The 115,343-nt window shown below is 32.8% G+C and carries 103 protein-coding genes (1 of these 103 running past the window's edge); 64 read left to right on the top strand and 39 right to left on the bottom strand.

Features of this window, described 5'->3' with window-relative positions; translation table 11 throughout:
- Nucleotides 1-7 carry the final stretch of a thioredoxin family protein gene (locus tag ABDW27_RS10255; RefSeq protein ID WP_343695807.1) on the top strand. Its footprint begins 611 nt before the window's first position, so the window shows 7 of its 618 coding nt (coding positions 612-618); the start codon falls outside the window, past its left edge; its stop codon occupies nucleotides 5-7.
- 346 nt (nucleotides 8-353) lie between these two features.
- On the opposite strand, the gene ABDW27_RS10250 is transcribed toward ABDW27_RS10255, so the two are convergent.
- The 5 genes from ABDW27_RS10250 to ABDW27_RS10230 form a co-directional block, all read right to left on the bottom strand.
- Nucleotides 354-917: a hypothetical protein gene (locus tag ABDW27_RS10250; protein ID WP_343695806.1), complete on the bottom strand. Its 564-nt coding sequence runs from the start codon at nucleotides 915-917 to the stop codon at nucleotides 354-356.
- A gap of 8 nt (nucleotides 918-925) precedes the next feature.
- Nucleotides 926-1,621 (bottom strand): tRNA pseudouridine(55) synthase TruB, encoded by a 696-nt coding sequence (gene truB, locus ABDW27_RS10245; RefSeq protein WP_343695805.1) that lies wholly within the window; start codon nucleotides 1,619-1,621, stop codon nucleotides 926-928.
- Nucleotides 1,621-2,418 carry an undecaprenyl-diphosphate phosphatase gene (locus ABDW27_RS10240; protein ID WP_343695804.1) on the bottom strand — a complete coding sequence of 266 codons (798 nt, stop codon included), beginning with the start codon at nucleotides 2,416-2,418 and terminating at the stop codon, nucleotides 1,621-1,623. The genes truB and ABDW27_RS10240 overlap by 1 nt, the downstream gene beginning before the upstream one ends.
- Nucleotides 2,419-2,505: 87 nt before the next feature.
- Complete coding sequence (locus tag ABDW27_RS10235; protein ID WP_343698127.1) at nucleotides 2,506-2,760, bottom strand: DUF3098 domain-containing protein; 255 nt, start codon at nucleotides 2,758-2,760, stop codon at nucleotides 2,506-2,508.
- 98 nt (nucleotides 2,761-2,858) lie between these two features.
- Nucleotides 2,859-3,734: a permease-like cell division protein FtsX gene (locus ABDW27_RS10230; RefSeq protein WP_091494704.1), complete on the bottom strand. Its 876-nt coding sequence runs from the start codon at nucleotides 3,732-3,734 to the stop codon at nucleotides 2,859-2,861.
- Between the two features lie 443 nt (nucleotides 3,735-4,177).
- Between ABDW27_RS10230 and leuS the strand changes: the two genes are divergently transcribed.
- The 4 genes from leuS to ABDW27_RS10210 all read left to right on the top strand — a co-directional run bounded on the left by leuS (nucleotide 4,178) and on the right by ABDW27_RS10210 (nucleotide 9,444).
- A complete protein-coding gene (leuS, locus tag ABDW27_RS10225; RefSeq protein ID WP_343695803.1) occupies nucleotides 4,178-7,042 on the top strand; it encodes a leucine--tRNA ligase in 2,865 nt (954 codons plus the stop codon).
- A gap of 495 nt (nucleotides 7,043-7,537) precedes the next feature.
- Entirely contained in the window at nucleotides 7,538-8,386 is an 849-nt protein-coding gene (locus ABDW27_RS10220; RefSeq protein ID WP_343695802.1) for an alpha/beta hydrolase, read from the top strand.
- 1 nt (nucleotide 8,387) lies between these two features.
- A complete protein-coding gene (locus ABDW27_RS10215; protein ID WP_343695801.1) occupies nucleotides 8,388-8,861 on the top strand; it encodes a sigma-70 family RNA polymerase sigma factor in 474 nt (157 codons plus the stop codon).
- Nucleotides 8,848-9,444, top strand: coding sequence for a hypothetical protein (locus ABDW27_RS10210; protein ID WP_343695800.1), 597 nt, complete (start codon nucleotides 8,848-8,850; stop codon nucleotides 9,442-9,444). The genes ABDW27_RS10215 and ABDW27_RS10210 overlap by 14 nt, the downstream gene beginning before the upstream one ends.
- Nucleotides 9,445-9,515: 71 nt before the next feature.
- Here the strand turns inward: ABDW27_RS10210 and ABDW27_RS10205 are convergent, their stop codons facing one another.
- Entirely contained in the window at nucleotides 9,516-9,917 is a 402-nt protein-coding gene (locus ABDW27_RS10205) for a hypothetical protein (RefSeq protein WP_129746542.1), read from the bottom strand.
- Between the two features lie 167 nt (nucleotides 9,918-10,084).
- On the opposite strand from ABDW27_RS10205, the gene ABDW27_RS10200 reads away from it, so the two are divergent.
- The 3 genes from ABDW27_RS10200 to ABDW27_RS10190 all read left to right on the top strand — a co-directional run bounded on the left by ABDW27_RS10200 (nucleotide 10,085) and on the right by ABDW27_RS10190 (nucleotide 13,505).
- The gene (locus tag ABDW27_RS10200; RefSeq protein ID WP_343695799.1) at nucleotides 10,085-12,097 is read left to right on the top strand and encodes an ATP-binding protein; all 2,013 of its coding nucleotides are present in this window, start codon (nucleotides 10,085-10,087) and stop codon (nucleotides 12,095-12,097) included.
- A complete protein-coding gene (locus tag ABDW27_RS10195) occupies nucleotides 12,087-12,716 on the top strand; it encodes a response regulator transcription factor (RefSeq protein ID WP_239452955.1) in 630 nt (209 codons plus the stop codon). The genes ABDW27_RS10200 and ABDW27_RS10195 overlap by 11 nt, the downstream gene beginning before the upstream one ends.
- Before the next feature lie 102 nt (nucleotides 12,717-12,818).
- Nucleotides 12,819-13,505 (top strand): zinc metallopeptidase, encoded by a 687-nt coding sequence (locus ABDW27_RS10190; RefSeq protein ID WP_343695798.1) that lies wholly within the window; start codon nucleotides 12,819-12,821, stop codon nucleotides 13,503-13,505.
- A gap of 465 nt (nucleotides 13,506-13,970) precedes the next feature.
- Here ABDW27_RS10190 and ABDW27_RS10185 read toward each other — a convergent pair whose 3' ends face one another.
- The 3 genes from ABDW27_RS10185 to ABDW27_RS10175 form a co-directional block, all read right to left on the bottom strand.
- Nucleotides 13,971-14,441: an Lrp/AsnC ligand binding domain-containing protein gene (locus tag ABDW27_RS10185; protein WP_012022648.1), complete on the bottom strand. Its 471-nt coding sequence runs from the start codon at nucleotides 14,439-14,441 to the stop codon at nucleotides 13,971-13,973.
- Nucleotides 14,442-14,700: 259 nt separating this feature from the next.
- Nucleotides 14,701-15,450 (bottom strand): uroporphyrinogen-III synthase, encoded by a 750-nt coding sequence (locus ABDW27_RS10180; protein ID WP_343695797.1) that lies wholly within the window; start codon nucleotides 15,448-15,450, stop codon nucleotides 14,701-14,703.
- A 14-nt stretch (nucleotides 15,451-15,464) separates the two neighbouring features.
- Complete coding sequence (locus ABDW27_RS10175) at nucleotides 15,465-16,133, bottom strand: DUF4271 domain-containing protein (RefSeq protein ID WP_343695796.1); 669 nt, start codon at nucleotides 16,131-16,133, stop codon at nucleotides 15,465-15,467.
- 106 nt (nucleotides 16,134-16,239) lie between these two features.
- On the opposite strand from ABDW27_RS10175, the gene ABDW27_RS10170 reads away from it, so the two are divergent.
- Genes ABDW27_RS10170 through ABDW27_RS10160 form a run of 3 tightly spaced genes read left to right on the top strand, consistent with a single transcriptional unit; the run spans nucleotide 16,240 to nucleotide 18,798 of the window.
- A complete protein-coding gene (locus ABDW27_RS10170; RefSeq protein ID WP_343695795.1) occupies nucleotides 16,240-16,965 on the top strand; it encodes a polyprenol monophosphomannose synthase in 726 nt (241 codons plus the stop codon).
- A 9-nt stretch (nucleotides 16,966-16,974) separates the two neighbouring features.
- Nucleotides 16,975-18,315 carry a dihydroorotase gene (locus ABDW27_RS10165; protein ID WP_343695794.1) on the top strand — a complete coding sequence of 447 codons (1,341 nt, stop codon included), beginning with the start codon at nucleotides 16,975-16,977 and terminating at the stop codon, nucleotides 18,313-18,315.
- A 9-nt stretch (nucleotides 18,316-18,324) separates the two neighbouring features.
- Entirely contained in the window at nucleotides 18,325-18,798 is a 474-nt protein-coding gene (locus ABDW27_RS10160) for a DUF4296 domain-containing protein (RefSeq protein ID WP_343695793.1), read from the top strand.
- Between the two features lie 3 nt (nucleotides 18,799-18,801).
- Here the strand turns inward: ABDW27_RS10160 and ABDW27_RS10155 are convergent, their stop codons facing one another.
- Complete coding sequence (locus ABDW27_RS10155; protein WP_343695792.1) at nucleotides 18,802-19,803, bottom strand: NAD-dependent epimerase/dehydratase family protein; 1,002 nt, start codon at nucleotides 19,801-19,803, stop codon at nucleotides 18,802-18,804.
- A 230-nt stretch (nucleotides 19,804-20,033) separates the two neighbouring features.
- Here ABDW27_RS10155 and tyrS point away from each other — a divergent pair, with 230 nt between their 5' ends.
- Nucleotides 20,034-21,329 carry a tyrosine--tRNA ligase gene (tyrS, locus tag ABDW27_RS10150; RefSeq protein WP_343695791.1) on the top strand — a complete coding sequence of 432 codons (1,296 nt, stop codon included), beginning with the start codon at nucleotides 20,034-20,036 and terminating at the stop codon, nucleotides 21,327-21,329.
- A 79-nt stretch (nucleotides 21,330-21,408) separates the two neighbouring features.
- Here tyrS and ABDW27_RS10145 read toward each other — a convergent pair whose 3' ends face one another.
- The 5 genes from ABDW27_RS10145 to ABDW27_RS10125 all read right to left on the bottom strand — a co-directional run bounded on the left by ABDW27_RS10145 (nucleotide 21,409) and on the right by ABDW27_RS10125 (nucleotide 28,950).
- Nucleotides 21,409-23,040 (bottom strand): CARDB domain-containing protein, encoded by a 1,632-nt coding sequence (locus tag ABDW27_RS10145; protein ID WP_343695790.1) that lies wholly within the window; start codon nucleotides 23,038-23,040, stop codon nucleotides 21,409-21,411.
- Between the two features lie 137 nt (nucleotides 23,041-23,177).
- Nucleotides 23,178-24,158, bottom strand: a complete 981-nt coding sequence (locus tag ABDW27_RS10140; RefSeq protein WP_343695789.1) for an acyl transferase — start codon at nucleotides 24,156-24,158, stop codon at nucleotides 23,178-23,180.
- A gap of 154 nt (nucleotides 24,159-24,312) precedes the next feature.
- A complete protein-coding gene (locus ABDW27_RS10135) occupies nucleotides 24,313-24,651 on the bottom strand; it encodes a T9SS type A sorting domain-containing protein (protein ID WP_008465102.1) in 339 nt (112 codons plus the stop codon).
- Between the two features lie 109 nt (nucleotides 24,652-24,760).
- Complete coding sequence (locus tag ABDW27_RS10130; RefSeq protein WP_343695788.1) at nucleotides 24,761-25,948, bottom strand: hypothetical protein; 1,188 nt, start codon at nucleotides 25,946-25,948, stop codon at nucleotides 24,761-24,763.
- A gap of 197 nt (nucleotides 25,949-26,145) precedes the next feature.
- Nucleotides 26,146-28,950, bottom strand: a complete 2,805-nt coding sequence (locus tag ABDW27_RS10125) for a TonB-dependent receptor (protein ID WP_343695787.1) — start codon at nucleotides 28,948-28,950, stop codon at nucleotides 26,146-26,148.
- 243 nt (nucleotides 28,951-29,193) lie between these two features.
- On the opposite strand from ABDW27_RS10125, the gene ABDW27_RS10120 reads away from it, so the two are divergent.
- From ABDW27_RS10120 to ABDW27_RS10110, 3 genes are all read left to right on the top strand, one after another.
- On the top strand, nucleotides 29,194-29,877 hold the full coding sequence (locus ABDW27_RS10120; protein ID WP_133526253.1) for a response regulator transcription factor: 684 nt from the start codon (nucleotides 29,194-29,196) through the stop codon (nucleotides 29,875-29,877).
- A 244-nt stretch (nucleotides 29,878-30,121) separates the two neighbouring features.
- The gene (locus ABDW27_RS10115) at nucleotides 30,122-31,201 is read left to right on the top strand and encodes an ATP-binding protein (protein WP_343695786.1); all 1,080 of its coding nucleotides are present in this window, start codon (nucleotides 30,122-30,124) and stop codon (nucleotides 31,199-31,201) included.
- Nucleotides 31,202-31,370: 169 nt separating this feature from the next.
- Entirely contained in the window at nucleotides 31,371-32,681 is a 1,311-nt protein-coding gene (locus tag ABDW27_RS10110; RefSeq protein ID WP_343695785.1) for a porin, read from the top strand.
- 184 nt (nucleotides 32,682-32,865) lie between these two features.
- Here the strand turns inward: ABDW27_RS10110 and ABDW27_RS10105 are convergent, their stop codons facing one another.
- The 3 genes from ABDW27_RS10105 to ABDW27_RS10095 all read right to left on the bottom strand — a co-directional run bounded on the left by ABDW27_RS10105 (nucleotide 32,866) and on the right by ABDW27_RS10095 (nucleotide 38,466).
- The gene (locus ABDW27_RS10105) at nucleotides 32,866-33,945 is read right to left on the bottom strand and encodes a glycosyltransferase (RefSeq protein ID WP_343695784.1); all 1,080 of its coding nucleotides are present in this window, start codon (nucleotides 33,943-33,945) and stop codon (nucleotides 32,866-32,868) included.
- Nucleotides 33,946-34,391: 446 nt separating this feature from the next.
- Nucleotides 34,392-34,916: a hypothetical protein gene (locus ABDW27_RS10100; protein ID WP_343695783.1), complete on the bottom strand. Its 525-nt coding sequence runs from the start codon at nucleotides 34,914-34,916 to the stop codon at nucleotides 34,392-34,394.
- A gap of 115 nt (nucleotides 34,917-35,031) precedes the next feature.
- Entirely contained in the window at nucleotides 35,032-38,466 is a 3,435-nt protein-coding gene (locus ABDW27_RS10095) for a hypothetical protein (RefSeq protein ID WP_343695782.1), read from the bottom strand.
- A gap of 171 nt (nucleotides 38,467-38,637) precedes the next feature.
- Between ABDW27_RS10095 and ABDW27_RS10090 the strand changes: the two genes are divergently transcribed.
- Nucleotides 38,638-38,910: a helix-turn-helix transcriptional regulator gene (locus ABDW27_RS10090; RefSeq protein ID WP_343695781.1), complete on the top strand. Its 273-nt coding sequence runs from the start codon at nucleotides 38,638-38,640 to the stop codon at nucleotides 38,908-38,910.
- Nucleotides 38,911-39,243: 333 nt separating this feature from the next.
- On the opposite strand, the gene ABDW27_RS10085 is transcribed toward ABDW27_RS10090, so the two are convergent.
- Nucleotides 39,244-40,155 carry a glycine zipper family protein gene (locus tag ABDW27_RS10085; RefSeq protein WP_343695780.1) on the bottom strand — a complete coding sequence of 304 codons (912 nt, stop codon included), beginning with the start codon at nucleotides 40,153-40,155 and terminating at the stop codon, nucleotides 39,244-39,246.
- Between the two features lie 190 nt (nucleotides 40,156-40,345).
- Here ABDW27_RS10085 and ABDW27_RS10080 point away from each other — a divergent pair, with 190 nt between their 5' ends.
- The 4 genes from ABDW27_RS10080 (at nucleotide 40,346) to ABDW27_RS10065 (ending at nucleotide 44,964) form a co-directional block, all read left to right on the top strand.
- Nucleotides 40,346-41,404, top strand: a complete 1,059-nt coding sequence (locus ABDW27_RS10080) for a helix-turn-helix domain-containing protein (protein ID WP_343695779.1) — start codon at nucleotides 40,346-40,348, stop codon at nucleotides 41,402-41,404.
- Between the two features lie 156 nt (nucleotides 41,405-41,560).
- Nucleotides 41,561-42,457, top strand: a complete 897-nt coding sequence (locus tag ABDW27_RS10075) for a helix-turn-helix domain-containing protein (protein ID WP_343695778.1) — start codon at nucleotides 41,561-41,563, stop codon at nucleotides 42,455-42,457.
- Between the two features lie 112 nt (nucleotides 42,458-42,569).
- The gene (locus ABDW27_RS10070; protein ID WP_343695777.1) at nucleotides 42,570-44,528 is read left to right on the top strand and encodes a TonB-dependent receptor; all 1,959 of its coding nucleotides are present in this window, start codon (nucleotides 42,570-42,572) and stop codon (nucleotides 44,526-44,528) included.
- Nucleotides 44,470-44,964, top strand: a complete 495-nt coding sequence (locus ABDW27_RS10065) for an outer membrane beta-barrel protein (RefSeq protein WP_343698126.1) — start codon at nucleotides 44,470-44,472, stop codon at nucleotides 44,962-44,964. Before ABDW27_RS10070 ends, ABDW27_RS10065 begins: the two co-directional genes overlap by 59 nt.
- 488 nt (nucleotides 44,965-45,452) lie before the next feature.
- On the opposite strand, the gene ABDW27_RS10060 is transcribed toward ABDW27_RS10065, so the two are convergent.
- From ABDW27_RS10060 to ABDW27_RS10050, 3 genes are all read right to left on the bottom strand, one after another.
- Nucleotides 45,453-45,653: a hypothetical protein gene (locus tag ABDW27_RS10060; RefSeq protein ID WP_066033447.1), complete on the bottom strand. Its 201-nt coding sequence runs from the start codon at nucleotides 45,651-45,653 to the stop codon at nucleotides 45,453-45,455.
- A 145-nt stretch (nucleotides 45,654-45,798) separates the two neighbouring features.
- Complete coding sequence (locus ABDW27_RS10055; protein WP_343695776.1) at nucleotides 45,799-47,058, bottom strand: aspartate kinase; 1,260 nt, start codon at nucleotides 47,056-47,058, stop codon at nucleotides 45,799-45,801.
- Nucleotides 47,059-47,210: 152 nt separating this feature from the next.
- On the bottom strand, nucleotides 47,211-47,699 hold the full coding sequence (locus ABDW27_RS10050) for a GNAT family N-acetyltransferase (RefSeq protein ID WP_343695775.1): 489 nt from the start codon (nucleotides 47,697-47,699) through the stop codon (nucleotides 47,211-47,213).
- A gap of 171 nt (nucleotides 47,700-47,870) precedes the next feature.
- Between ABDW27_RS10050 and fbp the strand changes: the two genes are divergently transcribed.
- A complete protein-coding gene (gene fbp, locus ABDW27_RS10045; RefSeq protein ID WP_343695774.1) occupies nucleotides 47,871-48,875 on the top strand; it encodes a class 1 fructose-bisphosphatase in 1,005 nt (334 codons plus the stop codon).
- Nucleotides 48,876-49,030: 155 nt separating this feature from the next.
- On the opposite strand, the gene ABDW27_RS10040 is transcribed toward fbp, so the two are convergent.
- Nucleotides 49,031-49,462: a TerB family tellurite resistance protein gene (locus ABDW27_RS10040; RefSeq protein ID WP_073415860.1), complete on the bottom strand. Its 432-nt coding sequence runs from the start codon at nucleotides 49,460-49,462 to the stop codon at nucleotides 49,031-49,033.
- Between the two features lie 170 nt (nucleotides 49,463-49,632).
- On the opposite strand from ABDW27_RS10040, the gene ABDW27_RS10035 reads away from it, so the two are divergent.
- The 5 genes from ABDW27_RS10035 (at nucleotide 49,633) to ABDW27_RS10015 (ending at nucleotide 53,034) form a co-directional block, all read left to right on the top strand.
- On the top strand, nucleotides 49,633-50,226 hold the full coding sequence (locus ABDW27_RS10035; RefSeq protein ID WP_343695773.1) for a HupE/UreJ family protein: 594 nt from the start codon (nucleotides 49,633-49,635) through the stop codon (nucleotides 50,224-50,226).
- 7 nt (nucleotides 50,227-50,233) lie between these two features.
- Nucleotides 50,234-50,668 carry a dCMP deaminase family protein gene (locus tag ABDW27_RS10030; protein WP_343695772.1) on the top strand — a complete coding sequence of 145 codons (435 nt, stop codon included), beginning with the start codon at nucleotides 50,234-50,236 and terminating at the stop codon, nucleotides 50,666-50,668.
- A complete protein-coding gene (locus ABDW27_RS10025) occupies nucleotides 50,665-52,242 on the top strand; it encodes a S41 family peptidase (RefSeq protein ID WP_343695771.1) in 1,578 nt (525 codons plus the stop codon). The genes ABDW27_RS10030 and ABDW27_RS10025 overlap by 4 nt, the downstream gene beginning before the upstream one ends.
- A gap of 18 nt (nucleotides 52,243-52,260) precedes the next feature.
- A complete protein-coding gene (locus ABDW27_RS10020) occupies nucleotides 52,261-52,626 on the top strand; it encodes a nuclear transport factor 2 family protein (protein ID WP_343695770.1) in 366 nt (121 codons plus the stop codon).
- 90 nt (nucleotides 52,627-52,716) lie between these two features.
- Complete coding sequence (locus ABDW27_RS10015) at nucleotides 52,717-53,034, top strand: hypothetical protein (RefSeq protein ID WP_343695769.1); 318 nt, start codon at nucleotides 52,717-52,719, stop codon at nucleotides 53,032-53,034.
- A gap of 108 nt (nucleotides 53,035-53,142) precedes the next feature.
- On the opposite strand, the gene ABDW27_RS10010 is transcribed toward ABDW27_RS10015, so the two are convergent.
- From ABDW27_RS10010 to ABDW27_RS10000, 3 genes are all read right to left on the bottom strand, one after another.
- On the bottom strand, nucleotides 53,143-53,748 hold the full coding sequence (locus tag ABDW27_RS10010; RefSeq protein ID WP_343695768.1) for an FAD-dependent oxidoreductase: 606 nt from the start codon (nucleotides 53,746-53,748) through the stop codon (nucleotides 53,143-53,145).
- Between the two features lie 3 nt (nucleotides 53,749-53,751).
- Entirely contained in the window at nucleotides 53,752-53,952 is a 201-nt protein-coding gene (locus ABDW27_RS10005; protein ID WP_343695767.1) for a hypothetical protein, read from the bottom strand.
- 105 nt (nucleotides 53,953-54,057) lie between these two features.
- Nucleotides 54,058-54,636, bottom strand: coding sequence for a MarC family protein (locus ABDW27_RS10000; protein ID WP_073415877.1), 579 nt, complete (start codon nucleotides 54,634-54,636; stop codon nucleotides 54,058-54,060).
- A gap of 390 nt (nucleotides 54,637-55,026) precedes the next feature.
- Here ABDW27_RS10000 and ABDW27_RS09995 point away from each other — a divergent pair, with 390 nt between their 5' ends.
- From ABDW27_RS09995 to ABDW27_RS09875, 25 genes are all read left to right on the top strand, one after another.
- Nucleotides 55,027-55,596: a DUF3109 family protein gene (locus ABDW27_RS09995; protein WP_260671614.1), complete on the top strand. Its 570-nt coding sequence runs from the start codon at nucleotides 55,027-55,029 to the stop codon at nucleotides 55,594-55,596.
- Nucleotides 55,597-55,933: 337 nt separating this feature from the next.
- A complete protein-coding gene (locus ABDW27_RS09990; protein WP_057122279.1) occupies nucleotides 55,934-56,911 on the top strand; it encodes a ribonucleotide-diphosphate reductase subunit beta in 978 nt (325 codons plus the stop codon).
- A 265-nt stretch (nucleotides 56,912-57,176) separates the two neighbouring features.
- Entirely contained in the window at nucleotides 57,177-59,570 is a 2,394-nt protein-coding gene (locus ABDW27_RS09985) for a ribonucleoside-diphosphate reductase subunit alpha (protein ID WP_343695766.1), read from the top strand.
- 129 nt (nucleotides 59,571-59,699) lie between these two features.
- Entirely contained in the window at nucleotides 59,700-59,951 is a 252-nt protein-coding gene (locus ABDW27_RS09980; RefSeq protein ID WP_343695765.1) for a histidine kinase, read from the top strand.
- 74 nt (nucleotides 59,952-60,025) lie between these two features.
- Entirely contained in the window at nucleotides 60,026-60,373 is a 348-nt protein-coding gene (locus ABDW27_RS09975) for a type II toxin-antitoxin system RelE/ParE family toxin (protein ID WP_343695764.1), read from the top strand.
- On the top strand, nucleotides 60,363-60,662 hold the full coding sequence (locus tag ABDW27_RS09970) for a helix-turn-helix transcriptional regulator (protein WP_343695763.1): 300 nt from the start codon (nucleotides 60,363-60,365) through the stop codon (nucleotides 60,660-60,662). Before ABDW27_RS09975 ends, ABDW27_RS09970 begins: the two co-directional genes overlap by 11 nt.
- An 8-nt stretch (nucleotides 60,663-60,670) precedes the next feature.
- Nucleotides 60,671-60,943, top strand: coding sequence for a hypothetical protein (locus tag ABDW27_RS09965; protein WP_343695762.1), 273 nt, complete (start codon nucleotides 60,671-60,673; stop codon nucleotides 60,941-60,943).
- A 240-nt stretch (nucleotides 60,944-61,183) separates the two neighbouring features.
- Nucleotides 61,184-62,581, top strand: a complete 1,398-nt coding sequence (locus ABDW27_RS09960; protein WP_343695761.1) for a DUF1800 domain-containing protein — start codon at nucleotides 61,184-61,186, stop codon at nucleotides 62,579-62,581.
- A gap of 12 nt (nucleotides 62,582-62,593) precedes the next feature.
- Nucleotides 62,594-63,757, top strand: coding sequence for a DUF1501 domain-containing protein (locus tag ABDW27_RS09955; protein ID WP_343695760.1), 1,164 nt, complete (start codon nucleotides 62,594-62,596; stop codon nucleotides 63,755-63,757).
- A 499-nt stretch (nucleotides 63,758-64,256) separates the two neighbouring features.
- Nucleotides 64,257-65,084 carry a prephenate dehydratase gene (locus ABDW27_RS09950; RefSeq protein ID WP_008465027.1) on the top strand — a complete coding sequence of 276 codons (828 nt, stop codon included), beginning with the start codon at nucleotides 64,257-64,259 and terminating at the stop codon, nucleotides 65,082-65,084.
- A gap of 84 nt (nucleotides 65,085-65,168) precedes the next feature.
- Nucleotides 65,169-66,314, top strand: a complete 1,146-nt coding sequence (locus ABDW27_RS09945; protein ID WP_111376515.1) for an aminotransferase class I/II-fold pyridoxal phosphate-dependent enzyme — start codon at nucleotides 65,169-65,171, stop codon at nucleotides 66,312-66,314.
- A 131-nt stretch (nucleotides 66,315-66,445) separates the two neighbouring features.
- On the top strand, nucleotides 66,446-67,306 hold the full coding sequence (locus ABDW27_RS09940; protein WP_343695759.1) for a prephenate dehydrogenase: 861 nt from the start codon (nucleotides 66,446-66,448) through the stop codon (nucleotides 67,304-67,306).
- Between the two features lie 12 nt (nucleotides 67,307-67,318).
- Nucleotides 67,319-68,401, top strand: coding sequence for a bifunctional 3-deoxy-7-phosphoheptulonate synthase/chorismate mutase type II (locus tag ABDW27_RS09935; protein ID WP_343695758.1), 1,083 nt, complete (start codon nucleotides 67,319-67,321; stop codon nucleotides 68,399-68,401).
- Between the two features lie 324 nt (nucleotides 68,402-68,725).
- Nucleotides 68,726-72,085, top strand: coding sequence for a VIT domain-containing protein (locus ABDW27_RS09930; protein ID WP_343695757.1), 3,360 nt, complete (start codon nucleotides 68,726-68,728; stop codon nucleotides 72,083-72,085).
- A 137-nt stretch (nucleotides 72,086-72,222) separates the two neighbouring features.
- Nucleotides 72,223-73,200 carry a ribosome small subunit-dependent GTPase A gene (rsgA, locus tag ABDW27_RS09925; protein ID WP_343695756.1) on the top strand — a complete coding sequence of 326 codons (978 nt, stop codon included), beginning with the start codon at nucleotides 72,223-72,225 and terminating at the stop codon, nucleotides 73,198-73,200.
- 124 nt (nucleotides 73,201-73,324) lie between these two features.
- Nucleotides 73,325-73,777: a D-aminoacyl-tRNA deacylase gene (gene dtd / locus ABDW27_RS09920; protein WP_343695755.1), complete on the top strand. Its 453-nt coding sequence runs from the start codon at nucleotides 73,325-73,327 to the stop codon at nucleotides 73,775-73,777.
- Between the two features lie 65 nt (nucleotides 73,778-73,842).
- Nucleotides 73,843-75,750 carry a DUF3857 domain-containing protein gene (locus ABDW27_RS09915; protein ID WP_343695754.1) on the top strand — a complete coding sequence of 636 codons (1,908 nt, stop codon included), beginning with the start codon at nucleotides 73,843-73,845 and terminating at the stop codon, nucleotides 75,748-75,750.
- A gap of 20 nt (nucleotides 75,751-75,770) precedes the next feature.
- The gene (locus ABDW27_RS09910; protein WP_343695753.1) at nucleotides 75,771-77,795 is read left to right on the top strand and encodes a DUF3857 domain-containing protein; all 2,025 of its coding nucleotides are present in this window, start codon (nucleotides 75,771-75,773) and stop codon (nucleotides 77,793-77,795) included.
- A 2-nt stretch (nucleotides 77,796-77,797) separates the two neighbouring features.
- The gene (locus ABDW27_RS09905) at nucleotides 77,798-79,708 is read left to right on the top strand and encodes a DUF3857 domain-containing protein (protein ID WP_343695752.1); all 1,911 of its coding nucleotides are present in this window, start codon (nucleotides 77,798-77,800) and stop codon (nucleotides 79,706-79,708) included.
- 2 nt (nucleotides 79,709-79,710) lie between these two features.
- Nucleotides 79,711-81,702: a DUF3857 domain-containing protein gene (locus ABDW27_RS09900; RefSeq protein ID WP_343695751.1), complete on the top strand. Its 1,992-nt coding sequence runs from the start codon at nucleotides 79,711-79,713 to the stop codon at nucleotides 81,700-81,702.
- Between the two features lie 2 nt (nucleotides 81,703-81,704).
- Nucleotides 81,705-82,031 carry a nucleotide pyrophosphohydrolase gene (locus tag ABDW27_RS09895; protein WP_012022600.1) on the top strand — a complete coding sequence of 109 codons (327 nt, stop codon included), beginning with the start codon at nucleotides 81,705-81,707 and terminating at the stop codon, nucleotides 82,029-82,031.
- A gap of 132 nt (nucleotides 82,032-82,163) precedes the next feature.
- On the top strand, nucleotides 82,164-83,393 hold the full coding sequence (gene aroA / locus ABDW27_RS09890; RefSeq protein ID WP_343695750.1) for a 3-phosphoshikimate 1-carboxyvinyltransferase: 1,230 nt from the start codon (nucleotides 82,164-82,166) through the stop codon (nucleotides 83,391-83,393).
- A 377-nt stretch (nucleotides 83,394-83,770) separates the two neighbouring features.
- Nucleotides 83,771-84,820, top strand: coding sequence for a tRNA preQ1(34) S-adenosylmethionine ribosyltransferase-isomerase QueA (gene queA, locus ABDW27_RS09885; RefSeq protein WP_343695749.1), 1,050 nt, complete (start codon nucleotides 83,771-83,773; stop codon nucleotides 84,818-84,820).
- A 277-nt stretch (nucleotides 84,821-85,097) separates the two neighbouring features.
- The gene (gene kynU / locus ABDW27_RS09880; protein WP_343695748.1) at nucleotides 85,098-86,372 is read left to right on the top strand and encodes a kynureninase; all 1,275 of its coding nucleotides are present in this window, start codon (nucleotides 85,098-85,100) and stop codon (nucleotides 86,370-86,372) included.
- Nucleotides 86,373-86,688: 316 nt separating this feature from the next.
- Nucleotides 86,689-87,126: a YMGG-like glycine zipper-containing protein gene (locus ABDW27_RS09875; protein ID WP_343695747.1), complete on the top strand. Its 438-nt coding sequence runs from the start codon at nucleotides 86,689-86,691 to the stop codon at nucleotides 87,124-87,126.
- A 58-nt stretch (nucleotides 87,127-87,184) separates the two neighbouring features.
- Here ABDW27_RS09875 and ABDW27_RS09870 read toward each other — a convergent pair whose 3' ends face one another.
- Complete coding sequence (locus ABDW27_RS09870; RefSeq protein WP_343695746.1) at nucleotides 87,185-88,993, bottom strand: hypothetical protein; 1,809 nt, start codon at nucleotides 88,991-88,993, stop codon at nucleotides 87,185-87,187.
- Between the two features lie 388 nt (nucleotides 88,994-89,381).
- Between ABDW27_RS09870 and ABDW27_RS09865 the strand changes: the two genes are divergently transcribed.
- Nucleotides 89,382-89,696, top strand: a complete 315-nt coding sequence (locus ABDW27_RS09865) for a GIY-YIG nuclease family protein (protein ID WP_343695745.1) — start codon at nucleotides 89,382-89,384, stop codon at nucleotides 89,694-89,696.
- Between the two features lie 79 nt (nucleotides 89,697-89,775).
- On the opposite strand, the gene ABDW27_RS09860 is transcribed toward ABDW27_RS09865, so the two are convergent.
- The gene (locus tag ABDW27_RS09860; RefSeq protein WP_343695744.1) at nucleotides 89,776-91,332 is read right to left on the bottom strand and encodes a hypothetical protein; all 1,557 of its coding nucleotides are present in this window, start codon (nucleotides 91,330-91,332) and stop codon (nucleotides 89,776-89,778) included.
- A gap of 117 nt (nucleotides 91,333-91,449) precedes the next feature.
- On the opposite strand from ABDW27_RS09860, the gene ABDW27_RS09855 reads away from it, so the two are divergent.
- Nucleotides 91,450-93,837: a penicillin acylase family protein gene (locus tag ABDW27_RS09855; protein WP_343695743.1), complete on the top strand. Its 2,388-nt coding sequence runs from the start codon at nucleotides 91,450-91,452 to the stop codon at nucleotides 93,835-93,837.
- A gap of 121 nt (nucleotides 93,838-93,958) precedes the next feature.
- On the opposite strand, the gene ABDW27_RS09850 is transcribed toward ABDW27_RS09855, so the two are convergent.
- The 8 genes from ABDW27_RS09850 to ABDW27_RS09815 form a co-directional block, all read right to left on the bottom strand.
- A complete protein-coding gene (locus ABDW27_RS09850) occupies nucleotides 93,959-94,408 on the bottom strand; it encodes a hypothetical protein (protein WP_343695742.1) in 450 nt (149 codons plus the stop codon).
- 149 nt (nucleotides 94,409-94,557) lie between these two features.
- The gene (locus ABDW27_RS09845; protein WP_343695741.1) at nucleotides 94,558-96,021 is read right to left on the bottom strand and encodes a serine hydrolase; all 1,464 of its coding nucleotides are present in this window, start codon (nucleotides 96,019-96,021) and stop codon (nucleotides 94,558-94,560) included.
- Nucleotides 96,022-96,245: 224 nt separating this feature from the next.
- Complete coding sequence (locus tag ABDW27_RS09840; RefSeq protein WP_343695740.1) at nucleotides 96,246-96,713, bottom strand: nuclear transport factor 2 family protein; 468 nt, start codon at nucleotides 96,711-96,713, stop codon at nucleotides 96,246-96,248.
- 43 nt (nucleotides 96,714-96,756) lie between these two features.
- Nucleotides 96,757-98,265: a serine hydrolase gene (locus ABDW27_RS09835; protein ID WP_343695739.1), complete on the bottom strand. Its 1,509-nt coding sequence runs from the start codon at nucleotides 98,263-98,265 to the stop codon at nucleotides 96,757-96,759.
- 77 nt (nucleotides 98,266-98,342) lie between these two features.
- Complete coding sequence (locus tag ABDW27_RS09830; protein WP_343695738.1) at nucleotides 98,343-99,137, bottom strand: AraC family transcriptional regulator; 795 nt, start codon at nucleotides 99,135-99,137, stop codon at nucleotides 98,343-98,345.
- Between the two features lie 79 nt (nucleotides 99,138-99,216).
- Nucleotides 99,217-99,786 carry a hypothetical protein gene (locus ABDW27_RS09825; protein ID WP_343695737.1) on the bottom strand — a complete coding sequence of 190 codons (570 nt, stop codon included), beginning with the start codon at nucleotides 99,784-99,786 and terminating at the stop codon, nucleotides 99,217-99,219.
- A gap of 26 nt (nucleotides 99,787-99,812) precedes the next feature.
- Nucleotides 99,813-100,466: an SLATT domain-containing protein gene (locus tag ABDW27_RS09820; RefSeq protein ID WP_343695736.1), complete on the bottom strand. Its 654-nt coding sequence runs from the start codon at nucleotides 100,464-100,466 to the stop codon at nucleotides 99,813-99,815.
- Nucleotides 100,467-100,543: 77 nt separating this feature from the next.
- Entirely contained in the window at nucleotides 100,544-101,137 is a 594-nt protein-coding gene (locus ABDW27_RS09815; protein ID WP_343695735.1) for a GNAT family protein, read from the bottom strand.
- A 229-nt stretch (nucleotides 101,138-101,366) separates the two neighbouring features.
- Between ABDW27_RS09815 and ABDW27_RS09810 the strand changes: the two genes are divergently transcribed.
- On the top strand, nucleotides 101,367-102,710 hold the full coding sequence (locus ABDW27_RS09810; protein ID WP_343695734.1) for an NAD(P)/FAD-dependent oxidoreductase: 1,344 nt from the start codon (nucleotides 101,367-101,369) through the stop codon (nucleotides 102,708-102,710).
- A 110-nt stretch (nucleotides 102,711-102,820) separates the two neighbouring features.
- On the opposite strand, the gene ABDW27_RS09805 is transcribed toward ABDW27_RS09810, so the two are convergent.
- Nucleotides 102,821-104,338: a helicase HerA-like domain-containing protein gene (locus tag ABDW27_RS09805; protein ID WP_343695733.1), complete on the bottom strand. Its 1,518-nt coding sequence runs from the start codon at nucleotides 104,336-104,338 to the stop codon at nucleotides 102,821-102,823.
- Nucleotides 104,339-104,718: 380 nt separating this feature from the next.
- On the opposite strand from ABDW27_RS09805, the gene ABDW27_RS09800 reads away from it, so the two are divergent.
- The 8 genes from ABDW27_RS09800 to ABDW27_RS09765 all read left to right on the top strand — a co-directional run bounded on the left by ABDW27_RS09800 (nucleotide 104,719) and on the right by ABDW27_RS09765 (nucleotide 111,220).
- Nucleotides 104,719-105,543, top strand: coding sequence for a MotA/TolQ/ExbB proton channel family protein (locus ABDW27_RS09800; protein ID WP_343695732.1), 825 nt, complete (start codon nucleotides 104,719-104,721; stop codon nucleotides 105,541-105,543).
- Nucleotides 105,544-105,596: 53 nt separating this feature from the next.
- A complete protein-coding gene (locus ABDW27_RS09795; protein WP_343695731.1) occupies nucleotides 105,597-106,223 on the top strand; it encodes a biopolymer transporter ExbD in 627 nt (208 codons plus the stop codon).
- Nucleotides 106,224-106,242: 19 nt separating this feature from the next.
- Entirely contained in the window at nucleotides 106,243-106,800 is a 558-nt protein-coding gene (locus ABDW27_RS09790; RefSeq protein ID WP_343695730.1) for a biopolymer transporter ExbD, read from the top strand.
- 38 nt (nucleotides 106,801-106,838) lie between these two features.
- The gene (locus tag ABDW27_RS09785; RefSeq protein WP_343695729.1) at nucleotides 106,839-107,642 is read left to right on the top strand and encodes an energy transducer TonB; all 804 of its coding nucleotides are present in this window, start codon (nucleotides 106,839-106,841) and stop codon (nucleotides 107,640-107,642) included.
- Nucleotides 107,642-107,872 (top strand): hypothetical protein, encoded by a 231-nt coding sequence (locus ABDW27_RS09780; protein ID WP_343695728.1) that lies wholly within the window; start codon nucleotides 107,642-107,644, stop codon nucleotides 107,870-107,872. The genes ABDW27_RS09785 and ABDW27_RS09780 overlap by 1 nt, the downstream gene beginning before the upstream one ends.
- 2 nt (nucleotides 107,873-107,874) lie before the next feature.
- Nucleotides 107,875-108,798: a substrate-binding domain-containing protein gene (locus ABDW27_RS09775; protein ID WP_343695727.1), complete on the top strand. Its 924-nt coding sequence runs from the start codon at nucleotides 107,875-107,877 to the stop codon at nucleotides 108,796-108,798.
- Nucleotides 108,799-108,814: 16 nt separating this feature from the next.
- The gene (locus ABDW27_RS09770; RefSeq protein WP_343695726.1) at nucleotides 108,815-110,485 is read left to right on the top strand and encodes a tetratricopeptide repeat protein; all 1,671 of its coding nucleotides are present in this window, start codon (nucleotides 108,815-108,817) and stop codon (nucleotides 110,483-110,485) included.
- A gap of 102 nt (nucleotides 110,486-110,587) precedes the next feature.
- Nucleotides 110,588-111,220, top strand: coding sequence for a 7-carboxy-7-deazaguanine synthase QueE (locus ABDW27_RS09765; RefSeq protein WP_343695725.1), 633 nt, complete (start codon nucleotides 110,588-110,590; stop codon nucleotides 111,218-111,220).
- A gap of 33 nt (nucleotides 111,221-111,253) precedes the next feature.
- Here ABDW27_RS09765 and ABDW27_RS09760 read toward each other — a convergent pair whose 3' ends face one another.
- Entirely contained in the window at nucleotides 111,254-111,799 is a 546-nt protein-coding gene (locus tag ABDW27_RS09760; protein WP_343695724.1) for a YfiT family bacillithiol transferase, read from the bottom strand.
- Nucleotides 111,800-111,816: 17 nt separating this feature from the next.
- Nucleotides 111,817-112,524: a class I SAM-dependent methyltransferase gene (locus tag ABDW27_RS09755; protein WP_343695723.1), complete on the bottom strand. Its 708-nt coding sequence runs from the start codon at nucleotides 112,522-112,524 to the stop codon at nucleotides 111,817-111,819.
- A gap of 74 nt (nucleotides 112,525-112,598) precedes the next feature.
- On the opposite strand from ABDW27_RS09755, the gene ABDW27_RS09750 reads away from it, so the two are divergent.
- Nucleotides 112,599-113,093 (top strand): YkgJ family cysteine cluster protein, encoded by a 495-nt coding sequence (locus ABDW27_RS09750; protein WP_343695722.1) that lies wholly within the window; start codon nucleotides 112,599-112,601, stop codon nucleotides 113,091-113,093.
- A gap of 49 nt (nucleotides 113,094-113,142) precedes the next feature.
- Entirely contained in the window at nucleotides 113,143-114,378 is a 1,236-nt protein-coding gene (locus ABDW27_RS09745; protein WP_343695721.1) for an FtsX-like permease family protein, read from the top strand.
- Nucleotides 114,379-115,343: the final 965 nt, after the last annotated feature.

Raw genomic sequence — 115,343 nt, 5'->3', positions numbered from 1 at the left:
CCTTTAATCGGATTAATGTGTTGATAAACAGGTGATTTGTTGATAAAATTGTCTTAAAGTCTTTTTGACTTCAATAGAATTTCGTAACTTAGTGAAGCTTACCCACTTCTATTATAACTTTCAGATTTACTCTTTTTATTGGTGTTTATTTAATGTTTAACAATTAAAAAATACACTATTATGAAAAAGTTATTCGAAAGGTTTTATGATTTCTTTTCTAAATTTTTGTTTGGAGGGAAAAATGTGCCTCACTATTAATTTGAGATGAGTATGGAACAACATTACTTGTTTTAGGAGTCTGGCACATTACTTTTCAAACAATGTAATGTGCTTTTTTGCTTTTAGAGGAATAATTAATCTTCTTGAGAGTTGTAATGAAAGAAATCTGTTAATGTTACTCCAAAAGAAATCATGCCAATACTTTTTTGATTATGAAGTGGAAAATCATAATCACAGATTTCTGCAAAAATAATAAAATCATCAGAGCCAATGCCGAGTTTTGCCCTTTTATATGCCCCATTTAAATTACCGCGACCCAAAGCAAAACCTTTTCCGTATCCAGCTTGAAGCATAATTCTGGTTTCGGGTCCTACTTTTGGACTTAAACCAAGATTTAAAAATACTGGAACAGCTACAAGTTTGTCATCCCATTTATAGTCAATACCACTGTGAAAACCTAATGTGAGCCATTTTTTATAGTGAACTCCGTACCCAATTTTTGAACCTAATCCATTTGGGACAAGAAAAGCATTTGTGGATGTTGATTCTGTACCGTGATATGAATCGTCTGTGTTATTAGGGTTTCCCGTTATAGAAACAGCAAAGTCAAATTGTGCGTATGTGAATTTAGTTACCTGGCTATGTATAAATGAATTAAAAAAGGTAATAAATGCAATAGTCAGTAAAATTCTCTTCATACAAGGTTTTATTTTTTCAGGAGTTCTTCTTCAAATAAAGTAATATCAATCGCATTTTTCACATCGTAATCGCCAATTTTAGTTCGGCGTAAAACAGTTAAATGTGAACCAGAATTCATGGCTTTTCCAAAATCAAAAGCAAGAGAACGAATATAAGTTCCTTTAGAGCAAACTACTCTAAAATCGACTTCTGGTAATGCAATTCTTGTAATTTCAAATTCGTGAATAGTAGTTTTTCGGCTTTCAATTTCTATAGATTCTCCTGCACGCGCATGTTCGTACAAACGGACTCCGTCTTTTTTAATTGCAGAAAAAATGGGCGGTTTCTGATCAATTTCGCCTAAAAATTGCTTTACCGTTTCATGAATTAAAGCTTCATCAATATGCCCAGTTGGAAAAGTCTGATCGATTTCAGTTTCCAAATCATACGATGGAGTAGTAGCGCCGATATAAAACGTTCCCGTATATTCTTTTGCCTGACCTTGAAGTTCAGAAATCTTTTTAGTGAATTTTCCAGTGCAGATCAATAAAAGACCTGTTGCCAAAGGATCTAAAGTTCCTGCGTGGCCAATTTTGAACTTTTTAGGAAGTCCGACTTTATTAATTAAAAGGTATTTTAATTTGTTGACAGCTTGAAACGAACTCCATTTTAAAGGTTTGTCAATCAATAAAACCTGCCCTTCTAAATATTCTTCGGGTGTCATTATATAATAGTAAGCGGATGAATGAAAAAGTGAATCAATAATAAAATGATTCCTGCAATGATTCGGTAGTAGCCAAAAACTTTAAATCCGTTTTTAGTCAAAAATCCGATGAAAGTTTTAATTGCTAATAATGCTACAATAAAAGCAACAATATTACCAATAACCAACATGTTTACTTGGTCGTGAGACAGTTCAAAACCCGCTTTGTAATAGTCATAACATTTTTTTGCAGTTGCCCCCAACATAGTTGGAACCGCTAAGAAAAATGAAAATTCTGCTGCAGAAGTTCTAGTCAGTTTTTGCGCCATACCTCCAACAATACTTGCACCACTTCGAGATACTCCAGGAATCATAGCAAGACATTGGAATAAACCAATTTTTAAAGCTTTGGCATAGGTAATTTCAGTTGAAACTTCTGGATCGTTTGGTTTATTAAACCATTCGTCTACTTTCAATAAAATTAAACCTCCAATTAGAAGTGAAATAGCAACTGTAACAGGATTTTCTAGTAAACCGTCAATAAAATCACTTAATAATAATCCTAAAACAACTGCAGGAATAAAAGCGACTAAAAGTTTAAAGTAGAAATCAAAAGTTTGAAAAAAACGTTTGAAGTATAAGATTGCAACCGAAAGTATCGCACCAAGCTGAATTACAATGGTAAAAAGTTTAGTGAAATCGTCGTGTGCGATTCCGAAAAAAGAAGAAGCAATAATCATATGTCCTGTTGAAGAAACAGGCAAAAATTCTGTAATTCCTTCAATAATGGCAAGAACAATAGCTTGTAATGTGTTCATTTAGAATTGTAGATTTCAGATTTTAGATTTCAAATTGTCACCCTGAGCGGAGTCGAAGGGCATTCCAATGGAAATCTATAAACCTATTTATTTAGATTTTTTGAAGATAGAATAAATCGTGATTCCAAAACCGATTAAAACAGTTGTCGGTGCTAAACGAATACGTCTAAAGCTGAAAATGTCTTCATTAAAAACATTTGGATCTTTACTTCCCCCACCAGACATTAAAATAAATCCTAGCGCAATTACAGCAATTCCGATTAATAGGATTTTGTAATTAATGGCGTCAAAAAGGAATTCCTGTTTTTGAACTTGTTGTTCTTCTTTATTATTGTTTTTCATTTTTATGTGTTTGTCAGCCTGAGCGAAGTTCGAAGGCATTTTTTTTAAATCTAAAATCTGCAATCTAAAATCTGCAATCTAAAATCTGCAATCTAAAATTAATAAAGATCGTCAGTTCTTAAATTCAAGAAACGTTGCGTTGCAAAATGCGTGCTTACCCAAGTAATTAGAACTCCTAATCCGAAAACAGCAACCAAAACCAAACCAGTTAAAATTTTGTCTTCTAGAATTCCTAAACCAGGGAAATTAGTATCTACATATAGTAAAAGTGCAATTAAAGCAATAATAGCTAAACCAGCACCAAGCATTCCCAGTTTTACGCTTCGCATTACAAAAGGTTTTCGGATAAATGCTTTTGTAGCGCCAACCATCTGCATGGTTTTGATAATAAAACGATTTGAATGTATAGATAAACGTAGTGAACTATTGATTAATAAAACCGCAATTACTGTCAAGAAACCGCTGATAATCAAAATCCACATACTTACTTTTCTGATATTGTCATTTACCAGATTTACCAATTGTTTGTCGTAAACAATATCTGAAACCATTGCATTTTTGCGAAAGTTGCTTTCAATCTTAACGATACTGTCTCTTTCTACATAATCTGCTTTTAAGTGAATGTCGTATGAATTCAATAAAGGATTTTCTCCCAAAAATGTAAGGAAATCTTCTCCAATAATATCAGTATGTTCTTTTGCTGCTTTTTCTTTACTTACGTAAACAAAAGATTTAGCAAAAGGTGCTCTTTTAAGTTCGGTATTAAATGCTTTGATAATACTGTCATTCGCTTCATTTTTGAAGAAAACTGTCATGGCGATTTTTTCTTTAAAATCGTCTGCCAATTGTTTAGAATTAATAATGAATAATCCTAGTACTCCCAATAGGAATAAAACCAAGAATACACTTAATACTACCGAAAAATAAGAGGAAATTAACCTGCGTTTTTGAAATTTATCAAAGTTAGAACTCATACTGTGCTTAAATTATGTGGTAAAAATAATAAACAATTTCTTTATTTAAAGTTAATAACAAACTTTTATACTTAAAAGTACGATTTAAATATAGAAAAGAAGTTTTATTTGATGCAAAGTGTTACATGAATAATTAAAGCAAAGAACGTAAAGTTTTGCTTAAGGTCCGCAAAGTAAAAAGTTTGCCACAGATTAAAAAGATTAAAAATTGATTTTTTAAGTCTGCTTAAATTCTTTAATCTGTGGCAAAAAAGGAATCTAAGTACATATTTTTAATCGTAATAATTCGTGTTTTTACTTAACCCTAAACAAGTAATTCATTATTTTATTTGTTTGCCAATGAAATAGCTTTGCTACAATGCACAATAAATGTAAATTTGCGGCTAAATTAATTTAGTGAAAAGCTTAGAACCTTAGTAACTTAGAATCTTAGTCACTTAGAAATGAAGTACAATCCAAACGAAATTGAAGCCAAATGGCAAAAATATTGGGCAGAAAGTCAAACTTTCGCAGCAAAAAACAACTCTGAAAAGCCGAAACATTATGTTCTCGACATGTTTCCTTATCCGTCTGGAGCAGGATTACACGTAGGGCATCCACTGGGTTATATTGCTTCAGATGTGTATTCTCGTTTCAAAAGACATCAAGGTTTCAATGTTTTGCATCCAATGGGTTACGATAGTTTCGGATTACCTGCAGAACAGTATGCGATTCAGACGGGACAACGTCCTGAAGATACAACACGTGTAAATATTGACGGTGGAGTAGATAAGGAAGGAAAACAAATTGCGGGTTACAGAAAACAATTAGATAAAATCGGATTCTCATTTGACTGGGCTCGTGAAGTGCGTACGTCAAATCCAGATTATTACAAACATACACAATGGATTTTTATCCAATTATTCAATTCTTGGTATTGCAGAAAACAAGGAAAAGCTTTTGATATTTCAGAGCTTGTAACTGTTTTTGAAGAAAGTGGAAATGCATTGGTTGAAGCAGTTTGCGATGACAATGTAGCGATTTTTACTGCTGACGAATGGAAATCTTATTCTGAAGATCAAAAAGAAAAAATCTTGTTGCAATACAGAATGACGTATTTGGCAGAAACCGAAGTAAACTGGTGTCCAGGCTTAGGAACTGTTTTGGCAAATGACGAAATTGTAAACGGAGTTTCAGAACGTGGAGGCTTCCCTGTTATAAGAAAAAAAATGACACAATGGAGTATGCGAATTTCTGCTTATGCCGAACGCTTGCTTGAAGGTCTAAATGATATCGATTGGAGTGAGTCAATCAAAGAATCACAAAGAAATTGGATCGGAAAATCGGTTGGGGCTTTGGTAACTTTTAATGTGAAAGATCATAATGAAGTAATCGAAGTTTTCACTACTCGTCCTGATACTATTTTTGGAGTAACTTTTATGACTTTGGCTCCAGAACACGATTTGGTGGCAAAAATTACAACTCCAGAACAAAAAGCAGAAGTTGAAGCGTATATCGAAAAAACAGCAAAACGTTCTGAGCGTGAGCGTATGGCTGATGTGAAAACTATTTCTGGAGTATTTACAGGAGCTTATGCTGAACACCCATTTACAAAAGAACCAATTCCGGTTTGGATTGGAGATTACGTTTTAGCAGGTTACGGAACAGGTGCTGTAATGGCGGTTCCTTGCGGAGACGAAAGAGATTACGCTTTTGCTAATTTCTTTAAAGGTCAAAACGGAATGCAGGAAATTAAAAACATTTTTGCAAATGTTGATATTTCTGAAGCGGCTTACGGATCAAAAGACAACGTTGAAATCGCAAATTCTGATTTCTTAAACGGATTAAATTATAAAGAAGGAACTAAAAAAGCAATTGCTAAATTAGAAGAAATCGGACAGGGAACTGGTAAAACAAATTACCGTTTGCGTGATGCTGTTTTCTCTCGTCAGCGTTATTGGGGTGAGCCATTCCCGGTTTATTATGTAAATGGATTACCTAAAATGATTGACACACAGCATTTGCCAATTATTTTACCAGAAGTAGAGAAATATTTACCAACAGAAGACGGTTTGCCACCATTAGGAAATGCAGCAGTTTGGGCTTGGGATACTAAACAAAACAAAGTTGTCAATACAGATTTAGTTGACAATGTTTCAGTCTTTCCTTTAGAATTAAACACAATGCCAGGTTGGGCAGGAAGTTCATGGTATTGGATGCGTTATATGGATGCACACAATGAAAATGAATTTGCAAGCAAAGAGGCTTTGGCTTATTGGGAAAATGTAGATTTATATATTGGAGGAAGCGAGCACGCGACAGGTCACTTATTGTATTCTCGTTTTTGGAACAAATTCTTAAAAGACAAAGGTTTTGCTCCAACTGAAGAACCGTTCAAAAAACTGATCAATCAGGGAATGATTTTGGGGACTAGTGCTTTTGTTTATAGATTAGAAGGAACAAATACTTTTGTGTCTAAAAATAAAATTGGAGATCAAAAAGTACAGCCCATTCATGCAGATGTTTCAATGGTAAATTCTTCTGATGAATTAAATGTAGAAAAATTCAAAGCTTGGAGAGAGGATTATGCTGATGCTGAATTCATTCTAGATGATAATGGAAAATATATTGTTGGTCGCGAAGTCGAAAAAATGTCTAAATCGAAATACAATGTTGTAACTCCAGATGATATTTGTGATGAATATGGAGCAGATACATTACGTTTATACGAAATGTTCTTAGGTCCGTTAGAGCAGGCAAAACCTTGGAATACTGCCGGAATTTCTGGTGTATTTGGTTTCTTGAAAAAACTATGGAGATTGTATTTTGATGATAACGGTTTAATCGTAAACAACGACGAACCAACAAAAGACAACTTGAAATCATTGCATAAAACAATCAAAAAAGTAGCAGAAGATATCGAGAATTTCTCTTTCAATACTTCGGTTTCTCAGTTCATGATTTGTGTAAACGAATTGTCTTCTCAAAACTGTCATTCAAGAGCGATTTTAGAACCATTAGCAATTTTGGTTTCGCCATACGCGCCTCACATTGCAGAAGAATTATGGTCAAAATTAGGACATACAACTTCAATTTCAGAAGTGGCTTTCCCAATTTTTGACGAAAAACATTTAGTTGAAACTAATAAAGAATATCCAGTTTCGTTCAACGGAAAAATGCGTTTCACAATTGAATTACCTTTGGATTTAACTAAAGAACAAATCGAAGAAATCGTTATGAAAGACGAAAGAACTCAAAAACACTTAGACGGAAGAACGCCGAATAAAGTGATTATCGTTCCTGGAAAAATTATCAATTTGGTAGGATAACCAAATTAATTTTCAATATAAAAATTCCAAATTCCAATTTTACGATTGGGGTTTGGGATTTTTTTTTTTGTGCTTTGTTTTTTGCCACAAATTACACGAATTTCCACAAATTTTATTTCGAAAAGCTTATAGTTTTTCAGTCTGAGCGAAGTCGAAGACCATACAAGTAACTCTACAAAGATTGACGATTTTGATTGCGGAGCTTCTAGCGTGGTCTTCGACTTCGCTCAGATTGACAATGCATACCGTTCCTCCTTTAGAAGACAAACTAAGAGAAAAACTTTGCGACCTAGCGCCTTTGTGGCAAAAAAAATCGCGCACTTTGCGGTTAAAAACCCGCACCAACATTGGAGTTTGGTCCCCGATAGCTGTCGGGATTCATTAAAAATTTAAAAACTTTTGTAACATTTTAATAGTTGTAGTATCAAAAGCATGGATCCGATTTAATTAACAATTTATTGCTATTAGAATTTTAACAACTTAAAATTATTAAAAATGAAAAAGTATATCATCTTAATTATCGCATTCTTATTCTCAGCATTATGTTTAAATGTTTTCGGACAGACCAAACAATTTCCGTTTGAAGTTTTAAAAACAGGAAATGGAGATCAATCTATTATATTTATTCCTGGCTTTGCATCTTCTGGAGATGTTTGGAATGAAACTAAAGCCGCATTCGAAAATAAATTTACTTGTTATACGCTTACAATGGCTGGTTTTGCAGGAAGAAAAGCGCAACCAAATGCATCTTTTGAAAATTGGAAAAACGGAATTGCCAATTATATCAAAGAAAATAATATTGAAAAGCCAATTTTAATTGGTCATAGTATGGGAGGTGGACTTGCGCTTGCCATCGCGGCAGATTATCCAGATTTGGTTAGTAAAATTGTGGTTGTTGATGCGCTTCCTTGTCTGGCAGCTTTAAATGATCCCACTTTTAAATCTAAAATAAACAATGATTGTTCTTCAACTGTAAATCAAATGACAGGAATGACAAACGATCAGTTTTATGATATGCAAAAAAAGACAATGCCTAGACTTTTAGCCGATGCATCTAAGCTGGATATGGTGGTAGATTGGAGTGTGAAATCAGACAGAACAACTTTTGGGCAAATGTATTGTGACTTTTTCAATGTTGATTTAAGAGAAAAAATCTCACAGATTACATGTCCTGCATTAATTTTATTAGAATCTTATTTTATAAATTTAAAACCAGCAATTGAAGGTCAGTATAAAAATTTAAAAACGGCTAATTTTCAGTACGCCACAAATGGTCTGCATTTTATTATGTACGATGATACGGCTTGGTACATGGAGCAGTTAAACAATTTTATAAAATCTTAAAATGGAATTCGAGGAAATCTACAAAACATATTGGGACAGAATTTTTAGGCTTTGCATGGGATTTGTAAATGATTATGACGCCGCTCAGGATTTAACGCAAGAAACTTTTATAATTGTCTGGCAAAAGCTGGAGACTTTTAGGAATGAATCGGCTATTGGGACCTGGATTTTTAGAATTGCTTCCAATAATTGTCTGAGGCAGATAGAAAAACAAAAACGTTTTCCAAAATCAGAATTGCCAATTCATCTTTCAGAAGAAAAACAAACCTCATTAGAACCGCAGATTCAATTCTTGTATAAATGTATCGCTGAGCTTCCAGAAACAGATCGTATTATAATTTCGTTAGAGTTAGAAGATATCAAACAAAATGAAATTGCTAAAATTGTAGGTCTTTCTGAAGCAAATGTTAGAGTGAAAATTCATAGAATTAAAGAAAAACTGACTCAAAAATTTAAAGAAAATGGACAACGATAATAATATAGATTTTAAAGATTTATGGAAAAAACAATCCGTAAGTCAGCCAGATATAACCGATTTGCTGGCACGAATAAATAAGTTTAAAAAAACTGGACTGCGTTGTTTATGGCTTACGAACATTCTGCTTTTAGGAACCAGCGCCTTCATTGCTTTTGTTTGGTTTTATTATCAGCCGCAATTTATTTCGACTAAAATCGGAATTGTTCTGGTGATTTTGGCAATGGTGATTTATTTAATGGTCTACAACAAATTATTAGGCAATTATAAAAATATAGAAGCAAATCAAACCAATCAGGAGTATTTGCAAAACTTAATTTTAATTAAAAAGAAACAAAACTTCATGCAGACAAAACTAATGACTTTGTATTTTGTTTTGTTAACAGTTGGAATTTGTTTGTATATGTATGAATATGCAAGCAGGATGACAGCTTGGATGGCGATTTTAACTTATGGAATAACATTGTTATGGATGTTGTTTAATTGGTTGTATATCCATCCAAAACAAACCAAAAAACAGCAAGAAAAAATTAATAGTCTGATTGAAAAATTTGAGGAAGTCAACAATCAGTTGGAATCATAAAAAAAAAGAAGCTTCGCAATTGCGAAGCTTTCTTTTACCAAAAACAAAAATCTAAAATTTTAAAGTAAGATTTATCTGGGAAAAATATATGTTTTAGGATGTACAACAATGATTCCTTCGCTATCTGCTTTTCCTGTTAACTCAGAAACTACTTTTCCTCCCACATAAACTTTAGCTGTCACAGTTTGTCCAGCAACTCCTCCGTAACCACTTGTGTGTACCAACGCGCCATCAGAATCTGCATCGGCAGTAAATTCTTTAGTCCATGGTAATGAAGGCACATCTTCAATAAGCGGAGCGCCGCTTTTTTCCATGTAGGTTACATCAAGTTGTCCAGTATAATTTCCAGTAATTTCATATTTTACATCTCTTGATGCTGGAGCTGAGTTGTTATCGTCATTATCGCTGCTGCAAGAAACTGCTGTAAAAGCAAGAGTCATTACAATTGCTAAGGTTTTCAAAATTGATTTCATAATATGTCTTTTAATTAATAATCTGATTCATAACAAAATTAGACCCTTACTTACGGGACGGCAATACCTGATAAAGTGTATTTTTTATTACCTGATATCAGGTAAATGCAAGCAATTTCTTTTTGAAAGTCGTTAAGCTTTAATAACTTTGGGTAAATGCCACATTTATGAAGAAACTCTACGCCTTATTATTTTTTTTGTTTTTTACTGCAATTTCCAATTCACAAGTAATTCTTTCATTAGATGATGACACTGTTTATATTGACAGTATTGTTAAAATCACAAAAAACACAAAATCCGATAGTGTCAAAAGTTTGAATAGTTTTAGATTATCAAAACTTTTTTTAATGGCTCAGGATGCAAAAAAATCCAAAGAATATTTGGAACAGGCGAATAAGCTCAAAGTCAAATTTCCTTTTCTAAAAGATGCTTCTATTTTTTATAATGCCTACAGTTTTATAGAAAAAGGTGATTTGGAGGGTTTTGAAAAAGCTTTGCTTGAAGCCAATACTAAACTCAAAAAATACCGAAATAAAGAAGCCTATAAACTTCGTGCCGTAATACTTCAGAATTATGGTATTATGCAGCAGCGAAAGAATAATGAAAACGCTTATATGAAATTGCTGGTAAATGAAGCGATTCCGATTGCTAAAAAAAGTGGCGATTACGAATTGATCAGTGCATTAAATAAAGCAGTTGCCATTATTTTTATGAATAATGATGAACGAGAAAAAGCAGCGGAATATCTAGATCAAGCTCAGAAATACATCGAAAGTGCTACTAAGAAATCGGCAACTTTAGCAGAGTCTAAGATGGAAACCTATATTATAAATGCCGAAAATTTAGTTGAGCTGAAACATTTTTACGACGCCAAAGAAATTCTAGACAAAGCTTATGCAACTTTAGAAAAATACCCCACATCAAACTTAAACGATTCTTATTTTTATTCAGAAGGGATTTATTATGCTAAGCAAAATAAACACAATGAAGCATTGGTAAGTTTTGAAAAAGGAATAAAATCGGCAGAAAGCCATCAGAATGCCATTGCGGTAAACAGATTGAAATTTGCAGAATATGAAGTGCTTTTCAAACTGAAAAATTACGATAAAGCGAAAAGCAATCTGGAATACCTCATAGAAAAAACACCTTTTATTGTAGATAAAAAGAATTACTATAAAGAGCTGTCTAAAGTGTATAATGCGACAAAAGAATATCCGAAAGCGTATTATTATTCGAATAAATACAATGTAATTAACGACAGTCTTAATGACGCCAAATTGAAAAGCGAAATTGTAGAGCTTGAGGCAAAGTATAAAAAAGCGGAAAGTGAAAAGAAAATTGGCTTGTTGCAATCAGAAAATGAAAAAGCGGTTTTGCAGGTTAACAATAATCGCTTGAATATGATGCTTTTTGCGGTGCTTTCGTTTGTTTTGTTTTTGACGGTTTTGTTTTTGTGGAGCTGGAATAATTATCAGAAAAAAATAAGTTTTCAAAAGGAAGTAAATCATAAGCAGGAACTTGAAGCATTAGAGAATCAGCAGAAATTATCTGTTTCAAATGCTTTGATTGAAGGAGAAGAAATTGAAAGAAAAAGAATTGCAAGAGATCTTCACGACGGACTCGGAAGTATGCTTTCTGGACTTAAAATGCATTTGAATCTTGCCGATCGTGAGAATAAGGAGAATGCTCCGAATATTAATGGTTTATTGAATGATTCGATCAAAGAACTTCGTAATATCTCTCAGAATTTAATGCCAGAAAGTTTGATGAAACTTGGACTTGAGCATGCGCTTCGAGATTTATGCGCTTCACATTCAACAGCTGAAACAGCAATAGAATTTCAGTATTTAAATAAAAAGACAACTTTGCCTCAGCATTTTAAAATTATGATTTTCAGAATCATTCAAGAACTTCTGAATAATGCTTTAAAATATGCCAAAGCATCACAAATTCTGGTTTCCTGTTCGCAGAATAAAGATGTGTTTTTTATTACGGTAGAAGACAACGGAATTGGTTTTAATGTTGAACATGCAGAAAAAAGAGATGGAATGGGCTTGCGGAATATAAAAAACCGTGTGGCTTTTTTAAATGGAAAACTGGAAATTGATTCTGTGATTGGCAAAGGGACTTCAACTTATATCGAATTAAAATATAACCCAAATCATGATTATGAAGTATAAAACAGTGATAGTAGACGATCATCCAATTGTGATTTCTGGAATCTCAGGTTTGCTTTCGGATTTAGACAATATAGAAATTGTAGAAAAATTTGAATCTGGAATTGCGCTTTTAGATTATATCGAAGACAATAAAGTTGATTTGATTTTAATGGATATTTTCTTGCCTGTAATAAACGGAGTTGATCTGTGTAAAACTATCAAACAGAAGCATCCTAAAATTGTAATTATTGGTATGAGCAGCCAGTCTGAAAGAAGTTTGGTGATGCAGTTTATCCAGAATGGAGGAAACGGATATATACTCAAAAATGCTTCTTTTGATGAGTTTAAAGAATGCATTTACAAAGCTATTGATGGCGAAATCGTCTTTAGTGAAGAAGTGAAAACCATAATTAGCCAGCCATTGTCTGAAGATTTAGAAAGAATTCCGGGTCTGAGCAGAAGAGAGCGTGATATTGCTTTATTGCTTTCGCAAGGAAAATCTACTCAAGAAATCGCTGATGATTTGTTTTTGAGTTTTTTAACCGTTCAAACCCACCGACGTAATATTCTTCAGAAGTACAAAATGAAAAATGTGGCAGAGTTAATTGCTTTTCTGCTTAAAAACAACATGCTGAATTAAGTCAAAAGTGCTGAAATGATGTCAAAATGGCATTTTGTTAAAATGGTTCACAATTTGCGGTTTGTTTTGTAAATTTAAATATCAATCTAAAAACAGAAAAAAATGGGATCAGGATATTTAATTATTGCTGGAGCTATAATGTTGTTCAGCTGGCTGGTAAGTGCAAAACTTAAAAGTAAATTTGAATTATATTCTAAACTTCAGCTGCGAAACGGAATGAGCGGCCGTGAAATCGCTGAGAAAATGCTAGCTGATAACGGAATTACAGATGTTCGCGTTATTTCAACTCCAGGTCAGTTAACAGATCACTACAATCCATCAGACAAAACAGTTAATTTGAGCGAAGCCGTTTACAATCATCGAAATGCGGCAGCGGCAGCCGTTGCGGCACACGAATGCGGTCACGCGGTTCAGCATGCAATTGGTTACCAATGGCTGGCAATGCGATCTGCATTAGTACCGGTTGTGAGTATCGCTTCAAATTTTGTACAATGGATTTTATTAGCAGGAATCTTGATGATTAAAGTTTTTCCGGGATTATTATTAATCGGGATAGTGGTTTTTGCAGCTACAACATTATTCTCAATCATTACACTGCCGGTAGAATACGATGCAAGTAACAGGGCTTTGGCGTGGCTTGAAAACAAACACATGCTTACGCAGGAAGAACAAGCAGGAGCAAAAGATGCTTTAAAATGGGCAGCAAGAACTTATCTTGTAGCTGCTTTAGGTTCTATCGCAACGCTGCTGTACTATATCTCGATTTATGCGGGAAACAGAAGGAATTAATTTTTTAATTGAGATAATTAGTCAATTAGATAATTTATGGCAAACCCGTCAGGTTTTTAAAACCTGACGGGTTTTGTTTTTGCATATCTGTATAAATTAAACTGGACTTCAGTCCAGTTTAGAATAATAAATTAAATTGACACATTTGCTAATCGTTGAAATATCCAAATAGAAAAATGATTGTCCAAATTACGAGTATAATATAAAACGAGTTTACATATTCTTTGTTTTCTGATTTGTAGTATTTAAACAAAAAAATCAAAGCCATGATAATGCTTACCGGAATTAAAAGTAAAAACAATAAAAAGCCTGCGCCAGAAGTACATGGACCGCTTGGAGCCGATTTTTCTCCTAATATTGACACTAAAATGTAAACGGTGAAAAATAATAAAGTTTTGAATTCGGTTCGAAGTTTTATCATTATAACATGATTATCTAATTATCAAATTGACACATTCTCTAATTTTACAATTGAATCTGTCTGTCAATCTGCTGATCCAGTGAAATAAAAGTTTCTGTTCTTGAAACTCCTTCAATAGCTTGGATTTTAGTATTTAAAAGCTGCATTAAATGTTCGTTATCACGACAGATAATTTTAATCAAAACCGACCAGTTTCCGGTTGTATAATGGCATTCCAAAACTTCAGGGATTTTTCTTAATTCTTTTACGGCTTCAGAATTTCGGGAGGCTTTGTCCAGATAAACTCCAATAAAAGCCATGGTGTTGTAACCCAGAACTTTTGGATTTACTGTAAATTTCGATCCGGAAATTACGCCTGATTGTTCCAGTTTTTTTAATCGCTGATGGATTGCAGCGCCGGAAATACCAATTTTATTAGCAATTTGTAAAATGGGTTTTCGGGCATCATCCATAAGATATCGAAGGATTTCTTTATCGATTCCGTCAATTTCGATTAAAAGCGAGTTGATTTTCATAACTTATAATTTGAAACTATTTCTAGCGATTTGAGTTTTGAATAGAAATCAAATGTAGTTAAAATGAGGTGAAAAATGAAATTCCAATTTTTTAAATTCCAAATTCCAAGTGGAAATTAAAAAATCAAATTAAAAACATAGCCCGTGGTTTCAACCACGGAAAATGAAAGGGATAACAAATTAGATTAAAACAAAAATTCCAAATCCCAATATAGAAATTGGAATTTGGAATTTTAAAGATTTTAATATTTTAAAAAGGTTATTTTCCTTTGTTTGCTTCTGCAATATATTTTTCTAAAGCCATTGTCATAGAAGGCGTTTCTGGAGTTGGAGCAAGAATATCGATTCTTAAACCATGATCTAAAGCTTCTTTTTGAGTTGTGCTTCCAAATACAGCGATCCTGGTGTTGTTTTGTTGGAAATCAGGGAAATTTTTAAATAAAGATTTAATTCCTGTTGGACTAAAAAACGCTAAAACATCATAATAAACATCTGCAAGATCAGATAGATCGCTCATTACAGTTCGGTAAAAAATAGCTTGCGCCCAATCTACTTTAAGGCTGTTTAATGTTACCGGAGCATCAGCATTTAATTGATCAGATGCAGGAAGCAAAAATTTCTCGTCTTTGTATTTTTTAATAAGAGGAGATAAGTCTGCAAAATCTTTTGCCCCAACGTAAATTTTACGTTTTCTGTATACAACATATTTTTGCAGGTAAAATGCTACGGCTTCAGATTGACAGAAATATTTCAATCCTTCAGGAACTTTGTAACGCATTTCATCAGCCACTCTAAAAAAATGATCTACAGCATTTCTACTTGTTAAAATGATCGCAGTGTAATGATTAAGATCGATTTTTTGTAATCGAATCTCTTTTGCGCTAACCCCTTCCACATGAATAAATGGTCTGAAATCAATTTTTATTTTGTGTTTTTGTTGGAGCTCAAAGTAAGGAGAATTCTCCACTTTAGGTTCAGGTTGTGACACCAAAATTGTTTTCACTTTCATATTATAAACATTTTCTAAGCACTCCCTTTTGTTATCCAATAATAAAGAAAATAATAAGGTGCTATTTCAAGAGCGCAAAGATATAAAATAAAATAAAATAACTTACCGATTATTACGTTTTGATATGTTTTAATTGAAATAAAATATGAGTATAGGCTGATACAGAGCGAAATACCTATCGTTGCTAGTGGTACAATCGCTGGAATATTATCATAATAGAACAAAATCGCATTAATTGGAAGGATTAAAACTCCAATATAAGTTCTGTAAGTAACTTTTTGCAAATTAAAAAGCTCGACAAAGTCGTCAATATTGAAAGCAGCAGCTACAATTTTCTCAATTAAATATTTTGCCAGAATAAAATAAAGCAGGAAAGTGGCGATCTGAATAAATAAAATATAATCAGTTTTTAACGCTTTACCATAGATATTCATCGTAAGCAGAATAAAAAAAGCAAATGAAATTACCTGAACAAAAAATAGGCCCACTGTAAAGCTGCTTTTCATGTGGCTGTTGTCACGGTAAATCTTGGCATATTTATCTGAAAAAATAAGCTTACTGAATTCGGTAAAACGAGTTTCATAAGCTGATTTTGTCATAGCGACAACCGCAAAGGTCAGGACAAATAAAGCCGTTGCCCAGTCTTTGCTTTCAATTATTCGTGGATCAAAGTTTATAATCATAGCGTCACAAAATTAGTAATTTTTTGTATCAATAGTTTTATTATATATTTATTATGAACCAAATGCTATAAAAAGTTTACTTTTGCGGTGAAATTACCGAGAAAAAATGAATGATAGTATTGTCATAATTCCCACTTATAACGAAATAGAGAACGTAGAAAGTATAATAAGAGCCGTTCTTTCACAACATAAACCTTTTCATCTTTTAATAATCGATGATAATTCGCCGGATCATACTGCTGATAAAGTAATTGCTTTGCAGGAAGAATATCCCGGAAGATTATTTCTTGAAAAAAGAGCCAAAAAAGCAGGCTTAGGGACTGCTTATGTTCATGGTTTTAAATGGGCATTAGAACATAAATATGATTTCATTTTTGAGATGGATGCCGATTTTTCGCATAACCCAAATGATCTTGAAAAATTGTACGATGCCTGCCATTTTGGAGGCGCCGATTTAGCTATTGGTTCTCGTTATGTAAAAGGTGTAAACGTAGTAAACTGGCCTTTAAGCCGTGTGTTAATGTCATATTTTGCATCGGTTTACGTAAAGTTTATTACCGGAATGAAAATTCACGATGCAACAGCAGGTTTTGTTTGTTATAAAAGAGAAGTTTTGGAGAAAATTAATCTGAACAAAATAAAATTTGTTGGATATGCGTTTCAAATCGAAATGAAATACAGAACTTATTGTGCTAAATTTGAAATAAAAGAAGTGCCGATTATTTTTACGGACAGAACAAAAGGAGTTTCAAAAATGAGTAATGCCATTATAAAAGAAGCAATTCTGGGTGTGATTTCTCTTCGCTTGAAAAAATTAGTCAATACATTATAAAGATAGAACATGAACAGGATTTTAATAAAAAATGCCAAAATTGTAAACGAAGGGTCTATTTTTGACGGAGATGTTTTGATAGAAAATGACCTTATTGTTGAAGTAGCAGACAGCATCAGTCTAAAAACATCAGATTGTATTGTTATCGACGCCGAAGGAAATTATTTAATTCCCGGAGCGATTGACGATCAGGTACATTTTAGAGAACCAGGATTAACACATAAAGGTGATATAGAATCTGAATCAAGAGCTGCAGTTGCGGGCGGAATTACTTCTTTTATAGAACAGCCAAATACAGTTCCGAATGCGGTTACTCAGGAAATTTTAGAAGATAAATATCAAATTGCCTCTCAAAAATCATTTGCGAATTATTCGTTTATGATGGGAGCTACAAACGATAATCTGGAAGAAGTTTTAAAAACAAATCCAAAAAATGTTGCCGGAATCAAGATTTTCTTAGGTTCTTCAACAGGAAATATGCTGGTTGACAGAGAAGAAACTTTAGAAAAAATTTTCTCAAGCACACCAATGTTAATTGCAGTGCATTGCGAAGATGAAACGACAATTCAAAATAATCTGGCAGAGTTTAAAGAAAAATACGGAGAAGACATTCCGGTAACGGCACACAATTTAATCAGAAGTGCTGAGGCTTGTTATCTTTCGTCTTCAAAAGCAGTGGCGCTGGCTAAAAAAACCGGAGCAAGACTTCATATTTTCCATCTTTCTACTGCAAAAGAAATGGAATTATTCACGAATAAAATTCCATTAGAAGATAAAAAAATTACCGCTGAGGTGTGTGTACATCACCTTTGGTTTACCGATGAAGATTATAAAACAAAAGGAAATTTTATTAAATGGAATCCTGCTGTAAAAACGGCCGAAGATCGTGCAGAACTTTGGAAAGCTTTAAATGACGGACGTATCGATGTTATAGCAACAGATCACGCGCCTCATACTAAAGAAGAAAAATCGCAGTCGTATTTAAAAGCACCATCAGGAGGTCCGCTTGTGCAGCATGCAGTTGTTGTCATGTTCGAAGCACATCATCAAGGGAAAATCAGCATTGAGAAAATTGTGGAAAAAATGTGCCACAATCCTGCTAAGATTTTCAAAATTGAAAAAAGAGGATTTATTAAAGAAGGTTATTTTGCCGATTTAGTAATCGTAAACCCAAGCCTGCCATGGAGTGTAAATCATGATAATATTTTATACAAATGCGGCTGGTCTCCTTTTGAAGGAACAACTTTTAAATCGAGAATTACACACACTTTTGTAAATGGCGAATTGGTTTATAATAACTTTAAAGTAAAAGACATCCGCGTCGGAAAACGATTATTGTTTGACAGATAAAAAGCTGAAATGAAAAATTGTTTACTAATACTATTGGTTTTGTTACTTTCTGTAAGTTGCAAAAAAGAGGTTGTAAAACAACCGGCAAAACTTATTTCGAAAGAAAAAATGATTGATATTATGTATGACTTGTCTCTTCTGGAAGCCATGAAATATCAGCATACAGAGCTTTTGGATTCTACAGATACCAATCCAACAAAATTTATTTTCAAAAAATATAAAGTAGACAGTCTGCAGTTTGCTCAGAACAACGTATACTACGCATCTGACTATGAAAACTACAAAGACATGTTTGATGAAGTTGGAGAACGTTTGAAAAAAGTCGAAAGAGCAACAGACTCAATTGTAAAAATTGAAGATAAAAAAGCAGCAAAAGAAGCTAAAAAGAAAGCAAAAGAAACGCCAAAAGATTCAATTAAGAAACCTTCGAATAAAATCAATCTTGATTCTATAAGAAGACAAATGAAACAACCTGTAAAATAGGTTTTATAATTTCGAAATGTCTTTTATATATTGATGTACATCTAAAAAAACCGTTCCCAGAGCGGTTTTTATTTTTTCATTAGAATACAAATTTTTAGAATAAGAAGCTTTTGCAGTTGCTTTTGTAAGGCGTCTTTTTTGGAAAAACAAAGTCGAAAATATTCCATTAGCAACCCAAAGAAAATTCATTAAAAACGGTTTAGCATGAAGATGCGGTCTTTTTACTTTCAAAGCATCGGCAATTGTATCGAGAATATCTTTAAAAACAATATTATCGGCAATTAAAGTAAAACGTTCGTTTTTTATATCGCTTTTCATTAATTCAAAAGCCGTTTTTACAACATCATCCACAGCAATAAAACCAGTATTTCCGAGTGTGTAAAACGAAAGTCCGTTGGCAACTCTGGTATACAGTTCATCACTGCCTTGTTTGTTGTTTTTAGTTTTTGGTATCGGACCAAGAATTACGCCGGGATTTACAATAATAACATCCAGGCCTTCCTGATGTGCGCGCCAGACTTCCATTTCGGCACCATATTTAGAAATGGCGTAATCGCTGTGTGGTTTTTCAGGATTCCAGTCGGTTTCTTCGGTAATATAAGTTTCGTGAGCAGCCAAATCTCCAAGAGCCGCGATTGAGCTTACAAAACAGAATTTTTTGATTTCTCTGGCAATTGAAAAATTGACCATATTGGCCGTTCCTTCGATATTAGTTTTTCGAAGTGCTTCTTCATCTTTTGGATCAAATGAAATTAAAGCAGCGCAGTGATAAACGTAATCAATATCTGCGAAAGCAATTTCCAAAGATGGAATGTCTAAAATATCGGCTTCAAGCCATTCGATTTTTTCGAATAAATCCGCTTTTTTATACAATTCAAAAACTGATTTTGTTTTTTGAATATTGTTTTGGTTTCGGTAAATAGCCCGGACGTTTTCTCCATTTTCTATTAAATGAAGCAATAAATGAGAACCTACTAAACCTGTTGCGCCAGTTACTAATACCATTCTGTAAAGATAAGTTTTTGCTTTTAAGGTGCAAAGTGGCAGAGTGACAAAGTTGCAAAGGTTTTTTGCTTTTTGCCACAAAGACACAAAGACGCAAAGTTTTTTATTTCAATAAATCTTATGTAATACTTCCATAGTAAAAACAAAAACTTTGCGTCTTTGTGTCTTCGTGGCAGACTTTTTTGTCATTGCCATCGACATTGATTACATTTGCGCAAAATATTTTAAAAATGAAGAATCTAGTTGAAGAATTAAAGTGGCGCGGTTTATACCATGATAGCATGCCAGGAACGGAAGAACAATTGCTAAAAGAGGTAACGTCGGCATATATTGGTTTTGATCCAACGGCAGATTCACTGCATATTGGCAGTATGGTTCAGATTATTTTATTGGTTCATTTAAAGAATTTTGGTCATCAGCCAATTGCTCTTGTGGGCGGCGCGACCGGAATGATTGGTGATCCTTCTGGAAAATCTGACGAAAGAAATTTGCTGAACGAAGAAACTTTGGCTAAAAATGTTGCCGGAATCAAAAGTGTTCTGTCTCGTTTCTTAGACTTTAATTCAAAAGAACCAAATGCTCCAATTATGGTAAATAACTATGATTGGATGAAAGAATTTTCGTTTATTGATTTTGCCCGTGAAGTTGGAAAACGTATTACGGTAAATTATATGATGGCGAAGGATTCTGTTAAAAAGAGAATTAACGGAGAAGGTGAAGGAATGTCTTTCACAGAATTTACATATCAATTAATTCAGGGATACGATTTTTATCATTTATATAAAAACAACAACTGCCTTTTGCAAATGGGAGGTTCTGATCAATGGGGAAATATTACCACAGGTACAGAATTAGTTCGCAGAATGGGAGGCGAAAGTGCAAAAGCTTTTGCATTAACAACGCCGTTAATTACAAAAGCGGACGGATCTAAATTCGGGAAATCTGAAGGTGGAAATGTTTGGTTAGATGCTGATAAAACTTCGGTTTACAAATTTTACCAGTTTTGGGTAAACGCTACAGATGTTGATGCTGAGAAATACATCAAAATCTTTACTTTTTTAGACAAAGAAATGATTGATGCTTTAATTGCAGAACATCAGGCGGCTCCACATTTGAGAGTTTTACAAAAGAAACTGGCTGAAGAAATTACAATTTTTGTTCACAGTAAAGAAGAGTTGGAAAATGCGATTCAGGCTTCTAATATTTTGTTTGGAAATTCTAATGCAGAAGATTTGAAAAAATTAGATGAAAAGACTTTCTTGGAAGTTTTTGACGGAGTTCCGCAAGCTGAAATCGCAAAAGCTGATTTAGAAAACGGATTGGATATTATCTCGGTTTTAAATGAAAAAACGGGTTTCTTTAAATCAAACGGTGAGGCAAGAAGAGCTTTAACAGCAAATTCAATTTCTGTAAACAGAGAAAAAATTAAAGAAGATTTTGTTTTAACAACTAATGATTTGATTAATAATCAGTTTGTGTTATTACAAAGCGGAAAGAAAAACTACTTTGTGATTAGAGTTGTATAATTTCGAAAACAAAATATTTTAATTTGAAATAAAAAAGGCATCCTTTTTTAGGATGCCTTTCTTTTTATAATAGTAAAGTTTAGTTTTTTAGAACTTTTCTAGTCACACCATTTGATTTGATGATGTAAATTCCAGTTTTTAATGAGTCAAGAGATTTATCCTCTTCTTCTTTAGAATTAACTTCTTTAGTCAATACTTTTTGGCCATCAAAATTGAAAACATTGATAGAGTATGGTTGAGTAACTTCTTCAGTATCTGAACTTGATTGTGCTGTTCTTGCAAAAGGACTAACGAAAGTTACAGGTATAGGTGTTATATTGTTGTTTTCATTTGATTCTGTATTTGTTTTAGAATCGTCAACTGAAATAAGAATGTTTCGATTTCCGGTAACTGTTAATCCTCCAAAATCAGAAGAGAAAATTGATCTAGATACAGAAATTGAAGCGCCAGGGTTTATTGCACCTATTGAGATTGCGCCAGATGTAGATTTTATATCAGCAGAATCAAGAACACCGTCTGAAGATAAATAAAACTGAAGGGTAGAAGGAGTTGAGGCAACACTTCCCGTGTTTTTAATCGTTATTGATTGTAAATTGATAATTCCAGACTGATTGTTTATTGTGTGTCTTTTGCTTCCCAAATCACTTAAAGCGGCACTGCAATCAAAACAGTTGCTAAAAATAATCGTGTTAGTTGGATCAACAGCTAAATCTGGTTTTCCTGTTGGTGTTGTTGTCTGGTTAATAATGAATGACGATGTAGACGAAATTATGTTGTTTCCAGTATTTGTCTCTTCACTATTAACTAATTGCATAATTGCATAGTAAATACCACCGCTAATATTTGCAGGAATAGTTATCGATGGTGTTCCGTATTTAATTTCATTAGGATTTAGCGGGTCTAAAGTGATATCCGTGATTAATACATCATCAGCACTTAGAGTTGCATTGCCTTTAGAAAAGTAAATTAAGCAGTGAGACGGTGAAAATGCTCTACCACCAATGTTTTTAAGAGAATAAACTGCTGTAAAAGTAGTTCCAGGAGTCATTGTTGCAGTTCCGCAATCTACAGCGTTAGCTTGTAAATCTGGTTTAGGACAATTTAATGTTGCAGGTGAAAAAATGGTATTGCTGTTTGTTGGGTCTATTTGATATTCGCTGTCACCAGCTTCGATACTTGCTCCTGTAATCAAATAGTAATTTACGCCTTTTCCGAAGTCCATAAAATAAACTTCACCTATATTTAAAGGTTTTTGGGTTTTTACATTTACTCTTTCTCGAGTAGTGTTAGCAGTCAAATTTGCGCAATAGTTGCTTTGAGCTTGTTCTAGCGTTGATCCTAATAAAACAGGTCTAATGTATTTCCAAGATAATGCATTGCACAAGTCTGGAATCAGTTCAAAAGAGGCTGGTTCGTCTATATCACTTCCTTTGTCAAGTGAATAATCAACGGCATATAAAACTTTATAGTAATGAGATCCTGATGTTGATCCTTGTATTAAATCGGATTTATAGATTTTACCAACTTCTAGTTTATAGTTTTGTCTTAAATTAAAATCTCTAGTTGGTCCAGGCGAAGTGTTTTGAGTGCATTCAGTTGAAATCGCTATTTCAACATTAGAGCCTAAATCCTGTAATGTATGAAATTTGTAGGTTTGTGACCAACTTACAATACGAGTGAATACAAGTAGTAATAAAGTAATTTTTTTCATAAGAATTATATTTAAAATTTGAAATAAAATATATTTTAAATATGAAAACAGTATTTTTCTTATATTAACAATGGGTTAATAAATTCTGTATATTCCTACGAAAAGGTGTTTGGATTCTACTACGTGAAAAATCTTTTTTATAAGACCATCAAATTACAGCCACGAATATCAGAATTATCAAAACGTCCCAATACCTCAAAAGAGTTATTCGAATATTTTTTGCCTAAATCCTGCGTAGCTATAAAAGAACACGAATTGATATTCGCTAAATCAATAACATTTATTCCGCCAGTTTTTCCATCATTCACGTAAGTAAGAGCATCTTCAGGATCACGAACTAAAATATGCATCCAAGAGGAGCATTCAAAAACACCTTCGCCAAGAGAATACGCCTGGGCTAAAAGTTCGGTCATTCCGTATTCTGAATGAATAGAAGAAACGCCAAAACCTTTGCATAAAATGTCGTGCAATTCTTCACGAATCATTTCTTTGCGTTTTCCTTTCATTCCTCCAGTTTCCATAATAATGGTATTTTGAAGATTGAATTGATGTTTTTCGATTAAATCTAACAAAGCATACGTGACCCCAATTAAGATTACATTTTGCCCTGCTTCGTCCAATTCAAGAAGTTTTTTGATTAGGTCGTCATGGTTGTGCAAATAAAACCCGCTTTCAGGATGATTAGAGAGTTTTATCAGATCTTCAACCATATAAATTAACGAAGAGCCTTCTCGTTCTAAATAAGACGGCAAAAGGGCTAAAACAACGTAGTCCTCTATATTGCCGTAAAATTGAGAGAATCCTTTGCGGTAACTTTCCTCATATAGGGAAACATCGGTTACTAAATGTCTGCTGGTAATCATTCCGGTTGTACCACTGCTGGTAAAAGTTACTTGTGCAGGATCTGTATTAGAAACCACATTGTGACTTTTGAAAAACTGAATGGGTAAAAAAGGAATTTGCTGCAGTGATTTTACCTGCTGTGGATTGATTTTTAAAAAAGCACAAAAATCGCGATAGACTTTATTGTTCTCATGCTGAAAACGAAACACTTTAAGTGCTATTTTTTCAAATTGTTTCTGACTTGAAATGGTAAAGATATCGTTGGCTGTGATCAAAACTTTTTTTTTGCAAAGATATTTATTTTTTAGTTTTCAGTCGCAGTCTCAATCTCAGTTTTTAGCTACAGTCTCAGTCACTGTTTTCCGCAAAGTCTGTAACTGAAAACTGTGACTGAGACTGTAAACTAAAAAAGCTCCAAAGGAGCTTTTTTTATCTTATAATGAGTTTTCGTGTTGCCGATGCGTTCTGTTCGCTTATTTTGATGATATAAACACCAGGAGGCAGTTCTGAAACACTTAATTCTTTTGATACTAAATGCGCCTGTAATACTTTTTTGCCCAAAAGATCGAACACAATAATTTCTTTCTCTAAATCGTTTTTAGATGATATGTACACTTTTCCGTTTGTCACTGGGTTAGGATACAAGCTGAGACCCTCAATAGAAGTAGATTCTTGAGGTTTTGGTAATTGCTTACTATCTTGCGCCGCGACGCTAAGAGTAAAGAAAAATGCCAATAAGAAAGTAATATAAAAGTAGTTTTTTGCCATCGCATGTATTTGATTACCGTAAATATACAAAAAAAAAATACAAAAATGACGCCAAAAAAAAACATCCTAATTATTTAGGATGTTTTTAACGATTTATATTCGAAATAAATTATTTGATTAAGCTAGCGCCATCAACTGAAGCCCAAGCTCCTGCTGCTAATGAAGCTCCTGTAGCTGTAGTACTTGTTGTGAAAGTTCCAGCAGGGAAAGCAACTGTAAAACCAGCAGCACCTGCGATAGGAGTTACATTTGTTGTGTTAGAAATTTTTACATTTAAAATTTTAATTTTAGATGTATTTACTTGGTGAGTGTTAGTTGCTGCATCTAAGATACTAACTACTGCACCTTGATAAGTTGTAGCTCCAGTTGTGAAGTTTCCATAACCATCAACAATGATGTTGCTGTATTCTCCGTTACCTTCTCTTTTGAATTGGAAAGCATCAACTTGGTTATCACCAACTTCAGGAACGTTTCCAGCTTCTCTTTTTAAAGTAATGTTAGTAACTTTTGGTCCGAAAGAATTGTCATTAGCAGATGCTTCGATTTCCATTCCGTAGTTTCCTTTTCCAGTTTGGTAAGCGTACCAGTTTGTATTAGCAGTACCTTGCCATCCGTCTTGCCAGTCAAAAGCGTCATCATAGTTACCATAAGAAATAGCGTTTGTCATACTTACAGTTCCTCCGAAGAATTCGAATCCATCGTCAGCACCTTTGTAAGCTACTAAGTGATCTAAAGTTGTTCCAGAACCTACAGAGTAGAATGTGAAAGCATTGTTTTCTTTTGTTCCGTCAGCTAATTTAGAACCAGCGTACTCAACTCTTACGTAGTTTAATGAACCACCATTGTGAGTTGCGTTAGATCCTCCGTAAGAAATATTGTTTCCGTCTTCAGAAGTTGAAGAAGTTCCTCCTCCAGCAACTTTTGCAGGTGCATCACCATACATGATGATACCTCCCCAAGAACCTGGAACTTTAGATTTTTCTGTAAAAACAACTGGTTTGTCAGCAGTTCCGTTGATGATAAGTTTTCCTCCGTTTAAAACAACTAAAGCATTGTCTCCAGTAGCTTTGTCTATAGTGATTGTAGATCCTGCATCAAAAGTTACAGTTACACCAGAATTAATTTTTACAATTCCTTTTAAAGTGTAGTTACCGTAAGCGTAAGTTTTGTTTGCAGTGATAGGACCTGTAATTTCTCCTGTAGCAGGTGTCGGTGCAGGAGTTGGATCGTCGCTGCTTGAGCAAGAATTAAAAAATAAACCTGTAGCAAGTGCTAAAGCAAGAATTTTAGTTTTCATAGTTTTGTGTTGTATTATTCGTTTTTATTTTTGTCAAAATTATGAGGTTAATCTATTTAGGGTGTTATCTGAGTATTACATTACGGTTATCAAAAATTGACCAAAATGTGAAGGGAATGTTAAGTGGATTTATGCAAATTGCTGCCATAAAAAAAGCCCCAGAATTTCTGGGGCTTTTGATATCTTTATTGTTAACATTAGAAAGTATAACCAAGTTTTACTGAGAATCCAACGCCTTTTTTGTAGCTGTTTGCTAATAAAGATGGCTCATCAACTTTTACAGTTCCGTTGTTTCCAAATTCTAATTGTCTTGCAGGGTTTAGTAAGTTGTCTGCTGTAAATTTCACATCAAAATGTTCTGAGATTTTACTTCCCCAAACAAAATCTAATTGAGATACAGGCAATTCGTAAGTGTTATCCTGACCGTTTGTTCCTACTGCATAAATTCTTTTTCCAAATACTCCATAAACAAGAGACATAGTGTTTGTCCAGTCTTTGCCTAAATTGAATTCATATTTTAAATCTGAGTTTACTAACCAATCTGACGCACCTTGTAATGATCTAGAGCTATGTGTTTCGATTGAATTTTTAACCGTTACATTTCCGTCCTCATCCTGAGATTCGTAAGTTTTTGCAACATTTACTTTCGTAGACATTAATGAGGCATTTAATCCGAAAGAGAAATGCTCAAGATTTTCGCTAATTCTGTTTAATCCTAAAAGGAATTCAACTTCTGCTCCGTACAAAGTTGCATTGTCAGAATTTAAGAAAGTAGTTACTGTTCCCGATGTAGCGTTTGCAATAAATGTTCTTTCAATTGGATTGTCAATATATTTTCCAAATATTCCAAAAGTGATCATTTCTTTAGCAGTTGGGAATAATTCGTATTTCAAGTCAACATTATAGTTGTCACTGTTTTTTAGTAATGAGTTACCTTGTGTTGAAGTGTTATCTGCATTGATGTATGAGATAGGGAAAGATTCCATTACAACTGGTTTTGTATATGTTTTACTTGCAGCGAAACGAATATTAGACGTTTCTGTCATAAGATATTTCAAGTTTACAGAAGGTAAAACATAAAGATTATTGTATGTTTTTATTTTGTACGGATCATCAAAAGAGCCTAAAGTTCTGAAATGTGTTTCTTTAATTGTATTTTCAACTCTTACACCTCCGTTAAGTTCAAACTTGTCAGCAAATTTCCAGAATAAGTTTGCGTATCCTGCATTTGCACTTTCATTAAGTTTTACTTTATAAGTTGTGTTTGAACTTTCAGCAAAAGCAACTACGTTGTTGTTAATGTCAGTTGTAATTTTCGAATCGATATTGTTGATATCGTTTGATGAAAAAGTACCACCATAACTTGATACAAAACGGTAAGAAGATTCCATTTTAGATGCATTTCCGTTATAACCAACAGTCAATTTGTTTTGTTTGTCTTTTCCGAATTTCAAATTGTATTCTAATAATCCAGAAACAAATACATTTCCGTCTACAGTTAAATATTGACGTAAGAAGTTGTTACCTCCGTAAGAAGTGTTGATTTGGTTATCTGCTTCCTGAGTACCAGTATAGAATTTTCTGTCTGGCTGACCGTATTTAGTATTTGCATAAGATACACCACCTTTTAAAGTTTGGTTTTTATCTTCTGTCAAATTGTATTCACCTAATAATTGAGCATTTAAATAATCCGTTTTGTCTAATTGATTCGTACGGATAAAGTTATTCGTGATACCATTATTGCTTAAAACCCCGTACTGATCTAAGATTGAGTTTAATGTGGTTTTTAAGTATAAAGTGTTGAAAGATAATTTATATCGTTCAGCTGAATAATTTACACCAACTAAAGCAGAAGTGCTAGTTTTGAAACGGTATTCAGTGTTGATGAAGTCATTGTTATATTTATCACCAAGTGTTTGCAATGTTCTATTAACACCTTCTCTAACTGCAAAGTTGTTGTCAAAATTAAGAGATAATAAATAGGAAATGTTACGGTTGTTGCTTAAATCAAATTTTTCAGCGTGCAGAAAATTGAAGCTTGAGTTTAATGGGCTTTTGCTTTTGCTTACGTTAAAACCTTTGTCTCCACTTACAGAATTTAATGCCTGATCTTGTGTGAAAGTTGTTCTTCCTGCAGTTTCGCCTAAGAAACTTGGCAATTCTCTATCTTTGCCATTAAATCCGAAGAAACCTGCGGCAGTATCTGCGTCTCCTGAAAGCAAGAAATCTTTAAAGCTGTTTCCAGTTGTATATCCTGCTCCAACATTTATTTTAGTGATAGCTTTTGTTGGTTTTGAAGTTTGAATGTTAAAAGTTCCTCCAGCGAAATCTCCATAAATATTTGGATTGAAAGTTTTGTAAACATCAATTACCCCTACAATATTTGTTGGGAACAAATCTAGCGGAACGATTTTTGAATATGGGCTGTTTGATGGAGCAGCAAGATCATTGATCAATAAGTTGTTGTAACGATCTTCAAGACCACGTACAAATATTCCTCTTGATCCTACTTTTGAGATTCCGGTTACTTTTGTCAAACCCTCTTCAACATCGCTTACGCCTTTTCTAGACATTTCCTGTGCACCAATACTTTGCTTGATTACCACAGCATTTTTTTGGTCTAATAAAAGAGCAGTTTCTTTTTCTTTGTTAGCAGTTGATTTTACAACTACATCTTTAAGAGTATAACTTCCAGACGAAAGTCCTTTGTTAATAGTTACAGTTTCATTTGCTTTTACAGCTACTGGAGCTTCAACAGATTCATATCCTAAAAAACTAAAGATTAAAGTATAATTTCCAGGATTTACGCTTAACGAATATTTTCCGTCTACGTCGGTATTTACGCTAATATTTGTACCTTTAACTAAAACATTAGCAAATGGCAGAGCAGCGTTGTTCATATCTTTGTCAGTCAGAACTCCAGAAATCGTACCTTTGTTTTGCGCGATCGAAATCGTACAGATAAATAATGCAATAAAGAGAAATCTTAAATTGAATTTCATTTTTTTTCAGTGTTGTGTTTGTGTCTTATTATTTTTGTGCAAAGAAAGAACCGCTCTGTGAAGTCCATGTTACCGACTTGTTATGTTTTTGTGTTGTTAAGATTATCAAATTGTTACGAGATTAAATTACGGTTAACACCATTTTTTAAAGGTTCTTTTGTTAGTATATTTACCCTGTGAAATAAGAAATATCGAATGTTTAATGAAGAAGTTTCGATATAAAAATCTCAATTTTTGCTATTTATGAAAAAAACACAAACTAAGATTTTATTAGTTGACGACGAACCAGATATCTTAGAAATCGTTGGCTATAACCTTGCTCAGGAAGGCTATCAGATTGTTACAGCTTCTAATGGAAAAGAAGCTATAGCAAAAGCACAGAAAGAGCTGCCAGAACTAATCATTATGGACGTGATGATGGCAGAAATGGACGGAATGGAGGCTTGCGAGCATATTAGAAAAATTCCAGAGTTAAATAATGTTATCATAACATTCCTTACAGCAAGAAGCGAAGATTATTCTCAAGTAGCTGGTTTTGATGCCGGTGCAGACGATTATATTACCAAGCCGATTAAGCCAAAATTATTGGTCTCAAAAGTAAAGGCGCTGTTAAGAAGGTTAAAAGAACAAGAAGTTGTTACAGATACTTTAAATGTAGGCGGAATCGAGATTAACCGTGAGGAATACAAAATCATAAAAGGCAATGTAGAAATTGCTCTGCCAAGAAAAGAATTCGAATTATTTTATTTATTAGCTTCAAAACCAGGTAAAGTTTTTAAAAGAGACGAAATCTTGGATAAAGTTTGGGGCAATGAAGTTGTAGTGGGTGGTAGAACAATCGATGTTCACATCAGAAAACTTCGCGAAAAAATAGGAGAAGATCTTTTTAAAACCATAAAAGGTGTTGGTTACAAATTTGAAGTTTAGATTTTTAAGATGCTAAGGTTCTGATATACTAAGTGATTTTAGAATTTGGTAAAGATTTAAACCCTTTCAAATTTTTTTAAAAATATTCAATACATTTAAACCATATAAGAATTGAAGCTGTACAATCTTCATTTTCTTATATGGTTTTTGAGTTATTCCTTTTTTGTTTTTTGATTTATTCAAAAGAAAATGACTTAAAAGCAAAACTTAATTTTCTTAATTTCTTAATGGTTCAATTTTTTCAATGAAAATTAATTTTAAAAAAACATACAAGTTTGCCATAAAATCGGCATTATATATCAGTCTCTTTACAACAGGATTTGTACTGATGCTAATGTCATTATTTTATAAAAATCAATTAAAACATCAAGTTGCGTTTGGAATCATTTTCATAATTGCAGTCTATATTTTCTCTTTTCTGGTTTTACAGTATCGTGTAGAACGATTTATTTACAGAAGAGTAAAGAAAATCTACGATGAGGTGTCGTTATTAGAATCAACAACCTTAATCAATCAGCCTATTAATACAGATATGGAAACGCTTTCGCGCGAAGTGAAAAAGTTCGCGACTGATAAAAAACTCGAAATCGAAATGCTTGAAATTCGTGAGCAATATAGAAGAGAATTTTTAGGAAACGTTTCGCACGAATTGAAAACGCCTCTCTTTACCGTTCAAGGTTATGTTTCGACTTTGCTTGATGGCGCAATGGATGACAAAAATATTAGAAAAAAATATTTAAAACGTGCCGAAAAAGGAGTAGAGCGCCTTATTTATATAGTAGAAGATCTAGACATGATTACCAAACTAGAATCGGGAGATTTGGATTTGAATATGACTGATTTTGATATTGTTGAATTGATTGAGAATGTTTTTGAACTGCTCGAAATGAAGGCAGACAAAAAGAAAATCAAACTGGCTTTTGAAAGTAAAAATGTGAAGTCGGTTATGATTAGAGGAGATCAAGACAGAATTCAACAAGTGCTGGAAAATTTGATTGTTAACTCTATTAAATACGGAAAAGAAGGTGGTTTGACTGAAGTTGGTGTTGTAAACTTAACCAAGAAAAAAGTCTTAATTCGTATCAGTGATAATGGTGAAGGAGTTGAAAAACAAAATATTCCGAGACTTTTTGAACGTTTTTATCGAGTGGATAAAAGCGGAACTCGATCTGAAGGAGGTTCTGGTTTAGGATTGGCAATTGTAAAGCATATTATTGAAGCGCATAAAGAGAAAGTTTATGTGGAAAGTGAGTTCGGAATTGGTTCTGAGTTCTCTTTTACGCTCGAAAAAGCAAATAAATCGTCAAAAGTTGACGTTAAATAAATGTAAGCTCAAATTCGCTAAAAGTCCTGAAATAGGGGTGTTTAACGATAAATAAACATACGGATTCTGGCCGTAACATTAAATTTTTATTATAGTAACATCTGGTTAATGATTTCTTAACATAGGTGCTCCATCTTTGCATCCTGAAATTAAGGGAATTACAGAACTAATGATAAAAAGAAAACTATTGGCAGTTTTATTACTGCTAGCTTGTGTGGCAAATGCACAAGAAACAAACAAACAAGAATTGAATAAACAGGATGTAAAAAACGAAGTAATGCGTATTTTAGATTCTATAAACAAAGCAAAACTTCCAGAGACGAAATCTGGAGGAGGAGTTGAAGAACATTGGTATGACAGAATCTCTTTGAGAGGTTATGCACAAATTAGATACAATGGTCTGTTTTCTACAAACGATAAAGTTTCCTGTGAGCAATGCGATAGATCTTGGGGAACAACTTCTACAGCTCCAGATGCAAAAGCAAACAACGGACTTTTTATTCGCCGTGCCCGTTTGGTATTTTCTGGGCAAGTGCACCCAAATGTATTTTTCTATTTTCAACCCGATTTTGCGAGTTCGCCGAGTACAGGAATTCAGAACTTTGTTCAAATTCGTGACCTGTATTTTGATCTTTCTTTTGACAAGAAAAAAGAATATCGAGTACGTGTCGGACAGAGTAAAATTCCATACGGATTTGAAAATATGCAGTCAAGTTCACAGCGTTTAACTTTAGACCGTGCCGATGCCATCAACTCTTCAATTTTAAACGAGCGTGATTTAGGAGTTTTCTTTTATTGGGCACCAGCCGAAATTAGAAAGCGTTTTGAAATGTTGGTTAAAGATGGCTACAAAGGTTCTGGAGATTTTGGAGTATTTGCTTTAGGGGTTTACAATGGTCAGATTGCAAATAAGTTAGACGGAAACAGAGACTTAAATGTTGTGTCTAGAATAACATATCCTTTTGTTATCGGAAGCCAGATTATAGAACCGGGAATTCAAGCTTATACTGGTAAATGGGCTTTTACAGGAGAAGTTTCGCCAGGAGTTACAGTTAATGATCCGCAATATGTAAAAGATCAGCGAGTTGGAGCGACTTTCGTTTTATATCCAAGACCATTCGGAATCCAGACGGAATACAACATAGGTACAGGACCTCGATACAATACGCTTACTAAAACTATTGATCAAACCGATTTAAATGGAGGTTACGTTTTATTAAACTACAAATGGGATCTTAAAAAACAGCGTATTTATCCTTTTGCCAAATTCCAATATTATGACGGAGGAAAAAAATACGAAAAAGATGCTAGAAGTTACGTCGTTAGAGATTATGAATTTGGTGTTGAATGGCAACCAATCAAAGCTTTTGAACTTACAGCAGAATACGTAGTAGCTGATCGAACTTTTGAAGATAGCGTTTTGCCTGTAAACAGACAGCAAGGAAATGTTTTAAGATTGCAAGTGCAGTTTAACTTCTAAAATCAGTACGCAGATAAAACAGATTCGCTTTCGCGAAGACGCGGATAAAAACTGATTTTTTATTTAAGGGAAAATTCAATTGCCTCCAGCTTTAGCTGGAGGTTTTTTTTATAGGAAGAAGTAATAGATAAAATCCGTATAATCTGCGTCTTTGCGATAGCAAATCCGCTTCATCCGCGTACAATCACGCAGTTTTGTCCTCAAAAACCTTAAATAATGAATCCCAATCAATATTATTTTCAAATTGGGATAATCCTTTAAACGATTTTACTTTTGATAAATTTTCAATGGTAAAGTCCTCTTGCATGGCATACGGCACAAGATTTTCTTCTTGAAGTTTAATCGCCAGATATTCCTGCTCATATTGACCTGGAGTTGGAATAAAAAAGGCTTTTTTACCCAGCTTTGCCAAATCCATTACCGTTGTATAACCCGAACGGCACAATACAAATTCACTTTCATTAAAAGTCTGTTCAAGCTGTTTGGAATTCATGAAGTTGTAATAAGTAACATTTCCAGCTTGCCATTTTTCCTGCGATTTTTCTACTTTCCCTTGTACAAAAACTACTTTTCCAGAATATTTTGCCGCTTCTTTCTGCAGTTTTTCGTCTAAGAAAGTGCGCTGCGGTTCTGGACCAGACAATATAATCATCAAATCATATATTTTTGGCGTATCCTTTTTTTTCATGCGGCTAAGCGGACCGATATATTTTAGATTCAGATCACTATTTTTCAAGTGTCCTAAATCTCCCGTCAGGTTTATTTTTTCATTAGAATCTGGAACCCAGCATTCATTGTATTTTTTAATAAAATGCTGATGACATTTACTGGTAAACCAAGTCGTATTTCCTGTCATTACGTTCAATTGATGTGTAATAAAAACAGAAGGCACTTTTTTACTGATAACTCCCAATCTATTATCCGAAATTATACCGTCAATGCCATGTTTTTTTATCCAATGATTCACCATTTTTTTCTCGTCCAAAATAGCAGTAATCATCTTCGGAAGATTTTTAATCAGCTTCCATTTAAAATTTTTGCCATTCTTCGCATATTCAATATGATAGGAAGGCAATTCTAAAGTTTGTATATAAGGAAATTCTTTTCGTAATAAAGCCAGAGCAACTCCATCAGAAGCAATAATCGGAATATAATTATTCTCCTGAAGCGCTTTGATAATAGGAATGCATCGAGTGGCATGTCCAAGTCCCCAATTTAATGGAGCCACTAAAATAGTTTTATTCGCAGAATAATCTATACTCATTTTTAACAGTTTTAAAAACGAAGATAGAAAAATATGTTTTTTATGTTATTTCGGAGGTATTACGAAATTATTAATTTAAGGTGCTAAGTTTCTGAGTTGCTAAGCTTCTAAGTTCAAAGATTTTCTATTTAGAAAACAAGAAAGAGGCTATCTCAAAAGGAAAATCAAGTTGAAGAATAGTACAAATGGAAAATTTCTCTAATAGCTAGCGAATAAAAAATTTTAGACTGAATCTGTACTTTTTATTCTACCTAGAAGCTCGAAACATAGCCCGTGGTTTCAACCACGGGGACATGCGAGGAGGAATTTCATTGCGTTCCCGTGGTTGAAACCACGGGTTATATTTGAATATAAATAAAAAAGAGGTTGTCTCGATTTTTTGAGACAGCCTCTTAATTTGTTAATCTTAGAATCTTAGCAACTTAGAGTCTCAGCATCTTAGAAACTTAATCCTGAATATACGTTTTATTACCATTTTTGTTAATATAGTATTTACCGCCTCTTGGTCCTGTATATACTTTTTTACCATTGTATTCGCCTGTTACTTTGTCTGGTACAGCGGGAGCTTTTTCGTTAGTTTCCTTTAAAGTTTTAGTAGCCGATTTTTTGGCAGCTGTGGCGTCTTTTTTAGTAGCGTCAGCCTTTGCGGTCGTTTTCTTGGCATCGGTTTTGGTTTTGTCAGCAGTGCTTTTTGCTTTGTCAGCGGTATTTTTTGCTTTATCAGATTCTACAGTAGCTTTTTTTGCATCAGCTTTAGCTTTTGCAGCTTCTTTGTCGGCAGTCTTTTTTGCAGCGTCAGCAGACTCTTTTTTGGCTTTTGTTGAAGCAGTTTTTGCGTCATCTGCTGCTTTTTTAGATTTTGACGCTTCTTTTTTTGCGTCAGCCGAAGCTTTGTCTGCGCTAGCTTTAGTTTTTTTTTGCCGAAGCTTCTGTTTTACTTTTCGCAGTTTTTGCAGTTGTTTCCTGAGCATAAAAATTAGAAGAGAAAACAACCATTAAACATAACAATACTAATTTTTTCATAAGGCTAAAAGTTTAAATTTCAATTAAAATTAAACAATTTATTGTCATCTTTTTCGCAAGACCTTAAAAATATGCGCGAAGCTGCACATTTCCTGTATGAATTGTATTCCCTGTTTCACTTTTCCTGCCTTGATAATTTAAATTAACATCCAAAAAAGACGTAATGTTCTTTTGCAGAAGCAGTTTCCAAACCAAATTTGACCCTGCCTGAAGTCCTTCTAGCATCTGAAAACCGACTGATGAAAATTCATTTCCGTTAAATTTATTTTCATAAAAAGAGAATTCTCCATTCACCGTCACTTTCTTTTCGCCTGCATAAGAAAAAGAAGTTCCGATTCTGTTTTGATCTAAAGTTTCGAAATTTCCAATTTGATTTTTTTTGTTTTGAAGTTCATAAAAGAAGTCCAACTTTGTATTTTTCGAGAATAGATAACTCACTTTTGGTGCCAGCTGCCAGCCTTGAATATCATAATTTTTTTCGACAAAATCTTTAGAAACCAAATCGGTTTTTATGGTTTTGGTGAAGAAATTAAATAACCAGCTATTTTGGTATAAATGGGTGTACTGAATTTGATGCGAATAATTCTGTACATGTTGCGAACCAACAGAAAGCAGACTTTTACCTTTATTAATCAAATAAGAATACGTAACAGAATGTTTTTGCTTGCCTCGATTGTAAAATAAACTATTTCTGAAACTAGAATTCAATCCTAAAATATTGTCTTCTGAAGAATCAAACGGATTGAGTTCTAACTTTTCGCCATCACTTTTGATCTTTCGATCCATTATAAAAGAAGTCTGATTGTAAAAATAAGACAGCAGTTTTTTAAATCCTTTTTCATTCTGCCACTGCAACGGATTTAAAGTTAAAGACTGCGAAAACTTATTTTGATTGGTTTTAATATAAACCTGATTCGGCAAAAATACCCTCACATATCTCGCCTGATCTTGGTAAACGGCAACTTCAAATTCCTCCAATTCCTGAATTCCGTTGCCGTTATAATCATTCCAAGTATAAACGCCTTGACCTGTTGGCACTTCTACATATGTAAATTCTTGCTGTGCAATAGTTCCAGAACTGGTTTCGTAAGCAGTTCCAATTTGCATGAGCTGATTAAAAAAGCGATCGTTGTACAGAATTCTCGAGTTTAATGAAGGTTCATTTTGTCTCGATTTATCTGTAAAATCTAAATTTCGATAACTCGCATAAACTGCCAAATCGGTTGTTTTGTTCTGAATCAGTTTTGATTTTAAATAATACGTCTGCGAATTATTGACATGCTGTAATAATCCGTTTTGCAAACTATCGTTTCTTCTTTGCAGAAAACCAACTTCAACAAAAACCTTAGTGCTGTCGCCCCGTCCAGTAAATATGCCATATTCTGAAAATCTTTGGCTTAAAGCCGAAAACTGATTGGTAACTTTATCTTTTTCCTGATTATCTTCCAATTGCATAGTTCCTCCAATCCAATTTTTTCCAAAATGATATTTGGTTCGGGTTTGGTTTCTAATGAATTTAGAAGTCGAAGCTGTGGCGTCAGAATTTAGGAAACTTCCGTTGTTTTCAATCGTCCAATTTTTCAATTTGAATAAAGCGTTTGTTGTATGCCTCGCTCCAGAATAGCTCTCACTAAAATCTAATTTCTCAAATTGATAAGTCAGCAAACCAATGTTTGAAGTTTCTTTTTTCGAAAATAAATCAAAATTCAAACCCGTAACCAAAAGGCTTTGATTACCATACAATGTTCCAGTTAAATTCCAGTCACGATTAAATTCAATATTGTACAAACGTTCTACCGATTTAAAATTTTGCTGTACGTATTGATAATTCGCGAAAGCATCTAAATTCCAGTTCCTGGAAAAAAGGCGTTTTTTAAGATTGGTTTTAAAAGCAATTCCTTCATTGTTCGAATCATCAATTGTAGAAAATAAATTCTGATCATTATTGCTGACAGCCAATTCAAAATCAACTAATGTTTTTTCATCAGGATTATATTTTCCTAAAAAAGTGGCTACCTGAAGTTTCATTGGCGCGACAAGCTGTACAATTGGTTCGTAATTTCCTTGCAGAATTCCGTTTACAGGTTCTACATATTGATAAATACGTTCAACAGAATTATTGTTTTGAATAATATAATTTCCCGCATTTGAACCAACTTGGCTAAATCGTACATTGTACAAAACATCGGCAGGATTATTTGAATATTCATAAGCTTCAACTGAGTTGACCAATATTTTTTTGTACAAGATTTTATTCTCGGCATAAGTATCTTCATAGGCAGAAGGTGCTTTCATCAAATTGACATCATCACCCGCCTGACTTAAAATCTGAACTTGTTCTGGAGAAAGATTTTGCTGCAAAGGCTGATTTTTCATATCATTTTCAGAATAAATATATCCGCCAAAACTCCAATTTTTATTTTCGTGCGTTGCGCCAGCGTATGTTACGAGACGATTATAATTTCTTTCAGAGTATTGATATTCGACATTAATACGCATTTCTGACGTGATGGTAAAAAGTGAAGTAAAAACAATTTCACCCGCATTATAATCAATTACATAATCGTTGTTTTCGCCACGTTTTAGCAAAACACCATTTACATAAACACGCTCTGAGCCTGAAATAACGAGAACATACAATTCGCCATTTTGGCCTTTTAGTTTATACGGACCTTGATTTCCTTCCTGACCTGTAAAAGTACTTTTTGTATATTGCCCTTTGACAAAAGCAACCGAAGCAAAAACGTTGGTTTTGCTTTTTTCGGTATCAAAATCGAAGTTGGCAGAAAGTCCTTGAACCTTTTTATTAAAGCCTAAAAATTGAGTTTTTCTGTTTTCTAAAAAGACATCGCCGGCTCGAATGTTCCAATCCTCACTAAAAAGTTCTATGAAAATATTATCAAATTGATCGAGTTTCTGTGAATAACCACCATCCTGCAACGGAATATTATTGTCCTGAAGCGATGCTCTTAAACTCACTTTGTCCGATAGTTTTCCTGTAATCTGCAAGTCTAAATTGGAGTTTAAAACCGTACTTTGATTATTTCCCACCGTAACGCCTCGAGTAATGCTTCCGGAAGTTTCCAGACCATCAAAAGGCGTTACTTTTTTTGCATTTGAACCATTATCAATTCGGTATAATTTGTCTGTTCCAACATCACCGCTTACAATCTGATCAGATTTGTAAAGGCTATATTCTTTGGTTAAGAAATCAGGATAGTTAAGATAATTGACAATTAAAGTATCTGAAACCGATTGGAATTTTTCATTTAAAAGCAAATATCCTTTTTGAAAATCGATCTTATAAAAAGTCGAATCGATAGGTTCGTTTTTAGTGTTCAGAATCTGGAAGAATCCAGAGTTGATGGCCACTTTTTCAAGACGAATGGTATCTTTTGAAACAACTACTTTTTTGGTTTTGTACAGCGATTCAGTTTCCTGAGCCTGAAGCGCAGAAAACCAGAAGAAAACCGTCAAAAACAGTAATTTTTTCAACATAAATACTCTAACTCTAAAAAGTCAAAAGTAGTATTTATAATCAAGAAATTGCAAATCTATACATATATGAGCTTTCAATTCTTTTAGAATTTTTTATAAAAAAAAAATGATTTTTTGTGAGTATATATTTATAAAATCGTCCTCTCTAGTATTAAAGAAATGATGTAGATTATGAATGTTTTAGTTGGAAATAAATTAAGAATGCTTAGAAAAAGTAAAAACATGTCACAAGAAGAAGTCGCAGATTATCTCCATATATCTCAATCAGCCTATGCTAGGATGGAAAATGGAGAAAGTGGTTCTTGGGCTATTCATATTTTAAAAATCTCTAAAATTTTTGTAATAAGCCCTGAAGAATTATTAATTATGGATGACGAAAGAAAGGATGAATCTTCGTCAGGGGCTGTTACTCAATTATCGAAAAAAAGTCATAGAACAATATGAAGAACGAATAAAGGAGTTAAAAAAGGTAATTAAGGATTTGAAGAAGAGAAATGATAATAAAATGTAATAAAAAAGATTCCATATTAGGAGTCTTCCTTTGTTATTTGTTGTTATCCTTTGGGAGTTTTATTCCACGTCTAAAAAATATTAGGAAAGCTATTGCTAAGAATAATGCTAAGTATAATTTTAAATCAAATTTGTGATCAATTATTTTTTGTAAAGAGAATGAATTCCCTTCAAAAAAAATAATCCAAAACATTACGATTATAGCAATAGGACTAAAAATATAGTTATATACAAAAGTGAGTATTTTTATATTATTTGGTTTCATAATTATTCTATAAATCTTATTAATGTCTCGTCTGAAGTGTTTAAAACAGTATTTATTAGATTGTCAGAGTTTTCAAATATATAAAAATTAAATTGATCAGGATCATTTGGAGCAATAATCTCTATATAGAAATCATCAAAGTAGATATACTCAGCTTCTAAAGTTGAGCGTTCCATAGCACAGTCTATAAAAGCCCATGTAAGTTCCACTAGTCCTCCGCTTACAGCTCCTTTAGCTGCCCCAAAAACAGCTCCACCTATAGCCCCACTGGCAGTTCCTATACCAGGCAATGCTACAGTTCCTCCAGCTGCACCCACCATTGCCCCTCCAGCTGCACCTACTAAAGCTCCAGTTGCGACTGCTCTTCCTATACCTTTTCCTTTTGTTGCAAAGCAATCTCCAAAACCAGCCGCTTTTCCTGTTTTACTAGTTTGAGATTTGTTTAAAATTGCGCCTATTTCATTAGTGGTTTTTTCAATTGTACTAAATATAAAATTAGCTTCATTTTTAAAATCTAATGAAAAATTGCTGTTGTTAACCGAGATTCTTTTTGAATTCAAAAGTTCAATAATCTTATTATCGTAACAGTTTGCAAGATCCTGATAAAAACTTAGCATAAACTGACTCTCTTCTTGATTATAATGAGGGGCTAAAGTAATTTTAATGGTTGTTTCATGTTGGGTACTTTTATTAGCATTCAATGATTTTGGTTTAGTTTTAAAATACTTTAAATAGTTTTCTTCAACATTAGAATTTACAGTTAAAGTTCTTAGTGTACTGATTTGCTTATCCACTGATTTGTTTAAAGTAAAATAATCGATCTTATTCTCTGATTTACTTTCTGTAAACTCGTCTTTACTGCATGAATAAAATATGCCAATAAGCATTACTGTGATAAAAAATAGTTTCTTCATTTTTTTGATAATTGGTTGGTTAGTAATTATTGAACTAAAAAAACTAAATTACTTACCTTATCATAATTGTATTATGTGAAATCAGGGTATTTTTAACCTTAATCCGCATAAGTTTAATAGAATTGGGATATTATTTTCCTAATAAGCCAATCTTTTTTTAGCTTTGTTTAGGATATAACGAACTTACATTATGGATACTACCAAAGAACTTCTATTCTTTTTTAGTGCTTTAGGAGCTTTCAACGGAATTATTCTTGGAATTTATTTCTTCTTTTTTACCAAGAAAAAATACTTAACCAATTATTTCCTTGGAGCGCTCTTGTTTGCCTTAAGTATCCGAATTGGGAAATCTGTATTTGTTTATTTTCATCCCGAATTGCCAAGAATGTACTTGCAATTTGGACTTACAGCTTGTTTTTTCATCGGACCTTTTTTGTATTACTTTATTAAATCGGCTATTGATGAAGTGCAAACAATGCCCAAATCCTGGAAATTTATTTTGGCATTTTGGGCAATTTTTATTGTATCTGTCGGCATTTTATATCCGTACGAAATGTATCCGAAATTTTGGGGAGGCTTTTTTATAAAAATCATTTATTTTCAATGGTTTGTTTATATTGCTTTTGCTGGTTTTGAACTTCGTAGCGTTCTAAGAAAAATCTTGAGTAGAAAAGAAAAAACAACTCCGTCAGAAATGTGGTTCGGAATGTTGTTTTTTGGTAATTTTCTCTTATTTCTGTTTTATTTCTTGGCCATTATGGGAGCTTCTGCAGCAACTTATATAAGTGGCGCAGTTGTTTTTTCATTCATTTTATATTTAGGAATTTCAATTCTTTTGTACAGAAAAAAAACCGACGATCTATTTTTATTGAATGGAAAGATTTCGAATAAAAAAATAGATTCGGAAGAAGCATTAATCTGGTCAGAAAAACTAGAAAAGGTTATGTCTGAAAAAAGTTTGTATAAAAATCCGAATCTGACCCTTCAAGATTTGTCTCAGGAAATTAATATCTCTAGTCATCAATTATCGCAGTTTCTGAATAGTAATTTAGGAAAGAATTTTACGAGTTATGTAAACGAATTTAGAATTAGTGAAGCTTGTAAAATTATTACATCTTCAGATAAATTGACTCTAGAATCCGTTGGTTATGATGTTGGTTTTAATTCTAAATCTACTTTTTTCGCGGCCTTCAAAAAACATACGGGAACCACTCCGCTTAACTATCAGCTTCAAGCTTTACAAACTTAAATATGAGTATAGGCAAAGAAATGTTATTCTTTTTTGGTGCTTTGGGCGCTTTCAACGGATTTATTCTAAGTCTGTATTTTTTATTTTTTACCAAGAAAAAAATATCTTTCTAATCTTTTTCTTGGTGCGCTTTTGTTTATTTTAAGTACCAGAATTGTGGTTACAGTTTTGGTTTACTTTAATAATGATTTGCCTAAAATCTATCTTCAAATTGGGCTTTCAGCTTGTATGTTAGTTAGTCCGCTTTTGTATTATGTTTTAAAATCAGGAATCCGAAACAACATTTTGATACAATGGAAATGGCATCTAGCCACTTGGGTTTTGGTAATTCTAATAATTGGTTTTGTATTTCCATATCAAAATTATCCAGTTTTATGGAATGATTATTTTGTAACAGCTATTTTTCTTCAATGGTTTTCATACTTCTTTATTTCTGGTTTTGAAAACAGAGAATTGCTTCAAAAAGTAACTCAGAATTATACCGATTCTTCACCTTCAGAGAGATGGTTCGGAATGATTTTTCTGGGAAATGCTTCAATATTTATGGCTTACTTTCTCGGATTTGCGCGAGTTCCGTTTGTTTCCTGCATTACGGGAGCGCTTGCTTTCACCTTTATTTTATACCTGATCATTTTGGTTCTTTTGCACAGAAAGAAAACAGATGATTTATTTCTGCTTAATATTCAAAAAGATAAAAAACTGAACAATGAAGAAGCCGAGATTTTATTCCAAAAATTGGAAAATATCATGAATGAAAAAGTATTATATAAAAATCCGAATTTGAGTTTAAAAGATTTATCTAAAGAAGTAAATATATCCAGCCATCAGTTGTCTCAGTTTCTAAATAACAATCTCGGAAAGAATTTTACCAGTTTCATAAATGAATTTAGAATTCAAAATGCTTGCGAAATTATAACTTCAAATGATAAACTGACATTAGAATCTGTTGGTTACGATGTGGGATTTAATTCCAAATCAACCTTTTTTGCGGCTTTTAAAAAACATACTGGAACCACACCTTTAAACTATCAAATTCAGGCTTTGCAGGCATAAATAGAGTATTAATTTATAAATCCGTACTCCTGATTTCGCTTTCGATTACCTTATAAAGGGATTAAGAACTGACTTTTGTTTTATCAAAGTCAAAACTTAATCGCTAAAATTTATGAGGTTTTTAATTTTATTTTTCGTTTACATTTATTGTTTTCTTTTCAATGTAACGCAATCCAATGCACAGTCAATTCAGACAATTTCTGGGAGAGTCGTCAATTCAAATAACGAATTAATGATGGGAACAGCTTCTATAGTATCAGTCAAAGATTCTACAATAATAAAGCATCAGGATTTTTTAGATGGTGTTTTTCAAATATCAGATATAAATCAAAAAGAGGTGTTGGTAAAACTAACTTCGGCAGAATTTGCAGATCGCTATTTGAATGTTAATTTTTCGGGAACAGAAAATATAGATTTAGGTGCTATTATTGTAAAAGAAAATCATAATCAACTATCAGAAGTTGTCGTAAAAAGCCAGCCTTCATTATTAAAATATGGAGCTAATGGAAATCTCGATGTCAATGTAAACGGAACTGTTCTGGCAACCAGCAGTTCGGTAAACGAATTGCTTGGAAGAGTGCCAAATGTTGTGGTCGCCGACGGAGAAATTAGCGTTGTCGGGAAAGGTGAAGCCATTATTTATCTCAACGGAGTTTTGATTAATTACGAACGGTTTGCCGCAATTCCAGTTTCTCAGATTCAAAAAATTGAAGTTATTTCCAATCCTTCTTCGAGATATGATGCCGAAGGAAAAGCGGTGATCAATATTATAACCAAACAAAATATGGATAGTGGTGTAATGGGAACTGTCAATCAGCATGTAACAGTGTCTAAATTTGGAGGAACGCTTTACAACACGCTTTTAGATTTTAATTATTCGAAAGGGAAATTCTCTTTTGTAACCAATTATGGTTTGCAGTTGGGAAGAAACCGTGAATTGTTGTATACAACTAGAGAACGTTCAAATCCTGATGATTTTATGAAATCTGAATTGACAACCGATTGGAAAAGAAGGTTTAATAATTATTCTAATTTCGGATTTGGACTTCAATATAGTTTTTCTCCAACTAATTATATTTCATTGGCTTATAGCGGAAATGTGAACGATTTGGGCGGCATTACAGAAAGCAGGAATTCGATAACTAATAACTCAGGAAAAAGTTTTTATGCCACAGACGTTGACCGAAACGATGTTTTGTTAAATCAGTTTATCAATTTGAATTATAATTGGACAACTTCGAATGGTTCAACATTATTTATAGGATCACAATTTTCAAATTATAATCAAACCATAAGAGATTTTATTGAAGAAAGCAGTTTGGTTGAACAAACAGATTCTGAGAGATTTTTGAAGAATAATGTTGGAAGCCGAATCAATATAATAGCTGTTCAAGTCGATTATTCGCAGAAAATAAACGAAAAAACAAAACTAGAAATAGGAACGAAGTTTAGCCACGCCACCATAAATTCGGGAACAGATTTTTTGATTTCTAATGATAACGTAGATTTTGAACTCGATGATGAGCTTTCAAGTGATTTTGAATACAATGAAAAAATTGCTGCCGCGTACTTAAATTATATTGGAACATTAAACGAAAAAGTCAATTTTTCTCTTGGCGTAAGGGCAGAAAAAACGAGTTATGATTTATTTGCAAATGCCAACGGAATTCAGAAATATGAGAAATCATACAGTAATTTTTTTCCAAACGCACTTTTAAACTTTAATCTTTCAGAAGACTGGAAAGGACATTTTTCGTATGTTTCCAGAATTACAAGACCTAGATATCAGGCTTTAAATCCGTATGTGATTTATCAGGATCCATTTACGACAATTGAAGGAAATCCAAATCTGCTTCCAGAAAAAACACATGCTTTTGAAATAGGTATGATGTACGAAAAGTTCGATTTTAAAGTCGGCTACACTTATAAAATCGATCCTATTTCGGCGGCAGCTTTACGTGGAGATACACCAAACAGTTATATTTTAAGAGCACTGAATCTAGAAAAAGGGCATACTTTTTTTTACTTCGTTATCCCGATCTTTCAACTTCAAATGGTGGAATTCTGTTAATACAGCAAGTATTACTTGGCAGAAATCTGTAGATAATTATTATGCATTTGCTTTTAGTCCAGTAAAACCTCAGATTTATTTATATACTAATAATACATTTACAATTCCAAAACTCTTTAAATTGCAGTTCTTAGCTTGGTATTTAAGTGATAGAAGTCATGGATTAGGAAGCGAAAATGCTCGCTCAACCATAACTTTAGGAATAGAACGAAACTTTTTTAAAGATGCACTAAAACTCAATTTTACTGCAAACGACATCTTTCATAAGTTTATGGTTTCTGGTGATTATAACGTCGGGCAAACTCAAATTTATTATCACCGAACCTATAGCACTGATTATTTTAAATTAATTGCGACTTACAATTTTGGAGACTCAAAAAAGACGACTTATAAGAAAGCTGAAATTGAACAGTCAGAGAATAATAGGGCGAGGTAGATTGCTTAATGCTTTTAGATATAAGCATTTAGGCGATGATTCAGACTGTTTATCATTTTCAATGAATTGTTTATTCTCTTATTGATTTATTATCCTAATGCAATTATGATTAATAGTTAATGAAGAGATTTCGTTTTTAACTTCTTTTCTGTTTTATATATAACAATAACAACACATAATATCAAACTTATAAATGTTGATGAATCAGTTAGTGACGTACTTCCATATGTTAGGTACAATACAATTTGAACTAAAAGTAGGAATGATAATAGAAGTAATAAAAGATTTGTGCTGTATTTTTGAGCAAAGTCCCAGTTTGATTTGCTTTTCATAGAAGTTGCTGTTCGATATCCATATAAAGAATTTATATTCTTTGGAGGAAATAGTTTAGTTATAAGGATTATAGCCAATGAGATAGCAACAATCGGGTTTTTAGATAAAAGATTTAGTACTTCCATTTTTTTATTTCTTTCTGGCTAGAAAAACTGTTATTGCTTGTTGGCTTTTCCTTTTTTCAATTGTGTATAGGTTATAAGAATTCCAACTGTAGATAAAAATGGACCAATTACCAATCTAAAATCTGAAAAAGAAATGTCTTTGATATCCTTTGTAAGCAACGGACTTAAAGATATACTGACGTATAATAAACCAAGGATAATGAAAACCAATAAAAAACTTTTTTTACTCATTTTAGGTTCTTTAGAAAGAAAAGTAAATTTAATAAAAAAATAGATAAAATAGAGAAAATTCTTTCGTAATAAAAAAGGCTTCACAATTAAGCGAAGCCTTTCTAAATATATTTGAATTGAAATAATTACCTTTTATAAAGCAATATTAGATTAATTCTTTAGTGACAATCTGCATAGTTTCGCGACTAACTTGTTTTAGTAGAACTTCTTTGTTTGCCTCGACAGTTTGCGCTGCCTCTTCTGTAAAGTGACGGATTGTATATAAGGTTACATTTTCGCTGTATTCCACTTTGAATTTTTTAGAAAGAATAGCATTCAATTCTGGGAAATTTCCAAATTTATCTTCCACACAAACAGAGAAACTAATTGCTGAGTTCTGAATCAAGTTTACTTTGATTTTGAATTCGTGGAATAATCCAAAAATCTCACTGATGTTTTCTTCCATAATGAAAGAGAAATCAATAGAAGAAAGCGAAATTAAAAGCTGTTCTCTTTTTACGATAAAACATGGATATTGCGGTTCCAAATCTACACCTTTAGAAACGCAAGTTCCTTTTAATAAAGGATTAACGAATGATTTTACATACAACGGAATTTCTTTTTTCTGTAATGGCTGTAATGTTTTTGGGTGAATAACCGTTGCTCCATAAAATGCCAATTCGATAGCTTCACGATATGAAATTTGGTTTAACAAACTTGCATTTTCAAAATAGCGCGGATCGGCATTCATAACTCCAGGAACGTCTTTCCAGATTGTTACACTTTCAGCGTTTAAGCAGTAAGCAAAAATTCCGGCAGTATAATCAGAACCCTCACGGCCAAGAGTTGTTGTAAAATTATTTTCGTCTGCACCTAAGAAACCTTGTGTGATATTTAATTGTTTTCTAGGTACATTTTTGCTGATGTTTTGCTGCGTAGTTTCCCAGTCAACTTCTGCATCTCTGTAGTTTGCATTCGTTTTAATGAAATTACGAACATCAAGCCATTGCGTCTGAATTCCTCTAAAATTCATATAATGGCTTAAGATATTAGTCGAAATCAATTCACCAAAACTTACCACCTGATCGTAAACAAAGTTGTAATTTGGAGATTTATTATGCGCCAAGAAGTATTCTAATTCGTCAAACTGAGCATTTACAGCTGTAAAAACGGCATGATTTTCATCTTCAAACAAATCCAATAAGATTTGATTGTGATATTTTTTAATTTCTTGAACAGAAGCATTTAATTCTGTCGATTTTTCAAAGTAATTCTTGATTACAACTTCGAGAGCATTTGTAGTTTTTCCCATCGCAGAAACTACCAAAATCACGTCTTCATAACCCACTTTTTGTAAAACGTCGTATACGTTTTTAATTCCATCTGCATCTTTTACCGATGCACCACCAAATTTAAATACTCTCATTTTTAATTTTAGATTTTTAGATTTTTTTTGCCACGAATTCACGAACTTTTTTTTTCTAATCTTTACGAATAAAAATTCGTGAATTCGTGGCGAATTGCCACAGATTTTAAAATCCTTTTAATCTTTATAATCTGTGGCTAAATATTTTTTTTTTATAATTTTTCTAAGAACGAATTAATTCCCGTTTCATCCATTTGAACAACCTGCCAGCCATCGAGAATTCTCGCGCCAGAATTCTTGTAAAAATTAACAGCTGGAGTATTCCAATCCAAAACATTCCATTCCACTCTTCTAACATTGTCTCTTTTTCCTTGTTTCATGATTTCAGCATAAAGGGCAGAACCTAAACCTGTGCCTCGCATCTTCTCTTTTACAATCAAATCTTCAAGATGAATCGTCTTTCCTTTCCAGGTAGAATAGCGGTAATAATACAACGCAATTCCAACAATTTCTTTTTGTTTTTCTTCGTTTTCGATCTCTGCAACAAAAACGTGAAATAATGGTTTTTCGCCAAAACCGTCGCGCACTAAATCTTCCTCTGTAATGACAACCGCATCGGGTTCTTTTTCGAATATTGCAAGCTCCTGAATAAGCCCTAACACCGATTTCATATCTTCAGGATTTCCTTTTCTAATATTCATATATTCTTATTTTTAACTATTTATTATCTAAAAAAGCGTCATTTTATTGGATGCTTTTTGCAGATTGTTAGCAAATATACAATAGTAGCAAACAAACAAAATAATTTTTAAATCATTCTCACAAAATAAGCGATATTTGTGACTTAAAAATAAAACTATAACGATTTAGAAATGGAAGAACGCAATAAAACACTGGGAGAGTTTATTATTGAGAACCAAAAAGCATTTCAGTATTCGTCGGGAGAACTCTCGCGAATTATCAACTCTATTCGATTGGCAGCAAAAGTGGTCAATCATAAAGTAAACCAAGCGGGTTTAGTAGATATTGTGGGCGCGGCAGGCGAACAGAATATTCAAGGTGAAGACCAGCAAAAATTAGATGTCTATGCAAACGAAGTATTTATCCAGACGTTAATAAACCGTGAGATTGTCTGTGGTATTGCTTCTGAAGAAAACGACGATTTTATTACTGTTCAGGGGAGCGACAACAGTCATAATAATAAGTACGTGATCTTAATGGATCCGCTTGACGGATCTTCAAACATTGATGTAAATGTTTCTGTGGGAACTATCTTTTCTGTTTTTAGAAGAGTTACTCCAATAGGAACTCCGGTAACTAGCGAGGATTTTTTACAGCCGGGAATCAATCAAGTTGCAGCAGGCTATGTAATTTATGGAACTTCAACCATGCTTGTGTATACGACAGGACATGGCGTAAATGGTTTTACGTTAAATCCAGCGATAGGTACATTTTATCTTTCGCATCCAAACATGAAATTTCCAGAAAATGGGAACATTTATTCGGTAAACGAAGGAAACTATGTCCATTTTCCGCAGGGAGTAAAAAATTACATTAAATACTGCCAGCGAGAAGAAGGAGACAGACCATACACTTCGAGATACATTGGAAGTTTGGTAGCCGATTTTCATCGAAATATGATTAAAGGTGGAATTTATATTTATCCGACAAGTTCAAAAGCACCAAAAGGGAAATTACGTTTATTGTACGAATGTAACCCGATGGCTTTTTTAGCAGAACAAGCAGGAGGAAAAGCAACAGATGGTTTTGGAAGAATTATGGAAATCCAGCCAACTGAATTGCACCAAAGAGTGCCTTTCTTTTGCGGAAGCTATAAGATGGTAGAAAAAGCCGAGGAATTTATGGCGGCTGAGTGAGTGATCAGTTTTTAGTGTTCAGTCACAGTCGCAGTTTTCAGCCTGGACTTAAAAAAATAAACCCGACAGGTTTTTAAAACCTGTCGGGTTTATAATTTGATATAGTATTTAAAAATTACAGCACAATCTGAAAACTGCGACTGAAAACTAAAAAACTATTTATTCATATTTTCCATTTCAAAAAGAAAAGTATCCAAATCAACTTTTTTGTCAATTAGAGACAATGCTTTTGAAACAATATAATTAACGTTTCCAGGAGTAAAACCTAATGCTAATCCCATACGGGTAAGCATAACTTCCTGTTGGTCTCCTAAATGGTGGTCAACGTGTACCATTCTTGCCAAATCATACAAACGTTCTAAACGCTGTGTGTATAAATAAGGTGGGTTTATTGGATGTTTCCACGGATCTTTAAGGATTTCTGTATATTCTTCTTCTGAAATTTCTAATCTTGAAGCTAATTTGTCCAAAAACTCTTTTTCTTCTGGACTTACTTTACCGTCAGCAAACGCTACACGCACAATTGCAGAGAAATGACCTCTGTTTCTTTGTTTGAATTCGTTATCAAATAATTCTGAAAATGGCATAATTAAAATGGGTTTTTATTGAACAAAGATAAATCTTATTTTAATTTAACAATTTTAAATTTCTCATAAATTTAACTTATTTTTACTTGTTGTTTTAAGAATCCGCATCTTAAAATCTTCAAAATAAATCGTAAGTTTACAACCCCTAATCATTTAATAGTATTACCCGTATGTCGCAATTTTGGATTTATTTTCAAATAGGATTAAAGCATGTTTTAGATATCAACGCTTACGATCACGTTCTTTTTTTAATCGCATTAACTGTTCCGTATACTTTTAAAGACTGGAAACGTATTTTGCTTTTGGTTTCGGTTTTTACAATCGGTCACACATTAGCCTTAATACTTTCAGTTTTCGGAATAATTGCCATAAAAGTAAATATAGTAGAGTTTTTAATTCCGATTACGATTTTGATAACGGCGCTGTATCATCTTTTTACCGCAGGAAAAGCGGCTAAAAATGACGGAGTAAACGTGGTGTTTTTTGTGACTTTGTTCTTTGGAATTATACACGGACTTGGGTTCTCAAACTATTTTAAAACAATTTTAGGTGGTTCGGCGGCTTCAAAATTATTACCTTTAGGAGAATTTGCTTTAGGAATTGAAGCAGCACAATTAGTAGTTGTTTTTGTGGTTTTGGTAATCTCATATATTGTGCAAACAGTATTTCGTTTTTCAAAACGCGATTGGGCATTGGTAATGTCAGCCTTTATCATTGGAGTTGTAATTCCGATGATTATAGAAAGTCCAATTTGGAACAGATAAAAAACAAATGGAAGTAAAAAAATTAAATAAATACGATAAAGCTTATTTGCGAATTGCCAAAGAATGGAGTCTTTTATCATACTGCAAGCGTAAACAAGTAGGAGCTATTATCGTAAAAGACAGAATGATCATTTCTGATGGTTACAACGGAACACCATCCGGATTTGAAAATTGCTGTGAAGACGAAGAAGGATTAACGCGCTGGGATGTTTTGCATGCCGAAGCAAATGCAATCCTGAAAGTAGCAAGATCTACTCAGTCTTGTGAAGGTGCCACTTTATATATTACACTTTCACCTTGTAAAGAATGCAGCAAATTAATACATCAATCCGGAATAAAAAGAGTGGTGTATCAGGACGGATATCGTGATGATTCCGGACTTCAGTTTTTAATAAAAGCGGGTATCGAAGTAGAACATATTCCTGTTTTAGAAGAGCAATGAAATTTAATCCCAAATATCTGCCAATAATTATCGGAGCGACCCTTGCTCTCGGAATTGTGATAGGAAGTTTGTCAAGCGCTTCCGCAGATGATCAGCTTTTGGCTAAAAATTATTCTAAAACCAAACTGAATAAACTAATTGATTTTATCAATACCGAATATGTTGACAGTGTAAATACCGATTCGATCGTAAATCTTACAGTCGATAATATTCTTTCTAAATTAGATCCGCATTCAGTTTATATTCCGCCAAGCGAACAAGCCGAAGTTGCTGAAAGCATGAAAGGTGATTTTGTTGGCATCGGAATTAATTTTTATATGTATAAAGATTCTGTGGCGATTATCAAGCCAGTCGAAAACGGACCTTCTGCAAAAGCAGGACTAAAATCAGGCGACCGTATTTTATATGCAGGAAAAACCAAATTGTATGGCAGAAAACTTCCTTCTGACAGTTTGTTTTCAAAATTAAAAGGAATCAAAGGTTCTGAAATCGAATTGACTGTTTTTAGACGATCAGAACAAAAGAAATTGAAATTTAAAATTAAACGAGATGTAATTCCAATAAAAAGTGTCGATGCTTCTTTATTAATTGGAAATAATACCGGTTACATAAAAATCAATCGTTTTGCCGAAACGACTTTTAATGAATTCAAAACCGGATTAACGCGTTTAAAACAAAAAGGAATTCAGTCGCTTGTAATTGATCTTCGCGATAATGGCGGAGGTTATATGGAAGAAGCGATTGCCATTGCTGATGAATTTTTAAAAGACAAACAACTGATTGTTTTTACCAAAAATAAAAACGGAACAACCGAGAAAACTTACGCTACAAAAGCCGGAAGTTTTGAAACCGGAAAAGTATATGTTTTAATAAACGAAAACAGTGCTTCTGCAAGTGAAATTCTGGCCGGAGCTATTCAGGACAATGATCGAGGGACTATTGTAGGGCGTCGTTCTTTCGGAAAAGGTTTAGTACAGCGTGAAATGGATTTTAACGACGGATCTGCCGTTCGTTTGACCGTTGCGAGATATTACACGCCAACCGGAAGATCGATTCAAAAACCGTATAAAAAAGGAAACGAAGAATATTTTAAAGAATCTGAATCGAGAATCGCAAATGGAGAATTATATGCAAAAGACAGCATAAAAGTGGCTGATTCTTTAAAATTTAAAACGCCAAAAGGTAAAATCGTTTACGGTGGCGGCGGAATCGTTCCGGATGTTTTTGTTCCGATGGAAGCAGAGCACGGAAATGAAAATGTAGCTTATTTGCTTCAAACCGGAATCGTTGGTCATTTTGTTTTTGAAGAATTAGATAAAAACCGTAATGCATTTGCAGGACTTCATTTTAATGAATTTTTAGAAAAAATGAAAAGTTCTGATGCTTACTTTAAAAAGTTTAAAAACTATATTTTAATGACTGGTTTAGATCTTAAATTAGATAAAACCAAAGCATTGGTAAACCGATATATTACTGCAGAATTTGCCCGCCAATTATATGGAGAAATGTATTATTATGACGTTATTTTAAAAGATGATGCCATGATTAAAACTATTTTAACTCCGAAGAAATAATCTTAAAATTTTAAGTTGATGGAAAAAGATTTAATTGTAAATGCCGAGATTGAACTTTTAACCGCAATTAAAAACGCTGATGTTGACCTTTTGGAACAAATGCTTCATGATGATTTGCTTTTTAACATGCCAGACGGACAAACCATTACAAAGGAGTTTGATCTAAACGTTTATCGTTCCGGAATAATGAAAATTGATTCTCTTGAAGCTTCTGATCAAAATATTAATATAATTGATGATTCGGCTGTAGTTGCTGTTACCGTTTCATTAAAAGGAACTTACGACAATAATCCTGTCAATGGCGTTTTTAAATACATCAGAGTCTGGAAAAAATTAAATGATAATTTAAAAGTTATTGCCGGAAGCTGCATTCAGCTGGCATAAATTTTGTTTGAAAATTTAATAGTAACATAAAACAAAACTTAGCGAACTCTGCGTAATTCTTAGCGTACTTTGCGGTTAAATATTCAAAATATGAAAAATCTAAAAAAAATAAGTTTAGTTGTAGTTTTAATGACTTTTATAATTTCTTGTAAAACTATGAAAGAAAACAATATTAGAACAGTTTCTGGAAAAGTAGAATCGGTCGAATCAGGAAAAGATGGTTACACAGCAAAAATTAATACTGATGAAAAAGGAGTATATTTTGCAACAATTAGTATTGTAAACGTTGGCGGACCTCAAAACTACAAACAAGTAAAAATTGGAGATGTGGTTTCAGTAAAAGGAGAATTCTGGAAAACCGAAGAAGAAAATCATATCAAAGTAATACAGATTCTTTCGGTGAAATAAACATCACACAAAAATAAAATAAACCATATAAGTTATATAAGTTCATTTAATTCTATACGAAAAGTATAATATGAACTTATAACTTATATGGTTTAAATGTTTTATAATTTATCGAATGCTGTCGTGCGAGTGAGTCTGTGTTCCGTTATTCCATAAAGTAAGAATATCTGTGGCAACAGCGGCACCGCTTCCTGCAGCAATCGCAAGCTGACTTCTCCAGCCGGCTAAAGTTCCAATAACGTAAATACCGTCAGTAACTTTATGATCTTCATTTTTTAGCTGAATACGCTGTTTCTCCGGAAGTGCTTTTTTATGCGGTTCAATATATTGCATCAAACCTTCGATGTCAAAAGTATTAGCAGAGCCAATCCCGATGACAATGTTTTTAGTTTGGTATGAGTTTTTGTTTGTAATAACAGTAAACGAAGGAAAAGAACCTTCAACTTTTATTACTTTTTCATTTGTAATCTGCTCAATATGAGGATAAGATGTTGCTAAATCCTGAGTGCTTTCTGTAAGTAATTCAGAACCAAGCTTACCTGGGGTAATGCCATAAGCATTGTAGAAAATTGCTTCTTGTAAAGAAGAGTTTTTCTGATGTGTAAAAATTCCGATTTTTTTGTCGGTAACAAAAGCTTTCTTTTTAGCAGATCCTAAGACCAGGGCACAAGAAATGCCCGATACGCCTCCGCCGATAATTAAAACGTCAAACATAAATTATCTGCCGTTTGTTTTTTCTTCAATTCTTTTTGAAATTCTAAAAATCAAAAGAATCAATACGGCGCAAAACGAAGCTGCGATTCCAATAAAAGCTACCATACTATCACCTTGAAAAGGATGTGAAAAGTCTAATAGCGTAATATTAAAAACAATTAAAGCTAATGCTAAAAGCACTAAGATTGAAGTGAAGATTTTCATATTGGTTGTTTGTTTGTATAAAAATATCAAAGTAAAACTTTAATAAAAAATGACTTAAAGTTGTATTTTATAAATTTAATGGGGGTAAAAGTATAAAAATAAATCTTAGACAAACAAACCTTTAACATTAGCGGCGAATAATTTAACAGCAATTGCTAAAAGTATCACTCCAAATGTCTTGCGAACCACGCCAAGTCCGTTTTCTCCTAGTAAATTTTCGATCTTTTTAGAAGATTTTAAAACAACATAAACCAATATAATATTAAGTAAAATTGCGATGATTATATTAATAGTATGAAACTGTGATCTAAGGGAAAGTAAAGTAGTCATAGTTCCCGCTCCGGCAATTAAAGGAAATGCTAAAGGAACAATTGAGGCTGATCCTGGTTCTTCATCACGATAAATACGGATTCCTAAAATCATTTCCAAAGCTAAAAAGAACAATACAAAAGATCCGGCAACGGCAAACGAATGAACATCAATACCGATAAGATTCAATAATCCTTCTCCAACAAAAAGAAAAACAATCATAATAGCTCCAGCAACAATCGAAGCTTTTTCAGAATCAATATGTCCCACTTTTGCTCTTAGGTTTACGATAATAGGAATCGAACCTACAATATCGATTACGGCAAAAAGTACCATACTTACTGTAATGATTTCTTTAAAGTCTATTTCTAACATATCGCTTTGATTTTAAGGATTTAAAAAACTGCTGCAAAAGTAATTAATAAAGTTAGGTGTTTTTTCTGTATAATTCATTTTTGTTATAAAAACATGGTTTAATGGTTAAAAAAGTGATATTTATAACAATTGGTGGTTTAAAATGCTAATTCAAAGGCCACTCAAATGATTTTTTTTGGATCGTATAAAAATTTTTCACGCAGATTTGGCAGATTTGAGCAGATTTGAGCAGATTTTTAATTTTTTGATAATTGTTAAAGGTTTATTTTGCCTTAAATAAAACTTTTTATTATCTGCTAAAATCTGCCAAATCTGCGTGAAAAAAGAATAAAAATATATCTATTTTCTTTGACTATCTTTGCACTTTATAAATAAGAGTATTTTAAAATCATGTTTCAGTTAGGAAAAACTATTGTTTCAGAAGACATTCTGGAAAAAGAATTTGTGTGCAACTTGTCTGCTTGTAAAGGGGCTTGTTGTGTTGATGGAGATGCGGGTGCGCCTTTGAATGAGGCTGAAACTAAAATCTTAGAAGAAATTTATCCAAAAGTAAAACCTTTTTTAAGAAAAGAAGGAATTGCTGCAATCGAAGCTCAGGGAACCTGGGTAAAAGGAACCGACGGCGATCTTGAAACGCCGCTGATCGATAATAAAGATTGTGCTTACGTTATTTTTGATGGAAAAACCGCGCTTTGTGGAATCGAGCAAGCTTACAATGAAGGAATCGTAGATTGGAAAAAACCAGTTTCTTGTCATTTATATCCAATTCGTGTAAAAGACTTCACAGAATTTGCTGCCGTAAATTACGATAAGTGGGACATTTGTGATGATGCTTGTTCTTTAGGAAAAGAATTAGAGGTTCCGGTATACAAATTTGTGAAAGAAGCTTTGATTCGTCGTTTTGGAGAAGACTGGTATCTTGAACTTGAAAAGGTAGCAGAAGAACTTAAAAATTCTTAAAAACTAAAGTGTAAAAAATACCTTTTTTAAACGGTGTGTTTTAACTCAGAAAAACAAAGTTTTGACTCAAAAAAAACTTTTTAAAACAAATTAAAAATTCTTGCTTTTTATATTAAAAAGTCTATATTTTACGGGGCTTCAAGGTGTAATTGTTTGGTTTAATTCTTTCATTTTCAGTAATTTAATTATTGTATGAAAAATTTTTCAATTTTAGCCTGTTGTTAAAAACTACGGCAAATTGTGAATAAGTTTGACTTTCATTTTTGGCACTAAATGACAATCTTTGTAGTCTACTGAATTAGTAAAAATTTAGTACAAAAAATTAACAAAATTTGTCATGTCGCAAGTAGAACCAATCTTACAAGAAAATAAAAATCGTTTCGTAATTTTTCCTATCAAACATCATGATATTTGGGAATGGTATAAAAAAATGGAAGCTAGTTTCTGGACTGCTGAAGAAATTGATTTGCACCAGGATTTGACAGATTGGAACAACAAGCTTAATGATGACGAAAGATATTTCATTAAACATATTTTAGCATTCTTTGCTGCTTCTGACGGAATCGTAAACGAAAATCTTGCTGAGAACTTTGTAAACGAAGTTCAATATGCTGAAGCGAAGTTTTTCTATGGTTTCCAAATTATGATGGAAAACATTCACAGTGAAACTTATTCTTTATTGATTGATACTTATGTGAAAGACGAAGCTGAGAAAACGGAATTGTTTAATGCTTTGGAAGTTTTTCCTGCGATTGCTAAAAAAGGAGAATGGGCTTTAAAATGGATCGAGTCTGATTCGTTTGCTGAAAGACTTATTGCTTTTGCTGCCGTTGAAGGAATCTTTTTTTCAGGTGCTTTCTGTTCAATTTATTGGTTGAAAAAACGTGGATTAATGCCAGGTTTAACTTTTTCTAATGAGTTGATTTCCCGCGACGAAGGCGTGCATTGTGATTTTGCAGTTCACTTGCATAATCACCATTTGGTAAACAAAGTACCAAAAGACAGAATTAAAGAAATTATTGTTGATGCATTAGATATCGAAAGACAGTTTGTAACCGAATCTCTTCCGGTAAGTTTAATTGGTATGAACGCAGCGTTAATGACGCAGTATTTAGAGTTTGTTGCCGATAGACTTTTGGTTGAATTAGGCTGCGAGCGTGTATACGGATCAGCAAATCCATTCGATTTCATGGACATGATTTCTCTTCAGGGAAAAACTAATTTCTTTGAAAAACGTGTTGCCGAGTATCAAAAATCAGGTGTTATGAACACAGACAGCGATGCTCAAAAAATTTCATTTGACGCAGATTTTTAGAACAACAGCATTTTTTTAATTCGGGATAATTTTATCTAAAGCCCGAATTAATTTTACAGAACATTTTAGGTTAAATCTCTTATCACCCAAATCGGAGATTTAATAGCAATTTTAACAGCTTTTCGGTTTGATATTCAAATTGGGAAAGGACAACTATTGAGAATTCTGTAATTCTCAAAAAATAATTTTAAAACACGCAATGTTTAAGTACTGGAATTCGTTTTCTAGTTACTTTCATTTATTCAATAACTAAAAAAATAAGCTTATGTATGTAGTAAAAAGAGATGGACACAGAGAGCCTGTAATGTTTGATAAGATTACAGAGAGAATCAAAAAATTGTGTTACGGCTTGAATGAGCTTGTAGATCCGGTTAAGGTAGCGATGAGAGTTATCGAGGGATTGTATGATGGAGTTTCTACTTCTGAATTAGATAATCTGGCAGCAGAGACTGCGGCATCTATGACAATTGCACATCCAGATTATGCACAATTAGCAGCTCGTGTGGCAATTTCTAATTTACATTCTAATACAAAAAAATCTTTCTCAGAAACGATGAAAGACATGTATCACTACGTAAATCCAAGAAATGGTCAGGACGCACCATTAATTGCTGATGACGTTTACAAAGTGATTCAGGAAAATGCTGCTTTTTTAGATTCGCATATCATTTATACAAGAGATTTTAATTACGATTATTTTGGTTTTAAAACCTTAGAGCGTTCTTATCTTCTTAAAATAAACGGAAAAATTGTAGAGCGTCCGCAGCACATGTTAATGCGTGTTTCTGTTGGTATTCACTTAGATGATTTAAAATCAGTAATTGAAACGTACGATTTAATGTCTAAAAAGTTCTTTACGCACGCAACACCAACGTTGTTTAATGCAGGAACTCCAAAACCTCAAATGTCTTCTTGTTTCCTTTTGGCAATGCAGGACGATAGTATTGACGGTATTTACGATACATTAAAACAAACAGCAAAAATCTCGCAATCAGCAGGAGGGATCGGACTTTCTATTCATAACGTACGTGCTACAGGATCTTATATTCGTGGTACAAACGGAACTTCAAACGGAATTGTTCCGATGTTGAGAGTGTTCAATGATACTGCTCGTTACGTAGATCAAGGTGGTGGAAAACGTAAAGGAAGCTTTGCTATCTATATTGAAACTTGGCATGCCGATATATTCGAATTCCTGGACTTAAAGAAAAATACAGGAAAAGAAGAAATGCGTGCGAGAGATTTATTCTTCGCAATGTGGACTTCAGATTTGTTCATGAAACGTGTTCAGGAAGATTCAACTTGGACTTTAATGTGTCCAAATGAATGTCCGGGATTATATGATGTTTACGGAGAAGAATTCGAAGCATTATATACGGATTATGAATTTAGAGGAAAAGGAAGAAAAACAATCCGCGCTCGTGAATTATGGGAGAAAATCCTAGAATCGCAAATCGAGACTGGAACGCCATATATGTTGTATAAAGATGCAGCAAACCGTAAATCGAACCACAAGAATTTAGGAACTATTCGTTCTTCAAACTTGTGTACAGAGATTATGGAGTTTACTTCTAAAGATGAAATTGCAGTTTGTAACCTGGCTTCTATTTCGTTGCCAATGTTCATCGAAAACGGAAAATTTGATCACGAAGCGCTTTACAACGTTACAAAACGTGTAACTCGTAACTTAAACAAAGTAATCGACAGAAATTACTATCCAGTAAAAGAAGCAGAAAACTCTAATATGCGTCACCGTCCGGTAGGTTTAGGTGTTCAAGGTTTAGCAGATGCATTCATTATGTTACGTATGCCGTTTACAAGTGACGAAGCTAAAAAATTAAACCAGGAGATTTTCGAAACTTTATACTTCGCTGCTGTAACCGCTTCTATGGAAATGGCAAAAGAAGAAGGGCCATATTCAACTTTCGAAGGTTCTCCAATGTCACAAGGAGAATTTCAACACAATATGTGGGGAATGAAAGATGAAGAATTATCTGGTCGTTGGGACTGGGCTTCATTAAGAAAAGAAGTTATGGAACATGGAGTTCGTAACTCATTATTAGTTGCGCCAATGCCAACAGCTTCAACTTCTCAAATCTTAGGAAACAACGAAGCTTTCGAACCATATACATCAAACATTTACACACGTCGTGTATTGTCTGGAGAGTTCATCGTAGTAAACAAACATTTACTAGAAGACTTAGTAAAATTAGGTTTATGGAACGAGTCATTGAAACAAGAAATTATGCGTCATAACGGATCTGTTCAAAATATTGATATTATTCCGCAAGACTTAAAAGATCTTTACAAAACAGTTTGGGAAATGTCGATGAAAGATATTATTGATATGTCTCGTCAAAGAGGATATTTCATTGACCAGTCTCAATCGTTAAACTTGTTCATGCAAGATGCAAACTATTCAAAACTAACGTCAATGCACTTCTACGCTTGGCAATCTGGTTTAAAAACCGGTATGTACTACCTAAGAACAAAAGCGGCTGTAGATGCGATTAAATTCACATTAAATAACGATAAAAAAGAAGAAACAGCTCCATCTTTAGTTCAGGAAACTGAAGCAATCAGTGTTGAGGATTATAAAGCTATGCTTTTAAAAGCACAAGCGGCAGATCCTGAGGATTGTGAGATGTGTGGGTCTTAATGATTTTAGATTGTAGATTTTAGATTTTAGATTATAGATTTTTAAAATATGAAAAGCAGTTATTGTAATGATAGCTGCTTTTTTTGTTTTATATTTGATTTTTTTAATAGTAAAAATAGTACAAATAAAATGAAATTAGAAATTGAAAATTATAATCGAATTGCAAAACAATTAAAAGAAGAATATTCAAAACTATCAGATTTTGAAATTTTATCATTAGCGATTCAAATACAAAGAAATCAAATTTTAGAAAATGGATTGGCAGTTAGTTCATCAGATAAACATCCGAGCGCGCTAGAGGCTATAGCTATTGCATTGGGTTATGAAGGAAGCAATTCAATAACTATTACTGATGTGTTACGAGATATTGCAAATAGATAGGAAGTTTAATTGTTTTAAATGTTTTTAGGATTAACAAGTTGTACTTTGGTACAACTTTTATACATTTGTATTTTATGAGTAATAATCAAAAGATTAGAACTGTTATTTTTTTTAAAAATTATTTTAATGAGTTTTTTGTTAAGCAAAAAGAAAAAGTTCAACAAAAAATTGTTTGGACGATTGATTTAATTGAAGATCTCGATAGGATTCCTGAAACGTATTTGAAATATATTGAAAACACAGATGGACTTTATGAAATTAGAATACAACAAGGAAATGACATTTTTAGAATTTTTTGTTTTTTTGATGAGGGAAAATTAGTTGTATTGGCTAATGGATTTCAAAAGAAAACTCAAAAAACACCAAAGAAAGAAATTAAAAAAGCTTTAAAAATTAAAAAGGAGTATGAAAATGAAAGATAAGAATCTAACAACTTTAGAAGAGTTTAAAGAGCAACATTATGGGAAAATCGGAACACCAAAACGTGATGAACTAGAAGCGGGTTATGAAAATTTTAAAATTGGAGTGTTACTTCAAGAGGCTAGGCTTCAAAAAGGAATGACTCAGGAAGAACTTGCAGTAAAAGTGGGAACGACAAAATCATATATTTCTAAGATTGAGAATAACGTAAAAGAAGTCAAATTTTCGACACTTCAAAAAATTGTAGAGCTTGGATTGGGAGGACACTTAGAACTTTCAATTAAATTATAATTAAAATAATGCATTTATTAGAAAGAGCATTTCATAATAAAAAAGAGTTTTACAATCTCGCTTTGGAATATTTTCATAATATAAATTCAGAGGAGTATCAAGATATTGAATTTGATAATATTGTTTCAAAATCAATTTCAATTTTAATTGATCATAACTTTATTACGACTCCTTGTATTGAAATCAAATTAGAACTTTCCAAAGATGAAAAAAAGACTGGGAACTATTTTCTTTATGTTAATGAAAACAAAGAATTCATAGATGAATTTTTAATAGTATAACCCGTGGTTTCAACCACAGGAACACAATGGATTTCCACAACCCGTTTCCCGTGGTTGAAACCACGGGCTATATTTGATCATGATGGTTCAATGTTGTTAAAACAATATCCCCAAAATTTCTCCGTTCTAATATTACCAAAGACTTTTAAAACTTAGCATCTTAGTAACTAAGTAACTCAGAATCTTCTCTTTTTAAACCTTTTAAAAAGAATCGAGTCTTATTGTAATAATTTCTGAACGATGAAAAAAAGCAGTCTTTGGTCCTTACGTTTAGGTTTTTCAGGAAAACAAGCTTCAAAAATTGAAAAACTCGGCTTAGAAAAATTTCTAAAGCAATCTTATAATTCAAAATTCGATAAAGTACTTCCAGACTTTCTGCAAGATCAGCCTAAAACTACATTAGAGTTGAAACAAGTTCGGGAAATAATCAAAACTTCAGAACCCGAAACCAAAAAGGAAATTCAGAAAAAAGAAAATCAAGCGACTGCCGAATTCAAAAAATGGTGGATTGCAAAAATGCGAAACGATGAATTTCCATTGCGTGAAAGCATGGTTTGTTTTTGGCACAATCATTTTGTTTCCACTTCTCAAAAAGTAAAAATCAATTACTGGATTTATCAGCACAATATGATTTTACGCGAAAATGCTTTTGGTAATTTTAAAGAATTAACTAAACAGATTCTGAAATCAAATGCAATGGTTCGGTATTTAGACAATGGCGATAACAAAAAAGGGAAAGTCAACGAAAACTTAAGTCGCGAATTACTCGAACTATTCACTATCGGAATCGGAAATTATACCGAAGACGATATTAAAAACGGTGCAAAAGCTTTAGCTGGTTTAAATATTGGTGATGATGGAGCGGTTTACAGAAAAAATATCGAAGACAACAGCAATAAAACTTATTTCGGAAAAACCGGAAACTGGAAAGCAGATGATTTGGTTGATATTATTTTCGAGCAAAAAAACATTCCGTATCTCATTACAAGAAAAATTCTGAAATGGTTTATTTATGATAATCCTCCCGAAGATTTAGTAGTTTATTACGGCGATTATTTCCGAAAAGAAAAATTCGAAATTCAGCCTTTACTGACTAAGATTTTTATCGAAGAATTTAAAAAAGAAAATTCTGGAAATAAAATCAAAAATCCGTTGGTTTATATTTTACAGCTTTGCGACGAATTGCAGATGGGGAATGTTAACGATGCTGTAATTATGGCATTTATAAAACAGCAGGGAATGGATTTGTACAATCAGGTGAATGTAAAAGGCTGGGATGGTGGAAATTCTTTGCTGACTTCGCAGATTTATCTTCAAAGAAACAATACAGCCGATTTATTATGCAGTGGAAAAAGTCTCAATCGAAGAGTTTTGAAAACGATGATAAACGGAGTTGAAAAAGAAAAATCAGAATATGAAAAAGTTGCCATAAAAGTCGCTTTTGATTCGGATGGAAATAACAAAACCATCATTTCTGAATTGTCAGACCGATTATTATTTACCGTTAGCGATTCGGCTCAAAAAGATATGGAAAATCTTCTGAAGTATGATTTTGATCCCAAAGACCCGCACGCCGATTTTGCTGTGGTCAGACTTTTTAATTACATCACAAAACTTCCAGAATATCAATTAATCTAAAAGGCAGTAATTATGAACAGAAGAAACTTTCTAACATTGACGGGAACTTTCACAGGTGGATTGCTTGTGCTTCCCGATTTTCTACATGCTTTTGGAACACAACAGAATTTAGTTGTTGGAGAACAATGTGTTGTTTTTTTGCAATTGAATGGAGGAAACGACGGATTGAATACTTTTATTCCATACGATGATCCATTATATTATGATTTGCGAACGAAAATTGCTTTAAATAAAGATGCTGTTATTGGGAAAAATAAAGGAATGGCATTTCATCCTTCGTTGAAAGATTTTGCACAAATGCAGCAAAACGGAGATTTAACGGTAATTCAAAATGTGGGTTATCCTGAACCAATTCGTTCCCATTTTAGAAGTCAGGAAATTTGGCAAACGGCAACTGATTCAAATAAATATATAAATGAAGGCTGGCTCGGAAGATTTCTGGATTTGCAATGCAACGGTCATCAAGCAACGGCAGGAATAAATTTAGATTCGATTGATAATTTAGCTCTAAAAGGCGTTGAACCTAATTTTATAACGGTAAAAGATCCGAATCGATTTAAAGTCAAATCAAAAGAAGAAAATGTGACTTTATCTCAGAATCCGCATTTGGATTTTGTTCGAAAAATTGCCAATTCGGTTGCCGAAGGTTCTGATGAAATTCAGAAAGCTTTGGCAAAATCTAAAACCGAAATCAGTTATCCAAAAACCGAATTATCTAAAAACTTGGAATGGATTGCGAGATTAATAAAAGGAAACTTAAACTCAAAAGTATATTACACATCGCTCGGCGGATTTGATACGCACGATAATCAGCTTTCGATTCATGAACGAAAATTGACTGATTTAAATGACTCTTTATATAGTTTTTATTCTGATTTAAAACAGTCACAATTATTGCAGAATGTCACAATTGTAGTTTTTTCAGAATTTGGACGAAGAGTAAAAGACAACGGCAATGGAACCGATCACGGAACTGCAGCGCCAATGTTTATCATTGGAGGAAATAACAAAGGCACAATTTTAGGTAAAAATCCAAATCTCGCAGACTTAGATAATGGCGATTTAAAATATGAAATAGATTTTAGAAGTGTGTATGCTTCTTTATTAAAAGAGAAAATGAATTTTGATTATGCTAAAATTGGGATTACGAATAGACCTGTTTCTGGATTGTTTTAATAGCCACGACCCGAGCGATAGCGAATAGGCGAAGCAATTCACGAATTTTTATTTTTAAAATCTGTGAAATTTGAATTAAATATTTATAAAGATTTGCAATAATTCGTGAATTGCTTCGCCTATTCGCTATCGCTCGGGTCGTGGCGAAAAAAAACTTAGCATCTCAGCAACTTAGCATCTTAGAATCTCATTTTAATATTCTCATTTTAAGCCGTTTTTTTTATATTATCATACAAAACCTGCTAAATTTGTTAAGAAATCCTTTTTTGTTTCATAAAATGCAATCTTTTTTTTGGTGCACTAAAAATAATTTATACATTCGCAGAGAATTTAAAACAAAACACAAACAAAATGGCAAGTAACCGTTTTTATTTTAGCAACAATTTTTATTTCTTCTTTAGTAGAAGTCAGGATTGTGCTATGGTTATTTGAGATAAAATTTAAGACAAATAAAACTAATATACAATCCTGATGCAAATCAGGATTTTTTTTTGACTATATGACAACGAAAATTGCAATACAAGGTATAAAAGGATCATTTCATCATCAGGTTGTGAAAGAGTATTTCTCTGAAAATGTGGATATTGATGAGTGTTTGTCTTTTGAAGAATTGATCGACAGCCTTATTGCCGGAAAATCTGATCAGGCCGTTATGGCGATCGAAAATTCAATTGCAGGGCCAATTATTCCGAATTATGCTTTGATCGACAAGAATAATTTACATATAATCGGAGAGCATTATTTAAACATTCAGCAAAATTTAATGGCTTTAAAAGGTCAGAAAATTGAAGATATCAAAGAAGTTCATTCGCATCCAATGGCACTTTTGCAGTGTATGGATTTTTTGAAACAATATCCAAATATCAAATTGGTTGAGGATAAAGATACAGCTGAAACAGCAAGAAGAATTCAGGAAAAACAATTAACTGGAATTGCAGCAATTGCAAGTGAAACGGCAGCTGAAATGTATGATCTGGATATTATTGCATCATCGATTCAAACGATCAAAAACAATATGACTCGTTTCGTAATCATCAAAAAGCAAAATTCATTTTTGCCAGAAAGCGAAATCAACAGAGCATCTGTAAAATTTGAATTAGATCATAAAAGAGGAAGCTTAGCAGCGGTTTTAAATGTAATGAGCGACTGTAAACTGAATTTGACAAAAATCCAGTCGCTTCCAAAAATTGAAACGCCTTGGAAATATTCATTTTTTGTAGACGTAACATTCGAGAAATATGAAGATTTTGCAAAAGCCAAAACGTTATTAAACATCATGGCAGAATATTTTAAAGTTTTGGGAGAATATAAAAATACTAGACCTTAATTTAGTTAAGAGTTATTAGTTAAAAGTTAGAAGTTAAAAAAAAAGCCTAAAGCTTACCGCTTAAAGCCTAAAGCAGAAAAAAAAATGATTACAACAGCAAAACGATTAGACACAGTTGAAGAATACTACTTCTCATCAAAATTGAGAGAAGTTCGTCAGTTGATGTCTGAAGGAAAATCGATAATCAACATGGGAATTGGAAGCCCTGATTTGAGTCCGTCAAAAGCAGTAATTGAAGCAGTAGCTGCGGCAATTCAAGACGAAAATGGGCATGGCTATCAAAGCTATCAGGGATTGCCAGAAATGAGACAGGCGATGGCAGATTTTTATCGTGATCAGTTTGGTGTTGAAGTGAATCCGAATAATGAGATTTTACCTCTGATGGGTTCAAAAGAAGGAATTATGCACATTTCGTTAGCATTTTTAAATGAAGGCGATCACGTTTTGATTCCGAATCCAGGTTATCCAACTTATACTTCGGTAACCAATTTGGTTCAGGCAGTTCCGGTTTATTACGATTTGAAAGAAGAAAATGGATGGGAACCTGATTTTGAAGCTTTAGAAAAATTAGATCTTTCGAAAGTAAAAATTATGTGGCTGGGTTATCCGCACATGCCAACAGGAGCGAGAGGAAGTTTAGCGTTATTTGAAAAATTGGTAGCATTTGCTAAAAAACACAACATATTATTGATCAACGACAATCCGTATAGTTTTGTTTTGAATGATAATCCGATGAGTTTATTGCAGGTTGAAGGAGCGAAAGATGTAGCTTTAGAATTGAATTCGTTAAGTAAAACATTCAACATGGCAGGCTGGAGAGTCGGAATGGTTTTAGGAAATCCTGAAATTATCGATGCAGTTCTAAAAGTAAAAAGCAACATGGACAGCGGAATGTATTACGGAATTCAAAAAGGTGCAATCGCGGCGTTAAAATGTGATAAATCATGGTTCGAAGACCAAAACAAAATTTACAGACGTCGTAGAGAATTAACGGAGAAGTTAGCTGAAAAGTTAAACTGTAAAGTATATAAAGAAGGAGTTGGGCTTTTTGTCTGGGCAAAACTTCCAGAAGGAATTGAATCAGCAGAAAAGTTCATTGACGAAATATTATATGAGAAACATATTTTCATTACACCGGGAACCATTTTCGGAAGCAACGGCGAAGGATATATCAGATTCTCACTTTGTGTAAAAGAAGAAAAAGTACAGGAAGCGATAGATCGATTTTAGATTTTAGAATGCAGATTTTAGATTTCAGACTTGCGAACCTTGCGTAAATCCTTTACTCCCGATAGCTATCGGGATTGCGGTTAAATAAGGTTGGAATTTGGAATTTTAAAATTGGAAATTAAAGAGAAAGTATGAAAGTATACGTAATAGGAATAGGGTTAATAGGTGGTTCAATGGTGTTAGACATCAAAGGACGTTATCCTGATGCGACTATTTTAGGAATCGATAGTAACGAACAGCATTTGCAGCAGGCAATTGATTTGGGAGTTATCGACGAAGCAGGAAGCTTCGAAGATTTACAAAAAGCCGATTTTGTAATTGTTTCGGTTCCGGTAGATGTAGCGTTGACGGTTTTGCCTAAAGTTTTGGATGAGGTAGGAGATAAAACGATTGTTTTTGAAGTAGGTTCGACGAAAAAGCCAATTTGCGAAGCTGTAGCCAATCACCCGAAAAGAAGAAATTTTATTGCCACGCACCCAATTGCGGGAACAGAATTTTCTGGACCATCGGCAGCTATAAGAGGTTTGTTTCAAGGAAAAACAAACATTATATGTGAAGTCGAAAAGACTGCTTTTAAATTACAGGAAAAAGCACTGAATCTTTTTACTTCAATCGGAATGAGGATTCGATATATGGATCCGACTTCGCACGACAAACACATTGCTTATGTTTCGCATTTATCGCACATTAGTTCGTTTATGCTCGGAAAAACGGTAATGAACAAAGAAAAAGACGAGCAGGATATTTTTGACATGGCGGGAAGTGGATTTGAAAGTACCGTTCGTTTGGCAAAAAGTTCGCCGGCAATGTGGACACCGATTTTTAAGCAGAATAAAGAACACGTTCTGGAAACATTAGAAGAATATATTTCAAATCTCAGTCGGTTTAGAGATTTGTTAAAAGAAGAAGATTACAATGCCATTTTTGAAGAAATGGAAAGCACAAATAAAATAAAAGAAATACTAAACGGATTAACAACAACTAAAAAATAAATTAAAATTAAAATGGAAAATAAGAAAGAAATGAGAAAGTGGTTAGAAGATTTCAATTTAAATCACCCACTTGTGATAGCTGGACCTTGTAGTGCAGAAACTGAAGATCAAGTATTGAAAATTGCTCACGAATTAAAAGATTCAAAAGTAAGTGTTTTCAGAGCGGGAATCTGGAAACCAAGAACGCGTCCAGGAGGATTTGAAGGTGTTGGAGAAATTGGATTAAAATGGTTACAAAAAGCAAAAGCTGAAACAGGTTTATTAATGGGAACTGAAGTTGCGACTGCGGCTCACTGTAAATTAGCTTTAGAACATGATATCGACGTTTTATGGGTTGGTGCTCGTACAACTGCAAACCCATTTGCAGTTCAGGAAATTGCTGATACTTTAAAAGGAACTGATAAAATCGTTTTGGTTAAAAACCCTGTAAACCCAGATTTAGCTTTATGGTTAGGTGGTGTTGAGCGTTTACACATGGCTGGAATCGAGAAATTAGGAGTTATCCACAGAGGTTTCTCTACTTACGAAAAAACAAAATACAGAAACATTCCAGAATGGCAGATTGCTATCGAATTGCAAAATAAATTCCCTGATTTACCATTAATTATCGATCCATCTCACATTACAGGAAACCGTAATATGATTTTTGAAGTAACTCAAGAGGCTTTAGATTTGAACTACGATGGTATGATTATCGAAACGCACTACGATCCAGACAATGCCTGGTCTGATGCTGCTCAGCAAGTAACTCCAGATTCTTTGAAACAAATCATCAAAGATTTGACTATTAGAAAAACGGATGATACTACAGATGAGTACAGCCAAAAAATGACTAAATTAAGAGCTAACATCGATGTTTTGGACGCTAACTTGTTAGAGTTATTAGGAAAACGTATGAAAGTTGCTGACGAAATTGGTCAGGTGAAAAAAGATGCAAACGTTGCAATTCTTCAAAACAACCGTTGGAACGAAATCTTAGGGAAAATGATTTTGGAAGGTGAGAAAAAAGGTCTTACTGAAGAATTCGTTTTAAGAATGTTCAAAGCGATTCACCAAGAAAGTATTGGACACCAAGAGAAAATTTTCAATGCATAATTTTCTTTAAAATATAAGTGATATAAGTTAATTTGAGTTTAGTTAAAAAACTGATATTGAGTTTTATTATATCACACATTTAAAAGTAGATTGTTTTTTTATATTAAATCTCCATTGTCTTCGGGCTTTGGGGATTTTTTTATTAAAAATTAAACTGATTATCAATGTTTTGATTTGAAGTATAGATGAAAAATAAATATGCTCATCTGTAAAATCTAAGAAAAAATTAATCGCCTGCAGATTTCACAGATAAAAAATAATTATCTTCCCAACCTTTTTATCTTTTTTGTTCTCTATAACAATATGAACCTTAATTTTTGTATCATGAAATTAAAATTGTTTTCGTTTGCGCCGGTAATTTTTCAAATGAATTTGAATGTACTGCTTTTCTTCTTCTTGTTTATCGGAATAAAAACTTTAGCACAAAGTCCTGAATTAAACGTGAAAGGAGAAGAAGCTGAAAAAGTGAGAATGAATAAACTTATTGTAAATGTAAAAGTCGTTGGTAATATCGCTTACACAACTGCCGAAATGCATTTTTTTAATTCAGGAAACCGTCAAATGGAGGCAGAACTTATTTTTCCGTTACCGGAAAATGTTTCGGTTTCTAGGTATGCGATTGATATAAATGGGAAGTTAAGAGAAGCAGTTCCTGTAAACAAAAATAAAGGAAAACAAGTTTTTGAGGCAATCGAACATCGTCGTGTTGATCCGGGATTATTAGAAAAAGTAGACGGGAATAATTTCAGAACCAGAATTTATCCATTAATGCCAAATGGCGAAAGAACTGTTGTTATTGGTTATGAAGAAGAACTTTCTGCTTTTGATAAAGATAATCTTGCGTATCAATTGGTGAGTCGTTTTCCGAAAAAAATAGATCAGTTTGAAATTAACGTTTCAGTTTTAGGAACTTCAACAGCACCAACTGTTACTGAAAATTCAGGTAACGAAATTTCATTTTCAAAATGGAATCAGGCTTTTCAGGCATCCATTAAAAAAGAAAATTATCAGCCATCAGAAAAAATAGTGCTTAAAATTCCGATACAGCAAAATATTCCGAGTGTTGTAATGCAGGATGTTGGTGGTCAGCATTATTTTTATGGAAATACTTTTGTTGAAGGAAACAAAACAACTAAAAAAACACCAATATCGATTGGTTTAATTTGGGATAATTCGTTAAGCTGTCAAAACCGTGATTTGAAAAAAGAACTGGCTTTATTGGATGCTTATTTTCAGAAAATAAAAAAAACAAAAGTTACGCTTTACTTTTTGAATTATACTTTCGAGAAACAACAGGAGTATAGTATTTCAAACGGCAATTGGTCAGAATTAAAAGCCGCTTTAGAAAAAGCAAAATATGATGGCGGAACTCGTTTTTCACAATTGAATTTTTCAGGTCAGGATGAATATTTATTTTTTACAGATGGATTATCATCTTTAAGTGAAAACCTTCTGCCAAAAACTAAAAAATCAGTTTATACGATTACCTCTTCGGTTTCTGCAGATTTTGCTTTTCTGAACTATTCATCAATGCAGACTGGTGGTAATTTTATCAATTTGAATCAGCTGAAAATCGAATCGGCTTTGGATAAATTAGTCAATACAAGTTTGAAGTTTTTAGGAATAAAAGAGAATTTAACGGTTACGGATTTGTTTCCGATGGAAGGAACTTCTGTTTCTGGAAATTTTAGTTTTTCAGGAATTTCTTTAAATCCAAAAAATGAAATTACTTTATTGTTTAGCTATAATAATGAAGCTGTTTTAGAAAGAAAAATTACACTTGATGGAACGGTTCAAAATACCAATGATATTAATGTAGAAAAACTTTGGGCACAGAAAAAAATCGCAAATCTAGAATTTGAATACACTAAAAATGCTGATGAAATTGAACTTTTAGGAAAGAAATTCGGAATCGTTACTAAGAACACTTCTTTAATCGTTTTAGAAACCATCCGTGATTATATTTCATACGATATTATTCCGCCGGCAGAATTACGTGAAGAATTTGACAGAATTAAAAAACAAGAACACGATACTTCACTGGCTCAGCAAAGAAGTAATTGGGAAAGTATAGATAGCTATTTTAAAGGATTAGATGTTTGGTGGAAAAAGAATATTAAGTATTCTGGTCCTAAAAAAGTGGCAAAATCTAAAAAAAGCAATATACAAAGATCAAATAATAATGTTGCTGGACCAGTTTTGCAAAGAAGCACAAATGTTGTAGAAGGATTTGTTTCAGGCGTTATATTAGATCAAACAGGTCAACCATTGCCTGGTGCAAATGTTGTTGTAAAAGGAACAACAACTGGGGTCCAGACAGATTTTGATGGTAAATTTACTATACAAGCTCCAGAAAACAGCGAACTTGAAATTAGTTTTATTGGAGCTGAATCTACTCAGGTAAACGTGGGCAGAAATAATATGGTTACAGTAAACTTGAGAGAAAATTCAAATACGTTACAAGAGGTTGTTACTATTGGTTATGGAATCTCTAAAGGAGATGCAGATGCCGTATTAACAGTAGATGAACCTATTGGAGCCGGACCTGTCCAAGAGGTAATTGAAGATATAAAAGATAAAAAAGTAGCGAGTGAAGAAGTAAGAGAAAATAATAATATTCAAAGATCTGTTTCTTTTGTTCCGCAAGAAACAACTGTAGCGGGACTTACTATTTCACAATCGCTTGCCGGTAAAGTAGCTGGAGTCGAAATTAAATCTGCAAATGAAAGAGATTTATCTTTAAATTATTCTGTTACTGATACCTTGAGTTTTGATTCTAAAAATGAAGATAAAAACTGGAATCCAGATAGATTATATTTAAAAGCTTTAGCAAAAGCACCAAAAGAAAAACAATACGATTTGTATTTTGAATTGAGAAAAGTGCAGGAAAGAAATCCGAGTTTTTATTTTGATGTAGCACATTTCTTTTATAATCAGGGTGATGTTAAAAAAGCATTGCTGGTAATCAGTAATATTGCTGATTTAGGTTTAGAAAATCATCAACTTTATAAAACTCTGACTTATACTTTACGCCAATGGAAAGATTATGATGATGCTTTATTCACTGCAAAACAAGTGGCAAAATGGAGAGAGCATGAACCACAGAGTTTAAGAGATTATGCATTGACATTGGAAGATGCCGGAAAATATCAGGAAGCTTTTGATCAATTAATTAAAGCACTTGAAGTAAATTATTATGGAGAAATGGACGGGCAGTATGAAGGTGTTGAGGATATTATTTTAATGGATATTAACCGATTGATGACAGCACATTCAGGTTTAAAAACAGGAAAACTAAATAAAAAATATATGGCAAAAATGCCTGTTGATATTAGAATTATCATGAACTGGAATCAAATGGATGTAGATTTAGATTTACACGTAATTGAACCAACTGGCGAAGAATGTTATTACAGTCATACTTCAACAGCAATTGGAGGCAGGTTTTCAAAAGATTTTACCGAAGGTTACGGACCAGAACAATATATCATCAGAAATGCTGCGAAAGGTAAATACCAAATTAAAAGCAATTATTTTGGAGAAACAGAATTAACTGAAAATGGCCCGGCAACAATTATGGTTGAAATTTATACAACAAAAGCAGGAAAAACATCCAGAACTTTAAAAACAATTCAGTTAGGGAAAATTAAAGAAAATGAGGTTTTAGCCGAAATAATCTGGTAAAATTTACGAATTCAAATTAGAGATTTCAAATTTAAAAGGCGAAGTTGCGTTGTTCAATTCTAAAAACGTAATTTTGCCTTTTAATATTTTAGTTTTAAGAGCAATCTAAATTCTAAAATCAGAAATCTAAAATTTGAATGACAGGAACCGTTTATAAATCTACAGGAAGCTGGTATACCGTAAAATCTGAAAAAGGCGATTTTGTGGAATGCCGTATGAAAGGGAAATTTAGAATTAAAGGAATAAAAAGTACCAATCCTATTGCTGTAGGCGATATAGTCGATTATGAACTTGAAGAAACTTCAGATGCAGTAACGGGAATGATTCACAACATTCATGAAAGAAAAAACTATATCGTTCGTAAATCGGTTAACTTGTCGAAACAGATTCATATTATTGCTTCGAATATCGATCAGGTTTTTTTATTAGTTACAATTGATAATCCACCAACAACTACAAGTTTTATTGATCGTTTTTTAGTTACCGCCGAAGCTTACGGAATTGAAGCGATTCTTATTTTCAATAAAATTGATACACTAAATGATCAGACTTTAGACGATCAGTTGTATTTACAGCATATTTATACTGAAATTGGATATAAATGCCTTCGAATTTCTTCCACAGAAAACAAAGGAATTGATAAACTAAAAGAAATGATGATTGGAAAAGTAAGCATGTTTTCAGGACATTCCGGAGTTGGAAAATCAACTTTGGTCAATGCTTTAGAGCCAAGTCTTCATTTAAAAACAACTGTAATTTCAGAACAAAGCAAACAAGGCCAGCATACTACGACTTTCGCCGAAATGTATGATTTGTCTTTTGATGCCAGAATTATCGATACTCCGGGAATTAAAGGTTTCGGAATTGTTGATATGGAACCATCAGAAATCAGTCATTATTTTCCGGAATTTTTCAGACTTCAGGATCAATGTAAATTTAACAACTGCCTGCATAAAGAAGAACCACATTGTGCTATTAAAGCAGCTTTAGAAAAAGACGAAATTGCATGGTCGCGTTACAATAGTTATCTTAAAATCTTAGAAGGTGATGAAGAGCATTACCGTACCGATATTTATGGGGAAGATCGTGCTGCGAGTGATGAAACAAGGAAATAAAAATTCAATTCAAAAATTCCAAATCCCAATTTAATTATATTGTAGAGATGCACTGCAGTGCATCTAATTGCAGGATTTAAAATCTTTTAATCCATATAATCTGTGGCAAAAAAATAAAGTAAAAATGAAAGTTGTAATTCAAAGAGTTTCCGAAGCATCAGTAACCGTTGATGGTCAAAAAACAGCAGACATACAAAAAGGATTATTAGTTTTAGTTGGAATTGAAGATGCCGATACTCAGGAAGACATTGACTGGCTTGCTGGGAAAATTATTAAAATGAGAATTTTTGGTGACGAAAATGATGTTATGAACTGCTCGGTTCAGGATATCGATGGAGAAATTATTGTCGTAAGCCAATTTACACTTCACGCATCAACCAAAAAAGGAAATCGTCCATCTTATATAAAAGCATCAAAACCAGAATTTGCAATTCCGATGTATGAAAATTTCGTAAAAGCCTTAGAAAAAGAGTTTGGTAAAAAAATACAAACCGGAATTTTTGGTGCCGATATGAAAGTAAATCTCTTAAATGACGGTCCAGTTACGATAGTTATAGACAGTAAAAATAAAGAGTAAAAAATCAACTCAACAAATGTTAAGAATTTCTAAAAATAATATATATTTGGCGAAATTACTAACCAATGAAATCTACCTTTTACGGGATATTTTTTTTCTTATTTTCCCTTATTTCTTCTGCTCAGAAGCTTGATTATTCTACATTATCTATTCCTGATAGTCTTAAAGAAAATTCGAATGCTGTTGTTCGACTAGATCAAATGGATATTATCATTGCTTCCCAAAGAAGTATGAATGTCAAAAAACAAAGAGTTGTTTCTGTTTTAAATGACAAAGGTTTAAATGATGTTGATGCTTATGAACATTATGACAAAACCACTTCAATTAAAAATATAGAAGCTGTAATTTATGATGCATTTGGAAAAGAAATAAAAAAAATCAAAAGAAAAGACTTTAGAGACCAAAGTGCTGTTAGCGGTAGTACTTTATTCTCAGATAACAGAGTGGTTTACTTAGATTATACTCCAATCTCTTATCCTTTTACAGTTGTTTATACATGCGAGACTGAAACATCTAATACAGCATTTATACCACAATGGTATTTCTTAGGGAATTATTATCAAAGTGTTGAGAAATGTGTTTTGAATGTTACTTTTCCTAAAGAATTGGGTTTTAAAAAGAAAGAATTTCGATTTGCAGATTTCAATATTAAAAAAACAACCGATACAGATACCCAATTAAGTTATTTGGCCACAAATATTGTCGCTCAAAAACAAGAATACCTTAGTCCGTCTTCTGGAGATCTTTTCCCTAAAGTTATGATGGGATTAGAAAATTTTCATTTAGAAGGGGTTGATGGTAAAGCTACTACATGGGAAGCATTTGGAAAATGGTACGGAGATAAAATTCTGACCGGAACTACAGTTTTACCAGAAGAAACCAAAGCAAAAATAAAAGCACTCGTTGGAAACGAAAAAGATCCAGTCAAGAAAGCAAAAATTATTTATGATTATGTTCAGAAAAAATCCCGATATGTCAATATAGCTGTTGGTATTGGAGGATGGAAACCCATGTTTGCAAGTGATGTAGATCGTTTAGGATATGGAGATTGTAAAGCATTATCAAATTACACAAGAGCCCTTTTAGATGTTGTAGATGTTCCATCTTACAATACTATTTTATACGGAGATCGTTATAAGTTGGATATTCAGTCAGATTTTGTTTCTATGCAGGGAAATCATATGATATTGGCCATTCCAAATGGAAATGATTATATCTGGTTGGAGTGTACTAGTCAGGATGACCCTTTTGGATATCAGGGAGTTTTTACTGATGACCGCGATGTTTTAGTTGTAAAACCAGAAGGAGGAGAAATCGTTCGTACTAAAATTTATGACGACAAAGGAAATACTCAAGATGAGAAGGGAATTTATACAATTGATGCCGCCGGAAATTTTTCAGGAGCTTTAAAAATAACATCACAAGGAAGTCAATATGCATCAAAATCTCGTGTTGAAAGTATGCAGCCAAATGAAAAAGAAGAACATTACAAAGATTATTGGGATAATATCAATAATTTGAAATTAGGTAAAATAACTTTCACAAACGACAAAGAAAATATTCGTTTTATCGAAGATGTTCAGGTCAATGCATCAAATTATGGAACGCTTTCGGGAAACAAAATGATTTTTGCTATAGATGCTTTTAATCAAAATTCAGATAATATAAAGCGTATAAGAAACCGTAAAAGTCCATTTCAAATTCAGCGCGGCTATTTAGATACAGATGAAATAGAGATTAATCTTCCTGACGGTTTTTCTATCGAGTTTCTGCCTTCAAACTATGAGCTGAAAGGAAAATTTGGAGAATACAAAACAGAAGTTATCAAAAAAGACAATAACAAATTAATTTATAAGCGTTCGATGTTTTTAAACAAAGGAAAATATTCAAATAAGGAATACGATGAATATCGTTTGTTTATGGAACAAGTGTCAAGAAACGACAACGCTAAAATTATATTAAACAAAAACTAACCAAAATCAAAAATAAAATAATGAAAATTACCAGATTATTTGTTTTCTTATTTCTGATGCTGTGTTTTGCAAAAATAACAGCTCAGGAGTTTAAATTAGGAAAAGTTTCAATTTCAGAATTGGAACAAAAAGTACATCCAAAAGATTCATCTGCCTCAGCAGCTATTCTTTATAAAAGAGGAAAAGCGAGAATTGATTATGATCAAAACGATGGTTTCATAACTGTTATGGATGTTGAAACCCGTATTAAAATTTATAAGAAAGAAGGTTATGACTGGGCTAATCAGGAAGTATGGTATTATTACGGAACTAATTTCAGAGAGAAGGTATCAATTAGTGATGCTGTAACATATAATTTAACTAATGGTAAAATTGAAAGCACAAAGTTAAAGAGCGATGGAATATTTGATGAAGTAATCAATAAATACCGAAGCAAGAAAAAAATGACGATGCCAAATGTTAAAGAAGGATCTGTTATTGAATTTAAATATACCATTAAAAGTCCTGACGTTTTAATTCGTGATTGGGATTTTCAAACTAGTATTCCAGTGAATTATTCAGAGTTTAAAACATATGTTCCTGAATATTTTGTTTTTACTCCAGCACAAAAAGGATATGTTTTTCCTAAAGTAACTTCTGAAAAAAATAATAAATCTTTTATCATAAATTCTAAAGAAAGATACAATACCGGAGGCTTTGGAGGAGGAGCTACCAAAACAGAATTTTATCAGGATAAAATAGAATATATGGAAACTCAGACGATTTACATTGCTGAAGATTTTCCTGCCATGAAAGACGAAGCTTATGTTAATAATATTGATAATTATACGTCTTCAGTAGGGCATGAATTGTCAATGACAAAATTTCCAAATAAACCAATAAAACAGCTTTCTACAGATTGGAATTCTGTAGTAAAAACAATTTATGATTATGAAGATTTTGGACCCGAATTAAATAAAACAGGTTATTTTGAAGATGATGTAAAAAAACTATTAGAAGGAACCAGTACACCGGAGGAAAAAATCTGGGTTATTTTTAACCATGTAAAATCTAATGTAAAATGGAATAATTATAATGGTTATAACTGTGAGAGCGGAGTTAAAAAAGCTTATAAAGAAAAGACTGGAAATATTGCCGATATTAATTTAATGCTTACTGCTATGTTACGCTATTCTGGACTAACAGCAAATCCTGTATTAGTTAGTACGCGTTCTAACGGAATTGCTTTATTTCCAAATAGAACAGCATTTAATTATGTAATTGCAGCAGTAGAAACTCCAAATGGATATATTTTATTAGATGCCTCTGAAAAACTTTCAGCTCCAAATATATTACCGCTAAGAGTTTTAAACTGGTCAGGTAGATTAATACGAAAAGACGGAACATCTGAAGAAATAAATTTAATGCCTGAAAAAGTGTCTAATGATAATGTTTTTATGACTTACAGCATTGATGCCGAAGGTAAAGTTACAGGAAAAACAAGAAGACAATCTACAGATTATAACGCCATGATTACTAGAGGTAATATCAATAATCAGAAGGAAGAAGAGTATCTGGAAAAACTTGAAAACGCAAATAATAAAATCGAAATCAGTGAATATTCTAAAACAAATGAAAAAGATGTTCTGCAGCCAATCGTAGAAACATATTCTTTTACAGGAACAAATTTATGTGAAGTAATTGGTGGAAAAATTTATGTAAATCCAATGTTGTTTTTTACCAAAAATAAAAACCCATTTACTCAGGAAATAAGAGAGTATCCTGTAGATTTTAGTTATCCATTTGCTGACAAATATAATATAACGATACAAATTCCAGATGGTTATACAGTAGAAACTTTACCAGCTCCTGCCGTTGTTAGTATGCAAGATAATTTAGGAACTTTTAAATTCAATATTGCTGTAAATGCGAATGTATTGCAATTGTCAATTTTGCACCAAATAAATGAGGCTATAGTATCTTCTGAAAAATACGAAATGCTAAAAGATTATTATAAAGCAATGGTAGCTAAAGAAACTGAAAAAATAATTTTAAAAAGAATATAAGTATGAAATTTTCAAGTTTAGTATTCATTTTATTTTTCCTTTTTTTTATAAAGGTTCAATCTCAAACTTATGAATTGGGGAAGGTAACGATTGCTGAACTTGAAGAAAAAATACATCCTCTCGATTCTGGAGCAGTTGCAGCAGTTTTATTTTGTAAAGGAATTTCCAAAATAGACGACGATTCAGAAACGACGATTTTGATGCGAATAAAAATCTACAGAAAAGAAGGTTATGACTGGGCAAATGCCCAGTTTGCCTTTCCGGCCGGTAAATCAAATTATTTAAATCTTACTGATGTTGTTACATATAATCTGGCAGACGGAAAGATTGTAAAATCTAAACTTAAACCTGAAAGCGAGTTTATAGAAAAAAATAACAAATATTATTGGCTTAAAAAAATCACTTTTCCAGACGTTAAAGAAGGTTCTATTATTGAATATAAAGTTAAAAGTTACGGCGGAGGTATTCCGGATTGGACTTTCCAAAAAAGTATTCCAGTCAATTACTCAGAATTTAAAACCATAATTCCGGATGCTTTTACTTTTAAAAGAAATTTTACAGGCTTTTTTGCTCCAAAAGTAACTACACAAATAGCATCGAATTCATATAAATATTTAGCACACGAAACTACTTACTCTCTTCAAAACCTTCCTGCAATGAGAGAAGAAAGTTATGTTAACAATATAAAAAATTATTGTGCTTCAATATCTCATGAACTTGAGACAATTTCCATTCCGGGAACTTTATTTAAATCATTTTCTACAAACTGGCCTACAGTTGCAAAAACAATTTATGAATATGACGATTTTGGTCCTGAATTAAACAAAACAGGTTATTTTGAAGAGGATCTTAAACTTCTTTTAGAAGGAAAAACTAAGCCCGAAGATAAAATGACAGCAATCCTTAATTATGTGAAATCAAACATAAAATGGAATAATTATTTAGGGTATGGATGCGAAAAAGGGGTAAGAAAAGCGTATAAAGAAAAAATAGGAAATTGTGCCGATATTAATTTAATGCTAACCGCAATGCTGGGTTACTCAGGCTTGCAGGCGCATCCGGTTTTAATAAGTACAAGATCTAATGGAATTAATTTTTTTCCAAGTACAGAAGGTTTTAATTATGTAATAGCAGGTGTTGAAACCCCAACTGGAATAGCTTTATTAGATGCTACCGATGAATTTTCAACCATAAATGTACTGCCATTAAGAGATTTAAACTGGATAGGAAGATTAATTCGTAAAGACGGCACTTCAGAAACGGTAGATTTAATGCCTAAAAAAAACTCAAACGATCTTGTTTCAATGGGATTTGATGTAAAAGCAGATGGAAGTATTGAAGGGAAGGTAAGAAGACAATATTCTGATTATAATGCATTTAACTTTAGAGAAAAAATAGCTAAAGAAAATGAAGAAACTTATATTGAAAAGTTTGAAAATGAAAGCGGAAAAATAGAAATAAGCAATTACAAAAGAACCAATCAAAAAGAGATTTCAGAACCTGTTTCTGAGTCATTTTCTTTCACAGGATCAAATCTTTCTGAAATAATTGGTGATAAAATATACATAAATCCGATGCTTTTTTTCTTAGATGAAAAAAATCCGTTTAAGCAGGAAAAAAGAGAATACCCAGTTGATTTTGGATTCCCTTTTGCAAAAAGGTATGCGATTACAATTGCAATTCCGGATAATTTTGAAGTTGAAAATCTGCCTAAATCCTTAGGTGTTGTTATGGAAGATAACTTAGGTGTTTTTAAATTTGATACAGCAGTTGTAGATAAAAAAATACAGTTGTCAATGATACATCAAATCAATCAAGCAATATTTCCGGTAGATAAATACGAAATGCTTAAGGAATATTATAAAACGATGATCGCAAAACAGACCGAAAAAATTATCTTAAAAAGGATATAGAAATGAAACTTTCAAGTTTACGAATAATTCTTTTTCTCTTCTTATTGGTTACTAAAGTTAATTCTCAAAATTATCAATTAGGAAAAGTAACTGTTGCCGAACTTCAGGAAAAAGTACATCCACAAGACAGCAGCGCCCCTGCTGCTATTTTGTTTAAAAAAGGAAGAACATTTTTTAGTTACAATAAAGATGTTGGTTTTTCGGCAAACCATGTTTGTGAAATTAAAATTAAAATCTACAAAAAGGAAGGCTTAAAATGGGCCGATCAAAAAGTGCGTTTCTATATTGGATATGAAAACTTAAATGAAGATCGTTTGGAGTTTTCGGATGCTGCGACATACAATTTAGAAAATGGTTCAATCGTAAAAACAAAGCTTGAGAGCCAGGGTTCATTTAAGAAAAAAATAAATAAATATTGGAAAGAGAAAGCTATTACACTGCCTAATGTGAAAGTAGGTTCTATAATTGAGTACAAATATGTTTTAAAGTCAGAGAATATTGTAAAATTTCCAGACTTTGATATTCAATACGATATTCCGCTTAATTATTTTTATTATAAAACAGAAATTCCGGAATTCTACATTTATAAGCCTTTATTAGTTGGAGGTATTCCGCTTGAAACAGAAAGTAAATTTGCCAGCGGAAGTCAGACTTTTGAAAACGAATACAATCAAACCAATTCACTTACATATCGTCAAATTAATGCCTTTTATTCAGGAAAAAATATTCCGGCATTAACAGAAGAACCTTATGTAAACAATATTGAAAACTACAGAGGACAAATTAAACATGAGTTAGAAAGAGTTCGTATGCCGGAACAGCCTGTTAAAGATTATGCTTTAACATGGGAAGGTGTTGCTAAGACTATTTTTAATGACAATAGTTTTGGAAAAGAACTAAATCAAAATAATTTTTTAATTGAAGATGTAAAAAGATTACTCGGAAACGTAGAGTCTCAAAATGAAAGCTTAAATCTCATTTTTACTTACGTTCAAAATAGAATGAACTGGAATGAAATTAATGATTATTACACAGATAAAGGTGTTCAAAAAGCGTACACAGATCAAACGGGAAATGTTGCTGAAATAAACTTTATTTTAATAAACATGTTAAAATTGGCAGGAATAGAAGCTAATCCTGTTTTAGTAAGTACAGTTGAAAATGGACTTCCAGTTTACCCAACAAGAACGGGATTTAATTATGTTTTTGCAGCAGCCGAAATTGATGGCAAACAAATTTTACTTGATGCTACACATAAGTATACTTCACCGAATATTCTTCCTGTAAATGTCTTGAACTGGAAAGGAAGATTGATAAAAAAAGATGGAACATCTACAGAAATTGATTTAGAACCTTCCAATCCATCTAAAGAAAATTTCATTATGTCTGTAAAAATAGACAGTGACGCAAAAATGAACGGCCAGGTCAGAATTTTGCGTACAGATTATGATGCATATAGTTTTAGAGTTGAAAATAATTCAAAATCTCAGGATAATTATTTGGAGAAATTTGAAGAAAAATTAGGCAGTCTGAGTATTTCAAATTATAAAATCGAAAACCAAAAATCGAATCTGCAAAACCCAATTGTAGAAACTTTTTCTTTTACTTCAAATAGCCAGTCTGATATAATTGGAGGGAAAATATTCATAAATCCTCTCTTATTTTTTACCAAAACAAAAAATCCTTTTAATCAGGAAAATAGAAGAATGCCAGTTTGGTTTGGATATAAAACCCAGGAAAAATATAATATTAATTTAGAAATTCCAGAAGGATATGCAGTCGAGTCAATGCCTTCGAAAATTAAAGTTGCATCAGAAAATAATGATTTGGTATATACGCTGAATTTTTTTACAGAAGGAAACAAAATTCAAATAAACTGCACAAATGAAATTAACAATAGTATTTTTGCAGCTGAGCAATATAAAGGTTTGAAAGATGTTTTTCAGAAAATTATTGCAAGTCAAAATGAAAAAATAGTCCTTAAAAAAATATAATCATGGATTTGAAAAATGCACAACTTGACGTTGATACCTGGATAAAAGAACACGGCGTTCGTTATTTTAACGAATTAACGAATATGGCACAGCTTACAGAAGAAGTTGGTGAAGTTGCCAGAATTATTGCTCGTCGTTACGGAGAACAATCTGAAAAAGAAAGTGATAAAAATAAAGATTTAGGTGAAGAATTGGCAGACGTTGTTTTCGTAGTTTTATGTTTGGCAAATCAAACCGGAATCGATTTACAAGCCGCTTTCGACAAAAAAATGGACTTAAAATCGGTTAGAGATAAAGATCGTCACAAAAACAACGATAAATTGAAATAATTGTGAAATATCACTCATAAGTTTTGAATTTTGAATTTTGAATTTTGAATTATGAATGGGGAGTGGTAAATTGCGGGGCTGAATTATGTTTCTAATCATTCATAATTCAATTCACAACTTACAATTAAAAAAATGAATTTAAAATTAAGAACGAATCCGCAATTCACAATTGATGATTCGCAACTCAATATCACAGGTTCTAAAAGCGAAACAAACCGTTTATTACTTTTAAAAGCCTTATTTCCAAATATTACCTTAGCTAATACTTCAAACTCAGATGACAGTGAAGTAATGCAAAAAGCATTGGCAGAAAATGACGAAATTGTAGACATTCACCACGCCGGAACAGCAATGCGTTTTTTAACTGCTTATTTTGCTGTAAGTGAAGGAAGAGAAGTTGTTATGACGGGTTCAAGCAGAATGCAGGAACGCCCAATCAAAATTTTGGTTGATACTTTAAGACAATTGGGTGTTGAGATCTCTTATGAAAAAGAAGAAGGTTATCCGCCAATTCGAATCAAAGGAAAAAAAGTTACGGCTTCAAAAGTTACTTTGGCAGCAAATGTGAGCAGTCAATATATTTCGGCACTTTTATTAGTAGCTTCAAAATTAGACAATGGTTTAGAGCTTACTTTAGAAGGAGAAATAACTTCAATTCCATATATCAAAATGACTTTAGCTTTACTAAACGATTTAGATATCCAAACTAGTTTTGAAGGAAATATAATTAAAGTTTACCCAAAAGAATCTGTAGAATCAAAAGAAATGGTTGTAGAATCAGACTGGAGTTCGGCATCTTATTTCTTTAGTTTGGTAGCTTTATCTGAATCTGCAAAAATCACTTTAAGCAGTTACAAAGAAAACAGTCTTCAGGGAGATTCAGAGTTAGTTTCTCTTTATGAAAAAATGGGCGTAAAAACGACTTTCCAAAACAACAAAATGACTTTGCAAAAAGTGGCTGGATTTAATTATCAGGATGTAAATTTTGAATTGAACAATACGCCAGATATTGCACAAACGATTGTAGTAACTTGTTTAGGTCTTGGAATTGGGTGTCACTTAACAGGTCTTCATACCTTAAAAATCAAAGAAACAGATAGACTTGAAGCTCTAAGAATTGAATTGACAAAATTAGGAGCGAATATTTCTGTAACTAATGATAGTTTAACTTTAGAACGTTCAGAAACTATTAATCATGATGTTCATATTGCAACATACAACGATCATCGTATGGCAATGGCATTTGCACCTTTAGCAATCAAAGTTCCAATTATTATCGATGATGCCGAAGTAGTTTCAAAATCATATCCGGATTTCTGGAACGATTTAAAAGCGCTAAACTTTCAAATCTCAGAATTGTAAGGAAAATTGAACCATATAAGTTATATAAGTTCATTTAAATAAAAGCTTAACGCAAAGTATGTAAAAACATAGCCTCTGGTTTCAACCAGAGGTTTTTTTATGGCATTAGAAAGCAAACCCGACAGGTTTTTAAAACCTGTCGGGTTTAATATATAAGCTCCAATATTTAAAAAGTCTAATTAATATGAACTTATATAACTTCTATGGTTCAAAAAAAGCATTTTTAATGGTTCTGGAAACCTCACAAAATCAAGGACTTTTGAAAATAAACGTCAAAAGACTTGACAACGCCTATCTCACAATCGTATATTTGCATCCGATTTAAAATTTTAGATAATCAAATCTAGAATCTACACTCTAAAATCTACAATTCAAATATGAAATTATCACACTTCAATTTCAATTTACCGAAAGAACTTTTAGCTGAATTTCCGGCAGAAAATAGAGATGAGTCTCGTTTAATGGTAATTGACCGTAAAACACAAACAATTGAACATAAAATGTTTAAAGATGTTATCAACTATTTTGATGACGGAGACGTTTTAATTCTTAACAATACAAAAGTTTTCCCTGCACGTTTGTATGGAAACAAAGAAAAAACCGGAGCTAGAATTGAAGTTTTCTTATTAAGAGAATTAAACTCTGAGCAGCGCTTATGGGACGTTTTGGTAGATCCTGCCAGAAAAATCCGTATTGGTAACAAACTTTATTTTGGTGATGACGATTCATTAGTTGCTGAGGTAATCGACAATACAACGTCTCGTGGAAGAACTTTACGTTTCTTATACGATGGTTCTTATGAAGAATTCAGAAACAAATTAACAGAACTTGGAGAAACTCCAATTCCTAAATACATCAACAGAGACGTAACTCCGGAAGATGCTGAAAGATATCAAACTATCTACGCAAAAGAAGAAGGAGCAGTAGCTGCACCAACTGCAGGTTTACACTTCTCAAAACACCTTTTGAAAAAATTAGAAATCAAAGGAGTAAATTTTGCTGAGGTAACTTTACACGTAGGTTTAGGAACTTTTAACCCGGTTGAGGTTGAAGATTTATCTAAACACAAAATGGATTCTGAGGAATTAATCATTACTCAGGAAGCTTGTGATATTGTAAACGAAGGAAAAGCAAAGAAAAAACGTATTTGTGCTGTAGGAACAACTTCTATGCGTGCAATCGAAAGTTCTGTTTCTTCTGCTAATACTTTAAATCCATACGAAGGATGGACAAATAAATTTATTTTCCCTCCTCACGATTTCAGTATTGCAAACTGTATGATAACGAATTTCCATACACCAAAATCAACATTATTAATGATGATTTCTGCTTTCTGTGGTCACGATTTAATGAAACGTGCTTACGAAGAAGCAATCAAAGAAGGATACAAATTCTATTCTTACGGAGACGCGATGTTAATTCTTTAATTAGAGTTTATCTTATAAAGAAACCCGACAAGTTTTTAGAACCTGTCGGGTTTTTTGTTTGTTCAAAGTTTCAGGTTTAAAGTTTCAAGTTTGACATTCGTTGTTTAACCGCAAAGTTCGCAAAGCTTTGTGTTCTTTTGCAGTTGGCAAACACAAACTGAGCAAAAAAACCTTGCGAACTTTGCGTTAATTTTCACAAAGCATATCAACATGAAACCTAAAACTTGAAACAAAACAAACAAATTTTGTTATTTTAGCAACCAAAACAAAAAATACAATGACTTTTCAAAATACACGCGAATTTGCACGAGGGCTAGATTCGCAAGACACATTAAACCACTATCAAAATCAATTCATTTTTCCAAAAGTGAATGACAAACGAGTAATTTATTTTACTGGAAATTCTTTAGGATTACAGCCAAAACGTACCAAAGCCTATATAGACGAAGTAATGAATGACTGGGCAGAATTGGCAGTAGAAGGTCATTTTTATGCTGAAAAACCTTGGTGGGATTATCAGGAAAGATTTTCTGAACCGTTGAGCAAAATTGTGGGAGCACTTCCGTCAGAAGTTACAGTAATGAATACACTGACTGTAAATCTTCACTTACTGATGGTTTCTTTTTATCAGCCAAAAGGCAAACGTTATAAAATTATCTGCGAAGAAAAAGCTTTCCCATCAGATCAATATATGTTTCAGAGTCAGGTTCATTTTCACGGATACAAACCAGAAGATGCAATCGTAGAAATCAAACGCCGTGAAGGTGAACATAATATTCGTCTGGAAGATGTTTTAGCCAAAATTGAAGAAGTTGGAGATGAATTAGCTTTAGTTTTAATTGGCGGAGTAAATTATTATACCGGACAAGTTTTCGACATAAAAACCATAACCGCAGCGGGACAAAAAGCCGGAGCAAAAGTAGGTTGGGATTTAGCACATGCTGCCGGAAATATTAAATTAGAACTTCATGATTGGAATGTAGATTTTGCTGCTTGGTGCAGTTATAAATATATGAACTCAGGTCCCGGAAATGCTTCCGGATGTTTTGTTCACGAAAAACATCATAATTCAGATTTGCCTCGTTTCGCTGGCTGGTGGGGACACAATAAAGAACGCCGTTTTAAAATGGAACCAACTTTTGATCCGGTCCACGGTGCAGATGGATGGCAGATTAGTAATCTTCCGGTTCTTTCGTTAGCGCCTTATTTGGCTTCAGTAGAAATGTTTGCTGAAGTTGGAATGGATGCACTGATTAAAAAACGTGATCATATTACTTCATATTTAGAATTTATTCTGCACGAAATTGATAAGGAAGTAGAAAGTACTTTCGAAATCATCACACCAGTAAATCCAGAAGAAAGAGCTTCACAATTATCTGTTTTTCTTCACGGGCAAGGACGAAGTTTGTTCGATTATTTAATGAAAAACGGTGTGATTACAGATTGGCGTGAACCAAACGTTATTCGTTTAGCACCAGTTCCTTTGTATTCTTCATATGAAGATATGTATGATTTTGGACAAATTTTGAAAAAAGGAATTTTAGGGAAGTAAGCTCTTGTTTAAAGGAATAATAGTAAGCGTACCTTTTGTCATTTCTCGTTCGAAATGACAAAAGGTACGCATTTTTTGTTTCCCGCAGATTTTGCAGATTTTGCAAATTTTTTTGATAAAGTTTCTCAAAGAATAATCCGCTAAATCTGTAAAATCTGCGGGAGCTTTTTTCAGCACATTTTTTAATCATTTTAATCCTTTAATCTGTGGCAAAACAAAAAATCTTTTAATCTTATAAATTTTCCAAAAAATTCTGTAATAAACATTATATCAGATCTTCCGTATTTTGTAGTGTATAATTTAAATACCTATAATCATGAAAGGCTTATATATTTTATTCGCAGTAATCATTTTTACTTCTTGTCAAAATCAAGGGCAAAGTAAAGAGGATATAAATAAAGCCAAGCAAGCCAGTATTGATTCAATGAAAGTTGAGATTAACAAACAGCGTGTTATCGATTCAATGAAGACTGAAATGGCGAAGATAAAAGAAGAACAGGAACAGAAAGCTGAATCTCAAAAAGTTGTTGTAGTACATCAAAATGATGGTACAGCAACGGCAGCAACCACAAAAAAGAAAGGATGGAGCGCGACTGCCAAAGGTGCTGTAATTGGTGCCGGAGTTGGTGCCGCGACCGGAGCAATTGTTAGTAAGAAAAAAGGTGAAGGTGCTATCATTGGTGGTTTAGCAGGTGCTGCTTTAGGAACAGGAACAGGTGCTGTTATTGACAGTAAAAACAAGAAGAAAGAGTAGATTTTAATTCTATAAAAAATAAAACCGCCGATTTAGGAAACTAAGTCGGCGGTTTGTTTTATACTAATCCTGATGAGGGAATTTGAATGGCGTTTAATTCTGTTTTATAAAATTCGAATTGATCTTTAATTTTTTGTTCATCAGTTTTGAAATACAAAGAAGATGAAAACAGATTTCGATAATATTCAATTCCTTCTAAAATATTCGATTTAAAAGAATTCCATTTTTTAATTTGAATGGCCGTTACTTGTCCTGAAATGTTTTCGATTTCATTTCTCAAATAATCTACATACATTTTTAATTCTTTCACAAATAAATTAGGGCGATCTGTTCTTAAAACAGAATTTCCCTGATAAATATGCTGAACCATTTCTTTTAACGAAACTTCCTGATCAAAATAAGCCAGGTTTGGTCCCGGACAAATTACAACTCCTTGCGCCTGACCTTTTATTTTAATGTCATTTTCAAGATAAGAAGCATTAGCTAAACCAACACACAGACAAGATTTCTCTGTAATTTTAATTTTGCTTTTTTCGAATTCGTCAGCAGACAAAATGTCTTTTTGGGTTTCTAATTCTTCTAGCTTAATATCCTGATATTTTTTAGAAGCTGTGCAAATTCCGTGTGGATCGTATTCTTTGCTTAAAGCTAAAAACTTTTTCGGGCAGGAACTTCCGGCTTTGTTTTCCTGAATTCTCTTTTGTTTTAGGAATTCATTAGTTGTTCCTTTCAAAGTATTAAACGGAACTCCCAAAGGTGAAATATTACTTAAATAAAAATCATCTTCTTTGGCATTCATCAGTAAGTTTCTCGTTTCCTGATCTACAGAAGTTGCTTCTGGAACCAACAGAAATGGAGATCCCCACCCAACAGCATCTACTTTATATTCATCTAATAAAAACTCATGTTCTTCTGAAGTTCCAACTCCGCCCTGAACCGTGATTTTTAATTCTAAAGGTTTTTCGGGAAATATTTGATTTTTTAGCTGTAAAGCTTTAATCATTAAATCGTGAGCCGATTGTACTAATTGTTCTTTTTTCTGCTTGAATTCTTCTAAAATCGTCCCTAATAAGAGTCCGTCGGTTGCAAAGGCGTGACCGCCGCAGTTCAATCCAGATTCTATTCGATATTCAGAAACCCAAAGTCCTTTTTTAGCCAGGAAATTTCCCTGAATCATAGCCGATCTAAAATCACTTACTTTTAAGATTATTTTCTTTTTCAGTTCGTTTTTTTCATTTGGGAAAAAGTCTTTAAAGTTTTCAAAGTAGCCAAACAATCTCGGATTCATCCCTGCAGAAAGAACAACCGAAGATTCTAAATTACTGTTTGCAAAACCTCTTAAGGCTGCATGTGCGTCATTAAACTCAATCGGGAGTTGTTCGTTTTTTACAAAATTATCTTTGTCTAACTTCGTCATAATGTTCACATCAATTTCTCCGGGAAAAAGATGCGATTCGATATACTGCTGAACGTTTTCTTTCAAAGCGATTCCGTCGTCGAGTAAATTCTGAAAACCTTTTTTAATGTCAGAAGTATTGGGTAACATCGACATAAAATTTTCAAGAGCGGTTTTGCTTTCTGCTAATTCAGTTTTGAAATTTTCGAATTTTTCTTTTACAATTTTGTCAACCAAATTTAAGTAAGAAGTAATTCTTTCGGCACGGTAATCGTGAAATTTCTGAGTGATTTCTTCGTAAGGGATATTGAATTTAGTGCTGTAAAAATTACGCATCTTTTCAATCAAGTCGTCATCAGCAAGTGCTATAACAGACGAAATTCCGTATTGCGCCACACGAATAGGGCTGTCAATCGTGTACGCAAGCCCCATCACTGGAATATGAAAAGTGTGCAAAGGCGTTTTTGTCATTTGTTTTCAGATTAAAATAAAGACAAATGAAAAACAATAATTTTTTTTAAAAACTGATAATTGTCAGGTTTGTGGGTAAAGTTTATAGCCACAAATTACGCAATCTTGTCATCCTGACGAAGGAAGGATCTTCGTAAGTAGCTCCGCAATCTAAATCGCTAATCTTTGTAGAGTTTCTTGCGAAGATTCTTCGTGCCTCAGAATGACAAATAATGAGAGTAGTTTTCAGTTTTTACATAATCTTTGTCATCCTGACGAAGGAAGGATCTTCGTAAGTAGCTCCCCAATCTAAAGGCGCAAAGCTCGCTACTAAATCTGATTAGGTATTAATAAAACAAAAAGAAAGAATATTCGCTCTTTTTTTAAAGAAAAGCACTAATTTAGTTTCATGAAATTGCATGAAGGCGACCATACTTATTATATTTATATAATCACCAATAAATACAAAACTGTTTTATACACAGGAGTCACAAATAATTTAAGAGTTCGTTTAAATCAACATAAAGAAAATATAACAGGAGAAAATAAAACTTTTGCTTCAAAATATAAAGTTGAATTCTTGTTGTACTATGAAAAATTTACTTGGATTCAAGAAGCAATAATGCGTGAAAAAGAAATAAAAGGCTGGATAAGAGATAAGAAAATAGAATTGATTAAAACGATTAATCCTGATTTAAATTTTTTGAATTACTTGTTTGAATAATATCTTTGTAGAGTTTCTTGCGAAGATTCTTCGTTCCTCAGAATGACAAGATTGCGGTTAATCCTGATTTTAGTTTGTTTTATATCAAAATCTTCTTCAAAGACTCTGCAATACTTCGCCATAAAAAGTTGTAGAATGATTTTTCCTGAATTCTTTCTATTTCAACTTCAGCGGTTTTCGCTTTGTCTTTAGAATCATTTTTTACTAATAAATTAGCAATTGCCGATTTGAGTTTGACTTCTTTTTCAGGATGTTTCTTTTTGTATAATTTCACTTTTAAGTCATCATAATCCAGAGAAGCATTTCCTTTTGAGATATTATCATTTCCATAGAAATTAAAACGGTATTTATGAAAAGCTCCGGTAAATGTAGCATTCATATAAGGTTTGCTGAATTGACCCATGGCTCTAACATCAAAATTAGAAATCACGCCTTCAATATGAAAACTGTCTTTTTTATCCAGAACATTCAAACTCCAGTCAACATCGAGCGGAGAATTTTTCATGAAAATGCAGTTTACTTTGATTTTTAGATCATCTGTTTTTTTCAGTCCAAAACCACTTCGAAGATTAGTTGCCCGTAAGTTGAATTTGTCGAAAGTGAGAACTCCCGGACCTTTAGAAAAATCTATTTCTTCTTCATAAACCAATTTTGATTTCAAAACCTGAAGCGTATCAATTTCAAGCGGAAATTTTATATTTCGAAGTAAATGATTGTAAAGATATTTTTTGCTCAAATCGTCTTTTGGCATTTTTCCGCGATAAATATTCGCATCAAAATGATTAATGACAAGTGAATTTGCTTTGAAGAAAAAACGATCGTTTTTAAAACCCCAATCCATTTTTGCAATTTGAGCCGAATCAAATTTTAAAGTATAAATATCTTTTTCGGTTTCTAAACGTTTGGTAAATTCCCGACGATTGAATTGCGGAAGATTAGCAAAATTATTAATCTTCAAAAAGTTTTTTTCGGTACTGATTTTTCCAATTGTTATATGATAAAAAGCACTCGGACGATAAAATAAACTATCGCAGACCAAAGCATAACTTTTATACTGAAGTGGAATTTTTTCTTTTAAAGTAGCATCCGTAATTAAAATTCCTTCCAGTTTCAGGAGGATTTTTTTAATACTGAAAATAGGTTTTTGCGTATCTAAAGAAACAACATCAACGGTACCGTCATTTAGATAAATATTCGAAACGCCGATGATTTTCTGGAATGGTTCAATAATTTCGTTTTTAATGCTTTTGCTGTTGTTCAAAAGTTTTTCGCCTTTTTTATATAATATCACACGAGGTTTATTGATAATAATACTTTCGGCCTGAATAATATCGCGAAAAGCTAAATTCCAAATATTAAAATGTTTTATAGTAATAGATTCTATTTTGGTAAAAAGTCCGTTTTTGCTGTCTTTCGGTTCATTTTTCGGATTTACCAATAAAGTTTGTGCATAGATATTTCGGGAAAAAAGAGAAACTTCAATTTTTTCGTAATTAATTTTATAAGCTGTTTTGTTTTTCTCGTGAATAATAATCGGAAGTTGTTTTTTGATCCAGTAATTCAAGCCAATATTGGCAAAAATTAAAAGTAGAAAAAGAGAAATTACTCCGATCGCTATTTTTTTATAGATTGACATTTACAGTATTAATTTTAAATACATAAATTTAGAGTTTTAAAAGGGAGTGATTTTACATTATTCCTTTTTTTGGTTACATCATTTTATAAACCTTATTATTTTTATTTTTTACAAAATATGAGAAGATTTAAAAAATTTCTGCTGGTTTTATTGGTACTTATTGTGGTGCTTGGAATAGGATTATGTGCTTATATTTTTCATTTGAAACCCAAATATGAAGGTGAGGCAGAACTGAAAAATCTCGATAAGGAAACAACTGTATATTTTGATGAATTTGGCGTTCCGCATATTTATGCCGAATCTGAAAAAGATGCCATGACCGCGCTTGGTTATGTTCATGCACAGGAAAGATTATGGCAGATGGAATTGCTTCGCAGAATTGCTCCGGGAAGATTATCTGAAATTTTCGGTTCGGTTGCGCTTAAAAATGATAAGTTTTTCTCAGGAATAGGAATTGAGGAAGCTTCGGCGGAAGCCATTTCTAAATTAGATAAAAACAGCGAAAGTTATAAATTGACTTTGGCGTATCTGGACGGAATCAATCAATATTTAGAAGAAGGAACTACGCCTGTCGAATTTACATTGGTAGGTGTAAAAAAAGAAAAATTTACAATAAAAGATGTTTATAATATTTTCGGATATATGTCTTTTAGTTTTGCTATGGCGCAGAAAACAGATCCGTTACTTACGGATATTAAAAATAAATACGGTGCAGCATATTTGAAAGATTTAGGAATTGAGGGCGAATTTAATAACACACAAATTAAAAGTTCAAAAGAAAATCTGGATGAATATACAGCTGTTTCAAAATCAATTACGGCTTTGTTAGACAAATCACCAATTCCGCCGTTTATAGGAAGCAACAGCTGGATTGCCGGGCCTAATAAAACAAAAAGTGGAAAAGTAATTTTTGCCAATGATCCGCATATTGGGTTTTCTCAGCCTGCAACTTGGTATGAAGCGCATTTGATAACACCAAAACATGAATTGTATGGCTGTTATCTCGCTGGAACTCCGTTTCCGTTATTGGCGCACAATCGCGAGTATGCGTATGGTTTAACGATGTTTGAAAACGATGACATCGATTTTTATGAAGAAAAAAACAAAGCAGGAGATTCTAATCAATACCAAACGCCAACAGGTTTTGCAAAGTACGAAATCAGAAAAAAAACGATAAAAGTTAAAGATACTTCGGATGTTGTTTTGACTGTAAAATCAAGCCGACACGGACCAATTATGAACGATTTGGTGGAGCGTTTGGATAAGAAAAATCCAATTGCCATGTTGTGGACTTATACACATCAGCCAATTCAGATTTTAGATGCCGTTTATGGACTTTCGCATGCAAAAAATAAAGATGATTTTAGAAATTCAGTAAAATTGGTTGCAGCGCCGGGACTGAATGTTATGTATGGCGATGCCAAAGGAAATGTGGCCTGGTGGGCTGCCGGAAAGTTATATAAGCACAATAAAGGCGTTAATACGCATTTAATTTTAGATGGTTCAAGCGGAAAAGATGATATTGTAGAATATTTAGATTTTTCTAAAAATCCATCTGCAGAAAATCCGAAATGGGGTTATGTGTATTCTGCGAATAATCAGCCCGAAGCAATTGACGGCTTTTTGTATCCGGGATATTATCTGCCGGAAGATCGTGCGAAAAGAATTTCGGGATTAATGGATGCAAAATCAGATTGGGATAAAGAAGCGATTAGTAAAATGATTTACGATAATACATCAGAAGTGGCGGTTGGAACGGTTCAGAATTTGATTTCGAATATTGATGTGAATTCGAGTTCGGCAGCAGAAAAAGAAGCTATTAAGATTCTGAAATTCTGGAAAGGAACAAACAACTTGGAAGATGTTGCCCCAACGATTTACAATAAATGGATTTATCTGTATCTAAAAAATACTTTTGAAGATGAAATGGGCGAAGATAATTTTAATATGTTTTTAGGAATTTCTCTTGGAAAACAAGTTATTGCGAATCAGGTTAAAAATGAAAATTCGGTTTGGTGGGATAATATCAAAACCAAAAATGTAAAAGAAACCCGAAAAGAGATTGTTTCGAAATCTTTTCATGAAGCGATTACAGATCTTCAAAAACAATTAGGAAATACAATTGCGGATTGGAAATGGGGAGAAGTTCATACCGTAGAACATGAACATCCGTTAGGAAAAGTGGCAGCACTTCGTGGTTTATTTAATGTTGGTCCTTTTGCTTCGCCGGGATCAAATGAAGTAATTAATAATTTGTTTTTCGGTTTAACCAATGAAGGAAAGTATTATGTAAAAGGTGGACCTTCAACCAGAAGGATTGTAGATTTCTCTGATATTGAAAACAGCTGGAGTATTTTACCAACAGGACAATCTGGAAATCCTTTCAGTAAACATTACAGCGATCAGGCAGAAATGTATAATGCAGGAAAGTTCAGAAAAATGAAACTGAATAAAGAAGAGATTGTGAAAACTTCGACAAAACTTACTTTTAAACCGAAAGGATAGTTTATTTTGTTTCAGGTTTCAAGTTTTGCGTTGCGAAATCTTTGTCAAAGTTTCAAACTTTGACAAAGATGTTGAGACTTTAAGAAACTCAGAATCTTAGAACTTTAGAACCTCAGAACCTTTACTTAGAAAGATATTTCCCCTTAACAATATCGCTTGCAAAAATGTTGAGGTTATTAGTAAGCACTTTACTCGTTGTCATAATATTTTGAGTTTGATAGGCTGTATCTTTTTCGTAGGCTTTTAGCAAAGTTTCCAGTTCAACTTCGTCATAAACAACAAAAAGATTGTAGATCGCATCTCTAAAGTTTTTGTAATTGATACTTTCTGTAATTTCCATTGTTTTTTGTTCGTTCCAGCCTTCTTTTACAGAAGTTCCGTTTATTTTAGACAAACAAAAATCGACAACATAGTTTTTATAATGAACTGCTTCGACAATTTTATCAATTATAATTTTGTTTTGTTGTGAAGGCATTTTTGGAGCCTGAAAATTGGTTTGCGAAATACAAATTGCCGGAATAAAAAGAGATAACAGTAAAGCCAGAAAAGCGTGCTTTTTTAGATTTTTCATAGGTTATTTTAGTTGTTTTGGGTACGGCTAAAATACTATTTTAAATACTAATTCATCAAATTTGAATGTTAGAAATTGTAACAAAAAAACCGATAAAACAGATTTTGATTCTGCTTTATCGGAGTTGAATTTTTTATGCTTTCTAAAAATTATTTAGTCTTGTTTTTTGAAAGTTCTTCTAAAACCTTTTTACCGCCTTCGTTTGTAGGATCAAGTTCAACAGATTTTGAATAATTAGTAAAAGCCAGTTTTTTGTCGCCATCAGCCAGATAAGCTTCTCCTAAACTATCATATACATTTCCTGATTTTGGAAAAGCTTCTACATTAATTTTAAAAATTTCTATAGCTTCTTTCTTTTTTCCGGTTTGTAGTAATTGATAACCAGCATTATTCATATCGCCTTCTTTAATGCCGTAAGTAGGATCGTTTTTCAGTTTTTTATAAGCATCTAATCCGGCAGCGGTTCCTTTTTGAGTAAAAATTTCCAGAAGTTCAAGCGCCATCGATCTTTTAGGCTGATCAAATGACTGATTGTACAAAATATTGCGAATTGAATTGTTCATTTCGCCTAAAACTGTTCCGCCAGTATTGTTCAGTAAAACAACTAAAATTTTATCAGCAGGAATGCGTGAAATAATCGTATTGAAACCGTTGATTCCGCCGCCATGTTCAATAACTTTTAATTTGCCTTTGCCTTCAATATTTACATCTTCAAGAGACCATCCGTAGCCATAAGATTCGTCTCCCCATGCTTTTATATACGGTTTGAATAAAGATTCCATCGATTTTTCTGAAAGCAATTTATTGGTGTAAAGCGCCTGATCCCATAAATATAAATCTTCTACAGTCGAATATAAAGAACCTGCCGCATACGGAATGCTCATGTCAAGATAAGAAGCATTACTGTAGTTTTTTCCTCTTTTCTCATAACCCTGCGCTCTGTTTTTTATAATAATTTCACTATGATCATAACCTGAATTAACCATTTTTAAAGGCGTAAAAATAGTTTCCTGTAAATATTGCTCGTATGTTTTGCCTGTGATTTTTTCGATAATATAACCTAGTAAAAAATAACCCGAGTTGCTGTAATTGAATTTTTCTCCAGGTTTAAAATCTAACGGAAGTTTATCAAAAGTTTTTACAAAATCAGCCGGAGTGTAAGGATTTTTGGCCTTGTCTCTTAAAAAGTTAGGAGCATTGGTATAATTTGGAATTCCAGAAGTGTGCGTCAATAAATTATGAATCGTTATTATGTCTCCATTTTCTTTTGGATAATCTGGTAAATAAGTCGTAATAGGAACATCAAGTTTTAGTTTTCCTTCTTCGGCCAGTTTTACAATTAAAAGCGCTGTAAACTGTTTAGTAATTGAACCTAATCTAAATTTTGTATCAGGCTGATTCGGAATATTCCATTCCATGTTAGCCAGACCAAAACCTTTTTTTAATATCACTTTTCCGTTTTCAGCCACCAATGCCGATCCGTTAAATTGTCCGTATTCGGTATATTTGGCTAAAAGATCTTCGATTTGTTTTGCTTTGTCCTGCGCAAAAGTTGTTAATGAAAACAACGACAAAATTAAGCAGAGCGTAATTAGTTTGATTGATTTTTTCATAATGATGATTATGGGTTAAGTTAATGAAATGATTCTTTTTTTGATTGATGATTGAAACTTCTAAAACATAGATATTCAATATATTAAACCGAAAGTACGATTTTTTTTACTTGAATGAATCTATGCTCTTAAAATGTTAGACGATTGAGATTTGATTTGGTTTCACAATCAATTAATTTTTTTTCATTTACTTAAATAAAAAAGAATTTGACGATAGATTAAGGCTAGTTTTTATAAGGCCTATGCTCGTAACTTACAATTCGTTTCAATTTCCAATCTGTGCCATTTCTTTCCCAAATATGAACAAATTTCCCAGTTCCTTTTGGAACTCCATCAACATAAAAAGTATGTTCTCCTAATTGTACCGCTCCAAAATCACCCAATTTATCAATTGTACAGGAATTTAATTTTCTAGTTAATTTTTGCGGGCTCTCACATATTGAAATCAACGATTTGATTTCATTTGCCTGAGATACATTCAATCCAGATCGGTCATCGTAAAATTCAATATCTTCTGAAATTATTTTTTTAAAGAGAGCAGCATCGCATTGATTGAAGGCAACATCAAAAAGTAAACTATCCATTTTAATAATTTCATTTTTTAAAAGATCCATTTTTAAAACTTCTGAATTTGTTTGTGCTATAGCTTCTCTTTTTAAAAATAGCATAAAGAGAACTAATATGTTGATCATTTTTGGCATAGCAGTAATTTTATAATATTGATTTTCAGAAGACTTATTTCGTTTCGATGTCAATCAATTTTTGACCCTTTTCTCCCAAATAATGTAGTAATAGATCTGTGTATACTTTGTAACCATCATCAACGTTAGTAAAAATCACTAAACCTTGTTTCGTTTTTGGAAGCAAAAAGAAAAGTGTCTGAACACCTTGATCAGCTCCGCCGTGTGATAAAGCATATTCTCCGTTTCCGAAATCATAAATTTCAAAACCTAAACCAAAATATTTATCTTTTTTAGTTTTGACCTGATGCGCATTCATTTCATCAAATACCTTTTTGCTTAAACCATCGCTGTTTAAAACACTGCACAGAAATTTTCCATAATCTTCAATTGTGGTCAGTAAATCGTCGGCAGCGTTTACTGTTTTGTTTTTTACAGGTTCGTAGGCATTTCCTTTGTTGTCATAATTAATGGCATATCTCGAAAGATCGACTTTATCATTCCAGATTAATTGAGAATCGTTCATTTTAGCAGGTTCAAAAACCAATTCTTTAGCCAGTTGATCTAATGTTTTATGGAATTTTTTCTCCAGCGCTCTTCGCAGATATTCAAATCCTTCGCCAGAATATTGATATTGAGTTCCGGGTTTAAATTTAAAATCAAGTTTTTTAGAAGGATTCATCCGTCTCCAGTTTGGGAAACCAGTTTGATGACTTAAAACAATTCTTGTAGTCAATAATTTTAAATTAGGATCATTTGCGATATCGGGATCTATCCAGTATTTATAAAGCGGTTCGTCAAGATCCCATTTTCCTAAACTTACTAGTTTTAGCGTTGTAATCGCAGTTATAGGTTTTGTCAGCGAAGCAACATTCCAAATCGTATTATATGGTGCCGCAACACCTTTTTTAAGTTCGCCAAAAACTTTTACCTGTTTCAGTTTTCCATCTGTAATAATACCAATTCCTAAAGCAGGAACTTTGTTGTCTTTAAGCCATTTTTCGGTTAAATCCTCATTGTCAAAAAGAGTTAATTTACTTGGTGCCGAACTTACCGTTTGGTGATCGTAACTAAGCGATCTCGATAATTTCCAAACTTTGTTTTGTAAAAGCCAAACGTGCGTAAACTTTGCAACGCTTCCAAATTGTTCCGGTTTTCCAGCCGAAGTTTCATAAAAGCGGTGTGTTCCTATTTGTATTGCGCCATACAAAACACCTTTTTTGTATAACGGATAAATTTCTGTGCTTCCGTCGACTAATTCTCTTCGCGATTGATACGTTGATGGAGAACCACATAAACCGCTTTTTAAAGTTTTTAGAAATCTTGCTTTGTCGGAAATACTGTCTTTATCGTGAAAAAACTCAAAATCTTCTGTTAGTAAATCCTCAAATTGTTTGATGTTGCAAGTATTGAAACCAATATTGAACAGAAGACTGTCTTTTGATATAATGGTTTTGTACAAAGCCGAGTTTTCAGTTTCCTGAGAAAATCCGAATTGGATTTGAAAAAATAAAATTCCAACTAAAATTGTTTTTAGCTGAAAATGAGTTTGATTGATTTTCATTTTATGATTGATTGATGATGAATGATTTTGCAATATTACATCAATCACAACTTCAAAAAATAGTATAAAAGCGAAATTTATCTTTTTTTAGAAAGAAAATACGAATCAGGATTAAACATTTTAGGTGTAGTTTTGGTTACATCTTTAAACTTTTTGATAAAATGCGACTGATCAAAATATTTATTGTAAAGCGCAACATCGGTTAACTTCAATTTCTCTAAATCAGAATTAATCATGAGATCGACCGATTTTCTGAATTTCAAAATCTGAATGTATTTTTTTATTGTAAGTCCGGTTGCGGTTTTAAATTTAATCTGTAATAATCGCTGGGAAAACTTCAAATCTTTACTGATCTCAGAAACCGAAACTTCTTCTTGATAATTTTTAATGATTTCACAGATTTTTTCAATTAGATTTTTCTCTGAATGTAAATCCGACAATTCTTCAAAATAAACATTAATTGTATTTAATAAAGTCTCAATTTCAGAATCAATTTCAATTTGAAAAGGCAGTTCTTCTGAATTAATTTTAATTATGGAATCTGAAAAATCACTCAAATCATATTTTGGAAACATAGAAAGCGTCCAGGCATGAAGCTGAATTATAATAACTTTAGTTTTCGGCTGAATATTAACCAAAACCTTATTGGTCATTTGCGAACAAAAGTAGATGCCTTCGCTCATTTCGTATTTGTTTTTACTCGTATTAACTTCAATTGCATTTCCGGTAACAATGGACAGATTAAAACAGCCGTTTGGTAAAACGAGTTTGTTTTCAATCAGGCTTTCGCCGATGCTGTTATCCAAACACCAAATTTTATTGATGAACCTTTCCGTTTTTTGAGTTACATAATGTTCTGAATAGAGGTTCATTTTGATGTGTTGCGTAATATAAAAACCGATGATGATGTTAAAATTTGTTTTAACAGGATTAGCAAGAAGAGTTTTTTAATCATTGAAAAAACTCTTCTTCACATAAATATTCTAATCTGTGTAGGCAAAATTTAGCATAAACATATCCTAATGGATAAGACATTATTATCGTTGATAATGTTACACAAATAAAATTTAAATAATCGAGTGGAATATCTATTATTGTAAAATGTACTATTTTGTAATAAATAAAGATTTTGTAAGTTAAATATAAAATAATTGTTTTAATGATTATAAGTCCAAGGAGTGCACCGTCTTGGAACTCTTCGAAATCTTCTTTATCTTCTTCTGTTAAGGACTCGTATATTTTTTTAATCTCTTCTGGGGAGTGCTTTCTTTTAATCCCAACATTTTTTAAAAGGTGTTTGGTCAGATTTTCAAGTAAAGAGTGGTTAAAAAAATGAAACGGAATACTTAAAATTAATGCCCAAATTATATATAAAATAAATGTGTATAAGGAATCTATTTCATTAGAGAAAAAACCTTTTTTGAAAAACAAATCTATTATAACTATTCCAGGGAAAATAAAATTTAGAAGTTTTGAAGACTTCCTTAAAAAAAACTTTGAACTTTCAGTATTAATTTCCATACATCGATTAATTGAATTTCAGAATATTATATAACGTTTAATATTAATTTTATTAAAATTATTCCTGGTACTATTATAGAAAGAAGATAGAATAGTTTTGTTTTTATATAGTACAAAGCATATATTTTCCACCAGTAATGCCATTTTATGTATTTATAATATGTCATATTATCAGCTATGAATTTTTTATGATCTATGGGGGAATGATTTTGATATTTTCGAAGAACATTTTGGTATCTTAGTTGTAAATCATTACAAAAAATAAATTTATCCTCTTCAGAGACATCAGTTTTGTATGTTTTAAAAGTTTGCAATTCATTATATAAATCAGAAAGGTCTAAAGCACAATCGTGAAATTCACGTGCATTTACTAGATAGTTTTGAGAGCTCTCAAATAGAGAAAAGAGTAATTGAAAAATTGAAACTGCTGTAAGGCTAAATGCAAAGAGGTTTTCTGATTTTTCAATAGGATTATATATTTTATAAACTGTTAATAATCCAAAGATTATTAAATAAACGGAAAGTACTCCGTTGCAAATGTTAGAGATTTTGGATAAAGATTTTAATCTATCATTTGCAGCAAATCTTGCTCCTTTTGTGGACCAAATTTTATGTTTTAATTCTTTGAGAAAATCTTCATCTAAATGTTCTTTTCCTTGGGGCTTTTCAAAACTTGCCATCTATTTCTTTTAAGGATGATTAAAAAGGTATTTATATATTTAATCTATAGAGATTAAGAAGCTAAAGTAATAATTTTCTAGTTGAACTCCCCAAAATAATCACGTTTAGTATTCTGCCATTCCTCCAAAATAATACTATAATAAACATCATCTCTGCTATTTCCTTCAGAATCGATATAATTATTTCGAAACAAACCTTCTTTCAGCGCGCCTAGTTTTTCAATAGCACTTTGCGATCTTTCGTTTTCAAGATCAGCGCTGAATTGTATTCTTCTAAATTGAATATTTTCAAAACCAAATTTTAATAATTCATATTTACAGGCTTTGTTTAATCCCGTTCCCTGAAAATCTTTTCCGTACCAAGTCCAGCCAATTTCGCATTTTTCGCTTGCATAATTCAAATAACCATAACGTGTGCTTCCGGCAACTTGGTCTGTGGTTTTGTCAATAATAAGGAACGGATAACAAACGCCGTCGGCTTTTTGTTTTAATGTACTTTGAATGTAATTTTCGAAATCCTGATCATTGCGAACGTACATTCCCATGTATTTCCAGATTTCGTCATTAAAAATAATTTCTTTGAGTTCGATGTTTCTTTCACTTTCAAAAGGAATCAATAATACCCTTTCGTTTTCTAATATAATTTCTGATTGTAAAATTTCGCTGTTCATTTGTGGTTATTTTTAAATTATAAAAGATAGATAGTTTCTGTTCAGACGAAATTACTTCTTTTGAAAATCTAAATAAATCCATAAAAAAGAGATTTTGTTATGAAAACAGGTATTGCCCGAGAATTTATTTCACAATAATATTGGTTTGAAGGTTAAATATTTGTTGTATTTTAAAGCTTATGTACAATTATTACTTATTTTTACGATCTTATATATTAGATTTTCCCCGATGCAAACTTCACTAAAAATTGCTGTTGTAGGTTCTGGATTAGTAGGATCACTTTTGGCAATTTATCTTAAAAAAGCAGGTCACACGGTTCATGTTTATGATCGCAGCCCTGATATTCGAAAAATAAATTTTTCTGGTCGTTCTATTAATCTGGCAATGTCAAACCGAGGCTGGAAAGCGCTTGATGGTGTTGGAGTGGGCGATGCAGTTCGGGAAATCGCAATTCCGATGGATAAACGAGCGATTCATTTAGTTGATAAACTCAATTTTCAGAATTACGGTCAGGAAGGTGAATCAATTTACTCCATTTCGAGAGGAAAGCTAAATAGAAAAATGATTGATTTGGCTGAAAATGCCGGTGCAGAATTTCATTTTGAACAAAAAATCTGGGACGTAACCCTAAGTGATGCAACGCTTCATATTGGCGAAAGCGAAAGAGGCGAGTGGGAAGAACATAAATTTGATATGGTTTTTGGTGCCGATGGAGCATTTTCAAGAATCCGTCACAGAATGCAGAGACAAAGTATGTTTAATTATTCTCAGGAATTTTTAAATATGGGATATAAAGAATTGAATATTCCGGCAAATGCTGATGGAACGCATAAATTGGATAAAAATTCATTTCACATTTGGCCGAGAGGCGAATATATGCTGATCGCGCTTCCTAATCTTGATGGAAGCTTTACCTGTACTTTATTTATGCCTTTTGAAGGAGAAAATTCTTTTGAATCACTTACAGATCGTAAAATGGTTGAGAATTTCTTTGAGAAAAATTTCCCGGATTCAATTGAGGTAATTCCTGAACTGGCAAATGATTTCTTTAAAAATCCAACAAGTACATTGGTAACGATGAAATGTTTTCCGTGGACTTACGAAGATAAAATTGCTTTAATTGGAGACGCTTGTCATGCGATTGTTCCGTTTTACGGACAAGGAATGAATGCAGGTTTCGAAGATATTACGGTTTTAAATGAAATGATCGAGAAATTTGGCGACGACTGGAAAAAAATCTTTACAGAATATCAAATTTCACGTAAACCAAATGCCGATGCCATTGCCGAACTTTCATACCGAAACTTCATGGAAATGAGTACCAAAACGGCAGATGAAAAATTCTTATTACAAAAGAAAATAGAAAAGGTTTTTTCAGATAAATATCCTGATAAATGGATTCCGCTTTACAGCCGGGTTACTTTTAGCGATCGTCCGTATGCCGAAGCGCTGGCAATTGGAGATTATCAAAACGGTATTATGGAAGAAGTTTTAAAGCTCGATAATATTGAAAATATATGGAACACACCAGAAGTTGAAAATAAGATTCTGGAATTGCTTCAGAAAGCCTAAAAAATTAACTGCATAAATTATAAAGTAAACCCGACAGGTTTTTAAAACCTGTCGGGTTTCATATTTAAAGATTTAAATGAACTTATATAACTTATATGGTTTAATATTTTTTACTTTTTTAAGAATTTTGATAAAACTCCAAAAACACCTCTAATAAAGGTAGCACTTGTTACCACTTTCAAAACAGATTTTGTAACTACTTCTGTAGTACTTGGTTCTGATTTGGAAGTTTTGGAGGGAGTTTGTTCTTCTTGCTGTGCTGCAGCTTCAGTAGCGTCGGCAATTTTTTTATTTAGAATTTCAAAAGCACTTTCGCGGTCGATTTCTTCGGCATATTTTTTAACCAATTTTGATTTAGCGTTAATTTCATCTATTTCAGAAGGGGATAAAACATCCATTCGACTCTGAGGTGCGCGCATCATAGTTGCTACAAGCGGAGTAGGAACACCTTTTTCATTTAGAGCCGTAACCAAAGCTTCTCCAATTCCTAAACTTGTAAGCAATTCATCTGTTTTATAATATTGAGATGTAGGGTAATTATCGGCAGTTTTTTTTATCGCCTGACGGTCGTTTGCTGTAAAAGCTCTCAATGCATGCTGAATTTTTAGTCCTAATTGTGCCAGAACACCACTCGGAACATCCATTGGGTTTTGAGTTACAAAATAAACCCCAACACCTTTTGAACGAATTAGTTTTACAATCGTTTCAATTTGTTCTAATAATGCTTTGCTGGCTTCATTAAATATCAAGTGCGCTTCGTCAATAAAGATTACCAATTCAGGCTGTTCAGCATCGCCTTTTTCAGGCATTTTTTGATAAATCTCCGCTAAAAGACTCAGCATAAAAGTAGAGAATAATTTAGGTTTATCCTGAATATCTGTCAAGCGGATGATGTTTACGTAACCTTTTCCGTTTTCATCAATTCGCATTAAATCATCAGTTTCAAAAGATAATTCACCAAAAAACAAATCACCGCCTTGTTGTTCAAGTTCAATAATTTTTCTTAAAATAGTTCCGGTAGTTGCGGTAGATATTTTACCATAGCTGGCAGCGATTTCGTCTTTGCCTTCTTCGGTAATATAATTAATGACTTTTTTAATGTCTTTTAAATCCAGTAAAGGCATTTGCTTATCATCACTGTATTTAAAAATAACAGCGACAACCCCAGCCTGTGTATCATTCAAATCTAAAATTCGCGAAAACAAAACCGGACCAAACTCTGATACTGTAGCACGCAGACGAACTCCGTTTTGTTTAGAAAGCGACATCAGCTCAACCGGAAAAGAGGATACATTATAAGGTAGGTTTATTTTAGCGTGACGTTCTGTAATAAAACCTTCTTCTTTTCCTTCTTTAGCAATACCGCTAAAATCCCCTTTAATATCCATCATTAAAACAGGGATTCCGGCATTAGAAAGCTGCTCAGAAAAAACCTGAATAGTTTTCGTTTTTCCTGTTCCCGTAGCTCCCGCAATAAGCCCATGACGGTTTAATGTTTTTAATGGAATCTTTACATGAGCCTCTGAAATAGCTTCTCCATCTAAAATGGCACCTCCCAGAACTATAGAGTCGCCCTTGGCAGAATAACCAGTGTTTATGTCCTGAATGAAATTGTCTTTTTTATTCATGTTTTTATTTGTAATTTAGATGATTATAAGAGTTTTGTTTGATTTTTTAACAATTAAGCTATCTTTTTTTTAGTAGGAAAATGCTTTTTTTGATTGAAAATGACATAAAAAATAAATTCTCAGCTTTTTAAGAAGATTTCAAAGGAATGTTTGAATATTTACTAAAACGTTGTAATTTTTTTATTAATCGCCTTTTTTTTTGTTTTATCATAAAAATGATGCCGACAAATTAATGAGATATTTTTTAATTTGACGTTAAATTTCCTTCAATAAAATTAAAAAAAGTTTTTTTATTTAAACTAAACGTATAAATTTGCTACCCTACAAGTTAAATATAACTAAAAAATAAAAATTATTTAAAACTATTAAAATTTAAAAAAATGGCAAACGTTAAAGTTAAAAAAGAAAGCACTTCAAATGGAGGAGGGATGATTACTGGAATCATTATCACAGCGTGTATTTTGGTTGGGGTGTTTATTTGGAAAGTAATCATGGGAGATGCTTCTAACTTCGAAGGAGGTAACCCTGAAACTGGACATCCAATCAATACATTAGGACAAGTTTATAAAGGAGGATTCATTGTACCTGTATTATTAGGTATGTTTTTAATGGTTGTTGTTTTTTCTATTGAAAGATTTATCGTTATCGGTAAAGCTGCTGGTAAAACTAACTTAGACAAATTCATGAAAAGCGTTCAAGGAAGTATTAAAGAAGGAAACATCGAGGCTGCTATCGCTTCATGTGACAAACAACAAGGTTCTGTTGCAAATGCAATTAAATCTGCTTTAGTAAAATACCAAGACGTTAAAAAAGAAGGATTCAACAGCGAAGAAGCTTCTGAAGTAATCCACAAAGAAATCGAAGAGGCAACTTCATTAGAAATGCCAATGTTAGAGAAAAACATGACTATCATCTCTACTTTAGTATCTTTAGGTACATTAGGAGGATTATTAGGAACTGTATCTGGTATGATTAAAGCGTTTGGTGCGTTAGCTTCTGCTGGTACTCCAGACCAGGCTGCTCTTGCAACAGGTATTTCTGAGGCACTTATCAACACTGCAACAGGTATCTCTACTTCTATCTTAGCAATCGTTTCTTACAACTTCTTTACTGCTAAAATTGACGATTTAACTTACTCTATCGATGAGGCTGGTACTACAATCGTGAATACTTACAGAAGATTCAGAGGAAGTTTAAGACAATAATTAATTTTTTGATATATAATTTCAATTATATCAAAATAAAAAAATAAAAGATAATGGCTAAAATAAAAATGAAAAAGAAGTCAACATCGACAGATATGACTGCCATGTGTGATGTTGCGTTCCTTTTGCTTACGTTCTTTATCTTGACCGCTACTGCTAAGGTGCCTGAGGCGCTTCCTGTAGATATGCCTTCATCTACTGTACAAAGTAAATTACCAGATTCTGATTTGGCAATTATTTCAATAGGTAAAGGAAAAGACGGGAAAAGCAAAGTGTTTTTTGACATTAAAGGAAGAGAGATCCGTAAAAAGACTCTTGAAGGAATGGGAGCAAAATACGGTGTAACTTTTTCAGAAGATGATAAAACGAAATTTGCGTTAATGGATGATTTTGGTGTGCCAGTTACTGGTTTAAAACAAATCATCGCTATGAAATCTTCTGACAGAGTGAAAGCGGATCAACCTGGAATTCCAATTGATTCTTTAGATAATCAACTTAAAGACTGGCTTTTAGTTTCAAGAAGAGCTACGATTGATCTTGATGATAAAGAATTAAAAATTGCAATTAAAGGAGATGCTAAAGAACAATATCCACAAATCAAAAAGATTATGGATATTTTACAAGATCAGAAAATCAATTCCTTTAACTTAGTTACAGGGATGAGAGGAAAAGACTTTTAATTAAAAAAGATACAGTAAAATGGCTGAATTAAATACCGGCGACGGTGGCGGCGGGAAAGGCGGCAAAGTAAGAAGCAAAAAGCAGAATTCGAAGGTAGATTTAACTGCCATGGTGGATTTGGCATTCTTATTGATTACGTTCTTTATGTTGACCACATCGTTGTCAAAACCTCAATCGATGGATTTGTCATTGCCAGATAAAGACGAAGATCCTACTAAAAATAAAGATATTAAAGTAGATGAGAATCGTACTATGACGGTAATATTGGGAGAAAACAATAAACTTACTTACTATATGGGGTTGCTATCATCTCCTATCGCAGGACCTAAAGATATTACATATGGTAAAGATGGTATTCGTAGAGAAGTTCTAAAAAGAAAAAAATCTGTTTTAGAATATTCTGCTTCATTGGGAAAACCAAAAAATGGAATTATTGTTATTATCAAACCGACAAAAAAATCAACTTATCGTAATTTAGTTGATATGTTGGATGAAATGGCAATTGCAGGAGTAGATACTTATGCAATTGTTCCTGAATTTACTCCAGAGGAGGCAAAATTGGCAGATCAAAAATAAGAGTAATCTTGTTTTTAACATCCTAATAATCAAGAAAAATGAAATTAGATATTATAAAAAATCAGTGGCTTGATATCGTGTTCGAAGGTCGTAATAAGATATACGGAGCATATGAGCTGAGAAAATCGAACAGTAAGACTACGATAAAAGCACTTATCATAGGTTCGATTATTTTTAGCTTCGCTGTTGCGGCTCCTCTTATTGCAAGTTTTTTACCAGATTCTGGTGAAGAAGATGTGAATAACGATATTAAAATTGCGACAGTAAAATTGCCTCCTAAGAAGAAAGAGGAGATTAAACCAAACCAACCACCACCACCACCGCCACCGCCAAAAGTGGATCAGGTGAAGTTCGTGAAACCTGTGGTTGCTAAAGCAAATGAAGTTACCGAAGATCCTCCAAAAATTGAGGAACTTAAAGATAAGAAAGTAGGTAACGAAACCATCAAAGGAGATCCGGATGCAGAATTTACTGTTGCTGAACCGGTTGGTAAAGGACCAGTTTCTCAGGTGGTAGAAGAAGATAACAGTGTATATAACACAGCTGGTATCGAAGTAAAACCTGACTTCCCTGGAGGTATGGATAAATTCTACAAATTCGTAGGAAATAACTACAAAACTCCTGAAGAAGAAGGTCTAAAAGGTAAAGTTTACGTTACTTTTGTGGTTGAAAAAGACGGTTCATTAACCGACATTAAAGTTTTAAGGGATATCGGATATGGTACAGGAGCAGAAGCAATTCGTGTTCTTAAAAAATGTCCAAAATGGACTCCTGGCGAGCAAAATGGTAAAAAAGTGAGAGTACTTTACTCTTTACCTATTACTATTCAATCTGCAGAATAATGTTAAAAGATATGCTTAATAATATTCAGAAGAAATCGCTCAAAGAGCGATTTCTTCTTGTTTTAGGAATACTGTTTTTTTTAATATACCTTGTGCTGGGTTTAATGATTATGTTTTGGGAAAAACTCCCGCTTTACATGGAACCAAAATACAGGTATGCTTTTGGCGGATTACTAATTGTGTATTCGGCAATACGCTTTTTGAGATTAATAAATTCAAACACAGAATAATTATGCTAAAAAATAGTAGGTTTTTAGGTTTGGTTGTTTTTGTTTTTTTGTTTGCCATGTGTAACCAAAAAAGTAAAAATGAATCTGATAAAGAAACTATTCTAAAAGGTACTTTAGAAATTACAGTTGATGAAACTGTAAAACCAATTATAGAAGACCAGGTTGCGGTTTTTGAAGGAACTTACTACGATGCGAAAATTTCAATTACTCCTAAATCTGAAGCTGAGGTTATAAATGATTTGTTGAACAAAAAGGCTATGGTAGTCGTTACTACAAGAGATTTAACCAAAGAAGAAATTAGCAGATTTGAAAAAAGTAAAATTGTTCCCCGAGTAACTCCTTTCGCAAAAGATGCAATTGCATTAATTGCAAATAAAAGCAATAATGATACATTAATTGCGTTGAAAACTGTAATTGATTTTATACAAGGAAAGTCTAATACTGCAATTAAAGGTCTTGTTTTTGATAATCCTAACTCAAGTACAGTTCGATATATAAAGGAACTGGCAAAAGTAAAAGATCTGCCTGCACAAGGTGTGTTTTCTTTTAAAACAAACGACGAGGTGATTAAATTCGTTTCTGAAAATGATGGAATGATTGGTGTTGTTGGCGTAAATTGGTTGTCACAGCCGTCACCAAACATGGTTGATATTGTGAAGCAAATAAATGTTCTAAGTGTGAAAGGACTAAATGATACAAAATATTACAGTCCTACACAAAATGATCTTGCAGAGGTTAAATATCCTTTGGCACGTGATTTGTTTATAATTAACTGTCAGGGGTACGCTGGTTTAGGAATGGGGTTTGGTTCGTTCATAGCTGGAGACATCGGACAGAGAATAGTTTTAAAATCTGGATTACTCCCAGTAAGAACTCCAGGTAGACAACTTCAAATTAGAAAAGAAATTTTAAAAGATAACGAATAAATTAATTACTATAAAGATGAATAAATTTAAAATTTTTAGTCTTGCTATGGTTGCTACAGTTTCTGTTGCAAACGCTCAAGATATCAAAGAAGCTAAAAAGGCAATTGATGCTGAACAGTTTCAAAAGGCGAAATCATTACTTAAATCAATCATTAAAGCGAAACCTTCTGATGGAGAAGCTAATTTTGTTTTAGGTAATATTTATTTGAATCAAAGTGTTGTTGACTCTGCTAAAATCTATTATTTAAATGGAATAGAAGCTGCTGATAAGAAAAACTTAAACTATATCGGATTAGGTCAAATTGATCTTGATAATAAAAATACAGCTTCTGCACAAGCTAACTTTGCTTTAGCAACAAAAGATATTAAGCGTAAAGATGTAGATGAATTTATCTATATCGGTAGAGCTTATATGAATTCTAATAATCCGGATTATACAAATGCAGTTGCAAGTTTAAAGAAAGCTTTGGCTATTGATCCTCAAAATGCTACTGCACTTTTGGCAATTGGGGATGCTTATTACGGAGCGAACAATCAAAATGATGCTTACAAAGCGTATCGTGATGCTTTTACTGCTGATCCAACTCTTTTAAGAGCAAAAATGCAGTTAGGAGTTTTATTAAAAGGAGCTAAATCTTATGATGAAGCTATTAAATCTTTCAATGAAGTTATCGCCATAAACCCAAATTATGGGCCAGTTTACAGAGAATTAGCTGAAACCTATTACAAATGGGGAAGAAACAAACCTTCTACAGCTAAAGTTAACTTGCAAAATGCAATTACAAACTACGAGAAATATTTAAGTTTGACAGACTACTCTTTAGATTCTAAAATGCGTCACGCTGATTTCCTGATCTTAGTAAAAGATTACAAAAGTTTAGAAACTGTTGCAAACAAAATGATCGCTGAGGATAAAGTAAATCCTAGAATTTTCAGATATTTAGGATATGCTGCTTATGAAAACGGTAATGTAGATGTAGCAATTAAATCTTTGGAAGATTATATTAAAGTACCAACTAATAAAGTAATCGGAAGTGATTATATGTATCTTGGATTGGCTAAAATAAAAAAAGGAACAAATGCTGCAGGTGCTGTAGACCAGGTTTCTTTTGATGCTGGTATCGCTAATATCAAAAAAGCAATTGAATTAGAACCATTAGTAGCTGAAGAACTTGGAGATTACGGTAAAGAATTATTCGGTAAAAAACAATGGGCGCAGGCTGCGGCTATATATGAGTTAAGTTCGTCTAATTCGGAATCAAAAAATTATTTGACGGATAATGTTTACTATGGTATCTCTCTTTATTATGCAAACTTAGATAAAAAAGCTGCATCACCAGAAGTTGCTGCCGATTTAGCTAAAGCAGATGCTGCTTTTGACAGAGTCTTAGTAGCTTCGCCTTCTTATGATGAAGCTTATCTTTATAAAGGAAGAATAGCTAATTTATTAGAAAAAGAAGATCAAATAGTTAAAAATTACGAAACTTATGTAGCTAATATTACCGCAAAAGGGGCTGAAGAATTAGCAAAACCTGCTACAGTTAAGAAAATTGTTGAAGCTTACAATAGTATTGGTGCAAGTTATGCTAATACTGATAAAGCAAAAGCAGTTGAATATTTTAATAAAACTTTAGTTTTAGATCCAACAAATTCTTATGCTACTCAGTCTATGAAGGCTTTAAAATAATATAGTTTTAAACTAATTTTATAAAACCGATAGTTCACTTTGAACTATCGGTTTTTTTTGTTCCGTATTTAATTGACTATCTTTGTACATTAAATTTGAATAATGTTATCTAAAGAAATACAATTAGAAGTAAATAAAGGAGCAATGCTGCCTTTGATGGAAGAATTTTATACCATACAAGGAGAAGGGTTTCATACAGGAACTGCTGCTTACTTCATTAGAATTGGAGGCTGTGATGTAGGATGCCACTGGTGCGATGTAAAAGAAAGTTGGAATGCTGAGCTGCATCCGCCAACAAATATAGATGTAATTGTAAACAATGCTTCAAGTTACGCAAACACAGTGGTAGTTACAGGCGGCGAACCACTTACTTGGGATATGACTTTGTTGACACAGCGGTTAAAAGATAAAAATCTGAAAGTGCATATTGAAACATCTGGTGCTTATCCGTTATCTGGAACATGGGATTGGATTTGTCTTTCTCCAAAGAAAAATAAATTGCCAACTAAAGAAGTTTATGAGAATGCACATGAGTTAAAAGTCATTATCTATAATAAACACGATTTTATTTTTGCAGAAGAACAAGCAGAATTAGTAAATGATAATGCTATTTTATTTCTTCAGCCTGAATGGAGTAAAAAAGAAGAAATGACACCATTGATAGTTGATTATGTTATGAACAATCCAAAATGGAGAGTTTCACTTCAAACACATAAATATCTAAATATTCCTTAAACAAAAAAACTCTCCCAAAAAGGAGAGTTTTTTTTATTTCCAGTTTTTATACTTTTTTAAATTTGTAATATGGGCTAAATGATGATTTCCGTGCCAGGCATACATACCAATAATTTGCTTAAGTCGATATTCAGAATTATTTTCCGGATGAATAAAAGATTTCTCTAAATCATTTTCAGATAAATTTTTCATAATATAAGCCAGTCTAAAATGCAATCCTTCCAAAAGAATTAATGTTGGGTCAACAGGCATTTGTAAACTATCCGGAAGTTCAGACCATAATTTTTCATCGTATGGTTTTATTATGGGATTGTTTTCGGTTAATGCCCATTTTAATCTTATATAACAATTCATGTGGCTTTCAGCACAATGATGAATTACTTGTCGAATTGTCCAGCCATCAGGCCGATATGGAGTATCTAATTGTTCGTCATTCAAATTAATTGCTTCAATTTTTAGCCTTTCGGGAAAAGTCGAAATGTCTTCAATTTTAGTTGAAATATATTCCGGAGTAAATTTCTCAGGAATTTGAAATTTGCCTATCGGATATTTTAGTTTTTCTAAATCTAGTTCATTCATCTTCTAAAAATTTATTTTTATATAGAAAGTTTAGCTAAATAATCATAATGTTCACCCTCTGTTATCAGTTCACACTTTAGTCCATTTGCAATAGCAGCATTTTGTAGTGTATTATAATCAAGATATAACCAGTCAAAAGTTTCTTCCTTTTCGCCTTTATACGAAATAGAAAAAGTAAGTTCTCCATAATATTCTGTTTCAGAAGGAATCCATTTTCCGCCGTCTTCATCTTCATCAAACATATAAATGATATCAGAACTGTCAATTAGAATTTGACCATCTGGATTCAAAAGCGATTTTAACTTAGATAAATAAGTATTAGCGTTTTTTAATTTCCCGAAAATACCAGTACCATTCATTAATAGAAGAATCGTATCAAATTTGTCTCCTTCAAAATCCAGAATATTTTCAACCAATGCGTTTTCTACACCGCGAAGTTTACATGTTTCTATTGCTTTTTGAGAAATGTCGATGGCAGTTACATCTAAATTGCGATCATTTTGTAATGATAAACTATGACTTCCGGCTCCACATCCAACGTCAAGAACTTTTCCTCTAGCCAATTGTAAAGCTTTTTGCTCAATTTTTGGCATTTCATTATAAGAGCGAAATAAATATTCGACACTCATTTCATCTTCTTCAGAAATTGAAGTTTCGGTAATTATATCTTCGGGTGAATTATTAGTTTGGAAATCATACATCGCTTTCCCAAAAAGATCTTTCATTGTAATTTAGTTCAAAGTTTAAGGTTTCAAGTTTAAAGTTGTTTAATTTTGCAGATCAACTTTAAACTTTAAACTTGAAACAAATTTTAAATAACTTAAATAAGTTAGCCAAAGATAAGCATATCGAAAACAAAAAGTATTTTGATAAGCTGAAAAAGAAACAGCCTAAGAATTTAGATTACATTATGCAGGATTTGCATGATGCCGAATTTAAAAGAACTGACTGTTTACAATGCGCCAATTGTTGCAAAACAACCGGGCCGTTATTTACTTTGGCCGACATTGAAAGAATTTCGAAATCTTTTAGACAAAAACCACAGCAATTTATTGAACAGTATCTGCGTATTGATGAAGATAAAGATTATGTTTTGAAAAGCGTTCCATGTACTTTTCTTGACAGCGAAAATTATTGTATGATTTATGATGTAAGACCAAAGGCCTGCAGAGAATTTCCGCATACAGATCGTAAAAAGTTCCATCAAATTGCTGATTTAACTTTAAAAAATGTAGCCATTTGTCCAGCTGCATATAATATAGTAGAAGAAATGAAGAAAAAACTTCCGCTTTAATAGAAATCAGTACTTTTGAATAATCTCAAACCATAACAAGAAACTTAAATTGAATTTAGAATACTTTATAGCCAAAAGACTTATTACTGCCAAAGATTATAAAAGCAGTATATCAGCACCAATTATAAAAATTGCTATATCAGCGATTGCGATTGGTATAATTATGATGATGGTTTCTGTGGCGACGGGAATTGGTTTACAGCAAAAAATACGCGAAAAAATTTCTGCATTTAACGGTCAGGTTATTATTTCCAATTATGACAACAATAATTCAGATGTTACTTTAATACCGATTTCGAAAAAACAGGATTTTTATCCAAATTTCAAATCCATTCCAGAAGTAAGCCATATTCAGGCTATAGCAAGCAAGGCCGGAATTATTAGAACCGAAAATGCTTTTGAAGGAATTATTTTTAAAGGAGTAGGAGCCGATTATAACTGGAATAATATAAAAGAGTATTTAGTAGAAGGGAAATTGCCTGATTTTTCTAATACATTAAACGAAGATGTTATAATTTCAAGATATTTGGCAAACAGGCTCAATTTAAAATTAGGAGACAGTTTCAATACTTTTTTTATAAAAGAAGAACAAGGGAAACTGCCAAACAGCCGCAGATTTAAAATTACAGGAATCTTTAGTTCAGGATTTCAGGATTTCGATGCTACTTATATAATAGGAGATATTCGCCATATTCAGCGAATCAATAAATGGAGTACGGATCAGGTAGGAGCTTTTGAAGTTTTTGTAAAAGACTTTACGAAAATCAAAGAAACAGGGAATCAGATTTACGAACAAATTTCTTCAAATCTCGACACCAAAACGATAACCGAAAAATACAGTTATATATTCGACTGGCTGCAGCTTTTCGATTTTAATATTATTGTTATATTAGGAATAATGATTCTCGTTGCCACAATTAATATGGTAGTTGCGCTCTTAGTGCTTATTTTAGAAAGAACGCAAATGATAGGAATATTAAAAGCCGTTGGAGCTAATAACTGGTCAGTGCGAAAAGTTTTCCTGTATAATGCATTCTATTTAATACTTCGTGGATTGTTTTGGGGGAATTTAATTGGGATTTCGATATTGTTAATTCAACAGCAATTCGGGATCATTCATCTTAATCCTGAAAATTACTATGTAAACCAAGCTCCGGTTTATTTAAATTGGATGCACATTCTTTTATTGAATCTATTAACCATAACAGTTTGTTTCCTGGTATTATTGATTCCCTCCTATATAATAACTAAGATCTCGCCGGTAAAGGCAATTCGTTTCGATTGATCTCCTAAAATAATACACTTCCCAACCCGACAGATTTTTAAAACCTGCCGGGTTTGTTTTTCATACATATATATAAGTATAGATTAATTGAATTTCATTTTATGTAGAGACGCACGGCAGTGCGTCTTATTAATATTAGGTATGTAATAAAAGATATTGTCTGTTTTTTAAATTTTTAAGGTTAGAGATGGGATGATTTAGGTAGATAATGCCATTTTCAAAATAAAATCTGTCTGAGCAGAGAAGAATTTGGTAAAAAGACGGATAAAAGGGGGAGATGCAGCCGTTTTTTCGGGCAGAAGGTGTATTTAAAAAGATTGTTTATCCTTTAAAAAAGGGCATGAAAGCTTAAAAACTCCGCAAAATGGAAAAACAAAAACGGGAAGAAATTACCAAAAGCCTATCAAAACAAAGAAAACCCTTACATAGGGATAAAAAATTTTGATTTGTAAAGGAGCCGTTATCAGCGAGTTAAGAAAAAGGATTAAAAAAGAATAAAAAAAGATTAGAAAAAGGCTTGTTTAACTGGAATTGTTGTGTACTTTTGCACCCGCAGAAACGAAAAACGTTCATCGAAATACTGACAGGCATAGGGAATCGATCAGAGAAAAAAAATCTGAAAAAAAAAGATTGCGAAAAGCTTGTGAGATTTGAAAATGCTTTTTACATTTGCACCCCGCAAAACACGGAAAGTTCCTTGAGAGACTGGAGAGAAATTGAGAAAATGGAAACGAAAAAAAAGTTTCAAAATTTTTTAAATTTTTCTTGCGAGAAACAAAAAGAAGTTTTAGTTTTGCACCCGCTTTGAGAAACAAGCGAAAGACAAAAAGAAATACACGTTCGTAGACATATTGAATTGACAGCCGTCCCGAGAGATCGGGACAGAAAAAATAAGAGTAATAGAATCGTAAAGATTCGAAGAGAACCGATAGAAGAGCATCGCATAATAATATTAAAATATACGA

Source organism: Flavobacterium sp. (genome assembly GCF_039595935.1).
In the GTDB taxonomy this organism is placed as follows: Bacteria; Bacteroidota; Bacteroidia; order Flavobacteriales; family Flavobacteriaceae; genus Flavobacterium.
The sequence above is the reverse complement of the archived record's forward strand: the minus strand, read 5'-3'. Positions and strand labels throughout refer to the sequence as shown.

Excerpts from the sequence above, each read along its gene's own strand:
- ABDW27_RS10250 (WP_343695806.1), bottom strand. The coding sequence starts at position 917 with ATGAAGAGAATTTTACTGACTATTGCATTTATTACCTTTTTTAATTCA.
- truB (WP_343695805.1), bottom strand. The coding sequence starts at position 1,621 with ATGACACCCGAAGAATATTTAGAAGGGCAGGTTTTATTGATTGACAAA.
- ABDW27_RS10240 (WP_343695804.1), bottom strand. The coding sequence starts at position 2,418 with ATGAACACATTACAAGCTATTGTTCTTGCCATTATTGAAGGAATTACA.
- ABDW27_RS10235 (WP_343698127.1), bottom strand. The coding sequence starts at position 2,760 with ATGAAAAACAATAATAAAGAAGAACAACAAGTTCAAAAACAGGAATTC.
- ABDW27_RS10230 (WP_091494704.1), bottom strand. The coding sequence starts at position 3,734 with ATGAGTTCTAACTTTGATAAATTTCAAAAACGCAGGTTAATTTCCTCT.
- leuS (WP_343695803.1), top strand. The coding sequence starts at position 4,178 with ATGAAGTACAATCCAAACGAAATTGAAGCCAAATGGCAAAAATATTGG.
- ABDW27_RS10220 (WP_343695802.1), top strand. The coding sequence starts at position 7,538 with ATGAAAAAGTATATCATCTTAATTATCGCATTCTTATTCTCAGCATTA.
- ABDW27_RS10215 (WP_343695801.1), top strand. The coding sequence starts at position 8,388 with ATGGAATTCGAGGAAATCTACAAAACATATTGGGACAGAATTTTTAGG.
- ABDW27_RS10210 (WP_343695800.1), top strand. The coding sequence starts at position 8,848 with ATGGACAACGATAATAATATAGATTTTAAAGATTTATGGAAAAAACAA.
- ABDW27_RS10205 (WP_129746542.1), bottom strand. The coding sequence starts at position 9,917 with ATGAAATCAATTTTGAAAACCTTAGCAATTGTAATGACTCTTGCTTTT.
- ABDW27_RS10200 (WP_343695799.1), top strand. The coding sequence starts at position 10,085 with ATGAAGAAACTCTACGCCTTATTATTTTTTTTGTTTTTTACTGCAATT.
- ABDW27_RS10195 (WP_239452955.1), top strand. The coding sequence starts at position 12,087 with ATGAAGTATAAAACAGTGATAGTAGACGATCATCCAATTGTGATTTCT.
- ABDW27_RS10190 (WP_343695798.1), top strand. The coding sequence starts at position 12,819 with ATGGGATCAGGATATTTAATTATTGCTGGAGCTATAATGTTGTTCAGC.
- ABDW27_RS10185 (WP_012022648.1), bottom strand. The coding sequence starts at position 14,441 with ATGAAAATCAACTCGCTTTTAATCGAAATTGACGGAATCGATAAAGAA.
- ABDW27_RS10180 (WP_343695797.1), bottom strand. The coding sequence starts at position 15,450 with ATGAAAGTGAAAACAATTTTGGTGTCACAACCTGAACCTAAAGTGGAG.
- ABDW27_RS10175 (WP_343695796.1), bottom strand. The coding sequence starts at position 16,133 with ATGATTATAAACTTTGATCCACGAATAATTGAAAGCAAAGACTGGGCA.
- ABDW27_RS10170 (WP_343695795.1), top strand. The coding sequence starts at position 16,240 with ATGAATGATAGTATTGTCATAATTCCCACTTATAACGAAATAGAGAAC.
- ABDW27_RS10165 (WP_343695794.1), top strand. The coding sequence starts at position 16,975 with ATGAACAGGATTTTAATAAAAAATGCCAAAATTGTAAACGAAGGGTCT.
- ABDW27_RS10160 (WP_343695793.1), top strand. The coding sequence starts at position 18,325 with ATGAAAAATTGTTTACTAATACTATTGGTTTTGTTACTTTCTGTAAGT.
- ABDW27_RS10155 (WP_343695792.1), bottom strand. The coding sequence starts at position 19,803 with ATGGTATTAGTAACTGGCGCAACAGGTTTAGTAGGTTCTCATTTATTG.
- tyrS (WP_343695791.1), top strand. The coding sequence starts at position 20,034 with ATGAAGAATCTAGTTGAAGAATTAAAGTGGCGCGGTTTATACCATGAT.
- ABDW27_RS10145 (WP_343695790.1), bottom strand. The coding sequence starts at position 23,040 with ATGAAAAAAATTACTTTATTACTACTTGTATTCACTCGTATTGTAAGT.
- ABDW27_RS10135 (WP_008465102.1), bottom strand. The coding sequence starts at position 24,651 with ATGGCAAAAAACTACTTTTATATTACTTTCTTATTGGCATTTTTCTTT.
- ABDW27_RS10130 (WP_343695788.1), bottom strand. The coding sequence starts at position 25,948 with ATGAAAACTAAAATTCTTGCTTTAGCACTTGCTACAGGTTTATTTTTT.
- ABDW27_RS10125 (WP_343695787.1), bottom strand. The coding sequence starts at position 28,950 with ATGAAATTCAATTTAAGATTTCTCTTTATTGCATTATTTATCTGTACG.
- ABDW27_RS10120 (WP_133526253.1), top strand. The coding sequence starts at position 29,194 with ATGAAAAAAACACAAACTAAGATTTTATTAGTTGACGACGAACCAGAT.
- ABDW27_RS10115 (WP_343695786.1), top strand. The coding sequence starts at position 30,122 with ATGAAAATTAATTTTAAAAAAACATACAAGTTTGCCATAAAATCGGCA.
- ABDW27_RS10110 (WP_343695785.1), top strand. The coding sequence starts at position 31,371 with ATGATAAAAAGAAAACTATTGGCAGTTTTATTACTGCTAGCTTGTGTG.
- ABDW27_RS10105 (WP_343695784.1), bottom strand. The coding sequence starts at position 33,945 with ATGAGTATAGATTATTCTGCGAATAAAACTATTTTAGTGGCTCCATTA.
- ABDW27_RS10100 (WP_343695783.1), bottom strand. The coding sequence starts at position 34,916 with ATGCTCAGGAAACAACTGCAAAAACTGCGAAAAGTAAAACAGAAGCTT.
- ABDW27_RS10095 (WP_343695782.1), bottom strand. The coding sequence starts at position 38,466 with ATGTTGAAAAAATTACTGTTTTTGACGGTTTTCTTCTGGTTTTCTGCG.
- ABDW27_RS10090 (WP_343695781.1), top strand. The coding sequence starts at position 38,638 with ATGAATGTTTTAGTTGGAAATAAATTAAGAATGCTTAGAAAAAGTAAA.
- ABDW27_RS10085 (WP_343695780.1), bottom strand. The coding sequence starts at position 40,155 with ATGAAGAAACTATTTTTTATCACAGTAATGCTTATTGGCATATTTTAT.
- ABDW27_RS10080 (WP_343695779.1), top strand. The coding sequence starts at position 40,346 with ATGGATACTACCAAAGAACTTCTATTCTTTTTTAGTGCTTTAGGAGCT.
- ABDW27_RS10070 (WP_343695777.1), top strand. The coding sequence starts at position 42,570 with ATGAGGTTTTTAATTTTATTTTTCGTTTACATTTATTGTTTTCTTTTC.
- ABDW27_RS10060 (WP_066033447.1), bottom strand. The coding sequence starts at position 45,653 with ATGAGTAAAAAAAGTTTTTTATTGGTTTTCATTATCCTTGGTTTATTA.
- ABDW27_RS10055 (WP_343695776.1), bottom strand. The coding sequence starts at position 47,058 with ATGAGAGTATTTAAATTTGGTGGTGCATCGGTAAAAGATGCAGATGGA.
- ABDW27_RS10050 (WP_343695775.1), bottom strand. The coding sequence starts at position 47,699 with ATGAATATTAGAAAAGGAAATCCTGAAGATATGAAATCGGTGTTAGGG.
- fbp (WP_343695774.1), top strand. The coding sequence starts at position 47,871 with ATGGAAGAACGCAATAAAACACTGGGAGAGTTTATTATTGAGAACCAA.
- ABDW27_RS10040 (WP_073415860.1), bottom strand. The coding sequence starts at position 49,462 with ATGCCATTTTCAGAATTATTTGATAACGAATTCAAACAAAGAAACAGA.
- ABDW27_RS10035 (WP_343695773.1), top strand. The coding sequence starts at position 49,633 with ATGTCGCAATTTTGGATTTATTTTCAAATAGGATTAAAGCATGTTTTA.
- ABDW27_RS10030 (WP_343695772.1), top strand. The coding sequence starts at position 50,234 with ATGGAAGTAAAAAAATTAAATAAATACGATAAAGCTTATTTGCGAATT.
- ABDW27_RS10025 (WP_343695771.1), top strand. The coding sequence starts at position 50,665 with ATGAAATTTAATCCCAAATATCTGCCAATAATTATCGGAGCGACCCTT.
- ABDW27_RS10020 (WP_343695770.1), top strand. The coding sequence starts at position 52,261 with ATGGAAAAAGATTTAATTGTAAATGCCGAGATTGAACTTTTAACCGCA.
- ABDW27_RS10015 (WP_343695769.1), top strand. The coding sequence starts at position 52,717 with ATGAAAAATCTAAAAAAAATAAGTTTAGTTGTAGTTTTAATGACTTTT.
- ABDW27_RS10010 (WP_343695768.1), bottom strand. The coding sequence starts at position 53,748 with ATGTTTGACGTTTTAATTATCGGCGGAGGCGTATCGGGCATTTCTTGT.
- ABDW27_RS10005 (WP_343695767.1), bottom strand. The coding sequence starts at position 53,952 with ATGAAAATCTTCACTTCAATCTTAGTGCTTTTAGCATTAGCTTTAATT.
- ABDW27_RS10000 (WP_073415877.1), bottom strand. The coding sequence starts at position 54,636 with ATGTTAGAAATAGACTTTAAAGAAATCATTACAGTAAGTATGGTACTT.
- ABDW27_RS09995 (WP_260671614.1), top strand. The coding sequence starts at position 55,027 with ATGTTTCAGTTAGGAAAAACTATTGTTTCAGAAGACATTCTGGAAAAA.
- ABDW27_RS09990 (WP_057122279.1), top strand. The coding sequence starts at position 55,934 with ATGTCGCAAGTAGAACCAATCTTACAAGAAAATAAAAATCGTTTCGTA.
- ABDW27_RS09985 (WP_343695766.1), top strand. The coding sequence starts at position 57,177 with ATGTATGTAGTAAAAAGAGATGGACACAGAGAGCCTGTAATGTTTGAT.
- ABDW27_RS09980 (WP_343695765.1), top strand. The coding sequence starts at position 59,700 with ATGAAATTAGAAATTGAAAATTATAATCGAATTGCAAAACAATTAAAA.
- ABDW27_RS09975 (WP_343695764.1), top strand. The coding sequence starts at position 60,026 with ATGAGTAATAATCAAAAGATTAGAACTGTTATTTTTTTTAAAAATTAT.
- ABDW27_RS09970 (WP_343695763.1), top strand. The coding sequence starts at position 60,363 with ATGAAAGATAAGAATCTAACAACTTTAGAAGAGTTTAAAGAGCAACAT.
- ABDW27_RS09965 (WP_343695762.1), top strand. The coding sequence starts at position 60,671 with ATGCATTTATTAGAAAGAGCATTTCATAATAAAAAAGAGTTTTACAAT.
- ABDW27_RS09960 (WP_343695761.1), top strand. The coding sequence starts at position 61,184 with ATGAAAAAAAGCAGTCTTTGGTCCTTACGTTTAGGTTTTTCAGGAAAA.
- ABDW27_RS09955 (WP_343695760.1), top strand. The coding sequence starts at position 62,594 with ATGAACAGAAGAAACTTTCTAACATTGACGGGAACTTTCACAGGTGGA.
- ABDW27_RS09950 (WP_008465027.1), top strand. The coding sequence starts at position 64,257 with ATGACAACGAAAATTGCAATACAAGGTATAAAAGGATCATTTCATCAT.
- ABDW27_RS09945 (WP_111376515.1), top strand. The coding sequence starts at position 65,169 with ATGATTACAACAGCAAAACGATTAGACACAGTTGAAGAATACTACTTC.
- ABDW27_RS09940 (WP_343695759.1), top strand. The coding sequence starts at position 66,446 with ATGAAAGTATACGTAATAGGAATAGGGTTAATAGGTGGTTCAATGGTG.
- ABDW27_RS09935 (WP_343695758.1), top strand. The coding sequence starts at position 67,319 with ATGGAAAATAAGAAAGAAATGAGAAAGTGGTTAGAAGATTTCAATTTA.
- ABDW27_RS09930 (WP_343695757.1), top strand. The coding sequence starts at position 68,726 with ATGAAATTAAAATTGTTTTCGTTTGCGCCGGTAATTTTTCAAATGAAT.
- rsgA (WP_343695756.1), top strand. The coding sequence starts at position 72,223 with ATGACAGGAACCGTTTATAAATCTACAGGAAGCTGGTATACCGTAAAA.
- dtd (WP_343695755.1), top strand. The coding sequence starts at position 73,325 with ATGAAAGTTGTAATTCAAAGAGTTTCCGAAGCATCAGTAACCGTTGAT.
- ABDW27_RS09915 (WP_343695754.1), top strand. The coding sequence starts at position 73,843 with ATGAAATCTACCTTTTACGGGATATTTTTTTTCTTATTTTCCCTTATT.
- ABDW27_RS09910 (WP_343695753.1), top strand. The coding sequence starts at position 75,771 with ATGAAAATTACCAGATTATTTGTTTTCTTATTTCTGATGCTGTGTTTT.
- ABDW27_RS09905 (WP_343695752.1), top strand. The coding sequence starts at position 77,798 with ATGAAATTTTCAAGTTTAGTATTCATTTTATTTTTCCTTTTTTTTATA.
- ABDW27_RS09900 (WP_343695751.1), top strand. The coding sequence starts at position 79,711 with ATGAAACTTTCAAGTTTACGAATAATTCTTTTTCTCTTCTTATTGGTT.
- ABDW27_RS09895 (WP_012022600.1), top strand. The coding sequence starts at position 81,705 with ATGGATTTGAAAAATGCACAACTTGACGTTGATACCTGGATAAAAGAA.
- aroA (WP_343695750.1), top strand. The coding sequence starts at position 82,164 with ATGAATTTAAAATTAAGAACGAATCCGCAATTCACAATTGATGATTCG.
- queA (WP_343695749.1), top strand. The coding sequence starts at position 83,771 with ATGAAATTATCACACTTCAATTTCAATTTACCGAAAGAACTTTTAGCT.
- kynU (WP_343695748.1), top strand. The coding sequence starts at position 85,098 with ATGACTTTTCAAAATACACGCGAATTTGCACGAGGGCTAGATTCGCAA.
- ABDW27_RS09875 (WP_343695747.1), top strand. The coding sequence starts at position 86,689 with ATGAAAGGCTTATATATTTTATTCGCAGTAATCATTTTTACTTCTTGT.
- ABDW27_RS09870 (WP_343695746.1), bottom strand. The coding sequence starts at position 88,993 with ATGACAAAAACGCCTTTGCACACTTTTCATATTCCAGTGATGGGGCTT.
- ABDW27_RS09865 (WP_343695745.1), top strand. The coding sequence starts at position 89,382 with ATGAAATTGCATGAAGGCGACCATACTTATTATATTTATATAATCACC.
- ABDW27_RS09860 (WP_343695744.1), bottom strand. The coding sequence starts at position 91,332 with ATGTCAATCTATAAAAAAATAGCGATCGGAGTAATTTCTCTTTTTCTA.
- ABDW27_RS09855 (WP_343695743.1), top strand. The coding sequence starts at position 91,450 with ATGAGAAGATTTAAAAAATTTCTGCTGGTTTTATTGGTACTTATTGTG.
- ABDW27_RS09850 (WP_343695742.1), bottom strand. The coding sequence starts at position 94,408 with ATGAAAAATCTAAAAAAGCACGCTTTTCTGGCTTTACTGTTATCTCTT.
- ABDW27_RS09845 (WP_343695741.1), bottom strand. The coding sequence starts at position 96,021 with ATGAAAAAATCAATCAAACTAATTACGCTCTGCTTAATTTTGTCGTTG.
- ABDW27_RS09840 (WP_343695740.1), bottom strand. The coding sequence starts at position 96,713 with ATGATCAACATATTAGTTCTCTTTATGCTATTTTTAAAAAGAGAAGCT.
- ABDW27_RS09835 (WP_343695739.1), bottom strand. The coding sequence starts at position 98,265 with ATGAAAATCAATCAAACTCATTTTCAGCTAAAAACAATTTTAGTTGGA.
- ABDW27_RS09830 (WP_343695738.1), bottom strand. The coding sequence starts at position 99,137 with ATGAACCTCTATTCAGAACATTATGTAACTCAAAAAACGGAAAGGTTC.
- ABDW27_RS09825 (WP_343695737.1), bottom strand. The coding sequence starts at position 99,786 with ATGGAAATTAATACTGAAAGTTCAAAGTTTTTTTTAAGGAAGTCTTCA.
- ABDW27_RS09820 (WP_343695736.1), bottom strand. The coding sequence starts at position 100,466 with ATGGCAAGTTTTGAAAAGCCCCAAGGAAAAGAACATTTAGATGAAGAT.
- ABDW27_RS09815 (WP_343695735.1), bottom strand. The coding sequence starts at position 101,137 with ATGAACAGCGAAATTTTACAATCAGAAATTATATTAGAAAACGAAAGG.
- ABDW27_RS09810 (WP_343695734.1), top strand. The coding sequence starts at position 101,367 with ATGCAAACTTCACTAAAAATTGCTGTTGTAGGTTCTGGATTAGTAGGA.
- ABDW27_RS09805 (WP_343695733.1), bottom strand. The coding sequence starts at position 104,338 with ATGAATAAAAAAGACAATTTCATTCAGGACATAAACACTGGTTATTCT.
- ABDW27_RS09800 (WP_343695732.1), top strand. The coding sequence starts at position 104,719 with ATGGCAAACGTTAAAGTTAAAAAAGAAAGCACTTCAAATGGAGGAGGG.
- ABDW27_RS09795 (WP_343695731.1), top strand. The coding sequence starts at position 105,597 with ATGGCTAAAATAAAAATGAAAAAGAAGTCAACATCGACAGATATGACT.
- ABDW27_RS09790 (WP_343695730.1), top strand. The coding sequence starts at position 106,243 with ATGGCTGAATTAAATACCGGCGACGGTGGCGGCGGGAAAGGCGGCAAA.
- ABDW27_RS09785 (WP_343695729.1), top strand. The coding sequence starts at position 106,839 with ATGAAATTAGATATTATAAAAAATCAGTGGCTTGATATCGTGTTCGAA.
- ABDW27_RS09780 (WP_343695728.1), top strand. The coding sequence starts at position 107,642 with ATGTTAAAAGATATGCTTAATAATATTCAGAAGAAATCGCTCAAAGAG.
- ABDW27_RS09775 (WP_343695727.1), top strand. The coding sequence starts at position 107,875 with ATGCTAAAAAATAGTAGGTTTTTAGGTTTGGTTGTTTTTGTTTTTTTG.
- ABDW27_RS09770 (WP_343695726.1), top strand. The coding sequence starts at position 108,815 with ATGAATAAATTTAAAATTTTTAGTCTTGCTATGGTTGCTACAGTTTCT.
- ABDW27_RS09765 (WP_343695725.1), top strand. The coding sequence starts at position 110,588 with ATGTTATCTAAAGAAATACAATTAGAAGTAAATAAAGGAGCAATGCTG.
- ABDW27_RS09760 (WP_343695724.1), bottom strand. The coding sequence starts at position 111,799 with ATGAATGAACTAGATTTAGAAAAACTAAAATATCCGATAGGCAAATTT.
- ABDW27_RS09755 (WP_343695723.1), bottom strand. The coding sequence starts at position 112,524 with ATGAAAGATCTTTTTGGGAAAGCGATGTATGATTTCCAAACTAATAAT.